Here is a 90,198-nt window from a genome sequence, read left to right as displayed (position 1 = left end):
TGCCATGGCCGCCCCTCGCCTCAGAGCAAGGGCCGTTCTCTCTCCAAAGCTTTTTGCAGAACCTTCAGGACACTATCTCTTATCACTGACGAACAAGGGGCTGCCGCATCGAACTTGATGCGATGTACACGTAATGCGCGAGCCATGGACGAGATAATCGCGCCGACGATCTTGTCGTTCCCGCCAGTTTCTTGCCTGCGAAACGGAGTATTCATAGGCACAGATGTCGACCGGCCGGGCAACTCACAAAACCAGTGACCGTTGTATGACTGTGACGCGTTGTGGGCGGCACGCTCGTCCATTCGGGAAGGTCCAACACTTCATCCGCGCAGGGGCGCCGTGACCGGGGCCTGCGGCATTTTTACGAGCGTGCCGTTTGGCACGAGCTTATCGCTTTGACGCCCCTCACGCTGCTTGGCTGTGCTTATGGGACAACCCGTCGAGAAAAGCATCGAATGCGGCCGCAACAGCGCGAATCACGAAGCGATGCTCTTGCCGGACCCGGATGAGACCGTTTTCGATGTCAACTACCCCGTCCTCGGCCAGCTTCGCCAGGCGTTCAGTTGAAGCGAGGAAGCGGATTGGATCGAATCCATAGGCCGCACAGATTGCCGGCACATCGGCCTCCAAATCGCACATCAGCCGCTCGATGATTGCGGCTCGCACGCGGTCTTCGTCTGTGAGCCGGTAGCCTTTTGACGTTGCCAGACGGCCCCCTGCTATGTGCCGGCTGTAGGACTCGTGTGTCACCTCGTTCTGGACGTAACCATCGCCGACCCGCCCGATAGCCGACGCGCCGAAACCGATCACGGTTTTGCAGGTGTCGGCCGAGTAACCCAGCGAGTTACGGCGTAGCCGACCGCGGGTCTGCGCGAGCGTAAGTTCGTCGTCCGGCAAGGCGAAATGGTCGAGGCCGATCTCTCGGTAGCCGGCCGCAACCAGCGTATCTGCCACGGCAGCAGCCTGTTCGGCGCGGGCGACGCTGTCCGGCAGAGCAGTCTTCTCGATCAGGCGCTGATTCTTGATCACCGATGGAATATGCGCGTAGCCGAACACCGCAAGCCGGTTGGGACGCATGGCGGCGGTTGCCGCCGCAGTCTGGACGCAGGACGCTACCGTCTGATTCGGGAGACCGAACATGAGATCGACGTTGATGCCGCTTACTCCATGCCGGCGCAGCTCTTCGACGGCAGCGGCCGTCTGCGCCTCGCTCTGGACCCGGTTGATCGCTTTCTGAACAATTGGATCAAAACTCTGCACCCCGAGACTCGCGCGGCTCACATTGGCTGCTCCCAGTGCCTCGGCGATCTCGCGCGTGAAAGTGCGCGGGTCAATTTCAACGGCGATCTTAGCGGGCTCCCTGAACACGAAGCGGCGGCGCAGGAGTTCAATCATGGCCAAGAATTCCGCTGCCCCGATCAGGGTCGGGGTTCCACCGCCGAAATGCACGTCGTCCACGACGAGCCTCTGCTGCACCTGCTCCGAGACCAAACGGATCTCGTCACGCAGAACGGCCACATAGTCGAGGATCGGACCCTGATTGCGGGCAATCGTGGTCGGAAAGCCGCAATACCAGCAAATCGATCGGCAGAACGGAATGTGGAGATAGAGCGACACCGGATCGTCAACCGGCAGACCTCTTAGCCATTCCTCATAGCTTTCGGCGCCGACCGCTGCGGAGAACTCCGGCACAGTCGGATAGATGGTGTACCAAGGCAGGAGAGCCTCGCGATGTTTTTTCAGGATAGAAGTCTGCAACAGTTTCCCTCCCAAGTTGATAACTGTCCTCCTTTTACCCCTGCGATCTCCTGTGTCTCTGCGCTATGTCAATTCCATTCCGCTTCGCGCCGTGTAATCACACCGCAAGGAAAAGGCGGGATTTGATCCCGCCTTTCGATGTTTCGCTCACATCATGCCGATCGAGCCGCCAGCCCCACAGCGGGTCTGGATGAGGAAGAAGTCACGCTGGTACCTTCTTTCTGGACCGCTTCTCCGGCGCCGAGACTTCAGGCTCTTTCGGTTTGCGGCCGAGTCCCATTGTCTTGGCCAACGCAGAGCGGGCAGCCGCATAGTTCGGCGCGACCATGGGATAGTCCGCCGGCAGACCCCATTTGGCGCGATATTCATTAGGGCTCAGCCCGTAATGGGTCGACAGATGACGCTTTAGCGATTTGAATTTCTTCCCATCCTCAAGGGAGACAATGTAGTCCGGCGTCACCGATTTTCTGATCGGGACCGCCGGCGTCAACACCGTCGGCTCTTGTGCCGAGACGCGACCGGCCGCCGTGCCCTTCAAAGCTTCGTGCACTTGGCCGATCAGGGCTGAAAGGTCCCCCACCGGAACGGGATTGTTGGAAACATAGGCTGAAACAACATCTGTGGTAAGCTGGATGAGGTTGTCGATGTTTTTGAAGTCTTCTTCTGGCATGAAACTCTCCGGTGGATTGGTCTGCGGAGCGTCGCTTCTAGTGGTGATTTCCGGTGAAAGCAACAAATGTCACGACAGGATTGTTCGTTGCTCGTCCAAGATTGAGGTCTATAGCACCACATCACGCGGTCGTGACACTGATCTGCCTGGTAGTCGCTGTCCCATAACTGCGCCAGTGTCCGCCTTTCCGTTCCGATCTCGTCCGTCTGAATTGCAGAGGGAAGACGCAGAAAGCTTGTAAACCATGAGCCGTGCACTCGATGGGGGCAGAAAAGCTTGCGCGTATGAAACAGGTTGGCGTTGCGGCAGCATGTGGCGACAGGCCACGGAACCGACCAAACCTCAGGCGAACAAACAGCGGTTGCGCGCGCCCACCAATGGAATCCGCCGTCGGGCGATGGATACACCGCAGTTACTGTTGCCGCCGCTCGATTGACTTGGTCGGCAGGCACGATTCCCTCGATCCGCTGATCTAGCGCAGGGCGTTCGCAAGCCGCATGTGGAGAATGGTTTCCGTGCACATCGTAAGGACTCCATTTATGAAAATTCTATTCCCTGCGGTGGCTGTCGCGCTTGTGGCAGCCACAGCTTTTGCTGCGCAGTCCATTCCGCCAGACCTCAGAGAAACGGCACTGGCCACCTTCAAGCCCTTGCCATTCACGCCGGCGCTCGCCAACAACCCGAGCACGCCCGAGAAGATTGCCCTCGGCAATGCACTGTTCTTCGATCCACGCCTCTCGTCCTCAGGCGTTTTCTCCTGCAACTCGTGCCACAACCTGGCCACTGGGGGCGACGACAATCGTGAAACTTCGATTGGCCATGGTTGGCAGAAGGGGCAGCGCAACGCGCCGACGGTGTTTAACTCTGTCTTCAACAAATCACAGTTTTGGGACGGTCGCGCCGAAGACCTGAAAGCTCAGGCCAAAGGGCCGATACAGGCCGGTGTCGAAATGGCCAACACACCGCATCGAGTGGTCGAGACGTTCAAATCGATGCCGCAATATGTGGAGTTGTTCCATTCAGCTTTCCCGGATGAGGCCAATCCCATCACCCTCGACAATCTAGTCAATGCACTCGCAGACTACGAGGCGACACTGGTCACGCCGGCCCCCTTCGACGCCTTCCTCAATGGCGATGAGACCGCCATCGGTCCCAAAGAGAAACAGGGCCTGGCCCTTTTTATCGAAAAGGGCTGCTCGTCCTGCCATTCCGGTGTCAATATTGGTGGGGAAGGCTATTATCCATTCGGCGTCGTTGAGAGGCCTAGCGCCGACATTCTGCCGGAGAACGACAAGGGACGATTTGCCGTCACCAATGTACCCGAGGATTCCTATGTTTTCCGCGTGCCGTCGCTGCGCAACGTAGCAATCACCGCGCCATACTTTCATTCGGGCAAGGTCTGGGACCTAGGCGAGGCGGTCGCTATCATGGGCACCACCCAGCTTGGCGAACAGCTAACGCAAATCGAAATCGATCAGCTGGTTGCCTTCCTTCATTCGCTGACCGGAAAGCGACCGGAGATCACATATCCCATCTTGCCAACTGAAACGCCCACAACACCTCGACCTCGATCCTAGGCATTGGGAAAACAAGGCGGTCGCGTCGGGGGCCAATGAGCATTCCTTGACCGATCTGGGAGAATGGCCACAAGCGCAGCCGTCCGATTGGGCCGTGATACGTCGCGGCACGATTGAGCGTCGCACGTTGGTTGCAGGAGCCACTGCCTTGCACCAGCGATGCCCCTCGCGGGGAGATCGACGGCAGCCAGGGTGGCGTTCCCGTCAGCACCTCCGCAAAGTCACATCGACCAGTCGCCCTGCCAGTCCATCACCACCTTGCCCGAGCTGCCGCTGCGCATCGCGTCGAAGCCTACTTGAAAATCATCAATTCCGATGCGGTGCGTGATCAGCCCACTGACATCGAGCGGACCCTGCACCAGCGCGATCATCTTGTACCAGGTCTCGAACATCTCGCGGCCATAGATGCCCTTGAGATGCAGCATCTTGAAGATGACCTTGTTCCAGTCGATCTCGAAGCCGGTCGGCGCAATGCCCAGAATGGCGATCTTGCCGCCATTGTTCATGGTGTCGATCATGTCGCGGAAGGCGGGTGCGGCACCCGACATTTCGAGGCCGACGTCAAAACCTTCGGTCATGCCGAGCGCCGGCATGACATCGCGCAGCTTTTCCTTCGACGCGTCGACCACATGCTGGACGCCGAGTTTTTTCGCCAGCGCCAGCCGCACCGGGTTGATGTCGGTGATGACCACCTTTCGCGCGCCGACGCACTGCGCCACCAGCGCACCCATGATGCCGATCGGTCCGGCGCCGGTGACCAGCACGTCCTCGCCGACGAGATCAAAGGACAGTGCGGTGTGGACCGCATTGCCCAGCGGATCGAAGATTGCGGCGATCTCGTCGGGCACATCGTCGGGGATCGGCACGACGTTGTGCTGCGGGATCGCCAGATATTCACCGAAGGCGCCCGGCCGGTTGACGCCGACGCCGAGCGTGTTGCGGCACAGATGCCCCCTGCCCGCCCGGCAATTGCGGCAGTGGCCGCAGACGATGTGGCCTTCGCCCGAAACACGCTGGCCGATCTTGTACTCGGTGACCGCCGCGCCGAAGTCGGCGACAGTGCCGACGAATTCGTGGCCGGTCACCATCGGCACCGGCACGGTCTTCTGCGCCCACTGGTCCCAATTGTAGATATGGACGTCGGTACCGCAGATCGCGGTCTTCTTGATCTTGATCAGAATGTCGTTCGGGCCGATTTCCGGCACCGGCACTTCTTCCATCCAGATGCCGGGTTCCGCCTTGGCCTTGACCAGCGCCTTCATCATGTTCGACATCAGAATCTCCTTACACGTAGGGTGGTGCGACCAACCGCTCGACCGCACGGACCGCCATATCGCCACCGTGCTTGCCGGCATCCTGAGCAGGGAGCGTGAGCGGGGCCACTTCCTCCCGCAGACCTGGCAGGCGCCTTCCCGAGCTGGTGAAGCTACCGGCAGGGCAGGAGGTTCACCGCTTCTACACAGCCTAGCGGGAGCCGATCTTCTTTGACCGCTCGACCGACGGGCGGTTCAGCGCTCCCGACGGCTCCGATGGCGTTCTGATGAGCCCACCAGCGCGAAGCCATGCTTGGTCGTGGGATTCTGCAATGTCCTCACCTGAAGCTGTTAGCTGGTTTCGGTTTGCACTCGCCACAAGCGAGCGTAAGCGCCTTCAGTTGCCACCAAATCAGCATGCCTTCCCTCCGCAACAACCCGCCCCTTGTCCAAGACCACTATTTTGTCGGCGCAACGGATGGTGCTGAGTCGATGAGAGATGATGACGATGGTTTTGCCGGCCCGACGCAGATCCTCAACCACTCGCAGGACAAACGCCTCGGCGACCGAGTCGAGAGAGGAGGTTGCTTCGTCGAGGATCAGGATCTCCGGATCCCGATACAGAGCCCGAGCCAACGCAAGGCGCTGCTTCTCGCCCCCGGAGAGGCGTACGCCGCTTTCGCCTAGATAGGCCTGGAAGCCACCGGGCCAGCGCTCGATCACCTCCTGCAGCCCTGTTTGATCGCAGATTTGGAGGATCTTTTCGACGTCTGGCTCGAACTCGCCAAGGGCGATGTTGTCGATCACCGAGCCCGAGAACACGTCGACCGATTGCGGCACCGCAGCCACAACCTTGCGCAGGGATACGGTCGACAGGTCCTGGAGGGCATAGCGGCCTATCCGTATGTGTCCACCCTCAAGCGGGTAGACATTCTGCAGCAGCGCTGCAAGGGTGCTCTTGCCCGAGCCGCTTTCCCCCACCACCGCTGTCATTTCCCCCCGACGGAAGGTGACGCTAAGATCCTGGAAAAGCTCGAGCTGGCTACCATGGCGGAACGTGACCTTCTCCAGGTGGATGTCGCCAATGTCGGATTTGTTGGCATTGATGCCGCCACCGCTTTCCGGCTCCAGGTCGAAGATCTCGAACAGGCGATCCGCCGCGATAAAAGCATCCTGAACGATCCGGTTGGTCTGGATCAGACTGGCAACCGGCCGGGTGACATAGCCCAGCAAGGTGTAGCAGGACAGTAATTCGCCGGGCGTGATGGTTTGATCGAGGGCAAGCGTCGTTCCGAACCACAGCAGCACGATGGTGAATAGAGTTGCGAGGAAAGTCGAGCTACTGTCTCCAAAGATCGAGATCAGGCCGGAGCTGTAGACGGAATGCAGCATCTTGATGAAGCGGGTCTCCACCTTGAAGTTCGCGAAGCTCTCCATGCCGGAGATCTTGATCGTGGAGACAGCTCCGAGTGACTCCACCAGTTGCGTTTCAAGTTCGGCAGCGTTCTCCATCATGGCGCGCTGTCGATTCCTGTGCAGCCGGTTGATGGTCCAATAGACGGAGAGGTACAACGGGATGGAGGCCGCCACGACCAACGCGATCTTCCACGAGTAGATGAACATCAGCCCTAACGAGAACAGTATCATTAGCACGTCGACGAACATGTTGATCGAGACGTCGTTCAGGAAGCTCCTGATCTTCACCGCGTCGTTCATGCGGGAAATGATTTCGCCCATGCGCATCGTGTCGAAGAACTTCTGAGGCAGGCTTAGGATGTGATTGTAATAGCCAAGGATTAGGTGAACGTCGATTTTCTGTCCCGTTTGCAGGACGAGCAGGTTTCTGAGGAGATTGATTACGACCTGTACAACCAAGATCAGCAGCATGGCGACGCTCATCAGGTTGAGCAGATTTCGGTTGCCCGCTGTAATCACATGATCGACGATCTTCTGGACGTAAATGGCCGTCGAGAGGCCGAGGATCGTCGTCACCAGGGCCCCCGCGAGAGCCTGCGCCATCGCCGCCTTGTGTGGCGCAAGCAGACGTACGAAACGACCTAGGGGTGAGCTGGTCTCGTCGCGGCGCTTGAAGGTGTCTGCCGGAACCAGGAGCACCAGGGCGCCAGTCCATTGCTTTTTGAATTCCTCGTGCGCCAGCTTGCGGATTTCACCATAGGCTGGGTCCATGACGATGACCCACCTGGCATTGATCGCCTGGATTACGACGAAGTGATGCAGGACCTCGTTGACGATTACGTGCGCGATGGCGGGCTTGGGGATCTTGTATAGGCTGTCGAAGCCACCCTTTACCCCCTTGGCAACGAAGCCCAGCTTCCGAGCCGCTTCTATGAGGCCCAGCACAGTCGTGCCGGAGCGGCCGGTCGAGGCATACTGGCGGATACGCGACAATGGCAGCTTGTAGCCATAGAAGGCCGCGACAGATGCAAGGCTGGCGGCCCCGCAATCCGTGATGTCGCGCTGCTTGAACTTGATGACCTTGCTCGACATGGCAGCTCGCTGATTGTTTGGAAAATGAAGGATCAGTGGCTCGCCAGGAGCGGATTGAGCCAATCGTCGACCTCGCTGTACAGGAGTTCCAGGACAGTGCGGTCGCCCAGGAGGAAGCGAGCCCGGACGGTCATGCCCTTCTTCAGGTTACCGATGACCCCGTGCTTGAGGGCGAGATGGCGGCGAGAGAGCGCGCAGCGGACCTTGAAGGCCGGGGTCCCGTCGTGCAGGGTGAAGTCGTGCGCCACGTCGAGCACCGTCGCGTCAATGACACCCCATTGATTGTAGTTGAAGGCATCCACTTGGAGACGCACCGACTGGCCCGGGCGCACAAAGCCGATGTCGTTGGGGGAAACGAAGATTTCCGCCACCAGTTCACCATCCGGCGAAACCCAAGCGACGGTTTGCCCGGCCTGGACGTAGCTGCTGGAATTGAGGCCCGAGAATTGCTCGAGAGCGCCTGATACGGGGGCTCGAATGCGGGTCAGGTCCCGTTCGCTCTCAAGCTGATGCAAGGCGGCCGTGAGTTCCTCAAGGCGCAGGTTAACGTCGAATAGCTGCTGGTTCCATTCGGCGAATTTGCGCCGGGCGAGGATCTCGCCCTGGATCTCAACGTTCTGAAGTGCGAAGGCTTTTTCTTCAACGGCCTTTGCCGGTGCTACAGCAGCGGAGAGCAGTCGTTTAGCACGCTCGAGTTCCGCAGCCGCATTACCGCGAGCATACTGGTTCTCCCGCAGCAGGTTGAGGAAATGGGCGCGCTCGGCCGTGGCTGACTCGGTCAAGAGGTGGATCGGGTCCTTGGCTTGCGTGCCGGAGGAGATCAGGGTTTCTAGGTCACTGGCAAAATCGCTCTTCGCGCGAATATCGCCTTTAAGCGCCCTGAGCTTTTCCTCAACCACCCCATCATCGAGGGCGAGGATCTCTTGCCCCTGAGCAACCAGATCGTTTTCGGCGGCAAGGATGCGGGAGATGCGTCCGGAGACCGGCGCCACCAGGGGCGTCTTCTCGACGGTGGGTCGAATAATACCGGCACTTTGGAATGATGCCGTTACTGTGATGAAAGGCAGAGAGACCAGCGCCGCAGCCACAGAGAGCAAAATAATATTGTAGATGATCAAAGATCTACCTGATCCTCGAGAAAGGATGCTCTCTGAAGTGCAGTTGGCGAATTCAGAAATGAGTGAGATGTTGATCACGGTCTCGCTGGTCACAATGATGTTGATCTATGATGTTGCCAATCATCCACCATGTCTTCGGCGCGTACTACACCAACGAATCCTACAGCAGAAACTGAGGCTATGAACCAAAAACCACCGGAAGTTGATGATCCCGCTTCTCGGGTTAACTCGGTCAAGCCGTATACTGATATGTCGATATCCATTGTTTTCCTTTTCAAAAACATTCAATGATGAATGTCGGCGATCTTCTGCCGATCGGCAGCACTCCCCCCGCGCCTAAGACGGCAATACCCATGCCGACTACAAGAATAGAGGCCAAAAAGGCGTTCTGTAGCGTATTCCAAACCCAACTGAGAGTGCGTCGGCCGTACATCACGCATACGACAAACCAGGCGACCTCTGCCTGGAGGTGACCGAGGTCAACCCCAGGCGGCGCGAATATTATGGATCTTCTTAATGGTGCTTAATATATGTTATCACGGCTGCTATACCCAGTGCTATCGCAGCAACTCCGCCAAATACTGCCGACGCCAGCCAGAACCACCCTCCGGACGTTGCACATGCTTCTTCGCGCGTTAACTCGGTCACACCATAGGCTTGCATATTGGTCTTCATTTTTTCTCCTCTCTTAGAGCTTTAAATGTAAGGGTGAATCAGTGATTTGGGTCGGCGACTTTTGCCCCTATGCTTACAGCTGCAAGGCCGAACGTCCCCAAAATCGCGAAAGCTATTGCCCAAAACATCCCTCCCGAAATTGCAGATGCTTCTTCGGGAGCCAATTCGGTCACACCATAAGCTGACATTTCCGCCTTCATTTGTTTTCTCCTTTCCCAGAGCTCAAAATAATACGATGAATCAGTAATGCACGCTCGGCGGCGTGTGCCGCCGTACAACGACAACATCAAGAGTCGTGCCAACTGCACAGGAAGCTCAGGAACAGCGCTTATGCTTTTTTGTTTCGGCGGCTTAATTGAGAGCGCGGCGGCACGCCGGGCCGGACTCACCGCGTCGCAGACGCGGCAAACCTGCCAACAGCCAATAATGACCAACGATCATCCTGATCGTCGGGAGAGGATGCGCCCGGCGGTGTAGCAGGCTGTTTGAAGAGTATAAAACGCTGAGAGGAGGCTCGGTGTCGACCTGTGTGCGATGTCTGTGTTAATTCGTATTAAGCTGAAAACATCACTGAGCGGGATGCCAACCGTTCTTTATACCACGTATAATGACGCATATTGACGCCGCGATTCCTCCTGCCAAAAGGAGTATACTTGCAATTGGCGCAATTATCAATGGGAGTACAAATCCCCCAGACGTTAAAGTTGTTTCTTCAGAAGTTAATTCGGTAACACCATAGGCCGAGATATCGGTCGTCATTGTTGGCCCCTTCTAGTGCTGAATAAGAGCATGAATCAGCGATGCCGGTCGGACGCGTATGCCGCCATACCACTAGACCATCAAGAGTCGTGCCAACTGGGTAGGAAGCGCCTCAGAAAAACTGTTCTGCACGTTATCAATGGCTTCACTGAAAGCGCGGCGACACGCCGGGCCGAACATCGCCGTGTCGCTAACTCGACAAACCCGACAGTAGGGGCCAACCCAGGGTGCGTCGGTCTCCTTAGGTTGGCGCTGAGGCCCGGGTTCGTACGTCGGGCCGCGACCGGGACATCCATTGTGCAACCGAAGCTACGTCATCGAAGCGACGAGTCCGGCTGTAACGGACTCGACTGGATCGGCCGCTATCTCGATGGTGCCGGTGCTCAGGCGGCATCCTCAAGCGTTGCCCCTCGGTGAAATGTCTGTTGGCCGCTGGCGCCTGTGAGAGCTGCAGCTCATGGACAAAGCCGTCTTCCTTTCATTTCGTGGCGAAATCATCCGTCCTTCGGACGACCAGAAGCGGCTTCCCAGATCTGCCCCGCCGCTCAGCCGTCCAGCGGGCCTTCGGCTGGACGACAAGGGTGGGACTCGCACGCGTCGACCGACTTGCGCGCGGCTTTCGATGGCGTCCTTTCTGCCTTAAATATCCGCGAAGCCCGCGGGTCACATGTTTGCCCGTCACAGTGGCTCAGCGGCCTGCGCCTGCACTTTCTCCCGCAGCGCGCGTGCTGCAGCGACCATGTTGATAAGGGCAGGGCGGACCTCCTCCCATTTCCTTGTTTTGAGGCCACAGTCCGGATTCACCCACAATTGGCCGTCCGACAGTCGCTCGCGGGCAAGTTGGGCGAGATGCAATATCTCGCCGATCTCCGGGACACGTGGTGAGTGAATGTCGTAGACGCCAGGACCGATTTCGTTCGGATATTTGGACTTGGTGAAGGCGTCTAGCAGTTCCATTTTGGAGCGCGACGTCTCTATCGAGATTACGTCCGCGTCCAGTTCAGCGATCGAGTCGATGATCTCATTGAACTCCGAATAGCACATATGGGTGTGAATTTGGGTCGCGTCCTCTACCCCCGTTGAAGCGAGACGGAAGCATTCGACTGCCCAGCCGAGATAATGTTTCCAATCGGACTTCCGCAGGGGCAAGCCTTCGCGAAACGCGGCCTCATCGATCTGGATCACCCTTGCGCCAGCTATTTCAAGGTCGGCCACTTCATCGCGGATGGCGAGTGCGATCTGGCGGCAGGCCTCGGCGCGGGGTACGTCGTCGCGAACATAAGACCAGTTAAGAATCGTCACTGGGCCTGTGAGCATGCCCTTCACCGGCTTTTTCGTCAGCGACTGGGCAAATTTGCCACCAGAGAACCGTCATCGGATTAGGCCGCGATACGTCGCCGAAGATGATGGGAGGGCGCACGAGCCGGGAGCCGTAACTTTGCACCCCGCCATGCTGGGTGAAGGCGAGGCCGGACAGCTGCTCGCCGAAATGCTGGACCATGTCGTTTCGTTCGAACTCGCCATGTACCAGCACGTCCAGCCCGATCTCTTCCTGCCAGCGGACCGCCGCCTCGGTCTCTTTCTTCAGGAAGGCCTGGTAATCGACATAGCTCAGCCGGCCCTTCGCATGAGCGGAGCGCGCCCTGCGCACCTCGGGCGTCTGCGGGAAGGACCCGATCGTCGTCGTCGGGAACGGCGGCAGGCCGAGCGTGTCAGCCTGGATTCTCGAGCGCTTGGCAAATGCGCTCTTTCGTTGCTTCATGGCGCCGTCAATGCTGATAACCCGCCGATGGACGAGCGGATCATGGACCTTTCCAGACATTGCGCGCGCCGCGGCCGCCTCGGCAGAAGCTTTCAGTGCGCCTGCTACGGCCTCCCTGCCTTCGGATAAGGCTTGGGCCAGCACAAGCAGCTCTTCACTCTTCTAGGCGGCGAATGCCAGCCACGAACCGACATCCACATCGAGCGCGGTCTCCATCCGCAGGTCCATCGGCACATGAAGCATCGAGCAGGAAGGCGCAATCTCGACGCGATCCAGCGGCCAGCCGGCAACGATCGGCTTGATGCGGTCGAGAATGGCAGCCAGGTTCGCGCGCCAGACATTGCGGCCGTCGATCAAGCCAAGTGAGAGCACCAGATCCTTCGGTGCAAGCCGACCAACCGTCTCCAACTGCTCGGGAGCGCGCACGAGGTCGAGATGCAGGCCCGCCAGGCCCAGCGAAAGCGCGGTCTCGAGATTGTTTCCCAGCGGCCCGAAATAGGTCGCCAGCATAATTTTCAACTTGGGCGCGGCTTTCGACAGCTGGCCGTACGTGAATTCGAAGGCAGATCGTTCGTTCGGGCTAAGGTCGAGCACAAGCGCCGGCTCATCAATCTGCACCCAGTCGGCCCCCGAGAGCTCCAGCCTCCGCAGGAGTTGCTCGTAGACGGGCAGCAGCCGCGGTAGGAGCGCTATGGGATTGAAGCCCTGGTCAGGAGACTTTGCCAGCTTGAGGAAGGTGACCGGTCCAAGGATGACCGGGCGTGTATGGATGCCGAGCTCTTTTGCCTCCAGAAAGTGATCGACTGGTTTCGTCGACGAGAGGGCGAATGTCTGATCGTCGCCCAGCTCCGGCACGATGTAGTGGTAGTTCGTGTCGAACCATTTGGTCATTTCCATTGCGGTTACGCGCTGCCCCTGAACTGCATGCCCGTGACCGGCGTGTCCACAACCCGCAGTATCGCCTTGCGTCCCGCGCGCCATCGCGAAGTAAATGTCGAGCGGGACCTCGCCGCCCGTCCAGCCGTAACGAGCTGGCACGACGCCGAGCATTGCTGCGGTGTCGAGCACATGGTCATACAGTGAGAAGTCGTTCGACGGGATCTTCGACACGCCGCGATCGTGCTGCTCGCTCCAGCTGGCGGCGCGGAGTGCCTTCGCCGTCGCGAGAAGGTTGGCAGCAGAAGATTTTCCGGACCAGTAGCTTTCAAGCGCGAATTTCAGTTCTCGCCGGCGACCGATACGCGGCATGCCAAGCGTTGCTATGGGAACTTGCTGGGAGACATTCATTCCATACCCCGATGCTTGGAGCGGGGACAAGGAAGGCGCTAGCAGGCCGGCATGAACACCGAGCTGCCGCGGCCACCAGACACCCCGCCCGTGGACGTTGTTCACCGTGGCAGGTCTCCTGGCTCGCGGGTCACAGCCTCTGCCCCGTCTTCCCGGGTCAGTTCGCCCCAGTGACATTGGTGGGTTGGCTCGCCGCTTACAGTTGCGGGGGCAGCGCCGGATTGCACCGGCTTCCCTCTTAGCTCCGCTACGGCAACGCCGTGCGGAGAACCACGACGCGCCGACAATCGCAGTAGCTCCCTTTGTTATCAATGCCGTATAAAGACATGTTTATGTGTTTACGTGAACCGTTCACCTGCCGTGTTCCCAAGTCGCAGGTCGCGGGTAGAGCTGAGCCATTTGCGCCACTCTCCGGTTTGCGCAGGCTGTGCCTGCTCGCTCGGGCATCTGTCAATTGTACGATCCCGGCTCAAAACGACCTTCGTCAAAAATGGCGCGTGTTGGCCATTGATGATCGGGCGGCAGTACTGGCCCGTCCCTGAGCCTCAAGAAATCAGAAATTTGGAGAAAACCGCCATCCTTTACGGACGGGTACGCGACGCTTTACCCGCGCTTGTCTGGACAGCCCGCAAACGGGAAGGTGGGCAGCACGTGGCGGAAATGCCGCCCTACAACAGCCCCGCCTGTTCAGCCTCGCGGCGCAAATTCTGCCGCGGCCTGGGGCCGATCTGCTGGATCACCAGCCCGGCCGCCAGCGATCCGAGATCGCCGCAATGCTGCAGGCTGCGCCCTTGCGTGTAGCCGTAGAGGAAACCGGCGGCATAGAGGTCGCCGGCGCCGATCGTATCGACCAACTCGCGGATTTTCGTCGCATCGATGGTGACGGTCTCGTCGCCGCGCACGATAACCGAGCCCTTTTCCGAGCGGGTGACGGCGGCGATCTTGCAATCCCTGCGGATCTGGGCCAGCGCCTCGTCGAAGGAGGCGGTCTGGTAGAGCGACTTGATCTCGTGGCTGTTGGCAAAGACGATGTCGACGGTGCCCGAGCGCATCAGCTCCAGAAACTCGTCGCGGTAGCGGTCGACGCAGAACGAATCCGACAATGTCATCGACACTTCGCGCCCGGCTGCATGGGCGAGCTTCGCCGTCTGCCGGAACGCTTCCTTGGCGCGCGGCGGGTCCCACAGATAGCCCTCGAAATAGGTGACGGCGGCGCCAGACGCCTTGTCCGCTTCGACATCCTCAGGACCGAGCTCGACGCAAGCGCCGAGATAGGTGTTCATCGAGCGCTCGCCGTCCGGCGTGACGAAGATCATCGAGCGCGCCGTCGGCGGTTCGCCATTGAGTGGCCTGGTGTCGAAGGCGACGCCCTGCGCGTGCATGTCATGGGCGTAGATTTCGCCGAGCGTGTCGTTCGAGACCTTGCCGAAGAAGGCGGCGCGGCCGCCGAAGCTGGCGACGCCGGCCGCCGTGTTGCCGGCACTGCCGCCGGACGCCTCGATCGCCGGACCCATGCTGCTGTAGAGCAGCTCGGCGCGCCTTGTGTCGATGAGGTTCATCGCGCCCTTGATGATGCCGTTGGTCTCGAGGAATGCCTCGTCGCACTGCGCGATGATGTCGACGATGGCATTACCGATACAAAGCACGTCATATTTCGACATCAGTGTCTCCGCCAAAAAGCCGAGCCGGCTTCTCGCCACGCCGGGGCCGGCGTGTTTTTGGCGAGTGTGGAATGGGTCGCCCCATGCCGACGCATCCAATACCCGCGCATCACGCAGCTGCCGGTCCTGCCTCACGCAACAGGTCGTCAGCTCTGTCCGTCTTTTCCCAGGTGAACTCCGGCTCTTCGCGGCCGAAGTGTCCGTATGTCGCGGTCTTGCGGTAAATCGGCCGTAAGAGATCAAGCGCCTTGATGATGCCTTTCGGCCGGAGATCGAAAAGCTCAAGGACGGCGCGCTCGATCCTTTTTTCATCAATCTTTGCGGTTCCGAATGTATTGACGAGGATAGAGACCGGCGCGGCCACACCAATCGCGTAAGCAAGCTGAACCTCGCACACCTGCGCCAGTCCGCTGGCAACGACGTTTTTTGCAACGTACCGCGCCGCATAGGCGGCCGACCGATCAACCTTGGACGGGTCCTTGCCCGAAAAGGCACCGCCGCCGTGACGCCCCATACCGCCGTAGGAATCGACGATGATCTTGCGGCCGGTAAGCCCGCAATCGCCGCGCGGCCCACCGACCACGAACCGGCCTGTTGGATTGACCAGGAACCTTATCCCGGTCGTATCCAAGTCGTGGGGCAAGACCGGCCTTATGATCTCCTCAATGACGCCTTCGCGGACCGTGGCTTGTGAGACCTCTTCGTCGTGCTGCGTTGACAGGACTATGGTATCAAGCGCTACCGGGCGCAAACCCTCATAACGGACGGATACTTGAGATTTAACGTCCGGGCGAAGCCAGCCAAGGCGTCCGGTTTGGCGCACCTCTGCCTGTTTTTTTGTCAAATCGTGAGCAAGTTGGATTGGCAACGGCATCAATGTTTCGGTCTCGTTGCACGCGTACCCGAACATGAGGCCCTGATCCCCCGCTCCATGCTCGAGATCTTGCCCTCGTCCCTCGTCGACGCCCTGGCTGATGTCAGGCGACTGCTCGGTCAAGGCCAAGATCACGGCGCAACGCCGGCCGTCAAAGCCGATCGCATCGTCGTCATATCCAATGTCCAAAATGATATCGCGGGCAACTTGGCTGTAGTCGATCTGCGCGTGGCTGGTGATCTCGCCAGCCAGAACGACCATCCCTGACTTCACCAACGCTTCGCAAGCAACTCGGGCCGTCGAATCCCTGCGAAGGATCGCATCAAGCACGCCATCTGAGATATTGTCGGCCATCTTGTCGGGATGTCCCGCGCCGACGGATTCGGAAGAAAACACGAATTGTCTGGTCATGGAATGTCCTCGCTTCAAACGTTGGAATTGGATGTGACAGTTGATCCGGCCGCCTTACCTGTCGGAGATGCCAGGCACGTCGAACGCAGCGCAGAAGTCGGCAACGTCTCTGCGCACTCTGGCATGCATGTCCGAATCATCGGGCTGGCGACAGACCAGGTCGATGAAAGCGGCAATCTGCACCATTTCCGCCTCGCGCATGCCCACAGACGTCACTGCTGGCGTGCCTAAACGTATGCCGCTGGTGAGCGCGGGATGGCGCCGGTCGCCCGGCACCATGTTGAAATTCGTAATGATACCTGCTTGCGACAAGCGATCGGCATAGACTTTCCCAGACAGCGGCCGGTCCCTAAGATCAAGGATCAGCATGTGATTGTCAGTGCCCCCCGTGACGAGTTCATAACCTCGCTCCAGAAGGGCCCGGGCCAGAGCCTTGGCGTTGTTGACGATCTGCTGACCGTACACACGGAAGGATGCATTCCCTGCTTCGTGCAGAGCGACAGCTAGCGCGGCAATGGTATTCATGTGCGGTCCGCCCTGGAGGAGAGGGAACACGGCACGGTCTATGCGTTTGGCCAGATTGTGTTTGCTCTTGGAATGGTAGAGCGCCTGATAGCGGTCTTCATTCCTTGACAAGATGAAGCCACCGCGGGGGCCGCGGATCGATTTGTGAGAGGTGCTGGTGACAACATCGCAATGGCTAACGGGATTCGGATGCACTCCTGCGACAACGAGACCGCTGATGTGGGCGATGTCGGCCACCAGATAGGAGTTCACCTCCGAAGCAATTTCGGCCATTGCCTCATAGTCAAAGATACGCGGATAAGCAGTTCCGCCGACCCAAATGAGCTTCGGTCGTTCCCGTTTGGCCGTCTCGCGCAAACGGTCATGGTCAATCTGCTGCGTCTTTTCGTGCAGCCCGTACGGAACTCGCTGATAGTCAGTGCCAGAGAAGTTGACGGCCCAACCGTGCGTCAGATGCCCGCCGCCGGGGAGGGTCAAGCCCATCATCTTGTCTCCCGGACACAACAGCGCTCGACAGACAGCCTGATTGGCCGGCGAGCCGGAATAAGGCTGCACGTTGGCGTGTTCACAGCCGAATAGCGCCTTCAATCGCTCGATGGCGAGGTTCTCAAGCTCATCGACAATCTCGTTTCCGGCGTAGTAGCGCGCGCCGGGATATCCCTCGGCATACTTGTTGGTGAAAATAGACCCGGTCGCTTCCAGCACCGCCGAGGACGCGAAGTTCTCGGAGGCGATAAGTTTGAGGGTCGTCCGCTCCTGGCGCTCCTGTCTTAAAAGCAGCTCGTGAACGCGAGAATCTGCGACAGCCAGGTGAGGCCACTCGCAAGTGTCAAGCTCCGCGATGGCGCCGCCAGTCGAATTGTTCATATCAGCTTCGCGCTCCATTGGGACTAAGTTTCAGGACAAGCAGGCGGCCACCTTGGACCGCGCGCCCTGTATCGCCTCCAGGCGCTGTAGGTCTTGTCTGTGATGGCCATCGCCGTGGGGCAGGAGATCAACCAACAATTGAACCAAGCCGCCGTCCGAGCCTCCTGCTTCGAGGTGGTACGAAGGCCAGGGGCGATGTTCGTTGCCGAGAAGAAAGCCGGCTCTGGCGAGCTGGCGCACGTGTGCGACCACGTGCTCCTGAGACAGACTCAGAACTTCTGCTAGCTCGCAGACGGTCAGGTCCGCATGCGCACAAAGTCCCAGGATTCGAAGTCGATCAAGATGAGCCGCGGCCTTTAGGCGCCTGACCAGTGTCATCATCGGCCGGCACTCCTTGTATTGACTTCCTCCATTTGGCGTCCTCCCACTCTTTCAGAGGCAATCTTGCCGTCCGACGAGGTCATACGCCCGACCGCATCGCAGATCGTTTCCGATACGTCACGGTCTCGACCCGCAGCCCAAATGATAGGCTCAACGTACATATTCTCAGCGGTTTAGAGTGCTAAAAGTCCGCGATTTTCTTTGAAGGATCTGTTGCGACACGTGCATACCGGATGCGCCCCAGCACAACGGCGGCTGCGCGGTAAGGCCGGCTTGCGAAGATGCGGCGTACGGCCGAGGCCTTCATGCGCCGGTCGCCGCGCGATGGGACGCTCAGCATCGACGGGGATGAAATCCATCTTGTCCATGGCTCCGATCTCTATCCCGATGGACCACATCCCAAGGAAACCGATATCCTGCTCGAAGGCGCCGCCGTCCACGGCGAGCTCAAAGTATGGCTGCGGCGCAAGGCTCAATGCGGCTGACGATTGGCTTCCATTGATACTCAACCAGTGATACAAATCCTCGGACTGTAACCACTTAGTTCCGAGATTTCGTATCAATGCCAGAGCCCGCTCCCCAGCGCCAAATCGCCCACGCACTTCTGACAGTGCGCGGAATCGCGCGTCTCGCGGAGCTGCGCAACGCCGGCGTAACAGCGGCCACGATGAGTCGCATGGAACGGGATGGGGAGGTGCTCCGGCTCGCACGCGGCCTCTACCAGCTCTCCGATGCGCCGCTCGACGCTAATCATAGCCTAGCCGAGGCTGCCAAGCGCGTACCCAAAGGCGTTGTCTGCCTTGTGTCAGCCCTGGCATTCCACCAGCTGACGGATCAGCTTCCGAGACAGGTATGGCTGGCCATCGGCCAGAAGGACTGGGCTCCCAAACCCAACGGCACACCCATCCGCATCGTGCGTTTTACCGAAAGTCTGCTCAACGACAGCGTCGAAACTCATGTTGTCGAGGGCGTGACCGTAAAAGTCTTTGGGGTTGTCAAAACAATCGCGGACTGTTTTCGATATCGCAACAAGATCGGCCTGTCGGTGGCGATCGAGGGCCTCCAGGAAGCGCTTCGCCAGCGCAAGGCCACGCCCGGCGAAATTGCCAGGCAGGCTGAGCGTGGCGGTGTCGCCACGGTCATCCGGCCGTATATCGAGGCGCTGACGGCCAATGGCTAAAGAGATCAAGAACATCGGCGCCTCAGTGCGCGCACGTCTGCTGCAACTCGCCAAGGTAAGTGGCCAGACCCTCGATCTGGTTCTGACCCGCTTCGCCCTCGAGCGGCTGCTTTTCCGGCTTAGCCAGTCACCCCACGCCGACCGCTTCGTGCTGAAGGGCGCGATGCTGATGATGAGCTGGTTCGATGATCCGCACCGCAGCACCCGCGACCTTGACCTGCTGGGTTTTGGCGATCCGAGCGCGGAGCCGATGCTGGCGACGTTTCGGGAGGTCCTGGCGCAGGACGCTAGCGATGGCGTCGAGTTCGACGCTGACGCACTCCGGGTCGACCGCATTCGCGAGGAGCTGGAGTATGGTGGGCTCAGGCTGCGGACGACGGCCTCGATCAGCGGCGCCCGGGTCAGCCTGACGATCGACATCGGCTTTGGCGATGCGCTGGAGCCTGGTGCCGAAGAGCTGGACTATCCTTCCATGCTCGACTTTCCCATGCCCCGGCTGCGGGCTTATGCGCGGGAAACCGTCATTGCCGAGAAATGTCAGGCGATGGTGGCGCTGGGGCGGGCGAATAGCAGGATGAAGGACTTCTACGACATCTGGATTCTTAGCCGGTCCTTCACCTTCGACGACGACAGGTTGCCACGAGCGATCGCCGCCACCTTCGCGCGGCGCGGAACGGCGATACCTCAAGACCTGCCCGATGCGCTGACGTCGGCCTTTGCCGAGGATGCGCAAAAGCAGCGACAGTGGCGCGCGTTTGTTGGAGAAGTCGCTCACGATCCGGGTGATCTTGGGAACGTCATTAGAGATGTAGCTGCATTCCTTATGCCCCAGGCAGCCTCAGCAGCGAGCTTGGGCCAATGAGCAGCTTGATTTCCACTGTAGGATTGTGGGGAGCGGACAAGGCGGTCGCGCTGAGTGGATATACGCCCCATCAGCACGTCCCAAGTCCGATCGAGCTCACTTCTCTGCTCCAGAGCGCGTATCGGGTCCAACGTTCAGGCCAGTATCGCTCGCGGCGGCCGTAGCGAGAGCCGCTACGACCCGAGACGATGGGCCGGTCGCAAATGAACCGGTCGAACTGTCTGGGCGATACTCATCGAGATCCCTCCCTGGGATGCACGCCCCTGGCCAGGATTCTCACAGCAGATTGTCCGATTGCTGCGCATACGTAGGGCCGGGCGGGGGCACAAACCGGTAGACGTTTTTCAAAATGCAATGTGTGTCGCTATTTCTCGGCTTCAGACCGATCGCCTCCCATTCGCAGATCGGCGGTGTCCTCGGAGTCTTTTGGGATCTGGAGGGAGATGCGCCAATCGTTCGTTTTTCGCCGGCGCGAGGCGAATTCGACGCGGTGGATCGCGGCCATCTCGTCGGATGCGTATTCGACCTTGTGCCCCTCATCGAGAGTGATCTGCTCGGCCTCGCGCATGACCTTCCAGACCTTGAGGATGAACTCGTCGCTGACACCCTCGTGAAAGAGGTCGCTCGTCGAATTTACAAAGATTTTTCGCGGTTTCTTCCATCCGTAGGGAATGGCCAGCGCCTCGCGGTATTCCCGCACCACGCCATTCCACACCGTGCGCTTTCCCGTTTTACGGGTAAGCCCCGCATATTTCGCGATGCCCATGGCCTCAAGGCGTTTGGCCATCTCCATTGCATAATAATGGGTGCAGCCTGCCGTAACGATCGAGCATCCTGCGACCGGGTTCCAAGTGGAGTCTGTCCACTCTATCTGAGTTTCAGCCATCTTGCCCTCCCGAGCATTCCTTGACCCGCCGCCGCATCAGACCGCTCCGCGTATCGGATTGACGACCTCGAGCCCGGCAAAGTCTTTTTCGTTATCCGTCACCAGCACGCATTCGTTCGCACCAGCGACAGCGGCGATGATCATGTCCAGCCCGCTGCGGGGCATGCCGGCCACTTTTCCTTCTGCCATCAGCCGAGCCCAGATCAGCCCCGCCTTGTCGTCGAACGACATGATGCGGCCCGCAAACAGCGCCTGCGGCCCCTCAGGCCCAGAGAACCACTTGTCGAGTGCGTCGCGTTTCTTGCCACGAGGTTTCTCCAGAACCCCGCGAAGGATTTCTGCAACGGTCAGCGAGGCGATGAACAAGTCCTCGTCACGCTGTCTCGACATCCATGCCAGAAGCGATTCCGACGGCTGCGATTTGACGACATTGCTGATGATGTTGGTATCGAGGAGGTAGCGTGTCACAGGTCGATCTTGCGTCCCTCTTCACGGGGGCGGGAAAGATCGAGATCAGCGCCGACTAGTGGAGAACGACGCAAGGCGGCGAGGATTCCGCCGAGCTTGGGCGGCTCGCCAGCGATGGTCCGGCTGACAGCAGCGCGCAGGCTAGAGGCATCCGGCCCATCTTCGGCCAGGCGGCGAGCCAAAGATCGAATAAGGTCGCGATCGGCATCGCGGCCAAGCACTTCGAAGCGCGCCAAGCCGCGCTCGCTGAGGCGAGATCGATAGTTTTGAATGGCGCGTTTTTGCGAGCTGCCCATAGTTGCCTCCGACATATTTCCAGTAATATAACCAGAACGCAGGGGTTGATCAAGGCGCGGGCAGTCCGGGCGGTGCTCCCTTGCGGTTGGATGGCATCGGTCTAGGATGCATGTTGTGCGACGATATTTTTTGACGAGCGTCGAGCAGGCCGCCGGGCGGCCGCCAGGTGCAAAATCGTCCACCGGTCCCGATAGTTGACGAAACCTCAAACATATTTTTTCGGCGATTTTCCCTAAAATAGAAAGCGTAGCTTTTTGACGCCTCAGGGTCGTGGCCAGAAAACATTCGGCAGCAACTTCAATGGGGTTATATGTTGTTTAAACAACCGCGTGGCCTTCGTTGAGGGGCATCGATCCGGCTCCTGTTCCGAGCGGAGGACTATCCCCGCTGACAGCCGCCCGACGTGTCGGGCTGAGCGCTGCAATCACGGCGCAGGCGCAGCCGCAGCGGCGGCATGCTCGCAGCCGATCCTTTGCGGGTTGATGACGCCAGGTGCCGCCGCTACCCGCCTTGAAAAACGACCCGTATCAGGATTCACAAAGGCTCAGGTGTTCAGACTCCGCGCTTCCGACGACTAGGCTCTGAAGCCGCACCTCCAAGACAATAGGGTTTCCCTTTGCCGGATGGAGGCGGTCAGAAACCCAACGCTTTGGCCAGCATCGGTTCAAGAACCAGATCCGGCCGACCTCCCTTTTCGCGAAGCTCCATTGCCCTTATGATCTTCGTGCCTTCGTGGCTGTGCTTCCAGTCCCGAGACGCTTCGGCCGCGACGATGAGGTAGTCGGTCTGGCCGCAGACGGTGTCTTTCCAATCACCGCCGCGTTCGCAAATCATCGCAGCGATTACCTTTCGCGGGCCGATGGCGAATTTTCCCGTGAGGACGAACATCCGGCTCGGAATCACGAACTGGCTTGCATCCTCCAAGGCGCCGTCAATGACGCCCACATTGCCGAAGGTAGGCAGCCCCGTCTCGGTCGCGCTGTCGCCGACAAGACGGGCAATCCACCCGCATATGTCTTCTGCCTCGTCGGCGGTTATGCGAAGCTCGGCAGCATCATCGTCGTGAAGAAGGGACAGGAACTGCTCAGCTTCGACCCTGAGTGGCGGCATCTCAGCCCGCTCGACCCGCTCGCTGGCCATCACGCCCTTCAAGAACCCGAGCCAGTACCCCAACGCCTTGCGGTGATTTGCCTGCGCATGGACTCTACCGAGCGCGGCCCCTTCGTGTTCGAGTTTACCGCTCCTTCCGCGGAACACTTCAACCATTGTCGCCCCCCTCGACTCTACTTTCAATTGTAGCAGACACCACAACACTCATTTATCCGCCGACTAGACAAGGCGTGCCGAAACAGGAAGGCTTAATCCCGTTAGCTCCTTGCCTTTTGAAATCGGTAGGGCCAGGTTGCCACCCCCAGGAACGGCGTTTCGCCCGAGCGGTCGACCAAAGAAGACGCTCTGGACTCACCAAGGTCAGGCCGCCTGAACCCGCTCCGCCTCCGACGCGCTCTGTCCCTCGCGCAGCCGTGCTCATCCTCAAGGGAACGCTCCGCTCAAGCCCTTGCGGAGTGCGCGCGCCTGCGCTTAATGGGACGCGCGACGGCGGCTCCGGGATCAGGCTTGGTTCCAGACCGCTCGTGCGGGAACCTAAAGCTCGCAGACCGCCTTTCGCCCACTGTGCCGACCCTGTTCTGTCCCTGGCGCTGCCGTGCTTTTCACCTTTGATTGCATCTGCCGAATTCTCGCGTATCCTGCGGCTGCGCATGTGAGCACAAGGTGGCGCCTGGCGCTTCGACGAGCCACCCCAGCAAGAACCAGCGTCGGCATGGCGACCGAAAATGCTGAGGCAAGAGACCGCCACTCCAGAAGGAAACGTTCGTCATGGATTCCCATGCCGTTATTGCGTCCCTGCCAGTCGCCGGGGCCGACCGTAACTTGCTTATCGAGGCCGCCAACGCCGCGTTCGAAAGGGTCATTGAGCGGATTGAGCCGGCCAATGAGAAGCTGACTCGCACCCTTTGGGACGCCGAGTCCTATATCGATAATGAAATCACGGCAGACATGTTGCCTATTTCCCGGGACGAGGCTGCGTACCTCGTCGATGTGTTCGCGGTGCATCATGTCATCGGACTAGCTGTCGCAGCAGACGAGGAGGCCGCTGAACCCCGGCCGTGAACCTCCCCGGAGGCAGCTGGATCTGCCTGCAACATTCTCGCGGGCCGCGCGATCAATGCAGTGACCTTTGCCACACCTCTTCAAGGGTGGCGGTGAGCCGGTTTATCTAGGAGGCGGTGGCGGCCAGTTCCGGGCCGTAGCGGTGACGAGATATTCCGGTTCTGGCTAAGGGACTGGAGATGCTTGGCCGTCTTCGCGCGAAGGCGCAGGCCCGCCTCCAGGGCGTGCTCCGTGCGTCTCGACAGGTCGTGCTGCAGTTTGCGGATCTGATTGGGATATGCCGCCGATGGAGCGAAGCGCCGGGTTAGAGTTCATTGGCATGCCGAGTAGCCGCGCGATGGAGTGGCCGTTCCGACGGCCCTCTCCCCAGACTTAGATTACTAGGGAGACGGCGCCACCACTTCGTCCTCCATGTCGAGCGATTTTTCGACTGCCTCCGGATTCCGGGCGATGGTCCAAAGCAGAGTATTCGCCGCTGCATCCGGTTCCGAGCGACCTTGCTCCCAGTTTCGAAGCGTTGCCAGATCGAGGCCATACCTCACGGAGAACGCCTCCTGGGACAGCTTAGTGCTATCCCGAACTTCGCGAACGCTTATCGGCCGCGGCGCATGAACCTTCGCGATCACTCCTGCGGACGAGAGTTCGTCCTTCAGTGCCCGCAGGTCGTCGACGCAAGGAACAGTCACGAACGCCTTGCCATGATCGACCATCTCCGTGAGGACCGCATGGGCCGTCCTCAGCGGCAGCTGTCTCCTGACGAGAACCCGAGCAGCCTCAGGAGTATTCGCGCCGTGTAGAAAGCTGAGGCTCAGCCGGACGGGAGAGCCTGACGACACCTGGACGACATCCCGGGTTCGCACCCGTTGTCCGAACCGCTCCATGAACTTCGATGTAGTCGACATTAAGCTTCTCCGCGATCACTCGACCGAGCTTGAGCATTTGGACCAACCCATTGGACCTGGGCATCGCCCCCAATATGGAGGTCACGGACAACAAGATGGTTGCTGCTCATCTCCACGTCCCCCAATAGCTGAAGCACGCCATCGGGCGTGACGACATCAAAGAGAAGGCATGGGTCCTCCGAATGTCAGCGTCGTCCACAATGAGTTCGATTTGATCGGGCTACAGAAGCGATCCCTACGCAAGTTGCTTATAGAAAGTATATGTCAGTGCTGGCGAGGGTCAAGGACCTCACTGATCTCCGAATTGGCGCGATGCTAGCAACAGCCGAATCGTGCCGGCTTGGCGCTGCCGGGCCGCTCGGATGAGGTGAAAACTCACAACTGCGAGCTTGGCCCGGGAGCGCCTACGACCTGGTGCTCCGAGTAGACTCCGCCATCGGGTCGCTTGCAGCCCTGACATCCCTCCTTTTGGAGACTTTCAGCAACGCAACCTCCAGGGCTGCGAACGACCGCTTTATTTCGGGTTGAAAAATTCACTTGCCTGCGATGTTGTCTAAAATCGATAAACGGGACCTGCGAGGAACCCCGATGACGAAGACAGCTGTACGTATGCGTCGCGGCCAAGGATCCGTGGGCAAGCGAACGAGAACCGTTCCCAAACTGGCTGAGAAATTGCAGATGCGTCGCTTGGCCAGGATTAACGCCGTTCTGCAGAGGGCGGAAGAATCCGGCCTGCGCGCTGAGAAGGACGGCAGGATTGCGGGACGGGTGAGTGCTGAGCTCATTAAGAAGGCCAAAGCTCGAACCGGATTGACATCTGATGCCGAGCTCGTCGAATTTGCGTTGGCCAATGTGGCTATGGAAGACGACTTCGCCGAGACCTTCAGGACAACACGGGGAACTGTGGATCCGACGCTGAAGCTCGGATTCTGAATTCGCCGATTTCGACTTTGGTGCGGCCATAAGATGCTCGCGATTTGATTCCAAAAAACCTTGAGCCGCGGCCCCGACATGGAGCTGCCAATCATCGGCAACCTCGTCGGGCCTGAAGTTCCGGGCGAAGGCGGCAATGATCCAGCCATCTTCGGCAGTCGCCTGACCCGGGATGCCTCATTCGTCCACGCAGGACGGCTCCAAGATCTGCGGCAGCCTTGATCCCGTTTCAAAAAAGCTCAATGCAGACTTACGGTTATGGATAGGCAGGCCGCGTGATAATTTGGATGGGATATAGCGTCCAGATTTGGCCATAGCCGATCTTGAACTGTTATTTCCGATCAATACGATAAGAGACATTTCGGTCAGAACTCGAATCTTCTCTCTGACAGGAGCTAATGCCATGGAAGGGGTCACGCGGGCGGTTCAAATGCGTACGAAAAGAGCCAAGGAAGGTGCTTTGCTCACTTCGAAGGAATTCGTTGGCTCTGGAAACCGTGCGGCAGCCGATCAAGCCCTGAGCAGACTTGCGAAAAAGGGCGAACTGGCGCGCGTCTACAAAGGAATGTACACGCCCTCCAGGAAGACGCCGTATGGATATGTGCTGCCGGAAGCGGAAGCCGTCGTGAAGACGCTTCCTTGTCAGGTGAGAAGGTCGTCAATACCGGTGCTACGGCGGCGAACCGGCTTGGCCTGACGACACAAGTTCCGGTTCAAACAGTCTTTCTCACGACCGGAAAGTCGAAGAACCTGAAACTTGGCCGCCGCACAATACGCCTCAAGCACGCGCCCGCCTAGATCACGAGCCTGCCAAAGAACAGGTCGGGCGAAGCCATACGGGCAATCGCGCACCTTGGCCGAGCTAACGGTGTCCACTACGCGAAGTTGCTCAAGAACAGACTGACCCCCGAGGAATGGACTCGCGTAGTCGCTCTCAAGGCGAAAGTGCCCGCTTGGGTACATGCGGCGATCTCGAAAGCAGAAAATGAGCGGTGAATCCTTCTTCGATTTGAAACGGGGCCAAGAAAGAGACGCTCTTCTGGACCGCTTCAGCAACATTGGGACGCGAGCCGCATATTCTTGCGAGGCGTGCCGCGCAAGCGCAGGCACGGACGAGAACTATTTGACCGTATCGCGGCAAGCAAAGGGGGACAGGCCCGGGTTCCGGAAACAGACCGCCCGTATTGGCTGCACGTCGACCTGAGGCGTGCCGCAGGCCAAATATCCAGGAACGCCTCATCGCCGGACCTCAGCTCTGTACCAGGCCGGGCGTGCTCAGGATCACGTGACGGACCGCCTCATAATAACGTACATAACCGGTGCAACGACAAATGTGCGGCGCAAGCGCCTGCTCGATCGTGCGTTCGACATCCGCCCTGTGGACCGGCTTCTCTTTGAGATGCTCAACCAGCACGGTTGCACCGGTGACAAAGCCCGGCGTGCAATAGCCGCACTGGAACGAAAAACGTTCGACGAAGGCCTGCTGAATCGCCGAGAGCCGGACGACATCGCCATTCGCGTCGCGTTCGGCATGCGCTTCGATGGTGTGGACGGACTTGCCCTCGAAGAAGTGCGCTCCGGTGATGCAGCTCCGCATCTCGCTGGAATTTCCTTCCGGCCCATCGAGAATGATCGCGCAGGCGTGGCAGATGCCTTTGCCGCAGCCAAGCCGCGAGCCCGTAAGGTTGAGATATTCGTGCAGGAAGTCGATCATCATCAGATCGTCAGGTACGTCGACAGGACCGACCTTACGATTGTTGACGGTCATCGAAAGTGGTCGCGTGGTAACGGTCACGGCAGGGCCTGCAAAATCTTCTCTGGCGTGATCGGCGTCTGATAAAAACGCTTGCCGATCGCGTGGTTGACGGCATTGACGATGGCCGGAACGATCGCGATAATCACTCGGCCATTCCCTTTGGTGGGTCGATTTCGGAAAGCGGCGCCAACACCTCCGATGTCTGTGTCCAGACCGCGACATCCCTGGCATGCGGCAGGCGATACCGGTTCCAGTTCCACGTCCCGTCGCCGGGACCGTCCTCATAAAGCGGCAATTCCTCGAGCAAGGCGTGCCCGACGCCCATAGCCAAGCCGCCTTGGAGCTGACCCGAGACGAGCTCCGGCACGATTTGAGTGCCGCATTCGAGGATGGAATGATGCGAAAGGAGCTTCACGTCGCCTGAGGCGGTGTCCACTGCGACTTCGGCGATCGTCGCCACGCCCGTGTAACAGGTGCCGGCGGCGTTCTGGCGCTGTACCGGCGGATAGAAGACCTGGCGCCGGTCGAGAAAATGGAAGCCGCCGCAGGTCATCAGCGCCTTCAACCAGCCGGTGCGCTTTGGCCATAGCAGACCGAAAGCGCGTCGACCGGCAAGCGGACGGCGCCGACGTTCGGCACATCGAACACCGCCTCGGCCCATTGCCCGCGATTGAAGACATGGACGCTGACCCCGTGATCAGGCCGAGCCTGTGCGCCGCCGCCGCGAGTTGTTGCAGTGCGAGCGGCTCCTTCCCTCCAGCCGTTAATTTGCCATCTGCGATTCGCACGTCCGCCATCTCGACAGCGAGCGGCCCCGCCGCCCGCCGCCCGGTCCACTCGACCAGAGCGCGACCGCAGCCGGCCAGAGCAACAGGCGTAGCAGCGCCCGCGCCGCCGTCCGCGTGGCGTGGCCGACGAAATAGGCACAGTTTGAGGCGCTCACCGGTGAAATAAACGAGGGCGTCCAGCGCGGATTGCGTGCCAGCGCGTCCTCCCTGTCCTGCGGCGTCGTATAGGGCTCCTCGGTCGAGACGAGAGGCATCTCGGGCCAGTCGACGATCCCGAAGGCGCAGTCGTCCGGCACCCGGCCGATGATGTCCGCGACCATCACCGCCTGCGAGGTGGTCAGGCCCGTGCCGATATCATTTTCGTTCTGGCGCATGGTGAGCCGGCCGGACGGATCGAGCGACAGAGTGGTCACCGCTGCCTCGGCTCCGGTGCCGTAATCCTTCTGCACCTGCGCGAAACCGATGCCATAGCACTTACCCGGATTGGCGGTATCGAACGCCGCTTTGTTCGCAGCGCGATCCCTCCACAACGGATGGGCACGGGCCCGCTCCAGGATCTCCTCGGTCCTTAGCGCCTCGCCGGCAATGGCGCCCTGCGAGTTCTTCATGCCGGTCTTGAACGCGTTCTTGAGGCGAAGCTCGATCGGATCGATGCCGAGCAGTTCGGCCGCTTCATCGACCATCATCTCGGTCGCGGCCATGGTCTGCAGCGTTCCGTACCCGCGCGTCGAGCCAGCATCGACAGCGCGCGAAGCGCGGACCTCGACCGAGAAATCGCTCTTCGGCAGATAATAGATGCTTTGTGCCGCGCTGGCCCCGAATTTGCCAACGTCGGGCGAAAAATTGCGCCGTCCTCCGGCATCCGTCCGATAGGTGCCTTTCATGATGCGGAAGGCGTGCGTGGAGCGATCCACGACAAGCGTATTCTCCATCCAGAAGGCATGGCGCTTCAACCCCATCTGGAACTGCTCGAAGCGGTCGCTGGCAAGACGCACCGGGCGCCCGTCGCCATAGAGGCCTGCCAGGATAGCGTAGTAGGGGAAGATGGAATGATCCTTGCTACCGTATCCGACCGTGTAACCGATCGAAAGGTCGAGCGCCTTCACCGCGAACCGCGATTTCAGCACTTCCAACGTGGAGATCGCCACCTCATAAGGCGATTGGGTCGCGATGAGTGCGTGCAGGGTCGAACTGCCCGGCTCGAACCAGGCATTACCATTGTCGGCTTCCATCGCGCAGGCATCGGTCGACTGCGAGAAATAGCTGCGCTTCAGGACCAATGCGTCGTCGTCGGTTGCCGTGATCTCACGCTCGATCTCGCCCGCCGCCCACAGGGCGCGGGCCGCGGCATCGCCGCTCTGATCCGGCTTCGGCCAGACGACCCGATCGCGCTCGAAACTTCCGTAGATGGCGGTGCCTTCGAGCGGAGCGGTTTCATCCGATGCCGCGCCGCCGATGCGCACGAACCGGCTGGCGCCGTAATGCGGTGGCGTGTCGTAGCCGGCGGCCGTCCCCCAGCGCACGATGCCCTTGGCGGAACGGACCAGCCGCTTGGCCGCGTCGAACCGCGCGAAATCGTTGTAGATCAAGAGCGCGACCGGCTGACCGAGCAGGCGCGGAATGCGTCCCGTCGGCACCAGGAACATGTCGCCATAGAAGCCGGGAGTCGTCGTTTCCGGCGGCGCAAGACCATCGCGGACAAGGTCTTCGCCGGCGGTTGGGCTTGAGATCTTCGCCCGGCACTGAGAGGTCCAGCCCGTCGAACGGGGCGTCGGCCCGGGTGACGCGGATCAGGAAGGCGTGGCTCTGTTCCTGCGGCCAGCCCGCTATGTCACGCGCACGAAAATCGCGGGTAAAGCTCTCATCCCCGGTGACCTTGGCCACGGCGTCCATCCGAAAACGCGGCCGACCGTCCGGTCCGATCCAGTTTGGCGAACGGCCGGGCGAATTGGCAATGAGCGCAGCCGATGCGGGCCGACCCAGAAAACCGATCTTGACCGCGATCCCCGCGCCAGCCGCCGCTGCGATGAACTGGCGCCGCGAAAAGCTGCCGCTCATGCCGTCTCCCCGAACGGCCCATAGCCCGACCCCACACCCGGCCGGCTCGTCTCGCCTGGATATTCCCGACTCGGGCCGTTCCGCCATTCCGGCATCGATGACAAACGGAACGGCCTTGCCAGATCATGAAAATCGCCGGGCGTTTTGTAGAAGTCCGCAAGATTGAAGCGCATGACTTCTGCTTCGGATCCAAATCTCCTGATACACATGTCCTCTGTTGTGAGTCCTTCCGCCCCGCGGAATCAACATTGCGAGTTTTTCCGTTCCTGCATCCGACCACCGTTATGGGGCGGCATTATTCTCACAGCCAAGACTGGCCGCCCACATGCAGAGCTCCCGCCAAACCCAGCAGCGCTGCGCGGCCGAAATGTCTAGTCACGTTTGCGAAGCGCGTGTTGGAATCGGTGATTCTGCGACACATTACCGCCGCGGTTTGGCCACGGAGTTGCCTCAATGTCCCACGACATAGCCGGCGTTGCCTGAGACGGTTCGGTCCGGCACCGGCTCAAACAAGCCCCCCCGCCCTAGGGTCAGCGCCGGATCGAACCTCTCTTCTTGAGGGACCCAGGTCCGAGCCCCGAAATGTGCTCAGCAGAAGCAAGCTGATCCGCTTCATTAATCGATGCGTGGTCTCCCAAATTGCACAGGGCGGCAAAGACCTGCACAGCAACAATGGTTTGAGGCGCCTCGGCTTCAGGCGAGAGGCAACTCTGGCCGGCTCTACGATGCCTTCGTTGTGAGAGGATCCTTCAAAGTAGCAAACTGATGCTAGTAGCTAAGCAGGCTTGCATACCCGTCGCAGCTCTCGATGCTCCCATCTAGTTGGTTTCCTCAACCGTGCCTGATGATCCAACGACCACCTCGATGTTGCAGTGATCGTGGTAGATTTCGGTCACTGTGCCTTGGGTCTGGCTGTAGATCGGCTCCCTGTTCCCATGGTCGTGGTCGAATTAAATGTTGGAACCGTGTACAGCCGGGTCTCAGGCTTTCCCACGTGAAAACACGCTTACCGTCTATCTTGCTCTCCCGCATCGGGGTAGCCTTGGGGGGTGAAATGCCGCTTTGTAGGATCGGCCTCTAACGATATTAGGCCTGCGAGACGGGCGGCATTGCGCGATGCCGTGCTGCCCGCCCGCGCGAGCGATTTTTCCCGGTCGGGCCTTTGCTCCTCGCCTGGCGCCGGTTGGGTCGGGAGATTGCCACGACCTGCAGCAGGAATGCCTTGGTGCTATCATGCACGGCGATGCTATTAGCGCGGCGCTGCGCAAATTGCCCATCAGGTCGCGACTGATTTCCTTGCCAAGGAAGCAGGACAGCTCGGCCGCGGCTGATCAGCTGCAGTGGGCGATGGTCGTCATCGAAACCCTCGAGCATGCAAACCTGCGCTCAAACGAGAAGCTGCTGCGGGGGGACATCATGTCGGGCTCTTGCAAGGACCGGAAGGAGTGGGCGAAAGAGTCGGCGTCCGGCGTGCCATTCATGCCATCAGGCAGAACCCCACTCATCGCATTTGGTGCCAGCCTCATCGTATTTTCTTTGGCTCAGACGGGCTCTTGGCAGACCCACAGAGCTGGGAACCCTCTGCGAGACTACAACTGTAACACCATATTGGTTTAGCAGATCAAGCTTCGGTGGTAACCTCATGGGGTAGAGAAACGACTTTGGAGGCCGAGGAATGGATCGCGATAATGAACGGGCACGCGCAGCTGCAAGTTCATCCCAAGGCGTGGGGAAACGCAGTACCCTCCGTGACGTTCCAGAGGGGCCATTGAGCGATGTTGCAGAACGGCTAGTAACCGCTAACCCGCGCGACACAGCGCGAAATCTTGGGGGCTTCAAAGCCCTCGGGACGCACGAGCGAACAGCCGTTCGGGGCACTCAACCCGGGCCAGAAACTGACCTCGCGACATTTGAACGGCGGGCCAATCAGCTCGGACGATCAGCCATCGATCTGGCCGAGAAATTGACAGCCGGATTGGGGTTCAACTCGGATGATGTAGCATTGCTCCAAGTCAGAGCGGCTAGTAATGTAGGCCATTTTCTAGGGCCCCAGAAGCAGACTGCTCTTGTTAATCGCATTGGCAACATGGACCCAATGGAGCAAGCTATAGGGGTTATGTTTGTGGCGCAAAACTTCAGTAAGTTTAATGACCAAAATAAATCTCGTATTTTTGAGCAGGCCATTGAATTGGCTGCTGATCCTCATCAGCACCACATGGTCAAGGCGACCGCCCAAAATGCTATTGTCACCGCGTATCACCAGTTAGACGCAAATCAACAAGCGCAAGCTTACTCACTTCCCGACCTGCATGGCCTGTTGCAGAACATGCCTCCGCCGCAGCATGCAGCAGAGGAACGGAGTGCGAATTTGGACGGCCACATAGCAGCTATTGCGGCTTCAGTCCGTGATACAGTAGGCCCGCAAACCTCCTTTGAACAGCTGCGGCGGGGTGGTCAAGTCGGGCAGTCCATAAGCCACGCCTACAATCACGCTCGCGAGGATCTAATGGCTGCCTCCAGAAGCAGAGATCGCTCCGGCCGTTGAGGTCTCGGCCATGGTACAGTAACGCTTTCTCCCCGAATTCCGTTCACGGCCGTGCCATCTCCAATTCGCTGGCCGTTGATGTACCTGCTTGGTGTAACTTTCAAAGACCACGCCTGCCGGGTGGTGCGATGCAACCATTGCACCACCCGCTGCGGCATCGATCTGTCGAGCGGCGACATCGCGCGACGTCGCTCCGGTGTCTGAAGCAATCGCAGCATTAGCTACGACTAATCTGGCAATGGAACAATGCCTTCAACAAATTCGACGCCCCCAAACATAGCCGTTAGCATCGCCTGCTCACTCGCCTTGGGCTTCTGTGCGGCAAGTCTGTACGCAACCTTCCGCCACGGGGGTAGCGGCGAGGCATTGATGACGTTTGACGTCCGTGCCTTTTGGTTTGAGACGCCCTTCTATCTGGGTTTCGCAACCCCCGTTTTCTATCGGGGCGCGGCTATCGTGCTCTCGACATCCGCGGTCGTCTTGCTGATTCAGCAGATGGTATTGCGCCGCAAGCTCGAACACCACGGGACGGCCCGTTGGGCTCGAGTGGATGAAATGCGACGCACGGGTTATCTACGCCGATACCGTAGCGTGACAGGGCCGGTATTTGGGAAGACGAGTGGCCCTTTCTGGCCTGGCTACTACCTGACCAATGGCGAGCAGCCTCACAGCCTCATCGTTGCACCGACCCGCGCCGGCAAGGGCGTCGGCATAGTCATTCCAACGCTCCTTACATTCAAAGGCTCGGTGATAGCTCTCGACGTCAAGGGGGAGCTCTTTGAGCTTACCTCGAGGGCGCGCAAAGCCGCAGGCGACAACGTGTTCAAATTCGCGCCGCTGGATTCGGAGCGGCGCACCAACTGCTACAATCCGCTGTTGGATCTTATAGCGCTGCCTCCACAGCTGCAATTCACCGAAGCCCGCCGCTTGGCCGCAAACCTGATCACGGCCAAGGGGGAGGGCGCGGAAGGTTTCGTCAGCGGCGCGCGAGATATCTTTGTCGCGGGCATCCTTGCCTGCATCGAGCGGGGCACGCCAACAATCGGCGCCGTCTATGACCTCTTCGCCCAGCCGGGGGAGAAGTTCAAGCTCTTCGCGCAACTCGCCATGGAGACCCGGAACAAAGAGGCACAACGCATCTTCGACGACATGGCGGGGAACGATACAAAAATCCTGACCTCCTACACGTCCGTCCTCGGCGATGGCGGGCTCAATCTGTGGGCGGATCCGGCTGTAAAGGCAGCTACAAGTCGCTCGGACTTTTCGGTCTATGATCTTCGCCGTCGCAGAACGTGCATCTATCTGTGCGTCGGTCCGAACGACCTTGAGGTGATCGCGCCTTTGATACGCCTGTTCTTTCAGCAAATCGTTTCAATTCTACAGCGGTCGCTGCCCCGCCAAGATGAAAAGAACGAGGTTCTCTTTCTGCTCGACGAGTTCAAGCACTTGGGTAAGCTGGAGGCGATCGAGACCGCAATTACGACTATCGCGGGCTACAAGGGGCGTTTCATGCTCATCATCCAAAGCCTTTCGGCACTGACGGGGGCTTATGGAGAGGCTGGCAAGCAGAATTTTCTGAGCAATACCGGCCTGCAAGTGTTTATGGCCACTGCCGATGACGAGACCCCAACCTACATTTCCAAAGCCATCGGTGAATACACGTTTGAAGCCAAGTCGATTTCCTACAGCCAGGCGCGAACGTTCGATTGGAACATTCAGAATTCGCATCAAGGTGCACCGCTGTTGCGTCCCGAACAGGTTCGGCTGCTCGATGAAAACTACGAGATTGTTCTCATCAAAGGCCTGCCACCATTGCAATTGAGGAAGGTGCGATATTTTTCGGACCGCATCCTTAAACGCATCTTCGAAAGCCAGACAGGCGCCCTCCCGGAGCCGCCACCCTTGATGGAAGCTCATCCAGATGACACTGACGGTTAAGCGCCCGTCTCGCGTATCCCGTCCCTCGGCGATCAGAAACTCCACTACAGGTGAACGGCTATGGGAATTTGCATCTCCAAATCCTCCGGATCGACTCGACATGCGGAAGAGTCGCCGCGAGAATCCACGGCAGCGCTGAGGGTCTCCCTGGGCACGCCTGCCGACAGGTTGCGACGGGGCGGAGATGCGCCTCTGGAGCCACATCAGATCCAGCAGGCCGCCTATCATATGGGAGCGTGTGTCGTCGGTGACAACGTCACCAGCCCGATAAGACTCGCGACAGCGGGGCAAACAGTTCACGACGTTCGCCTGCTGCTCAAGCATGGCCGGGGAAACGTTAAGGTGGACGACATTCCCTCTCACGGCCACAACAGCATCGGATCGTCGGTTGCAATGAGGGGAGCAGACGACAACATTAAGGTTGCAGTGGCCGTCGTCATGGGAGCGGCGTGCTGCAATCAGACCGCTCCCCTTTCCGCTATCGTCCACGCCCCACACATGGCGACCGACGAGCGGAGTATGACCTCTAGTGCTTTCGTGTCAATGAAAGAGATAACCGACCAAGGTGATGAGATCCCAGTCAAGACGGGTCACATTTGGAACGAACTGCGGCGCGGAAGCCGCGACGCGAGGTCGACCGTGGTTATGGATGCCTGGGCCAACGGTCCCGCTGTTCGGTTGAAAGACAGCGCATGGAGCGGAGTGCCGGTCAAGGAAGGTCATTGGTCGATGGACAAAAGCACCGCCGAATTCCTGAAAAACCGTGTTGAGGGGTTAATTCCGTTCGTGCATCCGGACGCAAATGAACAAACTGCCAACGATTTGCGCCGCAAGCAAAACGCACCCGTATCGTGGGAGAAATATGCAGAAGTACAGGTGATCTCACCCGAGTTCGCCGATAGTGTACGCAACGCATTGTCCCGTATTCCTGAAGGCCAACAAAGGGAAATCGCATCACTGATGATTCAGGAAGCCTACGGAATGGATCCTTCCTCGCGCACGCACCAAGACGCAGTGGGATCAGTTCTGGTGGCCGCCAACCAACTGGACTCGCTGCCCCGGCCTCCTGTCGAGCCGCCGGAATTGGCGGCGTATCACCAGTTCGACGCAAATCAACAGGCCCAAGCTCACGCAGTTCCCGGCATGCAAGATATCTTGCCGCACATGCCTCCGCCGCAGCATGCAGCAGAGGAACGGAATGTGAATCTGGACGGCCACATAGCAGGTCTTGCGGCTGAAGTCCGTGCGACAGGTGCACAAATCTCCTATGAACAGCTGCGGCGGGGTGGTCAAGTCGGGCAGTCCATAAGCCACGCCTACAATCACGCCCGCGAGGATCTAATGGCTGCCTCCAGAAGCAGAGATCGCTCCGGCCGTTGAGGTCTCGGCCATGGTAAGTGACGCCTTCTCCCCGAATTCCGTTCACGGCCTTGCCATTTCCGAACGTTCGATTGGAACATTCAGATTTCGCATCAAGGTGCACCGCTGTTGCGTCCCGAACAGGTTCGGCTGCTCGATGAAGACTACGAGATTGTTCTCATCAAAGGCCTGCCACCGTTGCAATTGAGGAAGGTGCGATATTTTTCGGACCGCATCCTTAAACGCATCTTCGAAAGCCAGACAGGCGCCATCCCGGAGCCGGCACCCTTGATGGAAGCAGACGAGGGGCTTTTGGCAGAATCTCAACCCGATGAGCAGCTGCGCGGATTGGCGCAGAACTTTGACGATACAGTTTGATGTGAGGCTAGTATGAACCCGCGAAATAGTAACCCATCCCGGGTAGCAGCTTTGTCGCAGGTGCAGGACGCCGGCTTGGAAGAGGGGCCAGCGGTCCAGGCCCGGCAAGTGGGCGCTGAGCAGTACCTTGCCGAGACCCGGAGGCTGTTCGATCAAGCTGATGAGTCGCCAACCAGTCGAGAGGAGCGTCTGCGACTGGAACAGGGATTCCGCGAAGTGCTTCAGGGACGGCAGGATGATCAAGCCGCCTCGTCTTTTTTCAGCGACCCAGGGATGCCCGCTGGACCGGGTGACCACAACAGCTTCGTGGCCGACGCTTTCGCAGCGGCCGGCTCTGGGCACATTGAGGCCGCCGCCCCGCCAACGTTAGCTGCCAGCCAACAGCAGATCCGGCCCTCGCCGGATGCGCTTGACCAGGGCAACCACCTGCCACCCGAGCGGGTCATCATCAACAATGAACATTCCACAGCGCTGTTGCGGCCAGCGGAGAGGCAGAGGGCCCTAAATACGCCGCAAGCCGCCGCCATTCAGCAGCCGCTGATGCCATTGCAGGGGGTACCCGTTCAAGGGACAAGGTCCGAACACATCGGAAGGCCGCATGCGGAGGCCGCGCCCTCCGCAAGGTCTGAGAAGCCCCCCGCTGCGATCGAGGACTCTATAAACGTCTCATTCGCCGTCCCCAAAGGCTTCTCCCATGGGACTCAACGCGTCCCAGAGGCGATGCTCTCTTTCCGCCATGGCTCCTTGCCGGATGCGGGCCAAGCCCGGCAAGTGAGTTTTGAGCAGCACGTGGCCCAGCCGCGCCGAGCCGATCCGGCTCCTGTCGCGAGTGGCGCCCGTGCTACCCGCTATCCCCATCTGTCCGACGAACACCGGGACGTTATTGATAAGGCGATCACTCACGCTGCGGTTCAGCAAAAATATAGCGAGAGCACGGTCCGAAAATACACGTATTCACTTCGCCAATTGGCGAATGATCTCGGCGCTCGTGGCCAAGCGACGGATCTAAAAAATCACCCGTCCCTGGTCGATCACGTCAATGCTTTCTATCCGAAAAACGACGGCATAAAGAGGGCGTTGAACGTCCTGCGTGCGTATCATGAGCCGGGCTATTCAGCGACTGTCGGGCGGCCAGCGCCGGTGCCCTCAAAAGCAGACGCGCATGTCTTTGAACAAGTGACCAGTGACAGCAGGTTGGCCCCAAGCAGCCGTGCTGAGTACGGTCGTAGTCTTCGCAGATTTTCTAAGGCGCTTGAGAGTCGGGGCCTAACGATCTCCGGGCTGGATCATGATTCGCGGATCGAATTCGCCGAGACGTTGTTTCCAGACAAACGCAATCTCATCTTCGCGTTGCAACGGGTTCGCGATGCGGAGCCCGCGTCACCTGGCGCCCGTGCTACCCGCTATCCCCATCTGTCCGACGAACACCGGGACCTTATTGATCGGGCGATCACTCACGCTGCGGTTCAGCAAAAATATAGCGAGAGCACGGTCCGAAAATACACGTATTCACTTCGCCAATTGGCAAATGATCTCGGCGCTCGTGGCCAAGCGACTGATCTAAAAAATCACCAATCCCTGGTCGATCACCTCGATACTTTCTTTCCGAAAAACGATGATATAAAGACGGCGTTGAACGTCCTCCGCGCGTATCATGAGCCGGGCTATTCAGCTACTGTCGGGCGGCCAGCACCGGTGCCCTCAAAAGCAGACGCGCATGTCTTTGAACAACTGACCAGTGACAGCAGCTTGGCCCCAAGCAGCCGTGCTGACTATGGTCGTAATCTTCGCAGATTTTCTAAGGCGCTTGAGAGTCGGGGCCTGACGATCTCTGGGCTGGATCACGATTCCCGGATCAAATTCGCCGAGACGTTACTTCCAGACAAACGCAATCTCATCTTCGCGTTGCAACGGGTTCGCGATGCGGAGTCCGCGTCAGCCGGGGGTCTCGAGACGGCCCGGAGGCTGTTCGATCAAGCTGACGAGTCGCCAACCAATCCAGAGGAGGTTCTGCGACTGGAACAGGGGTTGAGCGAAGTGCTTCAGCGACGGCAGGATGATCAAGCCTCCTCGTCTTTTTTCAGCGACCCAGGGATGCCCGCTCGACCGGGTGACCTCAACAGCATCGTGGCCGACGCTTTCGCAGCGGCCGGCACTGGGCACGCCGGAGTTGAGGCCGCCGCCTCGCCAGATCAGGCTGTTCCTATCGCCGGCGCATGGACACGTTCCTGGCGGCGTGTGGGGTAACGCATGTCCGCTGGATGGAACTCGGAACAATGGACGGGATCATCGGCTGCGTCGCCGCCGGGGTAGGGATGGCCATGCTACCTCGGGGGATCGTTCAGGATGCGGCAGCGGACGGACAGGTCATCATACACCAGCTACCTGACAATCTGCGGTCGGCGCCGACTGTTTTTGTGACGCGGAGCGACGAGTATCTCTCCGCGGCACTTCAGGCTTTCATGACGGTGGCGTCTGAGGCGCATTCACGGCCTCAGCCGGCAAGACCAGAGCCGGTGCGACAACTGCAGCGGGCTTAGGAAAGGTGGAGCAAAAACAAGGGGTCAGTCAGACGCAATCGTCGGCGGATCTTGATGGCAGCTCGTAGAGTCCGTTTGCCCAGAGATCGCCTACGATGCTGGAAAGGCGCTGCATGCTGCCGCAAAAGCAAGGAATGGGCACGGATTGGAGCACAATGGCTGGCCAGGGTGCTCCGCTTGCGCGTGCCATGCGGCCGAACTCATTTCGACATCGGTTCAGGAGCTTGAGGTCAGCACTGCTGCTCTTAAGACCGAGGTTCAACAATCACTATCGAGATCAGTAAGTGGGACTGTCGTCGACGGTGACCCGCAGCAGCCGAGTGCCCCATCTGTGGGATGCCTGCGTTTTGGGAAACTTGGACAGTCACACGATCTTCGCATGATCGCTGAGGGTACACCCGCCGCGGGTCAATAGCCTATCAATCGATCGTGGAAGTTTACGGCACCCAAGGCTGGCGGCGGAGCTGTTCACAGCCCACTGAACCCAGTTGGAGCCCTTGTCTTCCCAGTAGCCCGGATACATTGGCGACGAACACCTCTAGGATATGCTTTGGGGTTCTTGAAGCCGAGCTTAGTCGACACCCTAAGCTTCATCGGTGAACGATATTTGAGCGGCAAGAATCCTTCCCGAAATCGAGCGACAGGATGGTTTGCGGGTGCAGTGCTGTCGGCATATCGATACTGGAATAATAGCGGTCCGCATTTGAAGCCGACATATTTGGCTGTCATGTCCGCGCCAACATGCTGGAGGAAGACGCTCAGAGGAATACCCCTCCACTCACCGATCGCGCTCCAGCCCTCGCAGGCTCCTTGATCCCGCGCACAATTCCGTTGGCAGCATTCTCGACTGTCTCCGTTCGGCTACACGGCTCAGGATGCAGGAACTGCTGCTCGAGGTTTGGGAGCAGTTCAAAACGACGGTCGTCTTCGTCACGACATCGACGAAGCCTTCCTGCTTTCGGATCGAATCATCGTCATGCAGTGCACAGCCAGGTCGCATCCACGAAGAAATCAATGTGGCCTTTCGAGAAGCCGAGGACCACTGACATCATCGCGTCCGGCGAGTTCTTGCGTTTGAAACAGCGTTGCCTACAGCAGCTTCGTAGCGACAGGCGGAGAGATACCCTGGCGCGGCTTTCACCTCTTGGTTAATTGGAGCTGTGCTTCGCGGATTCCCTTCTCGGCTAAGCCCAACCACGAGCGCGCCTCGGCTGGTTCCGGCGTGCGTTTGGGGCCGCATCCCGCTCCTAAACCGTCAACTTCGTTTCCATGCAGCTAACATCCCGATTTTTCCCATCGACGTGAAAAACGGAACGTAATTCCTTATCTCTAAACGCTGGTCGGAAAGCATCCGCCTGAGCGTCTGGTGACGGCCTGCCGCCCAGGTCACCACATCGCCTGGCAGCGACACTCGCGCCATCCCCTGCTGCAGAATCGCAGAAGACAGATTATCAAGCTGCGTGGGAGCTACCGACACACCGATCACATCGCAATGATCGTTTTTTACGCGCATGCGAACAACTCCTCAAAGAACCATTATGTAATAGTTACGAAATCATTTGCAGCTTCGCGCAAAATGCGTAGCGTCTCATCCCTCAACAAGCACCAGCAAAATTGGATTTCGACTAACCCGCTTGACCTTGCCGCGGGTCGGCCGCCTAATTGTTGAATAAGAAGACCCAAAATACAAGTGAAAAGAATGTTAATTTTATTTGTTACTGGGATCTCTAAAATTACATAATGCCGCGATATTTCACATTTCTGGCCCGTCGCCGGGTTCCTCTCACGACGTTACCTCTCGGCGGGCTTCGGGCCCGAGAGCCGCAATACGCGAGGGCCGCGTCGCGCAATAGCCCTTGAAGCCTTCGGCGGCGAAGCGCTCTGCCAACGCCATATGCAGCTCTTGGACTTGCCGGTCTGCCGGAAGGCGGGTGATCGCGATGGATTACAATCTTCTTTTAGGCATTCCGGCGGCTTCGAGCGGCCGAGCAAGGCGGACGAATTCGCCGACCGGACAGACGCCTTCCGCACCGCCTTCGACATGCAGTACCAGGGCAAACGCATTCCGCTGGAACTCGTTTCCATTTCACGCCGATAAATGACGGCGCCTACTGGCATGTGCTGGAGCGCTTTGCCGGCGAGGTCTGCACCAAGCGCGATGTCGAGTGCATCAGCTACCGCGACTATGTTTCACGGCGACGTGACGGCGAAGCAGAGGTCGGTGGGCGGCTGACTAGAAGCGCTCGCCGCCCGCCACGCTCAGCTTACCGGCTGATCCTCAAGGCGCAAGCCGGCCCGCTCTCGCGCCAAATAGTCTTGGTCGATTTTCGTTAGCGGCGCCCCTTCAAGCGTCGCCTCGAAGGCGCGCAGGCGTTTGTAGATGGATATCAGCTCGACGATGGTCGGCCAGGAATTCACGAGATATTGGAACGAACTGGCGACTTGGGAAAACGCGGTGACAATTTGCTGGAAAACGCCAAATGTTATCTTGCCAAGGGCTAAGGTCGGAACAAGAAGGAAGGTAGCAAAAACGTTGTCGACCTGGAGATAGAGATAGCGGACCATGTCGAAATAGACATAGTGCGCATAGAGAGTGAAATAGTTCTTGCGAACATTTCTGAAAAGCTCGGCCAGCGTTGGTGGCTGCGCGCGTGCCGTATCGTCCTCGCCGAGGACAAGCTCCTTGCGCAGAGCGGCTTCAACCCGCTGATTGCGAAATTCCAGGCCGGGAAGCTTGATGCCGACGATTGCCAGCAAGCTGGTGCCAAACAGCGACCACCCGACCGCCGCGATGACCAGCGGATAAGGGATTGCGCCGACGATTGGAAGCGTCGAGACATGGAGGGAAAGGGAGGCCAGCAAGGGCAGGAATGCAATCAGGGTCATGATGGAGTCGATGAAGTTCACTCCGAGCCCCTGCATTGTGCCGGAGAAGCGCATCGTGTCGTCCTGAACGCGCTGCGACGCCCCTTCGATATGGCGCAGCCGCGGCCAGTAAGCGGTAAAATAATCGTTCATCGCGGTGCGCCAGCGAAACACATAGTGCCTGACGAAAAAGACGTTCAGAACGGCAATGCTCATATAGACCAGGGCCAAGGACAGAAACTGCCATACGCCGTAGTAAAGCTCGGCAGGGGAAACGGAGCCCGGTGTGGTGAGTGCCCTCTGCACCATGTCGTAAAACATGCCGCGCCAGTCATTGAGCGCCACGCTGAGCTGGACGATGAAATTGGTGACGAAAATGATCAAACCAGAGCCAAGGATCGACCAGTTCTGCCAGCGATGCGGGGAATACAGCGCCCAGAAAAGGTAGAATACGCCCATACCGGCGAAGAAATATCCGTAAAACCAGAGGAATGCCGGCGTCAGGAATCTTATCGGGCTGATGACTGGTGCTGCCTGCGGGTCGACCGGCGGCATGCCGAGCATCGTGCCAAGGTGCTCGCCGCCGAAAAACCACAGGAGGACGAGCAGAAGGCTCCAGACGGCGGCCGAGATGAAAAAAGGCTTCGGCTGCGGGAAGAAGGATACGAACACGTTGGGGAAACTCCTCGGTTGATGCGCAAATCAGCGGCGTTGCTGTCAGCGGGCGGTGACATACGCCAGCTTTGCCATTTTGCTAAAATCGTCGTGTCAGTAGTAGACGATGATGTCGCCGACGGCCTCGCCGGAGATCTTACGCGCTGCGTCGGAGGCAGTCTCAAAAGAGTCGTCAGTGATCACCACCACATGCTCGCCCTTCGCAACCGCAGACGGACCGCTGTAGAAGCTGCTCACCAGGCTGCCAGATTTTGCGGCGGCGTTGTTGACGAAGTTCGCGCCAAAACCGTCGTCGCCGCGGCTCACCTCATCGAAGGCGAAAGTGTCCTCCTTCGCGTTGAAATCGCTGATAGTGGTAATGTCCGCCGTCCCCTCGACTACTCCGTGGATCGGATTGTGGAACTGGAACAGAAGCGTGTCATTGCCGGCCCCCCGTCAAATCGTCTTTGCCATCACCACGTAGAGGACATCGTCTCCGGGACCGCCGGAGAGCTTGTCATGATTCTCGCCGACGAGGCGCGGTTGGAAGCGGCCGTTGTCGCCGCGAAGATAGTCGTCGCCCGTTCCGCCGCAGATTCGGTCATTTCCCTCGCCGCCGATGCCGTGATCATCGCCATCGCCACCTTCGATCTTGTCATTGCCGCGACGATCCTCAAACCGGTCATTGCCCTCGTCACCCGCCATCCAATCCTCGAGATCGGTGCCGATGAGCCATTCGGGACGCGAGGACTTACCCTCGATGATGTTTGCCATCGCAGATACTCCTTATGATGCAACCCACCACGCCACCTGGCGCCCTCATATTCCTCATCAGATAATCGGGGAAATCGAATTGGCAGATAGAAAGATTTACGAAATGGATGTGTGGCATCGGCTTCGTCCTTCTGCGTAGCAGTTGCCGGTCTCGGTGGCGGCGGGCGACGCTTCAGCCGACGGCGCTGAAAAGTCGGTCGTCAAACCGGACGAACCATGGTCCAGCGGTCAGAGGCCAGCGGCGATTACGCCGTCACCCAACTGACGCTCCCGCAACTTCAGCTGTTTTGAAACGGAATTCATGTGCAAGAAGCTTCGGTTTCTTTGGTCCGCCGGGCTCGCGTTTGTTCTCACGGTCCCAGCTTGCGCGGCGGGCTCCGGCTTGCCTTGGGAACAGCTGCTGCAGCAGGTCCTGGAGTCAGTGCAGGGACCCGTCGCCAAGATCGTCGCGGTTATCATCATCATTACCACGGGCTTGACCCTTGCCTTTGGCGACATGGCAGGTGGGTTCCGCCCGGCTGATCCAGATCGTTTCGGCCTGTCGATCGCCTTCCCGGCATCGAGTTTCTTCCTCTCCTTCTTCTCCTTCGGCGGCGGAGCACCCGTGTGATGGCCGCCGGAGAGCAGCACATTCAGGGGTTCGAGGTTCCTGTTCGTCGTGCATTGACGGAGCCGAAGGGCGTCAATTCCTCCGCTTACAGGCCTGGCCGATACTCCACCCAGGAAAAGCGCATCTCGAAATTCGCAGACTGGTACATGGGCATGCGCGAGCAGCGTTTGGAACAAAGCGCCGCCTGACAGGGCGTCGCCACAGCGGAACGAATCCGGTTCGACCCGCTGCCGACGGTCTGCCAGAGTGCGCTTTGGTTGGGTCAGTTTCGGGGAGCGGCGGCCTCGAACGCCGGAAGTTTCGCACAACGCTGTGCGATCGCGTTGACGCGCTGCAATGCGCCTATGTCCGCATTCCAGCGATGGGCGTTACACATGGGCGATCTGTGCCTGGTGCCGCAGCTCGCCGTGGCAGAAAAGGCCTGTCGTGGGACTCTCGAGGAGCGTTTCAAACGCGGCCAGCCCCTCGCCGATGAACTTCCGCATCCACGCGACGCGTACCTCTTCGCCCCCCTTTGTCAGGGCCATCACATGGCTGACAGGGCCAAGGTTGCAGACCGGATGGATGTCGGCAGCAGCGCCCGTACACGGGCGCGCCCGGCTGGGTCCGGCGGCAACAGGCCGGAGCCAGGGCGTGTCTCGTCCAGATATTCAATGAAGCGAGCGACTGGGTCAGCCTCAGCCCGTCGATCGCCAGCACCGGCACTAGTCCCTGCGGGTGAGCGAGATGCTGCGGCGTCTTGTGCTCCTTCTTCAGAAGGTGCACGGATACCGTCTCGCAGGAGATGCCGAGCAGGTTCATCACGATGCGCACCCGATAGCTCGCCGACGAGCGCCAGTAGTCGTAGAGGACAGGCTTGCTCATCGCGGGGTCCGATCCCGCGATGTGGCGCCCCTCTTCAGCTTGTCCTTGAAGGCCAAGAGCGTGTCGCGATCCTTGACCTTGAAGGCGATGTGCTGGACCCATTTCGGCGTGTTCGGGTCGCGGCCCATCTCCGGCTTGGTCGGCAACTCGAAGAGGCGAGCACGTTACCCGTCGCCCGCGTTGAGGAAGACGTGCATGTAGGGTCGTGCTCGTGGGTCGACGGCACCTGGTCTTCGGCGATGGCGAGCAAAGTCCATGTTGAGGTTGTTGACATACCAGTTGACGGCCTCTTTCGCGTCCTTACAGCGATAGGCGACGTGGTGAATTCTCTCGATGTTCATTGGAATGGCTTCTCTGCCTTGGCCCTGCTCCGGACACTTCCACCCGGAGCTGCGTCCTCCCTTGTCATCATTCCTATTGCGGTGGGTCCGCCGCCGCCCTAAGCGCATCACTCAACACCCGGCCGTCGCCGATATGATTGGCCAGAAGCAGAACCAGCCGCGCATTGATGGCGTCACTTTCGGCCTTGCTTCGCCCGTCGTGCAGAGCCAGCAGCTCGGCGTAGAAATCGTCCGGCTGCGGAATGTTCGGAGCCGTATTGAGTGTCGTCATCGCCGGTTTCTCCCGTCAGCGTCCCGTGGCCTTCGCAAGCGCGGCTTCGACCTCCGCGCAGTCGAACGCGGTCCAGCGCGCGGCGACGTGTTGGTCGGGGCGCAACAGATAGACCGCCGAACCCGCATCGCCGAGATAGCGCTCTCGCAGCGCGTTGGTCGGATCGTCCGCAGCCGACAGGGCCAGCCGCTCGGCCGCAATGCCGCCGCTTTCGATCAGGTCGGGCGCCTCGGCTTCAATGGTAAGAAGCTGGAAGCGGTCGCCCAGCCGGTCGAGCAGCCAGCCGCCCTTTATCGGCGCATCGACGGCCGGCGAGCCGGGCTGGGTGCGCGGCGGCAGCCCCTGCGCGTCAGGGCCGTTGAGCGGCGAGCCGCCATAGGTGCACGGCACCGACAGGCGTCCGGAATTGACCAGCGGCCGCGCGAAGGCGAAGTGCTCGGACAGATCTAGCACGGCATCGCGAAAAATCCGGCTCATTTCCGACTTCGGCGTGATGAAGTCAGTCGACCGGCTGGAGTTGAGGATGTTCTCGTCAGCGCCATGGATACGCTCGGTATCGTAGCTGTCGAGCAGGCTTTCGGGCGCCCTGCCGTCCATCACAAGCTTCAGCTTCCACACCAGGTTGTCGGCATCCTGCAGGCCGGAATTGGCGCCGCGCGCGCCGAAAGGCGAGACCTGATGCGCCGAGTCGCCCGCGAACAGCACCCGGCCGTGGCGGAAACTCTCCATGCGCCGGCACTGGAAGGTGTAGATCGACACCCATTCGAGTGTGAATTTGGCGTCCTCGCCCAGCATTGCCTTGAGCCGCGGGATGACGTTCTCCGGCTGCTTTTCCCGCTCCTTGTCGATGTTCCAACCGAGCTGGAGGTCGATGCGCCAGACGCCGTCGGGCTGCTTATGCAATAACGCCGATCGGCTGCGGTTGAAGGGCGGGTCGAACCAGAACCAGCGCTCGGTCGGAAACTCGGCGTCCATGACTACGTCGGCAATGAGGAAATTGTCCTCGAACACGCGGCCGATGAAGTCGAGCCCCATCATCGCGCGGATCGGCGAGTTGGCGCCGTCGCAGGCGACCAGCCAGTCGGCACGCAGGCGGTAAGGGCCTTCCGGCGTGTCGATGGAGAGCATCACCCCGTCGCGATCCTGTTCGACCGCCGTGACCTTGTTGTTGCCGCGGATTTCGATCGACCTGCCTTCCGCCTCCAGTTCGCACACGCGGTCGACGAGGAATTTTTCGAAATGGTACTGCTGCAGGTTGATGAAGGCCGGCCGCCTGTGGCCGGCCTCCGGCAGCAGGTTGAACTCGTAGACCCGGCGGTTCCCGAAGAACACCTTGCCGACGTTCCAGACGATGCCCTTCTCCACCATCGGCTCACCGCAGCCCAGCCGGTCCAGGATCTCCAGCGGCCGCTTGGCGAAGCAGATCGCGCGCGAGCCGAAGCTGACCTTGTCGTTCTCATCCAGCACCACCACGGGAATGTCCTGGCGGGCGAGATCGATGGCGCAGACTAGACCGACCGGCCCGGCGCCTACCACAACAACCGGACGGCGCACTGGCGCGATTGCGTCCTGATCAGGGGAGCGCCTGTAGGGATAAAGCGGCGTCTCGAAGATCTTTGCCATGTGTCCTCCCGCCGGGTCGCATCCGGACTGCTAGCCCTGAAGTTCCGCCCACATCTGTCGGTCGCGCTCTGCGGTCCAGATGCGCGGCATGTCGATGCCGAGCGCCTCGTCGTAGGCGCGGGCGACGTTGAAGGGCAGGCAGTGCTCGTAGATAGCGTAGGATGCGAATTTCGGATCGCACGCCGCGCGCGCCGCGTCCCACGCCTCCTTCAGCGAGCCACCGCCCTGCGCCACCCGCGCCACCGGCCGGTAGGTGGAACTGACGAAATCGGCAGTGTTGTCGAGCGCGGCATTGACCTTCTCCGCGCCAACCAGCGCGTCGCCGCGTCCCGGCGCGATCGCGTCGAGGTCAAACGACCGGATCGCCTCCAGCGTGCGCGGCCAGTCGGCAAAATGGCCGTCGCCGCAATAGCAGGCCGAATGGTACTCGACGATGTCGCCGGTGAACATGACGTTGGCGTCGGGCACGAAGGCGACGATGTCGCCTGCCGTATGCGCGCGGCCAAGGAATTCAAGGTCCACCCGCCGCTTCCCGAGATAGAGCGTCAACCGGTCGTTGAAGGTCAGCGTCGGCCAGGTCAGGCCGGGGATCGACTCGTGGCCCTGGAAGAGGCGCGGAAACCGGCCGAACTCGGAGTCCCAGTCCTCCTGCCCGCGCTCGGCGACCATGGCGCGCGCCTTCTCCGACATGATCGTCTGCTGCGCGCCATAGACCGAAGCGCCGAGAACCCGCACAGCGTGATAGTGCGTCAGCACGACATAGTTGATCGGCTTGTCGGTGACGGTCCTGACCTTCTCGATCACCTTGCCGGCCAGTCGGGGCGTGGCCTGAGCGTCGATCACCATCACCGATTCGTCGCCGATGATGACACCAGTGTTCGGGTCGCCCTCGGCGGTGAAGGCCCACAAGTCGCGGCCGATCTCGGTGAAGGAGATCTTTTTCTCTGCCATATCGCCGACAGATGCGAATTGCTTGGCCATGGTCTCAGGCTTCCTTCTTGTGTTGCGGCACCGTCTGCTCAATTGCGCCGAAGATCCGAGTGGCCGGCCTTGTCTCTCATCTCGATGTGGACCGTGTCGCCGAAACGCATGAAAGGTGTCTTTGCCGCACCCTGCTCGATAGTCTCGATCATTTTGATCTCGGCGATGCAGGAATAGCCGACGCCGCCTTCAGAGACAGGTTTGCCCGGCCCATCGCCGAGCTTGTTCGATACCGTGCCCGAGCCGATGATTGTGCCGGCGGCGAGCGGCCGTGTTTTCGGCGCGTGGGCCATTAGCGTAGGAAATCGAAGGTCATGTCGATGGCGGCGTTGGCGCGGCCGAAGGGCTTGCCGTTCAAGTCCACGGCCAGCGGCAGGTGCAGCTTGCCTCCGTCCCAGGCATCGCCCAGCTCCCCGGGGGTGACCGCCACCGGTGAGAAGGCGGAAGACGGCTTTGACTGAAAGAAACCGAATCCCTTTGCAAGCTCCACCGGGATCAGCCCGCGCAGGGAGACGTCATTGACCAGCATGTGAACCTCCCGTTCAGGTTTCGACAGATCGCCGCCCGCAGACAGGCTTGACGATCCAAGTTGTTGCGTTTGTAACTATCGAAAATGTAACTATCAAGGCCGCAAGGGGCGGATCGGGATGGTCGAGGACGTACTTTCGCTGGAGGATTTTCTGCTGTCGCTTGGCAGTTAACTGGGTTCTTCCTCAATTTGTGTGGCGCGGTGGCAGCATTCGTGCTCTCAGCAGTTCGGGGCCTGCCCTGCCGTACATTGCGCGCTTGATGGTCTTGAGGCGGTTGATCTGACCTTCGGCCTGTCCGTTGCTCCAGGGCAGCTCGATGGCGTTGTTGACGGCATCGATGTCTCTGCGCAAAACACGGGCGTATCGCATGATCGGAATGATGTCGGAGTCAATTGCATCGTCGATCCAGGGGTCCAGTGTTTCCGACCGTCACTGACCGGCATGCCGAGCCGTTGCATGCGGCGTTCGCCAGGACGTCCACCCGTGCTATGGCCGAGCAAGCCGACAATCTCCACGACCCTCGTTGTCCTGCGCGCATAAGGGGAAGCAACCGTCGGGAGTCGATCAGTGAACGTTTGTCGCTCACATTTCTGATGTGCACATCGCCAGCGGCTCAGCAGGAGCTTCACCGTCACGGGCTTGCCCTGGACCGGCAGATCCTGAAGGCTGCGGTTGGACCAGCCATGCCGACTTCGGCTTCGCCGGCCACAATCGGGGCAAATGCCGATCGCTGGTCCGGCAGCGGAAACAACCCAACTGTGATCATCAGTGAGCGCGACACCCAGAATTCTGCCCCCTGGGTCGGGCGACCATTTCGATTTCGTTCGCATGCCCGCCCATAGCGATAGCGTCGCTAACAGCGGATGAACCACACAAATTGAGGAAGACCCTCATTAACTGCCAAGTGACACACGCATCCGATTGCACGTCGGACACTTTCGATCCTGCAAGACCTGAGATGGAAATCGAGAGCGACCACACCAGCGCTTGCCGGCCGGATCGATGCCGTCGCTATGGACGATGGCCGCGTCTCGGTCGTTCTTGATTGGAAAGCGACATCGCGCCATCGGAGGAGGACATGCGAATCCACGCGGGCCAACTCGAGGACTGCTTGCGAACAACCGGGGTGAGCCGTGGCGCGTTGGTCTATATGACCCTCGGCACTGTGCGATGGGTTGGAGCGCAGTGTCTCCGCCGATCCGAGCCAGTGACGTCGTTAAATTCACGCCCCTCACCGAAGGCGACCTTTGTCTCCTGCAGGTGAATGGCCGCTTCGCGCCGTATGTCAGTAATCAGGCGGCCTCGTCTGGTCTCCAAGGGCGGACGTTGTGACGCGTCCAGCTAGACGCACTTTGGCGATAGTCAAATGCATCTGGGCTGGAAGCACATATTCGACGTTTGCTATGCGGGGCGGCCGCAAGTCAGCGAAGCCCCGCTTGTGGACGTCCCCTGGATGGAAGGGTTAGGCATCGGGTTCGTGGCAAACCACTTCGATGTTGTGCCCGTCCGGACCAATGACGAAAGCTGCATAGTAGGTCGCGTGGTAGTGCGGGCGCAGACCAGGCGCACCATTGTCTTTGCAACCTGCCTCCAGAGCCGCGCGATAGAAAGTTCGACTTGCTGGCGATTCTCGGCCGTGAAGATGCGCCGGCTTCTCCTGGGTTTGGTACATGCACAATGAAGCCTTACCCTTCGGGCCAAGCTCGACACCGTACGTCGGCGTCCCCTCCGAGGCAACAGCTACACCGAGCGGTTCGAGTGCCTTGAGGAAGAACGCTTTGCTCGCTGCGCGGCGAGATCAACCTTCCCGTTGCTGCCAACGGCATGGTGGTCATGCCGGGGATGTCGTTCTCGGCGACGAGGATGGCGTCGCGGCCTTCGATCGCGCGGTCGCTCCGGAACTGCTCGCGCTCGTGCGCCAACAGGAGGCCCAAGGATGCGGTCGTGGCCGCGCTCGCAGCAGGCAAGACGCGGTACACGCCCGTAACGATGCGCCGGCGCTGCGCCAGGCCATCATCGCAAAGCTCCGTTGCGACCTCGATCAGGTGACGGTTGGGACCGAAGCAGGTCATCTACAACGCCTTGGTGGCACCGTCGGCGAAAGCGACGAGGTCATCCTCCCAGCACCTACTGGGTCTCGTATCCCGACATGGTGTTGGCCTGCGGCTGAACCCCGGTGGTCATCCGATCCCGGCGCCCTCCGGAAAGTGCTCATCCGGATCGTCGGCTTGACGCCCAACGACTACCGGCGGCGCTTTCGAAGCCGCCCGTTGACGATCTCCTGAACGACCGCTTTTAGGCCGTGCAGGAAATCAGCACATGTGCCCCGACCCCGAGTGAGGGATGGGTGGCACGCTCCGTCGCCAAAATGCAAGATCAGATCAGATTTCGATCAGGATCTTGCCGACTGCCTTGCCCCTCTCCTGTGCCTCATGCGCTTCGGCAATGCGGTCGAGCGGCAGCTTCATCGCGATCTGCGGCCAGTAGGCCCCAGCCGCCACGCAGGCGGAGACCTCTTCGACTGCCTGGCGGAACGCATCCTCAGGGATCGTGTAGAAGAACACGAAGCGGAAGGCATAGCCCCCGAACATCGTCGATAGGAACGGCATCGACAACCTGACCGTCGGATCCTCCGTCGCGTAGGCCGTCGCGACGCCGCTCGGAGCGAGGCAGGCGATATCGGCCTCGACGTTGGCTGCCAAATCGACGTCGACGATACGCTCGACGCCACGGCCGCCGGTCGCGGCCCTGATCCGTTCAGCGATGTCTTCCTGATGACGGTTGATCACGAGATCGGCGCCCGCCGCCGCTGCCACCGTGGCTTGCTCCTCGCGGCTCACGGTCGCCGCGACCCAGGCGCCCGCCCATTTGGCGAGGAGGATGGCCGCCGTGCCGACGGCTCCCGCGCCGCCCTGGACGAGAACGCGCTTTCCGCGCAGATCACCATCGGCGAAGAGGCAGCGATGGGCGGTGATGGCCGCGATGCCCAGTGAAGCCCCGACATCAAACGACGCATTCTCGGCAAGAGGGGCCGCATGGGAGGACGGAACCACCACGAACTCGGCCGCGGATCCGAACGCCTGGCCTGTCTGAGCCTTGAAAACCCAGACCCGTTCACCGATCCGCTCCTCGGACACGCCCGGCCCAACCTTGTCGATGATCCCGGCCGCATCCTGATGGGGAACGACACGGGGAAAGGGCATCGGCCTGCCGCCGAACCCCGTTCTCGTCTTGATATCCGAGGGGTTCAGGCCGGAGACGGCCACCTTGACCCGGACATCGCCGAACTGGGGCTCGGGATCAGGAAGAGAACCTATCTGGAGGACGTCCTTCGCGGCGCCCTGCCGGTCGTAGAAAGCAGCTCTCATTCTCGGTCTCCTGACATTTGCCAATGACCAAAGGGATGTCGATGCCACAAGTGTTCTTGCAAGTAGGCAATATTTTTGCCTATAGGTGTATAAAGTACATCATTGAAGCTTCGCCTACAACTGTGCGGTGGAGGTGACGGTCGACGTGGCCGGCGGAAAGTGGAAACCGCTGATCATCTACGAACTCCTCAACGGCCCACGACGTGGTGAACTCCGGCGCATGGTGGGCGAGCCGAGCCAGCGCTCCATCGCGATGCAACTCCGACAGTTCGAGACCGACGGCGTGGTCGAACGCCAGGTCTTTGCCGAAGTGCCGCCCCGCGTGGAGTACTCCCTCACAGAGTTCGGGAAGACGCTCGCGCCGGTCCTGAACGCGATGAAGGAGTGGTGCGAGACGTTTGCCGCCCGAAACGGCCTTGTTTGCGGGCCTGACGGCGAGGCACTTGAGGTCGCCCGACCGCGTGCATCCGCCGATCGGGATCACACATCGTCAAGGCGCTCGTAGAGGGCCGACAGGATCGAGGCCAAGTGCCATTGTCGGTTCGGGTGCATCTCGCGTTGCCGGTTTGCGCCTCCAGTTCCAGAGCAGCGGCGATCGCCGAGAACTTGATGCCTTCGTTCGACTTGTCTTCTTTCGCCGCATGGTGAAGCGCTACGAGCTACCGACCGTCATTCATTACCGGCGCGCCCGAACTGCCCGCCTCGGTGTCCGACCGATATTGGACGACCTGGGTGTTTTGGAACACCACCGTGTTGTTGCGGATCGCGACTTCCTTGAGGCGTCCATTTAGGTGCTGGATGACATTCAGCTTGTCTTCGTCAGCTACAACAAAGGCTTGCCGCAGAAGCGGAATGCTGCCGAAGGTCGAGCCGGGCTGGCCTTCGACGGCAACAAATGTGACATCGAGACTGCCCTTGCAGCCGGTTGCGACGACCGGGCTGGTCCAGAAAAGGTGGTCGGGACGCAGGTGAAAAGTTGAGACCTGTCGCACAGTCCCGTCGGGAAGGGCGGCGAAATCGAACAGCGCGCGCTGACCTCCTTGCTGTTGAGGACGTGATGGTTGGTGCACAGTATACCCGGCGCGACCAGAAAACCGGACCCGCTCCAAGTGCCGGAGCGCCCTTTGTAGATCGACGCCAGAAGCGTCGATCTTGCAAACGGCGCGCGAGCGAGCTGCGCCTTCCTCCAGCCACCAGGCCGGGCGCAGATCGTTGGAGCCGACAACCTGTTCCAGGTGACGGACAGCAGTTCGAACATGGTGCTGGCGTCGGCCGGCAGACCTTCAAATTTAGGGCTTCGAATGCGTCGGGTCTTCTGGACATCACCGGGCAGGATGGCCAGACCCTGGATGCCCCAGTCCGTAGCGCTCTTAGGCACGGGGCCGGCGTCGGGTCGTTCCACCGCCATTTGCTGCTCGTACGAAAGATTTGCTTCTTGCGCTAATCCGCCATCTGGTCCGCCGAATCAGAAGTGATGCGCAACCTATAATCGTCGGAAACGACGGAAATGTTACCGTTGTGCAGATGGTCGGCCAAACTGCTACGTCGGCTTGGACTATCCCCAGGTGGCGCCGGACTGCGGCAACGTCATCGCCGTTCCTTTCGCGGTTCATGGGCGTGTCTCGCAGACCTGGCCGTGGCCTTCAACGTCGATAGCGATGATCTGGCGCCGCAGCGAGAGGAGACCAGTGACCTGCGCCATGGCAGCGATTGGCATTGAGCTTGCCGGCAAGAACGACGATGGGTTTGTCCTCGCCGAAGGACTCACGGTAAATGCCCGGCCGACAGGGCTCACGCTCATCCGACATCGCGTCCCAAGTTAGAGTACCGCGTCGGACCCATCAGCGGTCTGTATCTTGTCTCTTGGATTCCGTAGAATTTGAGCGGAGCCTTTGTAGTGTTGTTTGGTGTTTGTTCACCCAAAAGTCGCATAAGATTGCAGTGAGGAACGTCGGTCTACAGATTTGTTCCCCAGAGGGGCGCGAACCTTGTGCTCACCTGTTCATCGACGGCTCTCGGCGTGACCCAGAGAGCTGGGAGAAGCCTCTGCGAGACTACAAGTGTAACACCATATTGGTTTAGCGGATCAAGCTTCGGTGGTAACCTCATGGGGTAGAGATACGACTCTGGAAGCCGAGCAATGGATCGCGATAGCAAGCGGACACGTGCAGCTGGAAGTTCATCCCGCGACGGAAGGAGGGCCGAGGAACGGCGTAACCGCCTTGACCTTCCGGACGGGCCACTGACCAATGTTGCAGAGCGGGTAATAACCGCTAGCCCGCGCGATACAGCACGCGATCTTGGGAGCTTCAAATCCGCCGAGAGGCAAGCGCGACGTGCAGTTCAGGACGTTGCACTTCTTTCTGCACGATGAATTCAAGCACTTGGGTAAGCTGGAGGCGATCGAGACCGCAATTACGACCATCGCGGGCTACAAGGGTCGCTTCATGCTCATCATCCAAAGCCTTTCGGCTCTGACGGGGGCTTATGGCGAGGCTGGCAAGCAGAATTTTCTCAGCAATACCGGACTGCAAGTGTTCATGGCCACTGCCGATGACGAGACTCCGAACTACTTTTCCAAAGCTATCGGTGAATACACATTTCAAGCCCAATCGATTTCCTACAGCCAGGCGCGAACGTTCGATTGGAACATCCAGAATTCAATCAAGATGCACCGCTGTTGCGTCCCGAACAGGTGCGGCTGCTCAATGACGAGTACGAGATCGTTCCTCATCAAAGGTCTGCCACCATTGCAATTGAGGAAGGTCAGATATTTTTCGGATCGCATCCTGAAACGCATCTTTGAAAGCCAGACAGGCGCCCTCCCGGAGCCGGCACCCTTGACGATAGCAGACGAGGGGCTCTCGGCAGAATCTCAACCCGATGAGCCGCTGCGTGGATTGGCGCAGGACTTTGACGATACAGTTTGATGTGAGGCTAGTGTGGACCCGCGAAATAGTAATCCATCCCGTGTAACAGCTTTGTCGCAGATGCAGGACGCCGGCTTGCAAGAAGGGCAAGCGGGCCAGGCCCGGCAAGTGGGCGTTGAGCAGCACCTTGCCGAGGCCCGGAGGCTGTTCGATCAAGCGGACGAGTCGCCAACCAATCCAGAAGAGGTTCTGCGACTTGAACAATTGAGCGAAGGGCTTGAGCGAGGGCAGCATGATCAAGCGGCCTCGTCTTTTTTCAGCGACCCAGGGATGCCCGCTCGACCGGGTGACCTCAACAGCATCGTGGCGGACGCTTTCGCAGCGGCCGGCTCTGGGCACGCCGGAGTTGAGGCCGCCGCCCCGCCAGCGTTAGCTGCCAGCCAACACCGGCCCTGGCCGGATGCGCTTGACCAGGGCAACCAGCCACCCGAGCGGGTCATCATCAACAATGAACATTCCACGGCGCTGTTGCGGCCAGCGGAGAGGCAGAGGGCCCTGAATACGCCGCAAGCCGCCGCCATTCAGCAGCCGCTGAGCGAAATCGGCAATTCAGGCGGCCGCGTGCCGATGCAGCCCCCCATGCAGCAGTTGGGTGAATTGCCATTGGAAGGGGTAACCGTTCAAGGGACATGGTCCGAACACATCGGGAGGCTGCATGCGGAGGCCGCGCCCTCCGCAAGGTCTGAGGCACCCCCCGCTGCGATCGAGAACTCTATAAACGTCTCATTCGCCGTCCCCAAAGGCTTCTCCCATGGGATTCAACGCGTCCCAGACGCGATGCTCTCTTCCTTGGACCGCCATGGCTCCTTGCCGGATGCGGGCCGGGCGCGGCAAGCGGGCTTCGAGCAGCACGTGGCCGAGCCGCGCCGCGCCGAACCTGTCGCGAGTGGCGCCCGTGCTACCCGCTATCCCCATCTCTCCGGCGAACACCGGGACGTGATTGATAAGGCGATCGCCCATGCTGAGGCTCAGCAAAAATTGAGCGTGAGAACGCTCCAAAATTACAGGCGTACACTTCGCCGATTGGCGAATGATCTCGGCGCTCGTGGCCAAGCGGCTGATCTAGAAAATCACCAATCCCTGGTCGATCACGTCGATACTTTCTTTCCGCATCACGAGGATATAAAGGCGGCGTTGAACGTCCTGCGTGCGTATCATGAGCCGGGCTATTCAGCTACTCGCGGGTGGCGAGTGCCAGTGCCGTCAAAGGCAGACGCGGATGTCTTGGAACAAGTGGCCAGTGACAGCAGGTTGGCCTCAACCACCCGTGTTGGCTATGGTCGCAGTCTTCGCAGATTTTCTGAGGCGCTTGAGAATGAGGGCCAGACGATCTCTGGGCTGGATCATGATTCGCGGATCGAATTCGCCGAGAGGTTGTTTCCACGCAATCGCAATCTCCGCTCCGCGCTGCAACGGGTCGGCGATGCGGAGCCCGCGTCAGACAGGATCGTGGCGGGCGCTTTCGCAGCGGCCGGCTCTGGACACGCCGGAGTTGAGGCCGCCGCCTCGCCAGCGTTAGCTGCCAGCCAACACCGGCCCTGGCCGGATGCGCTTGACCAGGGCAACCTCCTGCCACCCGAGCGGTTCATCAACAATGAACATTCGACGGCGCCGTTGCGGCCAGCGGAGAGGCAGTGGACTGATAATCCGCAAAGCATCGCCATTCAGCAGCCGCTGAGCGAAGGCGGCCGCGTGCCGATGCAGCCCCCCATGCAGCAGTTTGGTGAATTGCCTTTGCAAGGGCTGCCGTTTCAAGGGACATGGTCCGAACACATCGGAAGGCTGCATGCGGAGGCCGGGTCCTTTGCAAGGTCTGAGGCAGCCCCCGCTGCGATCGAGAACTCCACAAACGTCTCATTCACCCTCCCTGAAGGCTATAGGACTCAACCCGCTCCAGACGCAATGCTCTCTTCCTTGTACCATTATGGCCTCTTGCCGGATGCGGAAAAGCCGGAATGGAACTACGAGATTAAAGGTCAGGGCTACACCGCCGAGAGGCCAGAAGGGCGCAACGACCTTTGGCTCGTCGATCGCGGCCCGATGAGTGCAGCTGCAGCGGCAGCATTACCGGCAAGGGCTCCAGGACACGCCTTGCCTGCGACCGCCATGCTGTCAGACAGCTATCGCGGTGTTCCGTTAATCGATCTGACCACCTCCTCCGATGCACAGATCGCAGCGCTTCCGTCAGGTTCGTCCAATCTCCCCCGGGGGGCGGTGCTCGGCCCCGACCTGCTGGATGACGCCCATATCAGCAGGGATTACCAGTTGCTGGAGCAGAGCCTGCAGGCCCACCCAGCGCTCGCCGCCCGAACGCGGCTGGTGGATCCCTTGGTCTCCCAGCAACTGCGCCGTCACGACCGGGACCCGCAACTTACATTGCTGTCCATCTATCATCAAAACGACGTCGCAGCCGACTTCGTGTTCCTGCCGGTGAACAGTGGCAATCCTTTGGCTACGGTGGCGACTGATGGACGCAACGAGCATTGGTCGCTGCTGCTCGTTGATCGCCGTGACCCGGAAAGAGCGGTCGCCTATCACTACGACTCTATCCATCAGCGCGATGGACGAGGATACAATGACGCGCCTGCACGAGAGCTCGCAGCAAGACTGGACGCGACCACCCTGGTGACACCCGCCATGGCCCGGCAGAACAACGGTGTCGATTGCGGAGTCTTTGTCGTGGACGGCACGCGCGCGCTGGTTCAGAGATTGGCGAACCAAGAGTGGCCGGAACGGCAGCGGCCGCTGCACCTCGAAGACCTCGTCGCCGATCGGCAGGCGCTGCAAACCCGACTGAGGCAGGGCCGCTTGCCGCACGAGCTTGCCGCAATCCCCGCGGACGCGTTTGCAGCAGCCGGGTCGCAGGTGCAACACGCCGTCTTGCAAGAGCAGCAAGCCCGACAAGTCGCGCCAGCGCCGTTTGAACGGCACTTGGGCAAGACGCGCGAGGCCCAGGACGAGCTGACGCGTACACCTGACAGGAGCAACACCGGGGGCGTCATCATCAACACCGAACATTCCACAGCGCTGTTGAGACCGGCGAAGAGGCAGAGGACTGATAATCCGCAAGCCGCCGCCATTCAGCAGCCGCTGAGCGAAATCGGCAATTCAGTCGGGCGCGTGCCGATGCAGCCCCCCATGCAGCAGTTGGGTGAATTGCCATTGGAAGGGGTACCCGTTCAAGGGACAGGGTCCGAACACATCGGAAGGCTGCATGAGGAGGCCGCGCCGTCCGCATGGTCTGAGAAGCACCTCGCTGCGATCGAGAACTCCATAAACGTCTCATTTGCGGTCCCCAAAGGCTTCTCCCATTGGACTCATCGCGTCCCAGACGCGATGCTCCCTTTCGCGGACCGCCACGACCCCTTGCCGAATGCGGGCCAGGCCCGGCAAGTGAGTTTTGAGCAGCACGTGGCCCAGCCGCGCCGAGCCGATCCGGCTCCTGTCGCGAGTGGCGCCCGTGATGCCCGCTATCCCCATATGTCCGGCGAACACCGGGACGTTATTGATACGGCGATCGCCCACGCTGCGGCTCAGCAACACCATAGCGCGGCGACGCTTCGAATATACGCGAATGCGCTTCGCCGATTGGCGAATGATCTCGGCGCTCGTGGTCAAGCGACTGATCTAAAAAATCACCAATCCCTGGTCGATCACGTCGATGCTTTCTTTCCGAAAAACGGTGATCTAAAGACGGCGTTGAACTTCCTCCGTGCGTATCATGATCCGGACTATTCAGCGACTGCCCGGCCGGCAGTGCCGTCAAAGGCAGACGCGCGTGTCTTAGAACAAGTGACCAGTGACAGCAGCTTGGCCTTAAGCAGCCGTGTTGTCTATGGTCGTAGTCTTCGCAGATTTTCTGAGGCGCTTGAGAGTCGGGGCCTGACGATCTCTGGGCTGGATCACGATTCGCGGATCAAATTCGCCGAGACGTTACTTCCAGACAAACGCAATCTCATCTTCGCGTTGCAACGGGTTCGCGATGCGGAGTCCGCGTCAGCCGGGGGTCTCGAGACGGCCCGGAGGCTGTTCGATCAAGCTGATGAGTCGCCAACCAGTCGAGAGGAGCTTCTGCGACTGGAACAGGGGTTGAGCGAAGTGCTTCAGCGACGGCAGGATGATCAAGCCGCCTCGTCTTTTTTCAGCGACCCAGGGATGCCCGCTCGACCGGGTGACCTCAACAGCATCGTGGCGGACGCTTTCGCAGCGGCCGGCTCTGGGCACGCCGGAGTTGAGGCCGCCGCCCCGCCAGCGTTAGCTGCCAGCCAACACCGGCCCTGGCCGGATGCGCTTGACCAGGGCAACCAGCCACCCGAGCGGGTCATCATCAACAATGAACATTCCACGGCGCTGTTGCGGCCAGCGGAGAGGCAGAGGGCCCTGAATACGCCGCAAGCCGCCGCCATTCAGCAGCCGCTGAGCGAAATCGGCAATTCAGGCGGCCGCGTGCCGATGCAGCCCCCCATGCAGCAGTTGGGTGAATTGCCATTGGAAGGGGTAACCGTTCAAGGGACATGGTCCGAACACATCGGGAGGCTGCATGCGGAGGCCGCGCCCTCCGCAAGGTCTGAGGCACCCCCCGCTGCGATCGAGAACTCTATAAACGTCTCATTCGCCGTCCCCAAAGGCTTCTCCCATGGGATTCAACGCGACGCGATGCTCTCTTCCTTGGACCATTATGGCCTCTTGCCGGATGCGGAAAAGCCGGGATGGAACTACGAGATTGAAGGTCACGGCTACGCCGCCGAGAGGCCAGAAGGGCGCAACGACTTTTGGCTCGTCCATCGCGGTCCGATGAGTGAAGCTGCAGCGGCAGCAGTACCGGCAAGGGCTCCAGGATCCGCCTCGCCAGCGACCGCCAGGCTGTCAGACACCTATCGCGGTGTTCCGTTGGTCCATCTGACCACCTCCTCCGATGCTCGGATCGAAGCTTTTCCGTCAGGCTCGTCCAACCTCCCCGAGGGGGCGGTGCTCGGCGCCGACCTGCTGAGCGACGCCCATATCCACAGGGATTACCGGTTGCTGGAGCAGGACCTGCAGCAGGCCGATCCAGCGCTCGCCGCCCAGATGCGGCTGGTGGATCCGACGGTCTCCCATCTGCTGCGCCACATGGAGCAGCAAGACGCGCGAGGCACGTTGCAGTCGATTTATAATCGAAACGCCGGCCCACCCGACTTCCTGTTCCTGCCAGTGAATGATGGCACTCTTGGTGAGAGCGGCACCCATTGGTCGCTGCTGCTCGTTGATCGCCGTGACCCGGAAAGAGCGGTCGCCTATCACTACGACTCCATCCAGCAAAATCGACAGGGATACAACAACGCGCCTGCACTAGAGCTCGCAACAAGACTGGACGCGACCACCATGGTGACACCCGCCATGGCGCAGCAGAACAACGATGTTGATTGCGGCGTCTTTGTGGTGGACGGCACGCGCGAGCTGGTTCTTCGATTGGCGAACGATGAGCGGCCAGTCCCGCAGCTGCCGCTGGACCTCAACTACCTCGTTGCCGATCGGCAGGCGCTGCAAAACCGACTGAGGGAGGAGCGCTTGCCGCACGAGCTTGCCGCAATCCCCGCCGACGCTTTTGCAGCAGCCGGGTCGCAGGTGCAACACGCCGTCTTGCAAGAGCAGCAAGCCCGACAAGTCGCGCCAGCGCCGTTTGAACGGCACTTGGGCAAGAAGCGCGAGGCCCAGGACGAACTGACGAGTACACTTGTCGTGAACAGCGGAGGCGTCATCATAAACAATGAACATTACACAGCGCTGTTGATACCGGCGAAGAGGCAGAGGACCGATAATCCGCAAGCCCTCGCCACGGGGCGGCAGGCGAGCGAAGCAACCACGACGCCCATCAGGCAAGCCTCCGATCAAGCCCGAGCGGACCTCATGGCTTCCTCCAGAAGCAGAGAGCGCTCCGACGCGGGGCGTTGAGCTCGATGGCCGGGATGAAGCAGAACAGCTCTTTGGCGACGGAGAGGCTGATGCGATCTCCGGACCGGTAGCTCTCGCCGTAATTGATCAGGCTGGCACTGTTGGCAGGCGATTGTAGGCCTGGAACTCGCCGATCGCCGGCCAGGCGCTGAGACAATCGCCGACCTCAAGATCGAGGACGATATCCGCGGCCGATCGGCCAATGAACGCCGTGCGATGCGTCAGGAAAATAGCCGCGCTATTGTCGCCGATCTTGAACCTTGACTGCGCGAAAAGCTCGGGCTGATCAGTCAGAAGATCAAGCTCGCCGAGGCAATCCGCTACGCTCTCACGCTGGGAAGGCCTCTCGCGCTTCCTTGGCCGCATCGAGATCGACAGCAACACCGTCGAGCGCTCAATCCGTCCGATCGCGCTCAACCGCAATTATGCTCAGGCCCGGATTATGCGCAGTTTGTGTGCGCGACGTTCGGGATGCGAGCGGATGCCGGGCATCCCCCAGCAGGCCGGGCGACCGTAGGTTTACATAATCCTGATCTCCTCTGCGCGCCAACCGTAGAGGAGATCGTCATGAACCAAATCAAACTGCAGCCGGCGCCCCGTCAGTGGCTTGAGAACAGCCCGTTGGGCCATTCTCGGAGCGCTATCTTGAGCACCTGGGCCGTGCCCGCTATGCGCCCAGCACCGCACGTGTTTATCTGTGCTGCATTGCCCATTTCGCCCACTGGATCTCGACCGAACGGCTCGCGTTAGAGTCCACAGGCGAAGCCGCGCGAGTTCGGTTTATCAGCGAGCATCTTCCCGTCTGTGACTGCCCTTATCCGGCCCGTCGCTTGCCGCACGAACTCAGGGCGGCCATCACGCATTTGCTTGCAGTGCTGCGTGCCGAAGGCGCCATTCCCGCAGCTACCGCACACACCATACATGGCGGGGAATTGGCGGCATTCCTCCCGACCTTGGGCGGATGTCGATAGGTCCAGGCGCTCTCGACCAACATGTGGCGAACCCGACCGTTGCCTGCCTTTGTGATGCCGCCGCGCCGGACTGTCTCCCCGGTTGAGCGCTCGCCGGGGACCAGACCGAGATATCCCATGAGCTGGCGTGGGCTTTCGAACCGGCTGGCGTCGCCGACTTCGGTGACGAACGTCACGGCGACAATTAGGTCTACCCCACGCAATGTCTGAAGCGCCCACACGATCGGTGCCAGCGACCAGGCCGGGACGAACTCTTCGATCACACGCTCCAGCCGCTCGACCCGCTCTTTCGAGACGCGCACCGCCTCGACCATCTCCTGGAGTGCGATCTGATGCGCGGGATGATCGAACCTTTGTTCCTGAAGCCAGCGTAGATAGCGCATCGTCCAGCTCTTCTTTCGCGGATAGCTACGGCCGTGCTTGAGCATGAATGCGCTCACCTGCTGGCGATGGACCCGCAGCGTCTCGACCGCGGCCGCCCGCGCGCGAACAAGATCCCGTATGGACTCGTGCCCTTCGTCGGGAACCCACACCGCGGTCAGCTCGCCGGCGCGCAATAGCCGGGCAAGGGAAATGGCGTCTCGACGGTTCGTCTTCACCCGATCGCCGGGCTTCCTCGGTATCAATGATGGTGCAATCACGGTGCACTCGTGCCCGAGCGACCGGATCAGGCGATAAAGGCCGTACCCGGTCGGCCCAGCCTCATAGCAGAAATGCACGTAATCAAAGCGGCTGGCGATCCGGCCTATGACCCGCCGCATGCTAGTCGCCGACGCGTCGACCTCACCGAAGAACCGAACCTCTCCTTCCCGGCCTGCCTCCGCAATCGCAATAGCGTTCTTCAGCTTCGCAACATCGATTCCGACAAATGCTTCTCTATAATCCGCCACGGCTCGTCCTCCTGTGGTGAGGATCGGCTCGGCCCGCCGAGCAACCCTCGGACGCGCAGTGTAGGGCGAGCCACCTCATCGGCAGAGGCGGACATACGGTCTTGCGCTTGATTCTCCTGAATAGCTCCTGTCACGCGGCCAAGGTACCTCCGTAGCTAACGTCTACGTCAGCGTTGAAGAAGTACCCTGCACCACGGCATGTCTTGACTAGGCGAGGATTGGCCGCATCAACCTCCAGCTTTCGGCGCAAGCGCATGATTAGGACATCGATACTTCGATCGTACACCTCTTCTCCACGCACACGGCTCGCGAGCAAAAGCCGTTCTCTGGATAGTACGTTGCGGGGGTTCTCCAGAAATGCGATCAAGAGATTGAACTCACATGCGGTAAGCTTGACCTCGCCACGCTCCGCACAGATCAGTCGCCGCTGCTTCACGCTGAGCTTCCAGGCCCCAAAGCGAAATGAGCGCTGATCTCTGGTTCGCGGACTAGACATGCGCTCGCGTAGCGCTACTCGAATGCGGGCCAAGAATTCGCGCATCCCGAAAGGCTTGGGAATGAAATCGGTTGCGCCGAGCTCCAGTGCAACCACTTTTTCCGCCTCATCAAGCCGGTCGCCGCTGATCACTATAATAGGAACATCCGATTTTGTCGCCAGATTGCGGACAATCGCAAGTCCATCCTCCCGGCCTAGGTTAAGGTCAACAACCACGAGATCGACTGGCTCATGTGAAAGAACATGGTCAAACTGCTTGCTATCGTGGACTGCGGTTACCTTCAGGGCATGCATCGTGAGATACTCGGCGATGAGGCGCCGCATTGCGGCATCATCGTCAATGACAAGAACATGTTTCAACGGCACACCTTCAATCTTGTATCCCCTTGTCTAAACCTGTTGCCGAGCAACCCTGGGGCACCGACGCAGAACAGCTGCCCCTTAATACCACTCGCCGTTGCGTGCGGCTGGATCATCTCGACATCCTCCGGCTCGTGGATCCAGCTCGGACATGGTTGAGCAGCGCGGCGTTTAATTGATCGGAGAGGCGGTCGGCGGAAGAAGACCGTGATTCGCTGCAGCGGCCTTGTGCCAAATAGTAGGTCTCCTGCCAAGCCGGCTTCGTCCAAGGTGGCCGGCGGCCTCAAAATGCTGTTCGGGCGACCGGCAGGTCGCCGAACGTCCGGGCTAACATTTCTCGGTTACTGCAACTCCTCCATCTTGAGCGTGTCACTATGCTTGTCCATTGCGCCGTCGGACTCCGTCAATGACATGCGGTTTTCTGCCGATGGGACAGTGCATGATCCACCCGGTAGCGGCGCGGCCGAACAGCTGAACCAGGCTCGCACCAGGATGGGCTGCGCCGCCACGTCTTCCCAGTTGACCCTCGCCCCCGCGGATTTGCGCCTTCGAGCCAGCTTCGCGGACGAGCTCGCGGTCTCAAACAATGATCTGAGTGTGCAGGGCCGCGCATGGCTGTCTCTTAAAGCACGGCAGCATATCGGCAAAGTTGGGCTGCTTTAGCGCCTTCGTCGATTCCCCACGGTGATCCCTAGCCTGAAGAAACCCGCCAAGCTTCCCATTTTGTCCTTGGCTTAGCGATGACAGAAGATCCCATCACCATCCATGACGCCGAAGTCGCGGGCCACGGTCCAGGAGCAACGGACGGCCGGGACGAGCAATCCCGCACAGGAGTCATCGTACCAAGATGCTCCGGATGTCGCTGGCTGATCGGGCCCGCGCCAGCCCACGCATGCGCAAGCTGCTCACCTACGCTAACACGAACACGGTCTTTGTTTCAGTTGAAACCGAAAAGCTGAAATTGAACATCACAGAGTAACAGACCTCCCCGATAAGCGCGTGCCGGACAGGGGCAGAACTCGCCCGGCGGCTTGGAAAGGTAGGTGATAGGGAATGTTTATTGCAGCTTGGCCCCTGGCCATCGTCCTGTTGACATCCATGTCACTCCCAGCCGAGCCCGCGCCACTTTCTCCCCGTGAGTTCCACAGCCTGTCGCGCAAATGCGCTCCATGGGTTGCGCCGTCCACCCTCGCCGCGATTGCCAAGATTGAAAGTGGCTTTGAACCGCTGGTGGCTCATGACAACACCACAGGTGAGCAGCTTCGCTGGATAGATCACCTGGAAGCCACGCGAGGCATCAAGCACCGCCTCGAAGCACAACATTCTGTCGACGTTGGATTGATGCAGATAAACAGCAACAACTTTCCCATGCTCAATCTCACGCCGGAAAAGGCTTTCGAGCCCTGCGCCTCGCTTTCGGCTGCCGCCCACTTGCTTGAAAGCCGGTATGCCGGCGGCACGACTGCTCCGGCGCAGCAACTTGCGCTTCGCCGTGCCATCTCGGCCTATAACACGGGCGACGTCACGCGTGGCTTCACCAACGGTTATGTACGCAAGGTCGAGTCGGCCGCAAAGGACATCTCAAGTCTCCTTGAGCGAACGCTGGAGCCGACCGCTCAAGATGTGCCAGACCTTGAGGCAGCCGGTCCGAAAACCGTGCCCCCTCTGCTCGAACAGAGCCAACAGACCAATGAAAAGCAACCCGCACAAGATTCGTGGGACGTTTGGGGCTCCTATCAGCGAAACCGCTCCGGGGCCGATCCCTCCGGTCCGACAGGCAGCCAGGCTGCGGAAGAGCGGGAACCCTCGAACCCGAACAAACTCGTATTCGATTGAATCATGGAGATGCAATGATGAAGCCACTCAAAATACTTCGTACGTTTAAGACGCGTGTTCCTTCGCCTTTTTCCATGCTGCGCATGGCCGCTGAATATGTACCGGCCGCTGCTGCAGGCGCGGCGTGGACGGTCTTCTCCATCGGGCCAGCCGCGGCTCAGGTGACCGGAGGGACGGATCCCGCCAAGATGGTCCAGAATATCTGCACCTTCATACTTGGCCCCTTCGGACAATCACTGGCCGTGCTCGGACTCGTGGCCATCGGTATCTCTTGGATGTTCGGTCGTGCTTCACTTGGCCTGGTTGCGGGTGTCGTTGGAGGGATCGTCATCATGTTCGGCGCCAGCTTCCTGGGCAAGGCGCTCATAGGCGGTGGCTGATGAGCGACCGGTTGGAAGTGAGCACCCTCTATGTGGCGGCGACACGCCCCGCACTATTCCTGGGGGTGCCGCTGACGCTGGCCGGATTGCTCATGATGTTGGCCGGGCTCGTCATCATTATCCTTCAAAATCCACTCTACGAAATCGTGCTCGTGCCACTCTGGTTCGGAGCACGGCTGGTTGTTGAGCGTGACTATAACGCCGCAAGCGTCGCGCTTCTCTATTTGCAGACTGCCGGCAGAAGCGTGGACGGGCCGGTCTGGGGCGGCGCGAGCGTCAGCGCCAATCCGATCAGAGTGCCGAAACGCGGAAGAGGAATGGTGTAATGTTTGGCGCCAGTGGCAGGACCGAGAGATCTGGCGAGATCTACCTTCCGTATGTCGGTCATCTAAGCGATCAGGTTGTCCTTATGGAGGACGGATCGATCATGGCCATGGCACATGTGAACGGGCTGCCGTTTGATTTGGAAGACGCTGAGATGCGCAACTCGCGCTGCCGCGCGTTCAACACTCTCTTGCGCAACATCGCCGATGACAATGTCACGCTATACGCGCATCTTGTGCGGAACAACGATGTGCCGGAGCCGGCATCGCGCCAGTTTCAAAGTGCATTCGCTGGCAGTCTGAGCGAGGCCTATGAGAGCCGTGTGCTGTCGGGAAAGCTCTTTCGCAACGACCACTTCCTGACTGTCATCGTGTTCCCCCGCACCGCAATCGGCAAGATCGGCTGGCGCATTGCCAAATCCCCCAGATGGAATGACAACGATCTGGCCACACAAATGCGAAGCCTGGAAGACCTCTGGCAGATCATTGCTGGCTCACTCGGCGGTTACGGTCTGCGCCGGTTGGGTATTCGTGAGAAAGGCAACGTGCTCTTCACGGAAATTGGGGAGGCGCTTCGGCTGATAATGACTTGCCGGTTTCTTCCGGTTCCGATGGTTACCGGCTCACTTGGCGCCTCGATCTACACTGACCAGGTCATCTGCGGGAAACGGGCGCTTGAGATTCGAAGGCCCGGGGATAGCTCCGTGGGATCATTGTTTTCGTTCCGTGAATATCCGGCGACGACGCGGCCAGGCATGCTAAATCCCCTGCTGTCCGCCAACTTCCCGCTTGTCCTCAGCCAGAGCTTTTCCTTCCTCACTCGGCCACAAGCTCATGCGAAGCTTAGCCTTAAGTCCAGCCAGATGACGAGTGCCGGCGACAAGGCTCTCACCCAGATCAATGAACTTGCCGAAGCAGAGGACGCACTGGCAAGCAACGAGTTCGTCATGGGTTCGCATCATCTGAGCCTGTGCGTCTATGCCGACAGCCTCAATAGCCTTGCAGATCGCGCAGCAAATGCGCGCGCAAGGCTGGCCGACGCGGGCGCCGTAATCGTCCAAGAGGGTATCGGCATGGAGGCCGCGTACTGGTCCCAACTTCCGGGGAACAACAGGTGGCGCACGCGCCCCGGGGCGATCACCTCGTACAATTTTGCCGGGCTTGTCTCTTTTGAAAACTTCCCAAGCGGTTGCAGTTCCGGCCATTGGGGCAAAGCTGTTGCGCGCTTTCGCACAAACGGTGGAACTTCTTTCGACTACATCCCCCATGAGAATGACGTCGGCATGACGGCGATATTCGGGCCCGTCGGCAAAGGCAAGACGACGCTGATGACCTTTATCCTCGCGATGCTTGAACAAAGCGTGGTCGATCGCGATGGTGCCATCGTCTTTTTCGATAAGGACCGGGGTGGTGAACTGCTGGTGCGAGCCACGGGAGGGACATATCTAGCGTTGCGCAGAGGCGCTCCGAGCGGCTTGGCTCCTCTGCGTGGACTGGACAACACCTCCGCCTCGCTGGACTTTCTGCGCGAATGGTTGATGGCCCTAATCGAGAGTGACGGCCGTGGTCCGATCTCGCCGGAGGAAAGCCGTCGACTGGAACGTGGCATTGTTCGTCAACTTTCGTTCGAGCCCGTCATGCGCTCAATTGCGGGCCTGCGCGAATTCCTGCTGCACGGCCCCTCCGAGGGCGCAGGAGCGCGGCTGCAGCGGTGGTGTAGAGGGAATGCGCTTGGATGGGCCTTTGACGGCGATGTCGACGAAGTAAGGCTTGATGCCTCCATTACCGGCTTCGACATGACGCAGCTCCTGGAATTTGAGGAGGTCTGTGCGCCGGCCGCCGCATATCTTCTGCACCGCGTGGGCGCTGTTGTCGATGGCCGTCGGTTCGTCATGAGCTGCGACGAATTTCGCTTCTATCTGCTCAACCCACAGTTCTCGGCTGTTATCGACAAGTTCTTGCTCACCGTTCGCAAGAACAACGGGATGTTGATACTCGCAACGCAGCAGCCTGAACACGTGCTGGAATCGCCACTCGGAGCTAGTCTCGTTGCACAATGCATGACGAAGATTTTCTACCCATCACCGACGGCCGACCGGGCCGCGTATGTCGATGGCTTGAAGTGCACTACTCAGGAGTTCGAGGCAATCCGCCAGGGAATGGCAATTGGCAGCCGCAAGTTTTTGCTCAAGCGCGACAGCGGGAGTGTTGTTTGCGAATTCGACCTTGGCCAGATGCGCGAGTACGTAGCCGTGCTCTCGGGGCGGGCCAACACCGTGCGCTTTGCCGACCAGCTTCGTGACCAGTACGGAGATGCCCCAAGTGGGTGGCTCGATAAGTTCATGGCTCGTTACCACGAAGTTCAAGACTGACGGAGGAATATTCATGAGATTTGCTAAGCTTGCAGCAACGACGCTTGCTGCTTCCCTTCTGCTTCACGGACAGGCCAGGTCGCAATTTGTCGTCAGCGACCCTCTAACAGAAGCACAAGCGACCGCGACCGCGATTTCCACTGCGGCGATCCTTATAAAGTCAGCCGAGACGCTCGCTGCCACGATCGAAATGGTGGATATGCTAACGTCGTCATTCGGTGTCATGGGACTGTTGGGCGCACTGAACCAAGGAAATCACTACCCGTCGAGCAATAAGCTGGAGGGGCAGATGTTTGATGCTCGGGCGCCAGTTTCGACCATAGCGCGTAACATTGCGCAGGACCCAACTCGGATAGTCACCGGCACCGATGCAGAAGGGAAACTGTTAGAGAGGCAAATCGCTGGTGCCGCCAATGCCGCAGGTCTTGCAGCCGACACTCTGGACGTAATGGACAAGCGCCTTAAGGCCAACGACAACACGCTTGGTCAGCTTTCCAGCTCGAGAAATATTGTGCAGGCCACGGTGACCAACGGTCTGGTCCTAAAGCAGATTCACGATGCGATCATCCAAAATGTCCAGGCCACGAGTCTGCTGACAATGGCCACTGCACAAGGCAGCCTTCACGCCGTGGAGGAGGCCGCCACGCAGCGTCGCGAACGCCAGGACACCGCCAAGATGTTTAGCATCCTCCCGTAAACCACGCAGAGTTCATTCGGCTCAGCTGCGCTGATCAGGGACACATCAGGCTCACGCCATGCCTTTCAAAATTCACGCGCCATTCACGGCTATACACACGATCTTTCATCAGGCCTTTACGTTAGGGCTGCACAACGTGCTTGAAAAAATCCAAGAGGCGGTCAGCGCGCCTCTGGTTGCGTGTGTTACGCTTTGGATAATAATCCAAGGCTGTCTGGTCATGCGTGGTCAAGTCGATGCGCGCGGGGGTATCTCGCGCGTAATCATGGTATCGATTGTCGTTGGCCTTATCTTAGGCCAGGCCAACTACCAGCAGTACATTGAATCGGTCTTCGACGACACGATTCCAGAGCTTGCTCACCAGATCAGTGGCAGCGACTTGCCCTTCATCGGTATCCCCCAGAAGCTCGACATGATGTTTGCTTTGACTCAGTATAGCCTTCAGGTGATTGCTTCCGAAATTGGGCCTATGAATGGCCAGGACATACTTGCTTTCCAGGGAGCGGAATGGATTTTCTACGGCGCGCTGTGGACAGCGTTCGAGATCTATGATGCCGTCGGAATTCTGACGAAGGTGCTTTTGGCGATCGGCCCCCTGGTTCTTGTAGGCTATCTTTTTGATCACACTCGAGACATAGCTACCAAATGGATCGGCCAACTGCTCTCGTATGGGCTGCTGCTTCTCCTCCTCAACATCGTTGCAACGATAGTTATCGCTGCCGAAGCAGCCTCGCTGGGAGTCATGCTTTTGGTGATCAAAAACTCCGGTACGACAGCAGCCAAGATCATCGGGCTTTACGAACTCGACATGCTTTTCCTAGCTGGCGACGCTCTGATCGTCGCGCTTCCGGCGATCGCCAGCAGCATCGCCGGCGGCTCTTGGGCAGGTACGAACCAACTGCCTAGCAGCCTCACTCGCCCCCCTGCCAAAACGGCGGGTCGTTAATCAATCACTAGCGCGGTGCCAAAATGAAATATTGCCTAATTTTATCAATCCTAGCTTTGGCCGCCTGCAAGACAACCGATGGGCTTGCGACCTGTGCGGGTACGCCATTCCAACTGAACGTGGGACAATGGGAAATCACCCCTGAGGATCTTCAGGTCGATTGCGCGGAAGAGCCCAAGTGAAGTTTCCTGAACATGCCCTTCTGGTGGAGAGAGAAACGCTAGCCGCCCACTACAAGGAGGTGGAAGCGTTTCAAACGTCACGAGCGAAGTCTGCGCGGCGCCTGTCAAAGACCCTTATAGCCTTTGCGGCGGCGGCGGTCCTAGGAAACGTTGCGCAGGCATTTACCATCGCTGCCATGGTCCCGTTCACCAAGCTCGTGCCTGTGTTCCTTTGGGTACGGCCGGATGGGACAGTTGACAGCGAAGTGTCAGTCTCTCAACTGCCGGCAACCCAAGACCGGGCCGTCGTAAATGCTTCGCTGTGGGAATATGTACGCCTGCGCGAGGGCTACACAGCAGATACAGCCCAATACGGCTATGATCTCGTATCCAGTTTCAGCGCACCGGCTGTGCGACAGGAATATCAAGATTACTTCAACTATCCGAATCCCACCTCGCCGCAAGTCACGGTCGGCAAGCGCGGCAAGCTCGAGGTCGAGCACATTTCCTCAAATGACATCAGTCCGGACGTTCAACAGATCCGCTACAAACGCACTCTTATCGTTGATGGGCAGATGCCGATGGTGACCACCTGGACAGCAACCATCCGCTACGAGCGCTTGACGGGTCTGCCTGGGCAATCGAGGCTGACCAATCCGGGAGGACTACTCGTTACCTCCTATCAAGCCTCGGAAGATAGTGTATCAATCCCGGGGCCCGTACAGCCATGACAAAACGAGCGTTTCTCGCGCTGGCCTGTTCACTTTTCTTAACGATCGAGGCGTCCGCGGAAGACACACCACTTGCCGGCAAGCATGATGCGCGGATGCGCTACCTGGCTTACCGTCCCGACGAAGTGGTGCGTCTATCGACCGCAGTGGGGGCAACGCTGGTTGTCACATTCGCGACCAACGAGACCGTCGCAGCCGTGGCCGTTTCCAATAGCAAAGACCTGGCTGCGCTCCCGCGCGCCAACTATCTCTTTTTTAAGGCTAGCCGGATGCTCCCGCCGCAGCCGGTCATCGTGCTGGCCGAGAGTGAGTCCGGTACACGGAGATACGTATTCAGTATTTCAACGAGAGCGATGCCAAAACTCGATGAGCAGCAACCTGACCTATACTACAGTGTGCAGTTCACCTATCCTGCTGATGAGGCTGCTGCTCAGAGAAAGGAAGCAGAAAGGCGCTCGATTCTTGGTCAGGCCCGGGCGAAAGTGCTGCAAGAAGACAGAGTTCAGGATTTGTTGAATCGGCCCGCCGCAACTGCCAGTCCGGACGAAAGCAATTTCCACTACGTCGCAAAGGGCGACCGATCGCTGGCGCCGCTGGAAGTCTTCGATAATGGCTTTACGACCGTATTTGGATTCGCAAGCAATTCCCGCATACCCTCCCTCTACGTTATCAATCCCGACGGCAAGGAAGCCGCTGCCAACTACACAGTCAAAGGGGACTATGTTGAAGTATCCGCAGTCGCGCGGGAATGGCGTCTGAGAGATGGCAATACGGTCTTGTCCATTTTTAACAGGGCTTATGATCCTGTGGGACGAGCGCCAAAGACCGGTACAGTGAGACCCGATGTGTGGCGCGTTTTGAAAGGCTCGGGCCGATGAATGAAACCGGCCCACAGTCGGTACACGATGTCGATGCATCCAGATCGATCGTCTCGGAGCCGGCCCGCCGGCATCTATCGGGATCGCAGAAGTTGGCCGTCGCCGGTCTTGTTCTCATCTCATCTCTATCGCTCATCTGGCTCGGAGGTCGTCCCAGCACACAAGATGAACCACCTCAGCCAAAACCGCCAATTTTCCCCAACGCTGAGCCATACCGCCCTGTGCCAATCGAGATTGCTCCCGAACCTCCAGCACCCGTACAGGCGGCGCAGGCGGCAGATTCTGCGCCATCCACGCCGCCACCGGCGCCAGCTGATCCGCCGCCGGAGGAAACACCAATTTTCGCCTACAGTAGCAGCAGTCAAATGCCCGACGACGGTCAGCGGAGCGAAGACCACCATAAGGATGCTCCCGCGACCGAGGATGAGATTTCAATCGGTGGCGATCTGTCAGGGCGATTGAAGCCAGATATACAGGAGCCAAGCCGGGCTACACTTTTGCCGCACCCTGATCTAGTGATTACTCAAGGAACGATCATTCCCTGCATTTTGCAAACGGCAGTCGACACAAATTTACCGGGTTATGTGAAGTGCGTGTTACCTAAAGACGTCCGCGGCGCTACCAACAATGTCGTGCTCCTGGATCGCGGGACGACCGTGATTGGCGAGATCCAGCGCGGTCTCCAACAGGGGGATGCGCGTGTCTTCGTGCTGTGGACGCGCATCGAAACGCCTGACCATGCCCTCGTGTCGATAGCATCGCCGGGCGCTGACGAACTCGGCCGCTCCGGTATGCCTGGCACGGTGGATAATCACGTCTGGCAGCGCTTTGGCGGAGCAATGCTCATGAGCGTCCTTCAAGGCGCGTTTCAGGCGGCCGGTCAATATGCGGCTAGCTCTGGCGAAGGAAGCGGCATCAACAGCTTCCAGAGCAATGGTGGACAAGCCGTCGAGACGACACTGAGAGCGACGATCAATCTTCCGCCAACTCTGAAGAAAAACCAGGGAGATGCTGTATCCATCTTTGTGGCTCGGGACCTCGATTTCTCAGATGTATACGAACTTAGAGCGACCGCCGTGGCGCCAGCCCCCCAACATCGCGAACGCCGGAGAGACAAAAATGCGATCGGAGGCTGATCCTCAATTGCGTTTGCTTCTCGACCCCGTTCTGAAATGGCTTGAGGAGCCAAGGACCGAAGAGGTCGCTATCAACCGGCCTGGGGAAGCCTTTGTCCGACAGGCCGGCGTTTTCACGAAACATCCGCTACCGCTATCTTATGACGATCTGGAGGACATCGCGATCCTCGCTGGAGCGCTGCGCAAGCAAGATGTCGGACCGCAAAGCCCCCTCTGTGCGACTGAGCTGCCGAACGGAGAGCGGCTGCAGATCTGTTTGCCGCCCGCTGTTCCCTCAGGAACAATAAGCCTGACCATACGGCGTCCCTCAAGTCGTGTGACCGAGCTTAAGGAAGTTTCTTCTCGCTACGAATACTCGCGTTGGAATCAATGGCGGTCACGAAAGGAGCGCCAAGAGCGGCAGGACGAAACGATTCTTCAGCACTACGACCATGGTGACTTGGAGCAATTTTTGCGAGCGTGCGTTTGCGGGCGGCTCACGATGCTGCTTTGCGGACCTACTGGAAGCGGCAAAACGACAATGAGCAAGACTTTGATCAACGCTATACCCCCGCAAGAGAGACTGATAAGTATCGAGGACACGCTCGAACTTGCAATCCCGCATGAGAACCATGTCCGGTTACTCTATCCAAAAGACCAGGCAGGCATAGGTGCGGTGACGGCAGAGCAACTGTTGCAAGCCAGCTTGCGCATGCGCCCTGATCGAATATTGCTGGGTGAGATGCGCGACGATGCTGCATGGGCCTACCTCAGCGAAGTCGTCTCCGGCCATGCGGGATCAATATCAACGATTCACGGGGCAGATCCGGTCCAAGGCTTTAAAAAGCTCTTTTCACTCGTCAAGAGCAGCCCGCAAGGAGCCGCTGTGGAAGACCGCACGCTTCTTGACATGCTGTCGGCTGCCATTGACGTCATTGTACCGTTCCGTACCCAAGGCGAAGTATATGAGGTGGGAGAGGTATGGCTCGCCGCCGATGCCCGGCGACGGGGAGAGACAGTAGCCGACCTTCTTAACAAGCACTAAGGCTAGAACAACGTCTCGGGCTCGATAGGTCGATTGTGATGTGACGCGTCATTTTGTTCTGCTTCGATGCCTCTTTGACGGGCTTTCTCAGATTGCTTGGGTAGCCTGAGCGAGTCAGCGGCATCATGCCATCATCATTGTACGAATTGCATGCTCCATTGTCCTGGACGAGACCGGCTTCGCTAGCCAAAGGACGAAGGCCTGATTAGCAGATGTGACCGGCATGAGGTCGATTTCACCGATGACTATGACAGGCACCGTCATGAGGGTGGGGCATGCGGATTCTGCCTGTTCTCGCTCGAGGAAAGGCATTTTACCCAAGATCAGCAGGTCGGCTGCTTTCCCGCTCTCGATCCAGCCGCAAAGGCTTTCGAAGGTCGCGAAGCCGACCGGCTTATAACCCAGCGCGGCGATATTCTTCTTGTAGATCTCCAACTCTGCTGGGTCGGGCTCCACGACTGCAATGATTTCTCCGTTGCCAAGTGATCCGTCGTATGGGCCGACAGCGATGTCAGCGCTGACTGGCTCCTCCTCGGAGGCCGGTAAGTAGATATCAAAGCGGGTACCTCGGCCAACAGCCGAGGTGACGTCAAGGCATCCTGCGAGCGCGCTCACGTGCCTGTCAACCGCAGAAAGACCCAGCCCGGTCCCGCCGAGGCGAGAGCGGGTGGTAAAAAAGGGCTCAAAGACATGCGGAAGTATCGAACTTGCAATTCCCGGGCCATCGTCGCTGATGGAGAGGAGAACGTAGTGTCCAGGTCTCAAGGTGCCCCGAGCCAGTGGCTTTGTTTGGCACACTTGGGCGCGGGAAACGCTAATCTCGACACGGCCCTGGTTCAAGACAGCCTCCGACGCGTTCTTGCACAAATTCATAAGGATTTGCTGTATCTCGGTTGGGCTGCCCTCGACCACCGTTTGCCACTCATTGATCTTGAAATTCAACTGAACACCCGCACGAACTGTAACCCTCAGCAATGGCGCAAGATCCATAACAATCTCGGAGACGCTGATAGGCACTGCCACGCGCTTCCGGTTTCGGCTGAGTGACAAGATCTGGTCAACGATCAGCTTGGCTCGGTGTCCAGCTAAGATGATTTGGTCGATGTGGTTCCGAATCCTAGAGGGTCGACGCACCAGCCCTTGGGCAATCTCTGAATATCCGATTATTGCGCCTAAAATATTGTTGAATTCATGTGTGGCGCCGCTTGCGATCGTGCCGACGGTCCTCAGCCTTTCCACATGCTCCCATCGACTCACCAGAAGGTCGCGTTCGGCATTTACTCGTTGCATTTCAAGATGGTTGCTCAAACGCACAATGGCACTGGCAAGAACCCGCAGGTCGTCTGCTGAGGGGAGTGAGCGATCTCGTTCAAAAACAAGGATGCAAACCACAGCCTGCTGATCGGAGGCCCTGCAAGCAACAATTTGACAAACACCGGAAGTGCCTAGGGCGGTCCGAACCATTTCCGCCGCCGGAACGACGCGAAACACTGGTCGTCCGGCACGGACAAGTGAAACGACTTCATCAATAAGCGCGACGTTCCAGACGGGTATGCACGTGTTCGCCACAAAGCACTCAGTCTGCCTGCTGAGACTCGGATCCACCAGAGCAAGCGCGCATTGATGCGCATCGAAAACGCGTTGCACGACTCTAAGCGCTGCTTCGGTGGAAAAGCACGCCGAGGCGTTCTTTGCTTTGCTATCGTTGAAGAGAGATTCGATCTCACGCATTGCCTCTTCAAGCTGCAACCGCCTTTTCAGCCGGTTCATCCGCAGATGCTGCCTGGAGGACCGAATGATCGCAAACAAGCAGAGGCATATGGACAGCAAGCCAAAGAAAAATCGCGTACGCTGCGCTTGCGCGCTGGCTAAGCTGTAGCCTTTCAGATGCTCTCGCTCCAGTTCGGCGGCCCTGGAGGACGTGTCGAGGGATGCGATCTGATTGGCAGCTTGGTCCAACCTCCATAAACAAGACAGGAGACTGCGGAAAATGCCCAAAGCATCCGCGGCAGCCCGGGCCTGGCTCGGAGCAAATCGGTCGGGAGGCTGATCCATCTGTGATGCAAGGGTGAGCCCCGGTTCGGCCGAAAACGCGATCAGCTTAGACAGTGCAACTCTGCGCGACGATGCCCCCCCAAGGCGACCAAGCGAGCGAGCAAGATCTGCGAGACAGTTTTGCATAAGCTGATCTTGCTTGACCAAGGCTGAGACGGCAGCCTCTTTGTTTTCGATCGAGTTTATGAGCTGCGCGCGCAATCTGGATTGCCCGGAGCTCTCATCGGGCGAAGTCTCGGGAGGGCGTTGCAAGTTTTCACGATTCCTTTGCAATGCCTGTCCGGTAGAAGCAACCGATCGGGAGTCCAATACCATATCCGTCCGGGCGCGGGCGACGTCGCGCCGGAGCAATGCATCGTTGATCTGAATCGTTCGCAGTTGGCTTAGGATCGCGTCGTTGATCTGCGGGGGCTGCCCCTGCGTCCCGACCAAGAGCGCAATCGAGGCGGCTAGGGCGATTACAATTGCTTTGTCGGAACTGAGCCGTGTTTCCCAAGGAAACGGCGTTTGATCCGCGGTGCACGCCTTGCGAAGATCCAACCTGAAGTCCAGCTCGCCACGGGTTCGGTATGCGGCCGGATGCTGCTGGAATAGGAAAGCCACGCCTACCTCTCCCCTTATGAGGACGGTTCAACACCGTTGCCAAACTTGGTTTTGGCCCGCTTCCAGAACGAGAATGAGCGCCCAAAGGACCCCGCGATGCGGAGCACATCGTTGCGATCTTGGAAGCAGATGAATACAACGCGCACGCGATGCTTCGACCCCTCGCGGCTTCAGGGACCCTCAGCTGAAGCCCAGGATGAAGCGCCGATTGGGTGAACGGATAGGGCGCGCGTTCCGGGGATATAGCGAGGTAAATCGCTCGATGTCTGCTGGGTCGACCTCAACCGGTTCCGTCGCCACCATCCAGTCGACGTTTTCGGTGCATGGTGGTGTCGTCAAAGATCCTTCATATGTCCAGTAGCCAAGCGAAGCCGGCAGAAGCCCGTTCGGGTCGACGTCGTCGACCGCTGCCTCTTCGCCTGACGTTGCCGGAAATGCTGCAGCAAGCCTGGCAAAACTGGCATTTGTCGCGCCTGGCGTCAGAAACACGCCCAGCACACCCAGAGTATCGCTGTTGCGGTCCTTATGGACAAAATGCGCTTCAATCGGGAAACTCTTGCCTGCAACGTGGTGCTCGCTTGGCGCATGGAAATGGAACTGTAGCAGCTCATAGACACGATCCCCCAGAGTGAGCGTGCTGCCTTGCGGCAGGTTGATCTGAATGGTGTGGCCGTTGTTCACCATCCTGCCGCCGCCCTTGTGCCAGCCTATGGCGATATGCGGAATATCCGCTTTGACCGCGCCCCGGATATCGACCGGCGATTGCTGCATGCCCGCCGAGCAGACCAAATTTGTCTTGTCCAAATGCCCCCATTGTTCGGGTCCGACCAGGCCGGCATATCCCCATTCGGTGCTGGCCGCCCGCGCGGCTTCAGCGCAAATAGGACACGCGCCGAGTGCAACAAATCCTTTGATCAGATTACGACGGTGCATATTGCTTTGGCTCCTACTGAACACTTCAATTTAGCGCTGGCATGAGAAACTGCAGTCGCAGCTGTGATGTGGGCGACATCGTCGCAATTTGCGGCCGAACAGTTCGGTACGCCACCATCGCGGCTTCAGGTCGACCGACATAGGACATTCCCGCGCGCGGCCGTGCTCGCCGACCACATGCGGTTTGTAGCAGCTATTATCAGGTAGATAGTCCCAGCTATTGGCCGAATCCGTGCTCATTGTCTCCACGACCGCCGATTGCCGTTCGATTGCTGATCACATGGTCGACCTCACCGAACGCCTCGGCACCCGGGCCACACTGGACAAACTTCCATGCAACTACTCCGATGGCGCCCACCACGCCAAGTGACGCTTCATATTCATCATCGGACAGCCAGAGAAATCGATTGCTTCGATAAAGAACATCCACGACATGGATGCAATCACGCGCAATTTGCGGTGCTGCTGAGGACGCCGGCTCGATCCGCCATATCTCGGCGACAAATCACGCGCCGGAGAACTAGGCAAGGTTGCACCACCGTGGACTAAAGATCGAGCTTATGCTGTCACGCGTTCGATCAGGACCAAAGGCTTGCGCGCCTCTGGGCGGTCCGCTGCGACTCAGACACGGAGTAGTTCTTCAAGATGACCCAAAACAGAACAAGAATCTTACTGAACCGAACTAATTTTGCAATGACGGTCGCCGAAGATGATTCTGAACCACTGAGGAAACTTGACGAGTGCTTGGACGAAGCGTCCAGGCATTTCTCAGCCGTTCTTGCCGTGCCTCCGAAGCTCTCGATCTCGAGCGCTCATCGCAATGAGGGTAGCACAACAGGGATGCAGATGGGGCCGAGAGACATGTCTTGGACGAGTTATTCAGTGGCATTGCTAAGCGCTCTATGGAAGCCTCGCTGATCAGGCTATGAAGTCCGGCAACCAATGTCCGGGCATGATCGTCCGGGACCACATCTTGAACATCGTAAAGCCAGACACCGAGGCCTCCAGTCGGGCCTCCGACATTCAGATTCGCTTCGTTAGAACGAGCTTTGGAATCGCAGCACGCCGCCGAGGCTGTTCCTTTTGCCGACGTGAGCCGGGTTCGTTCCGGAACGGTCGACGGCAGCGAACTTGGCGTAATGGGCATAATCGACTTCGGCTGTGACTGTGAAACCTGGAATGACCATATAGGCGACGTTTGCAGCCAGTCCGGAGTTCCTGAGCTGATCACCCGAGACCTGAAGGTTGAACGAAGTTTTCTCGTTTAACGTGTAAGTGGCGCCCGTCCAGAAAGCCCAGTTGCCGCTCCAAATTTTGTAGAAGCCGCGACCGTGAGCGGCGAGCGCGTTGGTTGGGTCATCGTTGAGATTGCCAATGGAGCCATAGCCGAACATTCCGAATAGCGACAGGTCATCTGTGACATTGACATCGAGTCGGAGCTTGCCGGCCAAAGCTTCGTAGTCGCTGTCAGGAGCCATTACGCCGGTGATCGCGCCCCAGCCCTGCGTCTGTTTCACGCCGAAGACGACGTGCGGAACATAGCTGTCGATAGTACCGACTACACCCGACCCTTGTTCAAGTGAAACCAGAGCCGAAAAGCCATTATCGGCATCGAAGTAATACTGAGCCACGTTGGTATCGAAGTCGCCGTACGGAACGAGTACGTTATTGAGTACGTTTCCGGCGTAGCCTGTAAACGTGTCGAAGGCCGACTCGTCCTTGCCAACTCGGAGGCCACCAAGCTGGATCCAGGCGGAAGACAACTTGACGCCGCTGTTGAAGCTATAGTTGTGAGGGCTTTCCGGACCCGGATAAGCGTTGTGGTTGCCGAAGTTCACGCGAGTCTCAGTATAGGTCTTCAGTGCGCCTAGTTCGGTCTCCTGGCGCGTCCAAGTTTTGAACGTGAAACGCGTGTTGTTTCGCCAGGTGCCCTGAGCCTCGCCAGTTCTCACATCGGAGGTTCTTATCCCGTCATACGATCGGACATCGCTGAGGCCGACGTCGTAACGGATGTAGCCGCCGATGCGCACGCAGGTCTCGGTGTCGGGGATATGGAAGTAGCCCGAACCGTAGACGTCGCAGATATTGACATATTCGGTCGGACCCGGCGCGGAGACTTCGTCCGTCGCGCGAGCGACGGAAACGGAGATCAGGGCCGCAACTGAGCCGAGAAGAAGCCTGCTTACGTTCATTCTGGATCTCCAGTTCAAAGAATAAAAGGCGGACGCGTCAAAGGGCGAACCGGCGGCCTGTCCCAGGACCAAAAACATGTGCATCTCGCTCCTCTTTCGTACCTGAGGAATGCCCGATACTAAGTTGACTTGTGTAGTCCCGGTGTGAGTAAGTCAAGTTATACTTGTACATTTCTTTATAGCAGTTCGACTTATAGAAGAAACAACTGTGGTTGGCTATCAACTGCCCGAAGGAGGTGAGATTCGACTTCCGTCCGGATCCAAGAAAAGGCAAAATCGCCTGTTGCCCTGCCGCGCTTCCCACAAGCGTTCCTCATTCTTTCAGTACATCGGGGATTCAGCATTTCTGAACCAATATTCATCTCCGTTATTTGTGAGTTGGCCGTCGGCGTTCGATGCGGAGCAGCAAGCGACGTGCCATCCTGAAGAGGTAGCTCCGCGCTGACACTTAAATTGGCCGGCGCAACTTCGTCGCGCTCTTTTCTTTTTGCTTTTTGGGGGTCAGCTGAGCACCGAGCAGACGTTTTGGGACACGGTTCGTATGTTCGATATATGACACTTTCGTTCGATACCGACAGCACCTGTTTGCTGTGAAGCTCGGGTCGAGACAGCATGCGGCGGCGCCGCTCGGTACACGTCAGGCGGGAGCCTCGCTGCAGCGCACAACTGGATCGTGCCAAGGATGGCCCGTTTCGTTTTGCAGCGGCGCAATCGTTCACACCCCCGTGCGACTCACCTAGCGCCCATTGCGGATCGGATGGATGCATGCTCACGAGAGTAGTGTGGTGCAGGGCCACCGCCTTGTTCGGTCAAACAGGCCAACTCTCGACAGATCACGGCTTAGGTCTTATATAAGCGCCCTAGAGAGAGTTAAGGTCGTTTCTATGAGACAAAGATGCGCTCAACAGTGACAGATACATTGCCTCCCAGAGTCAAGAGGGCGCTTGGCAAGCTCGGCGCCGACATTGCGGTCGCCCGTAAGAAGCGCAGCCTGACCGTGATGATGATGGCGGAACGACTGGGTGTCGCAAAGAGCACCTATCTGAAGATCGAAAAAGGAGACCCGACCGTCGCTATGGGGGCCTACGCCATGACCTTTTTCGTTTTGGGCTTTGATGAGGCTTTGGCGCAGATCATCGACGCGCATCGCGATGAGCAAGGCCTGCTCCTCGACGCTGAACGTTTGCCCAAGAGGGTAAGGGTGCGGAAGCCACCGGGTGCAATATGAGACGTTCTATTGCTGTTCACATTGGCGAAGAAGCGATGCTACTGGGTACGTTGCGCTATGATCAGCAGGGTGCGCGCGAGAGCGCTGCCTTTGAATATGATGCAGGTTGGCTGAGAGCAGCGGAAGGCTTCTCGATCGAACCCAGTCTGCCACTCGTTACTGGCCCTCAATTCCATCGAAAGACCGGCGATGGATCCGTGTTCCACAACGCGATCGCGGACACGGAGCCGGACGGATGGGGCCGGCGTGTAATCCAGCGCGACCAGGCCAAGCGTCGCCAAGAGGCGCGCCGGGCGGGAAATGTCGCCGAAACGCGGCCTCTGAACGCGAAGGATTACCTCTTGGCAGTGGACGACATGAGCCGCATTGGTGCGCTCCGGTTGAAGGACGAAGAAGGGCGTTACCAAAGAACGACCGAGGAGGGTCGACGCACCACGCCGCCGCTCATTGAAATCGGTCAACTTCTCGCAGCCACGCACGCCGTCGAGACGAACACCGAGACGGCAACGGATCTCGCCTATTTGCGTGGACGTGGCACGTCCCTTGGGGGCCTTCGTCCGAAATGCTCTGTCGTCGACGATGACGGACGCCTCGCTATCGGTAAGTTTCCGAGCGTTGCCGATGATCGATCTGTCACAAAAGGCGAAGTGCTCGCTATGAATTTGGCCAGAAAAGCCGGCGTGGATGCTGCTGAGACACGTCTGCTCGACAGCGACGGCGCCCCTGTCGCGCTCATACGGCGTTTCGATAGGACTCCGAACGGCAATCGACTCATGTATATCTCGGCCGCCACGATGATCGGCGCAGAGTCAGGGGACGTTGGCGAGCATAGCTATACTGAACTTGTGGATGTGCTTCGTCAGCACGGCAGCCAGCGGCCAACATCGAAGAGCTTTGGCGGCGCATCGCGTTCTCGATCCTTATCACCAATGTCGAGGACCACCTCCACAATCACGGCTTTCTCCATGTGCATCACGGGCAATGGCGCCTGGCGCCTGCATTCGACATCAACCCGTTCCCTGAGCGCGTGCGAGAGCTGAAAACCTGGATATCCGAGGAAACTGGGCCCGAACCGACTGTCGACGCACTGATGTCGGTAATCGCTTATTTCCGGATCAGGAGTGATCGAGCGAAGACGATACTCGCAGAAGTCGAAAAGGCGGTCGCGTCATGGCGGGAGGAGGGGCGGGCGCTTGGGATGACCCCCCAAGAACTCGATAGCTTCACCGACGCGTTCGAACATCGGGAACGGCAAGCCGCCCAACGGCGCAGAAATGATCCCTAAAAGCTTGCCGTTTGCGGTTAAGATGGCGTCCTGCAAGGGCGTCAAGGCGACTGGTTCTCCGTTTCGCCTACCCTCACTCCATGTCCGGCGCCGAAAGGTCGAGCGCCAGCGCCGTCTTCGAACAGGCCTGGTTCCGGCTGGCCCAGCGCCAGCCGCTAACGAGTCAGATACTCTTCTGCCAGTCTCTGAGCCGCACAGCGCTGCTGAAGCGCACGTCGAACGTGATGCTGATCGGCTTGTGCGCAGGGCGACTACCAGCGCTCGAAACCCATACCCTCCTTCTTGCCGTCGCGCGCCGCATCGAAGATGGCCCAGAACGGACTGTTCCTGCCCCCGGCCTCGAGCCCCGCGGCGGCATGGGTATTCGCGAGAGAGCGCCGGACGCATAGGCTCCGCGTACTGGCGATGCGGCCTGCGCGCTGCTTGAAATCGACTGGCGCGGCAGAATGCGATCGCTTTCGTGATCACGTCACCTGGGAGGACGAGAAAAGATTGTTGAGGCACGGGTACGAGCTGCCTCAGTCGTTCGTTCGATCGACAGCACTGTGTGCGGAGGACGCTCTCCATCATGCAGTGCCAGGAGACGCTGGCCGATTTCCTTATCCGCTGCCGTGAGCCGATGATTCAGCCGCAGAAAATCCATCCAGGTTGGCGTGCGGAATGTCTCTGTCCAAATCGAAGGCTTTTGAAGATTTCGCTGCAGTGTCCAGTTTCGCGCACCGGCACGGCTCTGAACATGGCGCCTTGCGCGCATGTAGCCCAGAAAGGTCTCGATATTCTCCTCGGATATAAGATACTCGACCTTGACGACTATGGGGCCACTCCTGGGCTTCAACTCGAGTGCCAGCTCCGGCGCGTGAAAATCCGAACTTTCCTGATCCGTTTCTTCCCATGGACGGACTGGTAACAGTACTCCCGCAGCTGCAACCAGCAACAGAGCGCCTGCGGCGCCCTGCAAAGCCCAGGCTAAGGAGTAGTTCTGTGCGACAGTACCCCATATCCAGCTGCCTGCCGCCATCCCGCCTGCGCTAAAGGCGTAGTAGATCGATAGTGTGCGGCCGACGACCCACCTTGGGCTTGCCAGCTGCACCGACACGTCGATGCCCGTCCAGGTGATAAGCCAACCCGCGCCAGCAAGTGCCAGCGAAATGGCCGCTACAGCGACCGATGATGTGAGTGCAAGGGAAAGGCAACATGCTGCACAAGCAACGGAGGCGAACGATACCAGCCTGTTTTGAGACGTGATCCGCCTTAGAAAGCTATTGCTCATGCCCGCGACGAAAGCACCCATGCCGAAGCCCGCCAGCAGGATGCCGTAGACGATTGGGCCGCTTTTCAGCTGATCCCGGACGACTAAAGGGAGCAGCGCAAGGATGGAGATGCTTGCCAACCCGAAAAAGGTTGCACGGGCAATCGCTGCCCTGATCTCCAGGGACATTACGGTGAAGCGCACTCCGTCATGAATTGCCATCGTCATGCGCTCACGAGGGAGAGGTGACGTGCGAACATTCCATCTAGTGCGCCATATTGCGGTCAGCGGCGCCAGATCACTCAGCGCTGCCAACGCGAAAGCGGCCAGCGGTCCAAGAAATGCCAAGACCACGCCCCCCAAAGCCGGACCAACGCTGCGCACAATGTTGTATCCGACGGACATAAGCGTCACCGCAGCCGGGATGTCGCGCTTATGAAGAATATCGCCGACAGAAGCGTGCCAGGCCGGATCATTCAAGGCAAAGCCGCAGCCGGCCAGGAAACCTAATCCGAGAATTAGCCAGGGACCGGCAAATCCCAGACCCACAGAAATCATCAGCGTCGTTGATGCCAATGCTATCAGGCAGTGCCCCGCAAACATTACCCATCGGCGGCTGAAGTTGTCGGCAATGGCTCCGGCCAGGATTGAGAGGAAGAATACCGGCAACGTGGATGCGGCCTGCACGAGTGCAACCATCAGATCCGAAGCGGAAATCGTGGCCATCAGCCAACTGATGGCGACCGTTTGCACGAGCCACCCGAGGCTGGATATTTGTGTGGCCGTCCAGATCGAGCGAAACACCGGGTTCCGAAATGGAGCCAGCGTTGTTGAGACAGGCAGATGAGCATTTTTTTCGGACTGCATGACGGTTGATGCCTTCGGGGGGCCGGTTATTCAATTCACGGCTGCCACTACTGCTGTTACGATGTTGACCAATAAGGGCCGACATATCGAGGATGACTTCATCGCAATGAGGAGTTGGATACCTCCGCTCTCCTGGACTGGCGCCAACCACTCCTCGCCCAGCAAAGTAGCGTTGCCGATCGTCCTGCTCGAGAAATCGTCTGCAGGGTTTTCGATCTCGCGTCATCAAACCAGTGCCCATGCAGCTTGCCGGCGACTATTTTTTCGCATTGGGCCCGTTTTGCTAGTGTCATTCGTGACAAATCCTGTGCATGGCCGTCGTACCGCTAAATTCCGAGGATGAGGGCGCCTCCGGTGAGGCCGGCACCCGCCGCGGCAAGGAGAATCTTTTCGCCCGCCCGAAACGGCTGCGTCCGATGGGCGAGCGACAGCGAGAGCGGGATGGTCGCGGCGGAAGAGTTGCCGTACTCGGCGATCGTCTTGACGATTGCCTGATCCGCTATTCCGAGGTTCCTCCCGACCACATCGAAAATCCGAGCATTGGCCTGATGCGGCACGAAACGATCAATGTCTTGCGGCAGCATTCGGGCAGAAGTGAGCGCGTCCTGCGAGCAGGCCGTCATCATGTCCACGGCCTTGCTGAACACTTCACGGCCGTTGGCGATCGTCATGCGGGTCTGCCCGAGGTCCATGCCGCCGTGGAACGGTGTGTTGCTTCCTCCGGCGGGAATCTGGATCAGCCCGTAGCGCGAGCCGTCCGAAGCCAACGCGGCGCCGAGAATGCCCCGATCCGGGTCATCGCACGGGGCAATCACCACGGCGCCGGCGGCGTCGGCAAACAGCACGGCACTGGCGCGCTCCGCCGGATTGATGCGGCGGCTGAGGATGTTGGCGGCGATGACAAGGCTCGCCTTCCCGTGCAGACGGGTGAAGCTGTCGGCGAACATCAGCGCATAGATGAAGCCGGCGCAGGCGCCGGTCAGATCGACCGCGCCGGCGCAGCTGAGCCCCAGCCGATGCGCGACCAGCGGCGCGCTGGGCGGCAAAAGGTGATCGGGTGTCGAGGTGGCAAGCAGCAAAAGACCGATGTCGCCACGGTCGATGCCGGCATTCGCCAGCGCCATGTCGCCGGCGTGCGCGGCAAGACCCGACAGCGTGTCTTGGTCCGTTGCCCAGAAGCGCGAGCGTATCCCGGTCCGCTGCTCGATCCAGCCGGGCTCAAGCCCGAGACGGATTTCGATTTCCGGATTCTCGACCTTGCGCGACGGCGCATCATGACCCAAGCCGAGAATGGTCGACGATCTCTTCATGGCCGGGAACCGAAGCGTTCGCCGGCCTCCTCGATGGCATCATAGAGCCTGTCCAGCTCGTTGCCGGTGATGCAGTAGGGCGGCAGAAGATAAAGGACATTGCCGAGCGGGCGCACCAACAGGCCGCGTTCGAGAAAAAAGGCGCGCAGTTTTGGCCCGATCTCGGCCAGATAGCCGGCTGAGCCGGCGCGCAGATCGAGAGCTGCGATCGTGCCGGTCGCCCGGCAATCTGTGAACTTGGTATTGTTGCGAAAGCGTCGAAGCCCGACGGCCAGCCCGGCACTCAAGGCCGCAATCCGCTCGGCCACCGGCTCGTCCCGCCAGATCTCGATATTGGCAAATGCTGCCGCGCAAGCGATCGGATTGGCGGTATAGGAACTCGAGTGGAAAAAGGTCTTCTTCCGGTCCTCGCAATAGTGGGCCCGGAAGATGGTGTCGGTGGCAAGCGTGGCCGCCAGCGGGATTGCGCCGCCAGTCAAGCCCTTCGAGGTGCACAGGATATCAGGAGAAATCGATGCCTGGTCGCAGGCGAACATGGTTCCGGTGCGCCCCCAGCCGGTCATCACCTCGTCGGCGATCAGCAGCGTGCCGGAGGCCTTAGTGATCTTTTTCAATTCGGCCAGAACCCAGGCCGGATACATCAGCATGCCGCCGGCGCCGAGCACCAGCGGCTCGAGGATCAGCGCGGCGGCGCGGCGGTCGCGAGAGAAAGCCTCGTATCTATCCAGCGTTTCCTGCTCGCGCCCTGCGGCCGGAAACGGAATGGTGTCGACCTCGAACAGCAGGGGTTCGTAGGCGGCGTTGAACACGCCGCGGGCTCCGACGCTCATCGTGCCGATCGTGTCGCCATGATAGCTGTGTTCCATGACGACGATGCGCGAACGCGGCGCGCCGATATTGCGGTAATAGCCGAGCGCCATCTTCAGCGCGACTTCGACGGACGTGGATCCACTGTCGGAATAGAAGACCCAGTCGAGGCCTGCCGGCACTATTTCGATCAGCGCCGAGGCTAATTGCTCTGCCGGCTGATGGGTGAGACCGGCGAAGATCACCTGGTCGAGCATCTCAGTCGCATTCCGGATTGCTTCCATGATCCGTGGATGGCGGTGCCCGTGGGTGACCACCCACCAGGAGGAGATTGCATCGAGGATATGCCTTCCGTCATTCGTCTCTAGCCAAACCCCTTCCGTGCGGACAACGGACGGCATGGCCGGCTCGATCGCGTGCTGGGTGAATGGATGCCAGACCGGCGACCGCGACATCATTCGCCTCCGGCAATCTTGGCGAGGTCGAAGCCGGCAAACATCGCCTTCCGCAGAGTTTCGCGCGTCAACGGAACGAGGTGTGGCAGCCTGCCGAGCTGACGCACCGCGCCGAATTCGGTGATTGTCCTTTGCGTATCGGCTACCTCTTCGCCGATGAAGGCGATGCCGATCAGCGGGATGGAGCGAGCCCGCAGGGCTTCGATCGACAGCAGAGTGTGGTTGATCGTGCCGAGCTCGGTGCGGGCGCACAGAATGACCGGCAGCCGCCATTCAGCGAAGATGTCAATAAATCTTGTCTGTCGGTTGATCGGCACCATCAGTCCGCCAGCGCCTTCGATGACGAGCGGTGTCGGCAGGACCGGAAATGCAAGATCGGCAGCCTCAATCGAGACGCCGTCGATTTCGGCTGAACGATGCGGCGACAGCGGGCTCTTCAAGCGGTGAGCTTCCGGCAGCACGCGCCCTGACGGCAGGCCGGCGAGCCGTTCAACCGCCTCACTGTCGGTCTCCTCATCGAGACCAGATTGCACCGGCTTCCAGTAAAAGCCGTCGAGCAGCCCGGCCAGCCCAGCCGAGAACACGGTCTTGCCTATTCCGGTGTCTGTTCCGGTGACGACGATACGCGTGGTCATGCCGTGGCCAACACCTCGACGAGCGTCTCGACCATGGCCGAAATGTCAGGCTTGCCGACATTCAGCGTCAGCGAAATGCGCAGCCGCGACGTGCCCTCCGGCACGGTCGGCGGGCGAATGCCGCGTATGTCGAAGCCGCGGGCCTGCAATGCCGCCGCCATCAACATGGTGCGGCTGACGTCGCCAATGACAAGTGGCTGGATCTGCGAGCCGCTGCGCGCCACGCCACAGCGCTCGGCCAGTTGGCGGCCCGCGAAGGCAACGTACTCGTGCAGCTGAACGCGGCGCATCGGCTCGTCGACCAGGATTGCGAGCGCTTCGCGCGCCGCCACCGCCATTAGCGGCGATGGCGCGGTGGCGTAGATAAAGGGCCGGCAGCGGTTGACAATATAGTCGCACAGCACTCCCGGCCCAGTGACGAGTGCGCCGGATGCGCCGAGCGCCTTGCCGCATGTGTGGAGCGCGACAATGTTGTCGCGGCCCTCGAAAGCGGCGGCCAGCCCCCGGCCGTCCGGTCCCCAGACGCCGGTGGCATGCGCCTCGTCGACCACTATGAATGCCTCGTACCGATCGGCAAGCGCGACCAGGCTCTCCATCGGCGCGCAGTCGCCATCCATGCTGTACAGGCCTTCGACTGCGATCCAGATATGCCCCATGCCACCTTCGGCGCGCCAGCGCCTGATCGCGTCCTCAAAAGCATCTATGTCGTTGTGCGTGGCCGGCCTGAACTCGGCGCGTCCAGCCCGCGCCCCTTCATGCATGCTGGCATGCGCGAGTTCGTCGAGGATCAGCAGGTCACCCTTTCGCGGCAGGGCGCTCAGCAGGGCGAAGTTGGCGATGTAGCCGCTGCCGAAGAACAGCGCCCGCTCGGCCCCGAAGAACGCCGCCGCATCTGCCTCCAATGCCTCATGCTCCGGCGCGTTGCCGCGCAGGAGCCGCGATCCGGTAGCGCCGACCGGGGTGCCCCCCTCGATTGCCGCCGCGACTGCATCGCCAAGTCTCTTCGAGGCAGCAAGCCCGAGATAATCGTTGGACGAGAAGTCGAGCCCGGCGCGCGGCGCCAGTGTCCGCAGCCGGCCCTTGCGTGCCAGACCCTGCAAGGTTGCTTCATAGCGGGCAAGCGGCGGCTCGTTCATCTTGCCTCGCGTGGCATCGGCTCAATGCCGAGACGCCTGAATAGACGATTATCCTTGTCCTCGCCGGGATTGTCCGCCGTCAGCAGCATGTCGCCGACAAAGATCGAATTGGCGCCGGCAAAGAAGCACAGCGCCTGCGTTTCGTCGCTCATCGCCGTCCTGCCGGCGGAGAGCCTTACATAGGACTTCGGCATCATGATGCGGGCGAGCGCAATGGTGCGGACGAAATCGATCGGATCGATGGGCTCGGCCTCGGCAAGCGGCGTGCCTTCGATGGGGATGAGCATGTTGATCGGCACGCTTTCCGGCGGCTCGGGCAGGTTCGCCAGTGTGACCAGCATGTCGATGCGATCGGCCTTTTCCTCTCCCATCCCGACAATGCCGCCGCAGCAGACCTTCATGCCAACCTCGCGCACGTGCCCAAGTGTTTCCAGCCGGTCGGCAAAGGTCCTGGTTGAAACAACCTCGCCGTAATAGCGCTCGGACGTGTCGATGTTGTGGTTGTAGTAGTCGAGACCGGCCGCCTTCAGGCGCTGCGCCTGACTGAGGTCCAGCATTCCGAGCGTCATGCACGTCTCCATGCCGAGCGCCTTCACGCCCTCGATCATGGCGACCACGGAGCCCATGTCGCGTTCCTTCGGACTGCGCCATGCGGCGCCCATGCAATAGCGGGTGGCGCCGGCGTCCCGCGCCTTGATCGCTTCGGCAATGACACGCTCCACCTCCATCAGCTTGGACGCCCTCAGGCCGGTTTCGTAATGCGTAGACTGGCTGCAATAGCCGCAATCCTCCGGGCATCCGCCGGTCTTGATGCTGAGCAGCCGCGACAGCTGCACCCGGTTGCGATCGAAGTTCTGGCGGTGGATTGTCTGAGCCAGGAAGAGCAGGTCATTGAACGGCATCCCGTGGATAGCCTCGGCCTCTTTGCGGTTCCATCGGGATAGTGCCCCCTCGATCGATTGCATGGCTTGCTTCACGTCGCACTCCGAGTTCGTTCCAATCGTCATCATCAAAAGCTTTGTCGCTGGTCCGACAGCGCGTGCAGGAGTCTGTCGACCCTCCTCGGGTTCGCTATGATCGTCGATCAGCCCGATGAGCCTGAACCAGTTGGAGGGTGCGCCGCACAAAGATGCAGGCTCGCATGGAGCAGTTCCTGCGTCGGCGCGCTCCAGCGGAGGTGGGAATGCCTTTCATTCCATCTCCATCAGTTCAAGCGCGCGCTGATGCGCCGGCATATCCAGGCCGATGTCGAGGATGGGCGCGCTGTGTGTCAGCCATCCGACTGAGATGAGGTCGACCCCCGTCGCAGCAATCAACGGAGCCGTTTTCGGCGTCACCCGACCGGAAGCCTC

The 90,198-nt window shown here is 59.6% G+C and carries 70 protein-coding genes, 13 pseudogenes and 1 riboswitch (1 of these 84 running past the window's edge); of the genes and pseudogenes, 34 read left to right on the top strand and 49 right to left on the bottom strand.

The features are described from left to right. Positions 1-405: 405 nt before the first annotated feature. Complete coding sequence (gene hemN / locus AC0L3H_RS18020; protein ID WP_473586347.1) at positions 406-1,758, bottom strand: oxygen-independent coproporphyrinogen III oxidase; 1,353 nt, start codon at positions 1,756-1,758, stop codon at positions 406-408. A gap of 202 nt (positions 1,759-1,960) precedes the next feature. Next, complete coding sequence (locus AC0L3H_RS18015) at positions 1,961-2,428, bottom strand: Ros/MucR family transcriptional regulator (RefSeq protein ID WP_065011147.1); 468 nt, start codon at positions 2,426-2,428, stop codon at positions 1,961-1,963. A gap of 539 nt (positions 2,429-2,967) precedes the next feature. Here AC0L3H_RS18015 and AC0L3H_RS18010 point away from each other — a divergent pair. Next, complete coding sequence (locus tag AC0L3H_RS18010; RefSeq protein ID WP_473586346.1) at positions 2,968-4,005, top strand: cytochrome-c peroxidase; 1,038 nt, start codon at positions 2,968-2,970, stop codon at positions 4,003-4,005. Between the two features lie 221 nt (positions 4,006-4,226). Here AC0L3H_RS18010 and tdh read toward each other — a convergent pair whose 3' ends face one another. From tdh to AC0L3H_RS17960, 10 genes and pseudogenes are all read right to left on the bottom strand, one after another. After that, positions 4,227-5,279 carry an L-threonine 3-dehydrogenase gene (gene tdh, locus AC0L3H_RS18005; protein ID WP_473586345.1) on the bottom strand — a complete coding sequence of 351 codons (1,053 nt, stop codon included), beginning with the start codon at positions 5,277-5,279 and terminating at the stop codon, positions 4,227-4,229. A gap of 330 nt (positions 5,280-5,609) precedes the next feature. Further along, a complete protein-coding gene (locus AC0L3H_RS18000; RefSeq protein WP_473586344.1) occupies positions 5,610-7,766 on the bottom strand; it encodes a peptidase domain-containing ABC transporter in 2,157 nt (718 codons plus the stop codon). A gap of 32 nt (positions 7,767-7,798) precedes the next feature. Continuing rightward, on the bottom strand, positions 7,799-8,884 hold the full coding sequence (locus tag AC0L3H_RS17995; protein WP_473586343.1) for an HlyD family secretion protein: 1,086 nt from the start codon (positions 8,882-8,884) through the stop codon (positions 7,799-7,801). An 89-nt stretch (positions 8,885-8,973) separates the two neighbouring features. Beyond that, a complete protein-coding gene (locus AC0L3H_RS17990; RefSeq protein WP_473586342.1) occupies positions 8,974-9,147 on the bottom strand; it encodes a hypothetical protein in 174 nt (57 codons plus the stop codon). A 450-nt stretch (positions 9,148-9,597) separates the two neighbouring features. Beyond that, positions 9,598-9,993 (bottom strand): hypothetical protein, encoded by a 396-nt coding sequence (locus tag AC0L3H_RS17985; protein WP_473586341.1) that lies wholly within the window; start codon positions 9,991-9,993, stop codon positions 9,598-9,600. A gap of 1,003 nt (positions 9,994-10,996) precedes the next feature. After that, positions 10,997-13,343 (bottom strand): annotated as a pseudogene (metE, locus tag AC0L3H_RS17980) (5-methyltetrahydropteroyltriglutamate--homocysteine S-methyltransferase). A gap of 115 nt (positions 13,344-13,458) precedes the next feature. Next, positions 13,459-13,657, bottom strand: a riboswitch (cobalamin riboswitch). 378 nt (positions 13,658-14,035) lie between these two features. Next, the gene (locus AC0L3H_RS17975; RefSeq protein ID WP_473586340.1) at positions 14,036-15,028 is read right to left on the bottom strand and encodes an adenosine kinase; all 993 of its coding nucleotides are present in this window, start codon (positions 15,026-15,028) and stop codon (positions 14,036-14,038) included. A gap of 109 nt (positions 15,029-15,137) precedes the next feature. Further along, on the bottom strand, positions 15,138-16,313 hold the full coding sequence (metK, locus tag AC0L3H_RS17970) for a methionine adenosyltransferase (protein ID WP_473586339.1): 1,176 nt from the start codon (positions 16,311-16,313) through the stop codon (positions 15,138-15,140). Between the two features lie 54 nt (positions 16,314-16,367). Beyond that, the gene (locus AC0L3H_RS17965; protein WP_473586352.1) at positions 16,368-17,705 is read right to left on the bottom strand and encodes a serine hydroxymethyltransferase; all 1,338 of its coding nucleotides are present in this window, start codon (positions 17,703-17,705) and stop codon (positions 16,368-16,370) included. 30 nt (positions 17,706-17,735) lie between these two features. Beyond that, positions 17,736-18,086, bottom strand: coding sequence for an ArsR/SmtB family transcription factor (locus AC0L3H_RS17960; protein ID WP_473492015.1), 351 nt, complete (start codon positions 18,084-18,086; stop codon positions 17,736-17,738). Between the two features lie 281 nt (positions 18,087-18,367). Here AC0L3H_RS17960 and AC0L3H_RS17955 point away from each other — a divergent pair, with 281 nt between their 5' ends. From AC0L3H_RS17955 to AC0L3H_RS17945, 3 genes are all read left to right on the top strand, one after another. Next, a complete protein-coding gene (locus AC0L3H_RS17955; RefSeq protein WP_473492014.1) occupies positions 18,368-18,571 on the top strand; it encodes a hypothetical protein in 204 nt (67 codons plus the stop codon). A 77-nt stretch (positions 18,572-18,648) separates the two neighbouring features. Next, on the top strand, positions 18,649-19,266 hold the full coding sequence (locus tag AC0L3H_RS17950; protein ID WP_473518269.1) for a type IV toxin-antitoxin system AbiEi family antitoxin domain-containing protein: 618 nt from the start codon (positions 18,649-18,651) through the stop codon (positions 19,264-19,266). Then, positions 19,259-20,128: a nucleotidyl transferase AbiEii/AbiGii toxin family protein gene (locus AC0L3H_RS17945; RefSeq protein ID WP_473586338.1), complete on the top strand. Its 870-nt coding sequence runs from the start codon at positions 19,259-19,261 to the stop codon at positions 20,126-20,128. The genes AC0L3H_RS17950 and AC0L3H_RS17945 overlap by 8 nt, the downstream gene beginning before the upstream one ends. Positions 20,129-20,672: 544 nt before the next feature. Here AC0L3H_RS17945 and AC0L3H_RS17940 read toward each other — a convergent pair. The 4 genes and pseudogenes from AC0L3H_RS17940 to AC0L3H_RS17925 all read right to left on the bottom strand — a co-directional run. Beyond that, positions 20,673-21,014, bottom strand: a pseudogene (locus AC0L3H_RS17940) (DUF5131 family protein); the annotation flags it as partial. A 36-nt stretch (positions 21,015-21,050) separates the two neighbouring features. Next, positions 21,051-21,482 carry a PIN domain-containing protein gene (locus tag AC0L3H_RS17935; RefSeq protein ID WP_473586337.1) on the bottom strand — a complete coding sequence of 144 codons (432 nt, stop codon included), beginning with the start codon at positions 21,480-21,482 and terminating at the stop codon, positions 21,051-21,053. Then, positions 21,479-21,778, bottom strand: a complete 300-nt coding sequence (locus AC0L3H_RS17930) for a hypothetical protein (RefSeq protein WP_473586336.1) — start codon at positions 21,776-21,778, stop codon at positions 21,479-21,481. Before AC0L3H_RS17930 ends, AC0L3H_RS17935 begins: the two co-directional genes overlap by 4 nt. A gap of 634 nt (positions 21,779-22,412) precedes the next feature. Beyond that, positions 22,413-23,045 (bottom strand): BRCT domain-containing protein, encoded by a 633-nt coding sequence (locus AC0L3H_RS17925; RefSeq protein ID WP_473586335.1) that lies wholly within the window; start codon positions 23,043-23,045, stop codon positions 22,413-22,415. Positions 23,046-23,657: 612 nt separating this feature from the next. On the opposite strand from AC0L3H_RS17925, the gene AC0L3H_RS17920 reads away from it, so the two are divergent. After that, positions 23,658-23,951, top strand: coding sequence for a hypothetical protein (locus tag AC0L3H_RS17920; protein ID WP_473586334.1), 294 nt, complete (start codon positions 23,658-23,660; stop codon positions 23,949-23,951). Between the two features lie 380 nt (positions 23,952-24,331). Here AC0L3H_RS17920 and AC0L3H_RS17915 read toward each other — a convergent pair whose 3' ends face one another. Continuing rightward, the gene (locus AC0L3H_RS17915) at positions 24,332-24,661 is read right to left on the bottom strand and encodes a helix-turn-helix domain-containing protein (protein WP_473586333.1); all 330 of its coding nucleotides are present in this window, start codon (positions 24,659-24,661) and stop codon (positions 24,332-24,334) included. Between the two features lie 780 nt (positions 24,662-25,441). Here AC0L3H_RS17915 and AC0L3H_RS17910 point away from each other — a divergent pair. From AC0L3H_RS17910 to AC0L3H_RS17900, 3 genes are all read left to right on the top strand, one after another. Further along, positions 25,442-25,786 carry a hypothetical protein gene (locus AC0L3H_RS17910; RefSeq protein ID WP_473586332.1) on the top strand — a complete coding sequence of 115 codons (345 nt, stop codon included), beginning with the start codon at positions 25,442-25,444 and terminating at the stop codon, positions 25,784-25,786. A gap of 403 nt (positions 25,787-26,189) precedes the next feature. Beyond that, positions 26,190-26,483, top strand: coding sequence for a DUF6088 family protein (locus AC0L3H_RS17905; RefSeq protein WP_473586351.1), 294 nt, complete (start codon positions 26,190-26,192; stop codon positions 26,481-26,483). Beyond that, a complete protein-coding gene (locus AC0L3H_RS17900) occupies positions 26,426-26,584 on the top strand; it encodes a DUF6088 family protein (protein ID WP_473586331.1) in 159 nt (52 codons plus the stop codon). The genes AC0L3H_RS17905 and AC0L3H_RS17900 overlap by 58 nt, the downstream gene beginning before the upstream one ends. Before the next feature lie 451 nt (positions 26,585-27,035). On the opposite strand, the gene AC0L3H_RS17895 is transcribed toward AC0L3H_RS17900, so the two are convergent. The 3 genes from AC0L3H_RS17895 to AC0L3H_RS17885 form a co-directional block, all read right to left on the bottom strand. Beyond that, positions 27,036-27,500, bottom strand: coding sequence for a (2Fe-2S)-binding protein (locus tag AC0L3H_RS17895; RefSeq protein WP_473586330.1), 465 nt, complete (start codon positions 27,498-27,500; stop codon positions 27,036-27,038). Between the two features lie 184 nt (positions 27,501-27,684). Beyond that, the gene (locus AC0L3H_RS17890; protein ID WP_473586329.1) at positions 27,685-28,095 is read right to left on the bottom strand and encodes a molybdopterin cofactor-binding domain-containing protein; all 411 of its coding nucleotides are present in this window, start codon (positions 28,093-28,095) and stop codon (positions 27,685-27,687) included. A 210-nt stretch (positions 28,096-28,305) separates the two neighbouring features. Continuing rightward, complete coding sequence (locus tag AC0L3H_RS17885) at positions 28,306-29,976, bottom strand: molybdopterin cofactor-binding domain-containing protein (protein WP_473586328.1); 1,671 nt, start codon at positions 29,974-29,976, stop codon at positions 28,306-28,308. A gap of 2,087 nt (positions 29,977-32,063) precedes the next feature. On the opposite strand from AC0L3H_RS17885, the gene AC0L3H_RS17880 reads away from it, so the two are divergent. The 6 genes and pseudogenes from AC0L3H_RS17880 to AC0L3H_RS17855 all read left to right on the top strand — a co-directional run bounded on the left by AC0L3H_RS17880 (position 32,064) and on the right by AC0L3H_RS17855 (position 39,148). Beyond that, positions 32,064-32,933, top strand: coding sequence for a hypothetical protein (locus AC0L3H_RS17880; protein ID WP_473586327.1), 870 nt, complete (start codon positions 32,064-32,066; stop codon positions 32,931-32,933). Positions 32,934-33,179: 246 nt separating this feature from the next. After that, positions 33,180-34,871, top strand: coding sequence for a type IV secretion system ATPase VirD4 (virD4, locus tag AC0L3H_RS17875; protein ID WP_473586326.1), 1,692 nt, complete (start codon positions 33,180-33,182; stop codon positions 34,869-34,871). 342 nt (positions 34,872-35,213) lie between these two features. Then, the gene (locus AC0L3H_RS17870) at positions 35,214-36,251 is read left to right on the top strand and encodes a type III secretion protein (RefSeq protein WP_473491992.1); all 1,038 of its coding nucleotides are present in this window, start codon (positions 35,214-35,216) and stop codon (positions 36,249-36,251) included. Positions 36,252-36,311: 60 nt separating this feature from the next. Continuing rightward, a pseudogene (locus AC0L3H_RS17865) lies at positions 36,312-36,608 on the top strand (type IV secretory system conjugative DNA transfer family protein); the annotation flags it as partial. 51 nt (positions 36,609-36,659) lie between these two features. After that, positions 36,660-38,855: a hypothetical protein gene (locus AC0L3H_RS17860; RefSeq protein ID WP_473586325.1), complete on the top strand. Its 2,196-nt coding sequence runs from the start codon at positions 36,660-36,662 to the stop codon at positions 38,853-38,855. Further along, complete coding sequence (locus AC0L3H_RS17855) at positions 38,825-39,148, top strand: LysR substrate-binding domain-containing protein (protein ID WP_473586324.1); 324 nt, start codon at positions 38,825-38,827, stop codon at positions 39,146-39,148. The genes AC0L3H_RS17860 and AC0L3H_RS17855 overlap by 31 nt, the downstream gene beginning before the upstream one ends. Positions 39,149-39,632: 484 nt before the next feature. On the opposite strand, the pseudogene AC0L3H_RS17850 reads toward AC0L3H_RS17855, so the two are convergent. Beyond that, positions 39,633-39,949, bottom strand: a pseudogene (locus AC0L3H_RS17850) (molybdopterin-dependent oxidoreductase); the annotation flags it as partial. A 454-nt stretch (positions 39,950-40,403) separates the two neighbouring features. Next, a complete protein-coding gene (locus AC0L3H_RS17845) occupies positions 40,404-40,661 on the bottom strand; it encodes a hypothetical protein (RefSeq protein WP_473491987.1) in 258 nt (85 codons plus the stop codon). A gap of 412 nt (positions 40,662-41,073) precedes the next feature. On the opposite strand from AC0L3H_RS17845, the pseudogene AC0L3H_RS17840 reads away from it, so the two are divergent. Then, positions 41,074-41,374 (top strand): annotated as a pseudogene (locus tag AC0L3H_RS17840) (polysaccharide deacetylase family protein); the annotation flags it as partial. A 33-nt stretch (positions 41,375-41,407) separates the two neighbouring features. On the opposite strand, the gene sbmA reads toward AC0L3H_RS17840, so the two are convergent. From sbmA to AC0L3H_RS17825, 3 genes are all read right to left on the bottom strand, one after another. After that, a complete protein-coding gene (gene sbmA / locus AC0L3H_RS17835) occupies positions 41,408-42,685 on the bottom strand; it encodes a peptide antibiotic transporter SbmA (RefSeq protein WP_473586323.1) in 1,278 nt (425 codons plus the stop codon). Between the two features lie 96 nt (positions 42,686-42,781). Next, positions 42,782-42,994 (bottom strand): hypothetical protein, encoded by a 213-nt coding sequence (locus tag AC0L3H_RS17830; RefSeq protein WP_473491984.1) that lies wholly within the window; start codon positions 42,992-42,994, stop codon positions 42,782-42,784. A gap of 129 nt (positions 42,995-43,123) precedes the next feature. Beyond that, positions 43,124-43,441 carry a hypothetical protein gene (locus AC0L3H_RS17825; RefSeq protein ID WP_473586322.1) on the bottom strand — a complete coding sequence of 106 codons (318 nt, stop codon included), beginning with the start codon at positions 43,439-43,441 and terminating at the stop codon, positions 43,124-43,126. Positions 43,442-43,742: 301 nt separating this feature from the next. Between AC0L3H_RS17825 and AC0L3H_RS17820 the strand changes: the two genes are divergently transcribed. Next, positions 43,743-44,051 carry a TrbC/VirB2 family type IV secretion system protein gene (locus AC0L3H_RS17820; protein ID WP_473491981.1) on the top strand — a complete coding sequence of 103 codons (309 nt, stop codon included), beginning with the start codon at positions 43,743-43,745 and terminating at the stop codon, positions 44,049-44,051. After that, the gene (locus AC0L3H_RS17815; protein WP_473491979.1) at positions 44,051-44,239 is read left to right on the top strand and encodes a hypothetical protein; all 189 of its coding nucleotides are present in this window, start codon (positions 44,051-44,053) and stop codon (positions 44,237-44,239) included. The genes AC0L3H_RS17820 and AC0L3H_RS17815 overlap by 1 nt, the downstream gene beginning before the upstream one ends. A 74-nt stretch (positions 44,240-44,313) precedes the next feature. Here AC0L3H_RS17815 and maiA read toward each other — a convergent pair. The 11 genes and pseudogenes from maiA to AC0L3H_RS17760 all read right to left on the bottom strand — a co-directional run bounded on the left by maiA (position 44,314) and on the right by AC0L3H_RS17760 (position 52,029). Beyond that, a pseudogene (gene maiA / locus AC0L3H_RS17810) lies at positions 44,314-44,915 on the bottom strand (maleylacetoacetate isomerase). Positions 44,916-45,079: 164 nt separating this feature from the next. Beyond that, entirely contained in the window at positions 45,080-45,256 is a 177-nt protein-coding gene (locus tag AC0L3H_RS17805) for a VOC family protein (RefSeq protein ID WP_473491975.1), read from the bottom strand. Between the two features lie 73 nt (positions 45,257-45,329). Further along, entirely contained in the window at positions 45,330-45,527 is a 198-nt protein-coding gene (locus AC0L3H_RS17800; protein ID WP_473491973.1) for a DUF2783 domain-containing protein, read from the bottom strand. A 15-nt stretch (positions 45,528-45,542) separates the two neighbouring features. Then, positions 45,543-47,150 carry an FAD-dependent oxidoreductase gene (locus AC0L3H_RS17795; protein ID WP_473586321.1) on the bottom strand — a complete coding sequence of 536 codons (1,608 nt, stop codon included), beginning with the start codon at positions 47,148-47,150 and terminating at the stop codon, positions 45,543-45,545. Positions 47,151-47,180: 30 nt separating this feature from the next. Beyond that, complete coding sequence (locus tag AC0L3H_RS17790) at positions 47,181-48,131, bottom strand: MBL fold metallo-hydrolase (RefSeq protein WP_473491969.1); 951 nt, start codon at positions 48,129-48,131, stop codon at positions 47,181-47,183. Positions 48,132-48,135: 4 nt separating this feature from the next. Continuing rightward, positions 48,136-48,663: pseudogene (locus AC0L3H_RS17785) on the bottom strand (fumarylacetoacetate hydrolase family protein); the annotation flags it as partial. Between the two features lie 181 nt (positions 48,664-48,844). Beyond that, positions 48,845-49,087, bottom strand: a pseudogene (locus AC0L3H_RS17780) (transposase); the annotation flags it as partial. 2 nt (positions 49,088-49,089) lie between these two features. Continuing rightward, positions 49,090-49,491 (bottom strand): annotated as a pseudogene (locus AC0L3H_RS17775) (transposase family protein); the annotation flags it as partial. A 632-nt stretch (positions 49,492-50,123) separates the two neighbouring features. Then, a pseudogene (locus AC0L3H_RS17770) lies at positions 50,124-50,450 on the bottom strand (VOC family protein); the annotation flags it as partial. Beyond that, complete coding sequence (locus tag AC0L3H_RS17765) at positions 50,347-50,733, bottom strand: hypothetical protein (RefSeq protein ID WP_473586320.1); 387 nt, start codon at positions 50,731-50,733, stop codon at positions 50,347-50,349. The pseudogene AC0L3H_RS17770 and the gene AC0L3H_RS17765, both read right to left, overlap by 104 nt. 309 nt (positions 50,734-51,042) lie before the next feature. Continuing rightward, the gene (locus AC0L3H_RS17760) at positions 51,043-52,029 is read right to left on the bottom strand and encodes an NADPH:quinone reductase (RefSeq protein WP_473491967.1); all 987 of its coding nucleotides are present in this window, start codon (positions 52,027-52,029) and stop codon (positions 51,043-51,045) included. A 133-nt stretch (positions 52,030-52,162) separates the two neighbouring features. On the opposite strand from AC0L3H_RS17760, the gene AC0L3H_RS17755 reads away from it, so the two are divergent. Continuing rightward, positions 52,163-52,534, top strand: a complete 372-nt coding sequence (locus tag AC0L3H_RS17755) for a winged helix-turn-helix transcriptional regulator (RefSeq protein ID WP_473491965.1) — start codon at positions 52,163-52,165, stop codon at positions 52,532-52,534. Between the two features lie 154 nt (positions 52,535-52,688). Here the strand turns inward: AC0L3H_RS17755 and AC0L3H_RS17750 are convergent, their stop codons facing one another. Then, positions 52,689-53,138, bottom strand: a complete 450-nt coding sequence (locus tag AC0L3H_RS17750; protein WP_473491963.1) for a trypsin-like serine peptidase — start codon at positions 53,136-53,138, stop codon at positions 52,689-52,691. Positions 53,139-54,365: 1,227 nt separating this feature from the next. Here AC0L3H_RS17750 and AC0L3H_RS17745 point away from each other — a divergent pair. The 3 genes and pseudogenes from AC0L3H_RS17745 to AC0L3H_RS17735 all read left to right on the top strand — a co-directional run. Continuing rightward, a complete protein-coding gene (locus tag AC0L3H_RS17745; RefSeq protein ID WP_473491961.1) occupies positions 54,366-54,959 on the top strand; it encodes a type IV secretory system conjugative DNA transfer family protein in 594 nt (197 codons plus the stop codon). 51 nt (positions 54,960-55,010) lie between these two features. Next, positions 55,011-60,890 (top strand): Ulp1 family isopeptidase, encoded by a 5,880-nt coding sequence (locus tag AC0L3H_RS17740; RefSeq protein ID WP_473586319.1) that lies wholly within the window; start codon positions 55,011-55,013, stop codon positions 60,888-60,890. Positions 60,891-61,017: 127 nt separating this feature from the next. Beyond that, positions 61,018-61,320 (top strand): annotated as a pseudogene (locus AC0L3H_RS17735) (IS66 family transposase); the annotation flags it as partial. A 516-nt stretch (positions 61,321-61,836) separates the two neighbouring features. On the opposite strand, the pseudogene AC0L3H_RS17730 reads toward AC0L3H_RS17735, so the two are convergent. Further along, positions 61,837-62,751 (bottom strand): annotated as a pseudogene (locus tag AC0L3H_RS17730) (IS110 family RNA-guided transposase); the annotation flags it as partial. A gap of 130 nt (positions 62,752-62,881) precedes the next feature. Then, positions 62,882-63,607 (bottom strand): two-component system response regulator VirG, encoded by a 726-nt coding sequence (gene virG / locus AC0L3H_RS17725; protein WP_473491958.1) that lies wholly within the window; start codon positions 63,605-63,607, stop codon positions 62,882-62,884. 1,053 nt (positions 63,608-64,660) lie between these two features. Here virG and AC0L3H_RS17720 point away from each other — a divergent pair. Genes AC0L3H_RS17720 through virB11 form a run of 11 tightly spaced genes read left to right on the top strand, consistent with a single transcriptional unit; the run spans position 64,661 to position 74,091 of the window. After that, the gene (locus AC0L3H_RS17720; protein ID WP_473491957.1) at positions 64,661-65,443 is read left to right on the top strand and encodes a type IV secretion system lytic transglycosylase VirB1; all 783 of its coding nucleotides are present in this window, start codon (positions 64,661-64,663) and stop codon (positions 65,441-65,443) included. Between the two features lie 14 nt (positions 65,444-65,457). Further along, positions 65,458-65,823 (top strand): pilin major subunit VirB2, encoded by a 366-nt coding sequence (gene virB2 / locus AC0L3H_RS17715; RefSeq protein ID WP_473586318.1) that lies wholly within the window; start codon positions 65,458-65,460, stop codon positions 65,821-65,823. Then, a complete protein-coding gene (locus AC0L3H_RS17710) occupies positions 65,823-66,149 on the top strand; it encodes a type IV secretion system protein VirB3 (protein ID WP_473491954.1) in 327 nt (108 codons plus the stop codon). Before virB2 ends, AC0L3H_RS17710 begins: the two co-directional genes overlap by 1 nt. Continuing rightward, positions 66,149-68,518 carry a type IV secretion/conjugal transfer ATPase VirB4 gene (virB4, locus tag AC0L3H_RS17705; protein ID WP_473491953.1) on the top strand — a complete coding sequence of 790 codons (2,370 nt, stop codon included), beginning with the start codon at positions 66,149-66,151 and terminating at the stop codon, positions 68,516-68,518. The genes AC0L3H_RS17710 and virB4 overlap by 1 nt, the downstream gene beginning before the upstream one ends. Positions 68,519-68,531: 13 nt before the next feature. Beyond that, positions 68,532-69,215, top strand: coding sequence for a TrbJ/VirB5 family protein (locus AC0L3H_RS17700; RefSeq protein ID WP_473491952.1), 684 nt, complete (start codon positions 68,532-68,534; stop codon positions 69,213-69,215). Positions 69,216-69,273: 58 nt separating this feature from the next. Beyond that, positions 69,274-70,161, top strand: a complete 888-nt coding sequence (locus AC0L3H_RS17695; RefSeq protein ID WP_473491951.1) for a type IV secretion system protein — start codon at positions 69,274-69,276, stop codon at positions 70,159-70,161. Between the two features lie 23 nt (positions 70,162-70,184). Beyond that, positions 70,185-70,343, top strand: coding sequence for a type IV secretion system lipoprotein VirB7 (locus AC0L3H_RS17690; protein ID WP_473491950.1), 159 nt, complete (start codon positions 70,185-70,187; stop codon positions 70,341-70,343). Continuing rightward, positions 70,340-71,053, top strand: coding sequence for a type IV secretion system protein VirB8 (locus AC0L3H_RS17685; RefSeq protein ID WP_473491949.1), 714 nt, complete (start codon positions 70,340-70,342; stop codon positions 71,051-71,053). The genes AC0L3H_RS17690 and AC0L3H_RS17685 overlap by 4 nt, the downstream gene beginning before the upstream one ends. Further along, entirely contained in the window at positions 71,050-71,931 is an 882-nt protein-coding gene (locus tag AC0L3H_RS17680; RefSeq protein WP_473491948.1) for a P-type conjugative transfer protein VirB9, read from the top strand. Before AC0L3H_RS17685 ends, AC0L3H_RS17680 begins: the two co-directional genes overlap by 4 nt. After that, a complete protein-coding gene (virB10, locus tag AC0L3H_RS17675) occupies positions 71,928-73,067 on the top strand; it encodes a type IV secretion system protein VirB10 (protein ID WP_473491947.1) in 1,140 nt (379 codons plus the stop codon). The genes AC0L3H_RS17680 and virB10 overlap by 4 nt, the downstream gene beginning before the upstream one ends. Beyond that, on the top strand, positions 73,051-74,091 hold the full coding sequence (gene virB11 / locus AC0L3H_RS17670) for a P-type DNA transfer ATPase VirB11 (protein WP_473491945.1): 1,041 nt from the start codon (positions 73,051-73,053) through the stop codon (positions 74,089-74,091). Before virB10 ends, virB11 begins: the two co-directional genes overlap by 17 nt. Before the next feature lie 123 nt (positions 74,092-74,214). Here virB11 and AC0L3H_RS17665 read toward each other — a convergent pair whose 3' ends face one another. From AC0L3H_RS17665 to AC0L3H_RS17655, 3 genes are all read right to left on the bottom strand, one after another. Continuing rightward, on the bottom strand, positions 74,215-76,686 hold the full coding sequence (locus AC0L3H_RS17665) for a two-component system VirA-like sensor kinase (RefSeq protein WP_473586317.1): 2,472 nt from the start codon (positions 76,684-76,686) through the stop codon (positions 74,215-74,217). Positions 76,687-76,929: 243 nt separating this feature from the next. Continuing rightward, positions 76,930-77,682: a carbonic anhydrase gene (locus AC0L3H_RS17660; protein WP_473491941.1), complete on the bottom strand. Its 753-nt coding sequence runs from the start codon at positions 77,680-77,682 to the stop codon at positions 76,930-76,932. Positions 77,683-78,719: 1,037 nt separating this feature from the next. Beyond that, complete coding sequence (locus AC0L3H_RS17655; RefSeq protein ID WP_473586350.1) at positions 78,720-79,874, bottom strand: porin; 1,155 nt, start codon at positions 79,872-79,874, stop codon at positions 78,720-78,722. Positions 79,875-80,769: 895 nt separating this feature from the next. On the opposite strand from AC0L3H_RS17655, the gene AC0L3H_RS17650 reads away from it, so the two are divergent. Then, entirely contained in the window at positions 80,770-81,102 is a 333-nt protein-coding gene (locus AC0L3H_RS17650) for a hypothetical protein (protein WP_473491940.1), read from the top strand. Next, positions 81,099-82,387, top strand: a pseudogene (locus AC0L3H_RS17645) (type II toxin-antitoxin system HipA family toxin). The gene AC0L3H_RS17650 and the pseudogene AC0L3H_RS17645 overlap by 4 nt, the downstream one beginning before the upstream one ends. Positions 82,388-82,856: 469 nt before the next feature. Here the strand turns inward: AC0L3H_RS17645 and AC0L3H_RS17640 are convergent. The 7 genes from AC0L3H_RS17640 to nadC form a co-directional block, all read right to left on the bottom strand. Next, positions 82,857-84,503: an MFS transporter gene (locus AC0L3H_RS17640; RefSeq protein ID WP_473586316.1), complete on the bottom strand. Its 1,647-nt coding sequence runs from the start codon at positions 84,501-84,503 to the stop codon at positions 82,857-82,859. A 326-nt stretch (positions 84,504-84,829) separates the two neighbouring features. Continuing rightward, entirely contained in the window at positions 84,830-85,813 is a 984-nt protein-coding gene (locus tag AC0L3H_RS17635) for a beta-ketoacyl-ACP synthase III (protein ID WP_473491937.1), read from the bottom strand. Beyond that, positions 85,810-87,075, bottom strand: a complete 1,266-nt coding sequence (locus AC0L3H_RS17630) for an adenosylmethionine--8-amino-7-oxononanoate transaminase (protein ID WP_473586315.1) — start codon at positions 87,073-87,075, stop codon at positions 85,810-85,812. Before AC0L3H_RS17630 ends, AC0L3H_RS17635 begins: the two co-directional genes overlap by 4 nt. Continuing rightward, positions 87,075-87,710 carry a dethiobiotin synthase gene (bioD, locus tag AC0L3H_RS17625; protein ID WP_008874741.1) on the bottom strand — a complete coding sequence of 212 codons (636 nt, stop codon included), beginning with the start codon at positions 87,708-87,710 and terminating at the stop codon, positions 87,075-87,077. Before bioD ends, AC0L3H_RS17630 begins: the two co-directional genes overlap by 1 nt. Further along, positions 87,707-88,846, bottom strand: coding sequence for an 8-amino-7-oxononanoate synthase (locus AC0L3H_RS17620; protein WP_473491934.1), 1,140 nt, complete (start codon positions 88,844-88,846; stop codon positions 87,707-87,709). Before AC0L3H_RS17620 ends, bioD begins: the two co-directional genes overlap by 4 nt. Then, the gene (gene bioB, locus AC0L3H_RS17615) at positions 88,843-89,811 is read right to left on the bottom strand and encodes a biotin synthase BioB (protein WP_473492065.1); all 969 of its coding nucleotides are present in this window, start codon (positions 89,809-89,811) and stop codon (positions 88,843-88,845) included. Before bioB ends, AC0L3H_RS17620 begins: the two co-directional genes overlap by 4 nt. A gap of 225 nt (positions 89,812-90,036) precedes the next feature. Beyond that, positions 90,037-90,198 carry the final stretch of a carboxylating nicotinate-nucleotide diphosphorylase gene (gene nadC, locus AC0L3H_RS17610; protein WP_473491933.1) on the bottom strand. Its footprint extends 726 nt past the window's final position, so only the last 162 of its 888 coding nucleotides appear in the window; the start codon falls outside the window, past its right edge; it ends in the stop codon at positions 90,037-90,039.

The organism is Mesorhizobium sp. WSM4816, assembly GCF_055811535.1.
The sequence above is the reverse complement of the archived record's forward strand: the minus strand, read 5'-3'. Positions and strand labels throughout refer to the sequence as shown.

Coding starts and splice junctions, on each gene's coding strand:
- AC0L3H_RS18015 (WP_065011147.1), bottom strand. CDS start 2,428: ATGCCAGAAGAAGACTTCAAAAACATCGACAACCTCATCCAGCTTACC.
- AC0L3H_RS18010 (WP_473586346.1), top strand. CDS start 2,968: ATGAAAATTCTATTCCCTGCGGTGGCTGTCGCGCTTGTGGCAGCCACA.
- tdh (WP_473586345.1), bottom strand. CDS start 5,279: ATGTCGAACATGATGAAGGCGCTGGTCAAGGCCAAGGCGGAACCCGGC.
- AC0L3H_RS18000 (WP_473586344.1), bottom strand. CDS start 7,766: ATGTCGAGCAAGGTCATCAAGTTCAAGCAGCGCGACATCACGGATTGC.
- AC0L3H_RS17990 (WP_473586342.1), bottom strand. CDS start 9,147: ATGGATATCGACATATCAGTATACGGCTTGACCGAGTTAACCCGAGAA.
- AC0L3H_RS17975 (WP_473586340.1), bottom strand. CDS start 15,028: ATGTCGAAATATGACGTGCTTTGTATCGGTAATGCCATCGTCGACATC.
- metK (WP_473586339.1), bottom strand. CDS start 16,313: ATGACCAGACAATTCGTGTTTTCTTCCGAATCCGTCGGCGCGGGACAT.
- AC0L3H_RS17965 (WP_473586352.1), bottom strand. CDS start 17,705: ATGAACAATTCGACTGGCGGCGCCATCGCGGAGCTTGACACTTGCGAG.
- AC0L3H_RS17960 (WP_473492015.1), bottom strand. CDS start 18,086: ATGATGACACTGGTCAGGCGCCTAAAGGCCGCGGCTCATCTTGATCGA.
- AC0L3H_RS17955 (WP_473492014.1), top strand. CDS start 18,368: ATGCGGCGTACGGCCGAGGCCTTCATGCGCCGGTCGCCGCGCGATGGG.
- AC0L3H_RS17950 (WP_473518269.1), top strand. CDS start 18,649: ATGCCAGAGCCCGCTCCCCAGCGCCAAATCGCCCACGCACTTCTGACA.
- AC0L3H_RS17945 (WP_473586338.1), top strand. CDS start 19,259: ATGGCTAAAGAGATCAAGAACATCGGCGCCTCAGTGCGCGCACGTCTG.
- AC0L3H_RS17930 (WP_473586336.1), bottom strand. CDS start 21,778: ATGGGCAGCTCGCAAAAACGCGCCATTCAAAACTATCGATCTCGCCTC.
- AC0L3H_RS17925 (WP_473586335.1), bottom strand. CDS start 23,045: ATGGTTGAAGTGTTCCGCGGAAGGAGCGGTAAACTCGAACACGAAGGG.
- AC0L3H_RS17920 (WP_473586334.1), top strand. CDS start 23,658: ATGGATTCCCATGCCGTTATTGCGTCCCTGCCAGTCGCCGGGGCCGAC.
- AC0L3H_RS17915 (WP_473586333.1), bottom strand. CDS start 24,661: ATGGTCGATCATGGCAAGGCGTTCGTGACTGTTCCTTGCGTCGACGAC.
- AC0L3H_RS17910 (WP_473586332.1), top strand. CDS start 25,442: ATGACGAAGACAGCTGTACGTATGCGTCGCGGCCAAGGATCCGTGGGC.
- AC0L3H_RS17905 (WP_473586351.1), top strand. CDS start 26,190: ATGGAAGGGGTCACGCGGGCGGTTCAAATGCGTACGAAAAGAGCCAAG.
- AC0L3H_RS17895 (WP_473586330.1), bottom strand. CDS start 27,500: ATGATCGACTTCCTGCACGAATATCTCAACCTTACGGGCTCGCGGCTT.
- AC0L3H_RS17890 (WP_473586329.1), bottom strand. CDS start 28,095: ATGACCTGCGGCGGCTTCCATTTTCTCGACCGGCGCCAGGTCTTCTAT.
- AC0L3H_RS17885 (WP_473586328.1), bottom strand. CDS start 29,976: ATGTTCCTGGTGCCGACGGGACGCATTCCGCGCCTGCTCGGTCAGCCG.
- AC0L3H_RS17880 (WP_473586327.1), top strand. CDS start 32,064: ATGGATCGCGATAATGAACGGGCACGCGCAGCTGCAAGTTCATCCCAA.
- virD4 (WP_473586326.1), top strand. CDS start 33,180: ATGCCTTCAACAAATTCGACGCCCCCAAACATAGCCGTTAGCATCGCC.
- AC0L3H_RS17855 (WP_473586324.1), top strand. CDS start 38,825: ATGGACACGTTCCTGGCGGCGTGTGGGGTAACGCATGTCCGCTGGATG.
- AC0L3H_RS17845 (WP_473491987.1), bottom strand. CDS start 40,661: ATGCGCGTAAAAAACGATCATTGCGATGTGATCGGTGTGTCGGTAGCT.
- AC0L3H_RS17825 (WP_473586322.1), bottom strand. CDS start 43,441: ATGGCAAACATCATCGAGGGTAAGTCCTCGCGTCCCGAATGGCTCATC.
- AC0L3H_RS17820 (WP_473491981.1), top strand. CDS start 43,743: ATGTGCAAGAAGCTTCGGTTTCTTTGGTCCGCCGGGCTCGCGTTTGTT.
- AC0L3H_RS17815 (WP_473491979.1), top strand. CDS start 44,051: ATGGCCGCCGGAGAGCAGCACATTCAGGGGTTCGAGGTTCCTGTTCGT.
- AC0L3H_RS17805 (WP_473491975.1), bottom strand. CDS start 45,256: ATGAACATCGAGAGAATTCACCACGTCGCCTATCGCTGTAAGGACGCG.
- AC0L3H_RS17800 (WP_473491973.1), bottom strand. CDS start 45,527: ATGACGACACTCAATACGGCTCCGAACATTCCGCAGCCGGACGATTTC.
- AC0L3H_RS17795 (WP_473586321.1), bottom strand. CDS start 47,150: ATGGCAAAGATCTTCGAGACGCCGCTTTATCCCTACAGGCGCTCCCCT.
- AC0L3H_RS17790 (WP_473491969.1), bottom strand. CDS start 48,131: ATGGCCAAGCAATTCGCATCTGTCGGCGATATGGCAGAGAAAAAGATC.
- AC0L3H_RS17765 (WP_473586320.1), bottom strand. CDS start 50,733: ATGACCTGCTTCGGTCCCAACCGTCACCTGATCGAGGTCGCAACGGAG.
- AC0L3H_RS17760 (WP_473491967.1), bottom strand. CDS start 52,029: ATGAGAGCTGCTTTCTACGACCGGCAGGGCGCCGCGAAGGACGTCCTC.
- AC0L3H_RS17720 (WP_473491957.1), top strand. CDS start 64,661: ATGTTTATTGCAGCTTGGCCCCTGGCCATCGTCCTGTTGACATCCATG.
- virB2 (WP_473586318.1), top strand. CDS start 65,458: ATGATGAAGCCACTCAAAATACTTCGTACGTTTAAGACGCGTGTTCCT.
- AC0L3H_RS17710 (WP_473491954.1), top strand. CDS start 65,823: ATGAGCGACCGGTTGGAAGTGAGCACCCTCTATGTGGCGGCGACACGC.
- virB4 (WP_473491953.1), top strand. CDS start 66,149: ATGTTTGGCGCCAGTGGCAGGACCGAGAGATCTGGCGAGATCTACCTT.
- AC0L3H_RS17700 (WP_473491952.1), top strand. CDS start 68,532: ATGAGATTTGCTAAGCTTGCAGCAACGACGCTTGCTGCTTCCCTTCTG.
- AC0L3H_RS17695 (WP_473491951.1), top strand. CDS start 69,274: ATGCCTTTCAAAATTCACGCGCCATTCACGGCTATACACACGATCTTT.
- AC0L3H_RS17690 (WP_473491950.1), top strand. CDS start 70,185: ATGAAATATTGCCTAATTTTATCAATCCTAGCTTTGGCCGCCTGCAAG.
- AC0L3H_RS17680 (WP_473491948.1), top strand. CDS start 71,050: ATGACAAAACGAGCGTTTCTCGCGCTGGCCTGTTCACTTTTCTTAACG.
- virB10 (WP_473491947.1), top strand. CDS start 71,928: ATGAATGAAACCGGCCCACAGTCGGTACACGATGTCGATGCATCCAGA.
- virB11 (WP_473491945.1), top strand. CDS start 73,051: ATGCGATCGGAGGCTGATCCTCAATTGCGTTTGCTTCTCGACCCCGTT.
- AC0L3H_RS17660 (WP_473491941.1), bottom strand. CDS start 77,682: ATGCACCGTCGTAATCTGATCAAAGGATTTGTTGCACTCGGCGCGTGT.
- AC0L3H_RS17655 (WP_473586350.1), bottom strand. CDS start 79,874: ATGAACGTAAGCAGGCTTCTTCTCGGCTCAGTTGCGGCCCTGATCTCC.
- AC0L3H_RS17650 (WP_473491940.1), top strand. CDS start 80,770: ATGCGCTCAACAGTGACAGATACATTGCCTCCCAGAGTCAAGAGGGCG.
- AC0L3H_RS17640 (WP_473586316.1), bottom strand. CDS start 84,503: ATGCAGTCCGAAAAAAATGCTCATCTGCCTGTCTCAACAACGCTGGCT.
- AC0L3H_RS17635 (WP_473491937.1), bottom strand. CDS start 85,813: ATGAAGAGATCGTCGACCATTCTCGGCTTGGGTCATGATGCGCCGTCG.
- AC0L3H_RS17630 (WP_473586315.1), bottom strand. CDS start 87,075: ATGTCGCGGTCGCCGGTCTGGCATCCATTCACCCAGCACGCGATCGAG.
- bioD (WP_008874741.1), bottom strand. CDS start 87,710: ATGACCACGCGTATCGTCGTCACCGGAACAGACACCGGAATAGGCAAG.
- AC0L3H_RS17620 (WP_473491934.1), bottom strand. CDS start 88,846: ATGAACGAGCCGCCGCTTGCCCGCTATGAAGCAACCTTGCAGGGTCTG.
- bioB (WP_473492065.1), bottom strand. CDS start 89,811: ATGCAATCGATCGAGGGGGCACTATCCCGATGGAACCGCAAAGAGGCC.